At 69.8% G+C, this 115,343-nt stretch carries 102 protein-coding genes and 4 pseudogenes (1 of these 106 running past the window's edge); 52 read left to right on the plus strand and 54 right to left on the minus strand.

From position 1 onward, the window contains the following. The 8 genes from ACIA8R_RS08425 to ACIA8R_RS08460 all read left to right on the plus strand — a co-directional run. On the plus strand, positions 1–1,385 hold a 1,385-nt coding region (locus ACIA8R_RS08425), incomplete at its 5' end, for a PQQ-dependent sugar dehydrogenase (protein WP_397037357.1). Between the two features lie 54 nt (positions 1,386–1,439). Continuing rightward, entirely contained in the window at positions 1,440–3,227 is a 1,788-nt protein-coding gene (locus ACIA8R_RS08430; protein ID WP_364101124.1) for a glycosyl hydrolase family 28 protein, read from the plus strand. Beyond that, positions 3,224–4,249, plus strand: coding sequence for a carbohydrate-binding protein (locus ACIA8R_RS08435; protein ID WP_397037359.1), 1,026 nt, complete (start codon positions 3,224–3,226; stop codon positions 4,247–4,249). The genes ACIA8R_RS08430 and ACIA8R_RS08435 overlap by 4 nt, the downstream gene beginning before the upstream one ends. Continuing rightward, a complete protein-coding gene (locus ACIA8R_RS08440) occupies positions 4,246–6,048 on the plus strand; it encodes a glycosyl hydrolase family 28 protein (protein WP_397037361.1) in 1,803 nt (600 codons plus the stop codon). Before ACIA8R_RS08435 ends, ACIA8R_RS08440 begins: the two co-directional genes overlap by 4 nt. After that, positions 6,045–8,384, plus strand: coding sequence for a glycosyl hydrolase family 28 protein (locus tag ACIA8R_RS08445; RefSeq protein ID WP_397037363.1), 2,340 nt, complete (start codon positions 6,045–6,047; stop codon positions 8,382–8,384). Before ACIA8R_RS08440 ends, ACIA8R_RS08445 begins: the two co-directional genes overlap by 4 nt. A 19-nt stretch (positions 8,385–8,403) precedes the next feature. Further along, positions 8,404–10,902 (plus strand): carbohydrate-binding protein, encoded by a 2,499-nt coding sequence (locus ACIA8R_RS08450; protein WP_397037365.1) that lies wholly within the window; start codon positions 8,404–8,406, stop codon positions 10,900–10,902. Between the two features lie 12 nt (positions 10,903–10,914). Further along, positions 10,915–12,999 carry a carbohydrate-binding protein gene (locus ACIA8R_RS08455; protein WP_397037367.1) on the plus strand — a complete coding sequence of 695 codons (2,085 nt, stop codon included), beginning with the start codon at positions 10,915–10,917 and terminating at the stop codon, positions 12,997–12,999. 245 nt (positions 13,000–13,244) lie between these two features. Then, positions 13,245–13,421, plus strand: coding sequence for a hypothetical protein (locus tag ACIA8R_RS08460; protein ID WP_397037368.1), 177 nt, complete (start codon positions 13,245–13,247; stop codon positions 13,419–13,421). An 828-nt stretch (positions 13,422–14,249) separates the two neighbouring features. Here the strand turns inward: ACIA8R_RS08460 and ACIA8R_RS08465 are convergent. The 4 genes from ACIA8R_RS08465 to ACIA8R_RS08480 are packed head-to-tail and all read right to left on the minus strand — an operon-like array spanning position 14,250 to position 19,437. Further along, positions 14,250–14,996: an ABC transporter ATP-binding protein gene (locus ACIA8R_RS08465; protein ID WP_397037370.1), complete on the minus strand. Its 747-nt coding sequence runs from the start codon at positions 14,994–14,996 to the stop codon at positions 14,250–14,252. Between the two features lies 1 nt (position 14,997). Further along, positions 14,998–16,881 (minus strand): dipeptide/oligopeptide/nickel ABC transporter permease/ATP-binding protein, encoded by a 1,884-nt coding sequence (locus ACIA8R_RS08470; RefSeq protein ID WP_364101098.1) that lies wholly within the window; start codon positions 16,879–16,881, stop codon positions 14,998–15,000. Position 16,882: 1 nt separating this feature from the next. After that, positions 16,883–17,863 carry an ABC transporter permease gene (locus tag ACIA8R_RS08475; protein ID WP_397037372.1) on the minus strand — a complete coding sequence of 327 codons (981 nt, stop codon included), beginning with the start codon at positions 17,861–17,863 and terminating at the stop codon, positions 16,883–16,885. Positions 17,864–17,877: 14 nt separating this feature from the next. Next, positions 17,878–19,437 (minus strand): ABC transporter substrate-binding protein, encoded by a 1,560-nt coding sequence (locus tag ACIA8R_RS08480; RefSeq protein ID WP_397037374.1) that lies wholly within the window; start codon positions 19,435–19,437, stop codon positions 17,878–17,880. Between the two features lie 239 nt (positions 19,438–19,676). On the opposite strand from ACIA8R_RS08480, the gene ACIA8R_RS08485 reads away from it, so the two are divergent. Beyond that, positions 19,677–21,344, plus strand: a complete 1,668-nt coding sequence (locus ACIA8R_RS08485; protein WP_397037376.1) for a DUF885 domain-containing protein — start codon at positions 19,677–19,679, stop codon at positions 21,342–21,344. On the opposite strand, the gene ACIA8R_RS08490 is transcribed toward ACIA8R_RS08485, so the two are convergent. The 11 genes from ACIA8R_RS08490 to ACIA8R_RS08540 form a co-directional block, all read right to left on the minus strand. Further along, positions 21,324–22,574: an amidase gene (locus tag ACIA8R_RS08490; RefSeq protein WP_397037378.1), complete on the minus strand. Its 1,251-nt coding sequence runs from the start codon at positions 22,572–22,574 to the stop codon at positions 21,324–21,326. The two genes, ACIA8R_RS08485 and ACIA8R_RS08490, sit on opposite strands and share 21 nt — an antisense overlap. Then, positions 22,571–23,773 (minus strand): CaiB/BaiF CoA-transferase family protein, encoded by a 1,203-nt coding sequence (locus tag ACIA8R_RS08495; protein ID WP_031169941.1) that lies wholly within the window; start codon positions 23,771–23,773, stop codon positions 22,571–22,573. Before ACIA8R_RS08495 ends, ACIA8R_RS08490 begins: the two co-directional genes overlap by 4 nt. Further along, a complete protein-coding gene (locus tag ACIA8R_RS08500) occupies positions 23,757–24,986 on the minus strand; it encodes a methylaspartate ammonia-lyase (RefSeq protein ID WP_364101082.1) in 1,230 nt (409 codons plus the stop codon). Before ACIA8R_RS08500 ends, ACIA8R_RS08495 begins: the two co-directional genes overlap by 17 nt. Beyond that, positions 24,986–26,926: a prolyl oligopeptidase family serine peptidase gene (locus ACIA8R_RS08505; protein ID WP_397037381.1), complete on the minus strand. Its 1,941-nt coding sequence runs from the start codon at positions 26,924–26,926 to the stop codon at positions 24,986–24,988. The genes ACIA8R_RS08500 and ACIA8R_RS08505 overlap by 1 nt, the downstream gene beginning before the upstream one ends. Before the next feature lie 126 nt (positions 26,927–27,052). After that, a complete protein-coding gene (locus tag ACIA8R_RS08510) occupies positions 27,053–28,666 on the minus strand; it encodes a helix-turn-helix domain-containing protein (RefSeq protein ID WP_364101076.1) in 1,614 nt (537 codons plus the stop codon). A gap of 451 nt (positions 28,667–29,117) precedes the next feature. Continuing rightward, a complete protein-coding gene (gene menC, locus ACIA8R_RS08515; protein ID WP_397037383.1) occupies positions 29,118–30,233 on the minus strand; it encodes an o-succinylbenzoate synthase in 1,116 nt (371 codons plus the stop codon). A 10-nt stretch (positions 30,234–30,243) separates the two neighbouring features. Further along, the gene (locus ACIA8R_RS08520; protein ID WP_397037385.1) at positions 30,244–31,758 is read right to left on the minus strand and encodes a serine hydrolase domain-containing protein; all 1,515 of its coding nucleotides are present in this window, start codon (positions 31,756–31,758) and stop codon (positions 30,244–30,246) included. Next, a complete protein-coding gene (locus tag ACIA8R_RS08525) occupies positions 31,742–32,947 on the minus strand; it encodes a pyridoxal-phosphate dependent enzyme (RefSeq protein ID WP_397037387.1) in 1,206 nt (401 codons plus the stop codon). The genes ACIA8R_RS08520 and ACIA8R_RS08525 overlap by 17 nt, the downstream gene beginning before the upstream one ends. Position 32,948: 1 nt before the next feature. Further along, positions 32,949–33,767: an HpcH/HpaI aldolase/citrate lyase family protein gene (locus tag ACIA8R_RS08530; RefSeq protein WP_397037389.1), complete on the minus strand. Its 819-nt coding sequence runs from the start codon at positions 33,765–33,767 to the stop codon at positions 32,949–32,951. Then, a complete protein-coding gene (locus ACIA8R_RS08535; RefSeq protein WP_364101066.1) occupies positions 33,764–34,744 on the minus strand; it encodes a MaoC family dehydratase in 981 nt (326 codons plus the stop codon). Before ACIA8R_RS08535 ends, ACIA8R_RS08530 begins: the two co-directional genes overlap by 4 nt. Further along, positions 34,741–36,183 (minus strand): leucyl aminopeptidase family protein, encoded by a 1,443-nt coding sequence (locus ACIA8R_RS08540; protein WP_397037391.1) that lies wholly within the window; start codon positions 36,181–36,183, stop codon positions 34,741–34,743. Before ACIA8R_RS08540 ends, ACIA8R_RS08535 begins: the two co-directional genes overlap by 4 nt. 187 nt (positions 36,184–36,370) lie before the next feature. Here ACIA8R_RS08540 and ACIA8R_RS08545 point away from each other — a divergent pair, with 187 nt between their 5' ends. The 10 genes from ACIA8R_RS08545 (at position 36,371) to ACIA8R_RS08590 (ending at position 44,197) form a co-directional block, all read left to right on the plus strand. Next, complete coding sequence (locus tag ACIA8R_RS08545; RefSeq protein ID WP_364101060.1) at positions 36,371–37,498, plus strand: M20/M25/M40 family metallo-hydrolase; 1,128 nt, start codon at positions 36,371–36,373, stop codon at positions 37,496–37,498. 14 nt (positions 37,499–37,512) lie between these two features. Then, positions 37,513–38,277, plus strand: coding sequence for a GNAT family N-acetyltransferase (locus ACIA8R_RS08550; protein WP_397037393.1), 765 nt, complete (start codon positions 37,513–37,515; stop codon positions 38,275–38,277). Further along, on the plus strand, positions 38,274–39,593 hold the full coding sequence (locus ACIA8R_RS08555) for a M20/M25/M40 family metallo-hydrolase (protein ID WP_364101054.1): 1,320 nt from the start codon (positions 38,274–38,276) through the stop codon (positions 39,591–39,593). The genes ACIA8R_RS08550 and ACIA8R_RS08555 overlap by 4 nt, the downstream gene beginning before the upstream one ends. A 27-nt stretch (positions 39,594–39,620) precedes the next feature. Beyond that, a complete protein-coding gene (locus ACIA8R_RS08560) occupies positions 39,621–39,842 on the plus strand; it encodes a hypothetical protein (RefSeq protein ID WP_364101051.1) in 222 nt (73 codons plus the stop codon). Continuing rightward, the gene (locus ACIA8R_RS08565; protein ID WP_397037396.1) at positions 39,839–40,054 is read left to right on the plus strand and encodes a hypothetical protein; all 216 of its coding nucleotides are present in this window, start codon (positions 39,839–39,841) and stop codon (positions 40,052–40,054) included. Before ACIA8R_RS08560 ends, ACIA8R_RS08565 begins: the two co-directional genes overlap by 4 nt. Before the next feature lie 281 nt (positions 40,055–40,335). Further along, on the plus strand, positions 40,336–41,196 hold the full coding sequence (locus tag ACIA8R_RS08570; RefSeq protein WP_397037398.1) for an ABC transporter permease: 861 nt from the start codon (positions 40,336–40,338) through the stop codon (positions 41,194–41,196). A gap of 31 nt (positions 41,197–41,227) precedes the next feature. Beyond that, a complete protein-coding gene (locus ACIA8R_RS08575) occupies positions 41,228–42,262 on the plus strand; it encodes an ABC transporter substrate-binding protein (protein ID WP_397037400.1) in 1,035 nt (344 codons plus the stop codon). Next, positions 42,246–43,037 carry an ABC transporter ATP-binding protein gene (locus tag ACIA8R_RS08580; protein WP_357700112.1) on the plus strand — a complete coding sequence of 264 codons (792 nt, stop codon included), beginning with the start codon at positions 42,246–42,248 and terminating at the stop codon, positions 43,035–43,037. Before ACIA8R_RS08575 ends, ACIA8R_RS08580 begins: the two co-directional genes overlap by 17 nt. Before the next feature lie 22 nt (positions 43,038–43,059). Beyond that, positions 43,060–43,929, plus strand: a complete 870-nt coding sequence (locus ACIA8R_RS08585) for a TauD/TfdA dioxygenase family protein (RefSeq protein ID WP_397037402.1) — start codon at positions 43,060–43,062, stop codon at positions 43,927–43,929. A gap of 46 nt (positions 43,930–43,975) precedes the next feature. Then, the gene (locus tag ACIA8R_RS08590) at positions 43,976–44,197 is read left to right on the plus strand and encodes a hypothetical protein (RefSeq protein ID WP_397037404.1); all 222 of its coding nucleotides are present in this window, start codon (positions 43,976–43,978) and stop codon (positions 44,195–44,197) included. A gap of 163 nt (positions 44,198–44,360) precedes the next feature. Here the strand turns inward: ACIA8R_RS08590 and ACIA8R_RS08595 are convergent, their stop codons facing one another. From ACIA8R_RS08595 to ACIA8R_RS08605, 3 genes are all read right to left on the minus strand, one after another. Further along, positions 44,361–44,879 (minus strand): hypothetical protein, encoded by a 519-nt coding sequence (locus ACIA8R_RS08595; RefSeq protein ID WP_397037406.1) that lies wholly within the window; start codon positions 44,877–44,879, stop codon positions 44,361–44,363. A 113-nt stretch (positions 44,880–44,992) separates the two neighbouring features. Then, positions 44,993–45,421, minus strand: a complete 429-nt coding sequence (locus tag ACIA8R_RS08600; protein WP_364101027.1) for an RICIN domain-containing protein — start codon at positions 45,419–45,421, stop codon at positions 44,993–44,995. A 185-nt stretch (positions 45,422–45,606) separates the two neighbouring features. Next, a complete protein-coding gene (locus ACIA8R_RS08605; RefSeq protein ID WP_397037408.1) occupies positions 45,607–46,419 on the minus strand; it encodes an SDR family NAD(P)-dependent oxidoreductase in 813 nt (270 codons plus the stop codon). A 184-nt stretch (positions 46,420–46,603) separates the two neighbouring features. Between ACIA8R_RS08605 and ACIA8R_RS08610 the strand changes: the two genes are divergently transcribed. The 4 genes from ACIA8R_RS08610 to ACIA8R_RS08625 all read left to right on the plus strand — a co-directional run bounded on the left by ACIA8R_RS08610 (position 46,604) and on the right by ACIA8R_RS08625 (position 56,397). After that, positions 46,604–47,305 carry a winged helix-turn-helix transcriptional regulator gene (locus ACIA8R_RS08610; protein WP_397037410.1) on the plus strand — a complete coding sequence of 234 codons (702 nt, stop codon included), beginning with the start codon at positions 46,604–46,606 and terminating at the stop codon, positions 47,303–47,305. After that, positions 47,269–54,516 (plus strand): LamG-like jellyroll fold domain-containing protein, encoded by a 7,248-nt coding sequence (locus ACIA8R_RS08615; RefSeq protein ID WP_397037412.1) that lies wholly within the window; start codon positions 47,269–47,271, stop codon positions 54,514–54,516. The genes ACIA8R_RS08610 and ACIA8R_RS08615 overlap by 37 nt, the downstream gene beginning before the upstream one ends. Positions 54,517–54,778: 262 nt before the next feature. Further along, positions 54,779–55,783: a fascin domain-containing protein gene (locus ACIA8R_RS08620; protein ID WP_397037414.1), complete on the plus strand. Its 1,005-nt coding sequence runs from the start codon at positions 54,779–54,781 to the stop codon at positions 55,781–55,783. An 11-nt stretch (positions 55,784–55,794) separates the two neighbouring features. Further along, positions 55,795–56,397: a hypothetical protein gene (locus ACIA8R_RS08625; protein ID WP_397037416.1), complete on the plus strand. Its 603-nt coding sequence runs from the start codon at positions 55,795–55,797 to the stop codon at positions 56,395–56,397. A gap of 434 nt (positions 56,398–56,831) precedes the next feature. Here the strand turns inward: ACIA8R_RS08625 and ACIA8R_RS08630 are convergent, their stop codons facing one another. Then, positions 56,832–57,791 carry a hypothetical protein gene (locus ACIA8R_RS08630; RefSeq protein WP_397037418.1) on the minus strand — a complete coding sequence of 320 codons (960 nt, stop codon included), beginning with the start codon at positions 57,789–57,791 and terminating at the stop codon, positions 56,832–56,834. A gap of 307 nt (positions 57,792–58,098) precedes the next feature. Then, positions 58,099–58,317 carry a hypothetical protein gene (locus tag ACIA8R_RS08635; protein WP_364101018.1) on the minus strand — a complete coding sequence of 73 codons (219 nt, stop codon included), beginning with the start codon at positions 58,315–58,317 and terminating at the stop codon, positions 58,099–58,101. Between the two features lie 42 nt (positions 58,318–58,359). Here ACIA8R_RS08635 and ACIA8R_RS08640 point away from each other — a divergent pair, with 42 nt between their 5' ends. The 5 genes from ACIA8R_RS08640 (at position 58,360) to ACIA8R_RS08660 (ending at position 63,609) form a co-directional block, all read left to right on the plus strand. Beyond that, the gene (locus tag ACIA8R_RS08640; RefSeq protein WP_397037420.1) at positions 58,360–59,187 is read left to right on the plus strand and encodes an alpha/beta fold hydrolase; all 828 of its coding nucleotides are present in this window, start codon (positions 58,360–58,362) and stop codon (positions 59,185–59,187) included. Positions 59,188–59,290: 103 nt separating this feature from the next. After that, positions 59,291–59,935 (plus strand): helix-turn-helix domain-containing protein, encoded by a 645-nt coding sequence (locus ACIA8R_RS08645; protein ID WP_397038020.1) that lies wholly within the window; start codon positions 59,291–59,293, stop codon positions 59,933–59,935. 244 nt (positions 59,936–60,179) lie between these two features. After that, a complete protein-coding gene (locus ACIA8R_RS08650; RefSeq protein ID WP_397037422.1) occupies positions 60,180–61,316 on the plus strand; it encodes a serine hydrolase domain-containing protein in 1,137 nt (378 codons plus the stop codon). 275 nt (positions 61,317–61,591) lie between these two features. Next, positions 61,592–62,806: a serine hydrolase domain-containing protein gene (locus tag ACIA8R_RS08655; RefSeq protein WP_397037424.1), complete on the plus strand. Its 1,215-nt coding sequence runs from the start codon at positions 61,592–61,594 to the stop codon at positions 62,804–62,806. A 344-nt stretch (positions 62,807–63,150) separates the two neighbouring features. After that, positions 63,151–63,609, plus strand: a complete 459-nt coding sequence (locus ACIA8R_RS08660) for a hypothetical protein (protein WP_397037426.1) — start codon at positions 63,151–63,153, stop codon at positions 63,607–63,609. A 219-nt stretch (positions 63,610–63,828) separates the two neighbouring features. Here ACIA8R_RS08660 and ACIA8R_RS08665 read toward each other — a convergent pair whose 3' ends face one another. Continuing rightward, positions 63,829–64,941 (minus strand): acyltransferase, encoded by a 1,113-nt coding sequence (locus ACIA8R_RS08665; protein ID WP_397038022.1) that lies wholly within the window; start codon positions 64,939–64,941, stop codon positions 63,829–63,831. Between the two features lie 17 nt (positions 64,942–64,958). Next, positions 64,959–66,722 carry an AMP-dependent synthetase/ligase gene (locus ACIA8R_RS08670; protein WP_397037428.1) on the minus strand — a complete coding sequence of 588 codons (1,764 nt, stop codon included), beginning with the start codon at positions 66,720–66,722 and terminating at the stop codon, positions 64,959–64,961. A 104-nt stretch (positions 66,723–66,826) separates the two neighbouring features. Between ACIA8R_RS08670 and ACIA8R_RS08675 the strand changes: the two are divergent. Together ACIA8R_RS08675 and ACIA8R_RS08680 are read left to right on the plus strand one after the other, a co-directional pair. Next, a pseudogene (locus ACIA8R_RS08675) lies at positions 66,827–68,575 on the plus strand (phosphoketolase); the annotation flags it as partial. A gap of 115 nt (positions 68,576–68,690) precedes the next feature. Then, entirely contained in the window at positions 68,691–69,209 is a 519-nt protein-coding gene (locus ACIA8R_RS08680) for a hypothetical protein (RefSeq protein WP_397037430.1), read from the plus strand. A gap of 425 nt (positions 69,210–69,634) precedes the next feature. Here ACIA8R_RS08680 and ACIA8R_RS08685 read toward each other — a convergent pair whose 3' ends face one another. The 10 genes from ACIA8R_RS08685 to ACIA8R_RS08730 form a co-directional block, all read right to left on the minus strand. After that, positions 69,635–70,942: an acyltransferase gene (locus ACIA8R_RS08685; protein WP_397037432.1), complete on the minus strand. Its 1,308-nt coding sequence runs from the start codon at positions 70,940–70,942 to the stop codon at positions 69,635–69,637. A gap of 4 nt (positions 70,943–70,946) precedes the next feature. Then, entirely contained in the window at positions 70,947–71,306 is a 360-nt protein-coding gene (locus ACIA8R_RS08690) for a hypothetical protein (RefSeq protein WP_397037434.1), read from the minus strand. A 602-nt stretch (positions 71,307–71,908) separates the two neighbouring features. Further along, the gene (locus tag ACIA8R_RS08695) at positions 71,909–72,403 is read right to left on the minus strand and encodes a DUF4158 domain-containing protein (protein WP_397037436.1); all 495 of its coding nucleotides are present in this window, start codon (positions 72,401–72,403) and stop codon (positions 71,909–71,911) included. Positions 72,404–72,550: 147 nt separating this feature from the next. Then, entirely contained in the window at positions 72,551–72,901 is a 351-nt protein-coding gene (locus ACIA8R_RS08700) for a hypothetical protein (protein WP_397037438.1), read from the minus strand. Positions 72,902–73,005: 104 nt separating this feature from the next. After that, positions 73,006–74,160, minus strand: a complete 1,155-nt coding sequence (locus ACIA8R_RS08705) for an alpha/beta hydrolase family protein (RefSeq protein ID WP_397037440.1) — start codon at positions 74,158–74,160, stop codon at positions 73,006–73,008. 10 nt (positions 74,161–74,170) lie between these two features. Next, a complete protein-coding gene (locus tag ACIA8R_RS08710) occupies positions 74,171–75,595 on the minus strand; it encodes a S41 family peptidase (protein ID WP_397037442.1) in 1,425 nt (474 codons plus the stop codon). Next, positions 75,592–76,638: an ABC transporter permease gene (locus tag ACIA8R_RS08715; RefSeq protein WP_397037444.1), complete on the minus strand. Its 1,047-nt coding sequence runs from the start codon at positions 76,636–76,638 to the stop codon at positions 75,592–75,594. The genes ACIA8R_RS08710 and ACIA8R_RS08715 overlap by 4 nt, the downstream gene beginning before the upstream one ends. Next, the gene (locus ACIA8R_RS08720; RefSeq protein WP_397037446.1) at positions 76,635–77,525 is read right to left on the minus strand and encodes an ABC transporter ATP-binding protein; all 891 of its coding nucleotides are present in this window, start codon (positions 77,523–77,525) and stop codon (positions 76,635–76,637) included. The genes ACIA8R_RS08715 and ACIA8R_RS08720 overlap by 4 nt, the downstream gene beginning before the upstream one ends. Then, positions 77,522–77,926: a GntR family transcriptional regulator gene (locus ACIA8R_RS08725; protein WP_397037448.1), complete on the minus strand. Its 405-nt coding sequence runs from the start codon at positions 77,924–77,926 to the stop codon at positions 77,522–77,524. The genes ACIA8R_RS08720 and ACIA8R_RS08725 overlap by 4 nt, the downstream gene beginning before the upstream one ends. Before the next feature lie 680 nt (positions 77,927–78,606). Further along, a complete protein-coding gene (locus ACIA8R_RS08730; RefSeq protein WP_397037450.1) occupies positions 78,607–79,110 on the minus strand; it encodes a hypothetical protein in 504 nt (167 codons plus the stop codon). A 571-nt stretch (positions 79,111–79,681) separates the two neighbouring features. Between ACIA8R_RS08730 and ACIA8R_RS08735 the strand changes: the two genes are divergently transcribed. After that, a complete protein-coding gene (locus ACIA8R_RS08735) occupies positions 79,682–80,725 on the plus strand; it encodes an alpha/beta hydrolase family esterase (RefSeq protein ID WP_397037452.1) in 1,044 nt (347 codons plus the stop codon). A gap of 218 nt (positions 80,726–80,943) precedes the next feature. On the opposite strand, the gene ACIA8R_RS08740 is transcribed toward ACIA8R_RS08735, so the two are convergent. From ACIA8R_RS08740 to ACIA8R_RS08750, 3 genes are all read right to left on the minus strand, one after another. Further along, positions 80,944–81,786: an MBL fold metallo-hydrolase gene (locus ACIA8R_RS08740; RefSeq protein ID WP_397037454.1), complete on the minus strand. Its 843-nt coding sequence runs from the start codon at positions 81,784–81,786 to the stop codon at positions 80,944–80,946. Positions 81,787–82,013: 227 nt separating this feature from the next. Then, positions 82,014–82,493, minus strand: coding sequence for an integrase core domain-containing protein (locus ACIA8R_RS08745; RefSeq protein WP_397037456.1), 480 nt, complete (start codon positions 82,491–82,493; stop codon positions 82,014–82,016). A 219-nt stretch (positions 82,494–82,712) separates the two neighbouring features. Continuing rightward, positions 82,713–83,048, minus strand: coding sequence for a hypothetical protein (locus tag ACIA8R_RS08750; protein WP_397037457.1), 336 nt, complete (start codon positions 83,046–83,048; stop codon positions 82,713–82,715). A 153-nt stretch (positions 83,049–83,201) separates the two neighbouring features. Here ACIA8R_RS08750 and ACIA8R_RS08755 point away from each other — a divergent pair, with 153 nt between their 5' ends. The 3 genes from ACIA8R_RS08755 (at position 83,202) to ACIA8R_RS08765 (ending at position 84,758) form a co-directional block, all read left to right on the plus strand. Next, positions 83,202–83,387 carry a hypothetical protein gene (locus ACIA8R_RS08755; RefSeq protein WP_364100951.1) on the plus strand — a complete coding sequence of 62 codons (186 nt, stop codon included), beginning with the start codon at positions 83,202–83,204 and terminating at the stop codon, positions 83,385–83,387. A 92-nt stretch (positions 83,388–83,479) separates the two neighbouring features. Further along, positions 83,480–83,956 (plus strand): TipAS antibiotic-recognition domain-containing protein, encoded by a 477-nt coding sequence (locus ACIA8R_RS08760; RefSeq protein ID WP_364100948.1) that lies wholly within the window; start codon positions 83,480–83,482, stop codon positions 83,954–83,956. A gap of 334 nt (positions 83,957–84,290) precedes the next feature. After that, positions 84,291–84,758: a DUF1772 domain-containing protein gene (locus ACIA8R_RS08765; RefSeq protein ID WP_364100945.1), complete on the plus strand. Its 468-nt coding sequence runs from the start codon at positions 84,291–84,293 to the stop codon at positions 84,756–84,758. Between the two features lie 480 nt (positions 84,759–85,238). On the opposite strand, the gene ACIA8R_RS08770 is transcribed toward ACIA8R_RS08765, so the two are convergent. Next, positions 85,239–85,445 carry a cold-shock protein gene (locus ACIA8R_RS08770; protein WP_364100942.1) on the minus strand — a complete coding sequence of 69 codons (207 nt, stop codon included), beginning with the start codon at positions 85,443–85,445 and terminating at the stop codon, positions 85,239–85,241. A gap of 691 nt (positions 85,446–86,136) precedes the next feature. On the opposite strand from ACIA8R_RS08770, the gene ACIA8R_RS08775 reads away from it, so the two are divergent. Together ACIA8R_RS08775 and ACIA8R_RS08780 are read left to right on the plus strand one after the other, a co-directional pair. Beyond that, positions 86,137–86,619, plus strand: a complete 483-nt coding sequence (locus tag ACIA8R_RS08775) for a DUF5994 family protein (RefSeq protein WP_397037460.1) — start codon at positions 86,137–86,139, stop codon at positions 86,617–86,619. 67 nt (positions 86,620–86,686) lie between these two features. Continuing rightward, positions 86,687–87,007: an STAS domain-containing protein gene (locus ACIA8R_RS08780; protein ID WP_364100936.1), complete on the plus strand. Its 321-nt coding sequence runs from the start codon at positions 86,687–86,689 to the stop codon at positions 87,005–87,007. Between the two features lie 191 nt (positions 87,008–87,198). Here ACIA8R_RS08780 and ACIA8R_RS08785 read toward each other — a convergent pair whose 3' ends face one another. Further along, complete coding sequence (locus tag ACIA8R_RS08785) at positions 87,199–87,378, minus strand: hypothetical protein (protein WP_364100933.1); 180 nt, start codon at positions 87,376–87,378, stop codon at positions 87,199–87,201. A gap of 443 nt (positions 87,379–87,821) precedes the next feature. On the opposite strand from ACIA8R_RS08785, the pseudogene ACIA8R_RS08790 reads away from it, so the two are divergent. Then, positions 87,822–88,043, plus strand: a pseudogene (locus ACIA8R_RS08790) (hypothetical protein); the annotation flags it as partial. On the opposite strand, the pseudogene ACIA8R_RS08795 reads toward ACIA8R_RS08790, so the two are convergent. The 8 genes and pseudogenes from ACIA8R_RS08795 to ACIA8R_RS08830 all read right to left on the minus strand — a co-directional run. Then, positions 88,040–88,180, minus strand: a pseudogene (locus tag ACIA8R_RS08795) (hypothetical protein); the annotation flags it as partial. The pseudogenes ACIA8R_RS08790 and ACIA8R_RS08795 overlap by 4 nt on opposite strands. After that, positions 88,137–88,415, minus strand: coding sequence for a DUF1883 domain-containing protein (locus ACIA8R_RS08800; protein WP_397037462.1), 279 nt, complete (start codon positions 88,413–88,415; stop codon positions 88,137–88,139). The gene ACIA8R_RS08800 and the pseudogene ACIA8R_RS08795, both read right to left, overlap by 44 nt. 166 nt (positions 88,416–88,581) lie before the next feature. Beyond that, complete coding sequence (locus ACIA8R_RS08805) at positions 88,582–89,007, minus strand: STAS domain-containing protein (protein WP_397037464.1); 426 nt, start codon at positions 89,005–89,007, stop codon at positions 88,582–88,584. A 143-nt stretch (positions 89,008–89,150) separates the two neighbouring features. Beyond that, complete coding sequence (locus tag ACIA8R_RS08810; RefSeq protein ID WP_260477504.1) at positions 89,151–89,423, minus strand: MerR family transcriptional regulator; 273 nt, start codon at positions 89,421–89,423, stop codon at positions 89,151–89,153. Between the two features lie 212 nt (positions 89,424–89,635). Continuing rightward, positions 89,636–91,036, minus strand: coding sequence for a hypothetical protein (locus ACIA8R_RS08815; RefSeq protein WP_397037466.1), 1,401 nt, complete (start codon positions 91,034–91,036; stop codon positions 89,636–89,638). A 723-nt stretch (positions 91,037–91,759) separates the two neighbouring features. Next, positions 91,760–92,083 carry a hypothetical protein gene (locus tag ACIA8R_RS08820; RefSeq protein WP_364104408.1) on the minus strand — a complete coding sequence of 108 codons (324 nt, stop codon included), beginning with the start codon at positions 92,081–92,083 and terminating at the stop codon, positions 91,760–91,762. Positions 92,084–92,247: 164 nt separating this feature from the next. Next, entirely contained in the window at positions 92,248–92,466 is a 219-nt protein-coding gene (locus tag ACIA8R_RS08825) for a hypothetical protein (RefSeq protein WP_397037468.1), read from the minus strand. A gap of 139 nt (positions 92,467–92,605) precedes the next feature. Further along, positions 92,606–92,785, minus strand: coding sequence for a hypothetical protein (locus ACIA8R_RS08830; protein WP_397037470.1), 180 nt, complete (start codon positions 92,783–92,785; stop codon positions 92,606–92,608). Between the two features lie 709 nt (positions 92,786–93,494). Here ACIA8R_RS08830 and ACIA8R_RS08835 point away from each other — a divergent pair. After that, complete coding sequence (locus tag ACIA8R_RS08835) at positions 93,495–93,656, plus strand: hypothetical protein (RefSeq protein ID WP_364104402.1); 162 nt, start codon at positions 93,495–93,497, stop codon at positions 93,654–93,656. A gap of 24 nt (positions 93,657–93,680) precedes the next feature. Further along, positions 93,681–94,217: a hypothetical protein gene (locus ACIA8R_RS08840; protein WP_397037472.1), complete on the plus strand. Its 537-nt coding sequence runs from the start codon at positions 93,681–93,683 to the stop codon at positions 94,215–94,217. Here ACIA8R_RS08840 and ACIA8R_RS08845 read toward each other — a convergent pair. Next, positions 94,212–94,871 (minus strand): response regulator transcription factor, encoded by a 660-nt coding sequence (locus ACIA8R_RS08845; protein WP_358293671.1) that lies wholly within the window; start codon positions 94,869–94,871, stop codon positions 94,212–94,214. The two genes, ACIA8R_RS08840 and ACIA8R_RS08845, sit on opposite strands and share 6 nt — an antisense overlap. Then, positions 94,868–96,079: a sensor histidine kinase gene (locus ACIA8R_RS08850; protein ID WP_397037474.1), complete on the minus strand. Its 1,212-nt coding sequence runs from the start codon at positions 96,077–96,079 to the stop codon at positions 94,868–94,870. Before ACIA8R_RS08850 ends, ACIA8R_RS08845 begins: the two co-directional genes overlap by 4 nt. Positions 96,080–96,233: 154 nt before the next feature. Here ACIA8R_RS08850 and ACIA8R_RS08855 point away from each other — a divergent pair, with 154 nt between their 5' ends. After that, positions 96,234–97,253, plus strand: coding sequence for a hypothetical protein (locus ACIA8R_RS08855; RefSeq protein ID WP_364104392.1), 1,020 nt, complete (start codon positions 96,234–96,236; stop codon positions 97,251–97,253). Then, complete coding sequence (locus ACIA8R_RS08860) at positions 97,250–99,058, plus strand: alpha/beta fold hydrolase (protein ID WP_364104389.1); 1,809 nt, start codon at positions 97,250–97,252, stop codon at positions 99,056–99,058. Before ACIA8R_RS08855 ends, ACIA8R_RS08860 begins: the two co-directional genes overlap by 4 nt. Before the next feature lie 48 nt (positions 99,059–99,106). Here ACIA8R_RS08860 and ACIA8R_RS08865 read toward each other — a convergent pair. After that, positions 99,107–99,454, minus strand: a pseudogene (locus ACIA8R_RS08865) (ATP-binding protein); the annotation flags it as partial. Between the two features lie 6 nt (positions 99,455–99,460). Between ACIA8R_RS08865 and ACIA8R_RS08870 the strand changes: the two are divergent. Together ACIA8R_RS08870 and ACIA8R_RS08875 are read left to right on the plus strand one after the other, a co-directional pair. Next, a complete protein-coding gene (locus ACIA8R_RS08870; protein WP_397037476.1) occupies positions 99,461–99,799 on the plus strand; it encodes a hypothetical protein in 339 nt (112 codons plus the stop codon). 465 nt (positions 99,800–100,264) lie between these two features. After that, on the plus strand, positions 100,265–100,390 hold the full coding sequence (locus ACIA8R_RS08875) for a hypothetical protein (protein WP_364104383.1): 126 nt from the start codon (positions 100,265–100,267) through the stop codon (positions 100,388–100,390). Between the two features lie 13 nt (positions 100,391–100,403). Here the strand turns inward: ACIA8R_RS08875 and ACIA8R_RS08880 are convergent, their stop codons facing one another. Beyond that, positions 100,404–101,096: a hypothetical protein gene (locus tag ACIA8R_RS08880; RefSeq protein WP_364104380.1), complete on the minus strand. Its 693-nt coding sequence runs from the start codon at positions 101,094–101,096 to the stop codon at positions 100,404–100,406. A 300-nt stretch (positions 101,097–101,396) separates the two neighbouring features. On the opposite strand from ACIA8R_RS08880, the gene ACIA8R_RS08885 reads away from it, so the two are divergent. From ACIA8R_RS08885 to ACIA8R_RS08895, 3 genes are all read left to right on the plus strand, one after another. After that, a complete protein-coding gene (locus ACIA8R_RS08885; RefSeq protein ID WP_397037477.1) occupies positions 101,397–101,570 on the plus strand; it encodes a hypothetical protein in 174 nt (57 codons plus the stop codon). A gap of 63 nt (positions 101,571–101,633) precedes the next feature. Beyond that, positions 101,634–101,756 (plus strand): hypothetical protein, encoded by a 123-nt coding sequence (locus ACIA8R_RS08890; RefSeq protein ID WP_397037478.1) that lies wholly within the window; start codon positions 101,634–101,636, stop codon positions 101,754–101,756. Then, positions 101,753–102,244: an ester cyclase gene (locus ACIA8R_RS08895; RefSeq protein ID WP_397037480.1), complete on the plus strand. Its 492-nt coding sequence runs from the start codon at positions 101,753–101,755 to the stop codon at positions 102,242–102,244. The genes ACIA8R_RS08890 and ACIA8R_RS08895 overlap by 4 nt, the downstream gene beginning before the upstream one ends. A gap of 650 nt (positions 102,245–102,894) precedes the next feature. Here ACIA8R_RS08895 and ACIA8R_RS08900 read toward each other — a convergent pair. Next, entirely contained in the window at positions 102,895–103,944 is a 1,050-nt protein-coding gene (locus ACIA8R_RS08900; protein WP_397037482.1) for an STAS domain-containing protein, read from the minus strand. A gap of 712 nt (positions 103,945–104,656) precedes the next feature. On the opposite strand from ACIA8R_RS08900, the gene ACIA8R_RS08905 reads away from it, so the two are divergent. From ACIA8R_RS08905 to ACIA8R_RS08915, 3 genes are all read left to right on the plus strand, one after another. Beyond that, positions 104,657–105,877: a PP2C family protein-serine/threonine phosphatase gene (locus tag ACIA8R_RS08905; protein ID WP_397037484.1), complete on the plus strand. Its 1,221-nt coding sequence runs from the start codon at positions 104,657–104,659 to the stop codon at positions 105,875–105,877. A gap of 788 nt (positions 105,878–106,665) precedes the next feature. Then, positions 106,666–107,400 (plus strand): integrase core domain-containing protein, encoded by a 735-nt coding sequence (locus ACIA8R_RS08910; protein ID WP_397037485.1) that lies wholly within the window; start codon positions 106,666–106,668, stop codon positions 107,398–107,400. 754 nt (positions 107,401–108,154) lie between these two features. Then, positions 108,155–108,583, plus strand: coding sequence for a calmodulin-binding protein (locus ACIA8R_RS08915; RefSeq protein WP_397037487.1), 429 nt, complete (start codon positions 108,155–108,157; stop codon positions 108,581–108,583). 320 nt (positions 108,584–108,903) lie between these two features. Here ACIA8R_RS08915 and ACIA8R_RS08920 read toward each other — a convergent pair whose 3' ends face one another. After that, positions 108,904–109,170, minus strand: a complete 267-nt coding sequence (locus tag ACIA8R_RS08920; RefSeq protein ID WP_397037488.1) for a hypothetical protein — start codon at positions 109,168–109,170, stop codon at positions 108,904–108,906. 625 nt (positions 109,171–109,795) lie between these two features. On the opposite strand from ACIA8R_RS08920, the gene ACIA8R_RS08925 reads away from it, so the two are divergent. Both ACIA8R_RS08925 and ACIA8R_RS08930 read left to right on the plus strand, forming a co-directional pair. Next, the gene (locus ACIA8R_RS08925; protein WP_397037490.1) at positions 109,796–111,265 is read left to right on the plus strand and encodes a DUF1254 domain-containing protein; all 1,470 of its coding nucleotides are present in this window, start codon (positions 109,796–109,798) and stop codon (positions 111,263–111,265) included. Continuing rightward, positions 111,262–111,936: a GAP family protein gene (locus ACIA8R_RS08930; protein WP_397037492.1), complete on the plus strand. Its 675-nt coding sequence runs from the start codon at positions 111,262–111,264 to the stop codon at positions 111,934–111,936. Before ACIA8R_RS08925 ends, ACIA8R_RS08930 begins: the two co-directional genes overlap by 4 nt. Here ACIA8R_RS08930 and ACIA8R_RS08935 read toward each other — a convergent pair. Continuing rightward, positions 111,905–112,153 (minus strand): DUF4158 domain-containing protein, encoded by a 249-nt coding sequence (locus tag ACIA8R_RS08935; protein ID WP_397037494.1) that lies wholly within the window; start codon positions 112,151–112,153, stop codon positions 111,905–111,907. The genes ACIA8R_RS08930 and ACIA8R_RS08935 overlap by 32 nt on opposite strands. Before the next feature lie 696 nt (positions 112,154–112,849). Between ACIA8R_RS08935 and ACIA8R_RS08940 the strand changes: the two genes are divergently transcribed. After that, the gene (locus tag ACIA8R_RS08940) at positions 112,850–113,911 is read left to right on the plus strand and encodes an integrase core domain-containing protein (RefSeq protein WP_397037496.1); all 1,062 of its coding nucleotides are present in this window, start codon (positions 112,850–112,852) and stop codon (positions 113,909–113,911) included. 325 nt (positions 113,912–114,236) lie between these two features. Here ACIA8R_RS08940 and ACIA8R_RS08945 read toward each other — a convergent pair whose 3' ends face one another. Both ACIA8R_RS08945 and ACIA8R_RS08950 read right to left on the minus strand, forming a co-directional pair. Further along, entirely contained in the window at positions 114,237–114,608 is a 372-nt protein-coding gene (locus ACIA8R_RS08945) for a hypothetical protein (RefSeq protein WP_397037497.1), read from the minus strand. A 188-nt stretch (positions 114,609–114,796) separates the two neighbouring features. Beyond that, positions 114,797–115,343 carry the 3' portion of a hypothetical protein gene (locus ACIA8R_RS08950; RefSeq protein ID WP_397037499.1) on the minus strand. Its footprint extends 275 nt past the window's final position, so 547 of the gene's 822 nt are visible here — the last part of the coding sequence; its start codon lies beyond the right edge, outside the window — the gene reads right to left on this strand; its stop codon occupies positions 114,797–114,799.

Below are 115,343 nucleotides of genomic sequence, written 5' to 3' on the forward strand. Positions count from 1 at the left end.
TGACCGGGCTGAACCCGGACTTCGGCTACCAGCTGTCGGTGTTCGCCCGCGACGCCTCCGGCAACGTCTCGCTGAGCAGCCCCGAGGCCGCCTGCCACACGCTGCCCGCGCCGCCGGACGACCCGCCGTCGCAGCCGGGTCAGCCCGCCGTCAGCGGCGTCCAGCCCACGACGGCGACCGTCACCTGGGCCGCCTCCACCGACGACGGCGGCGTGCGCGCCTACCTCGTCCGCGACCACGCCTCCGGCACGGTGCTGGCCACCGTCACCGGCGCCCCGCCCGCCACCACCGCGAGCGTGCCGCTGGAGTGCGCGCACACCTACCAGCTCGACGTCGTCGCCCGCGACACCGCCGGCCAGCTCTCCACGCCGAGCACACCGTCGGCCTCGTTCACCACGGGGACCTGCGGGACCGTACCCCAGACGCCCACCGGCGTCGCGGGCGGCTGGGACGTGCCCTGGGACATCTCCTGGACGCCGGACGGCTCGTACGCACTGGTCACCGAACGGGACACCTTCAAGGTGTTCAAGGTGACCCCGTCGGGCACGAAGACGCAGGTCGGGACCGTGCCGAACGTGCAGACCACCGACGGCGAGGGCGGCCTGATGGGCCTGGACCTCTCCCCCACCTGGAACGGCACGACCGACCAGGAGGTGTTCTTCATGCACACCGCCGCCGAGGGCAACCGCATCGCGAAGATGAACTTCAACGGCAGCACGCTCAGCGGCTACACCACGATCCTCCAGGGCATCGACAAGAACCGCTACCACAACGGCGGCCGCGTCCGGTTCGGCCCCGACGGCTACCTGTACGCCACCACCGGCGACGCCCAGCAGTCGGGCAACGCGCCGAACCTGAGCTCGCTCAACGGCAAGATCCTGCGCATCACCAGGACCGGCGCGGCCGCGCCCGGCAACCCGTTCGGCACCCGCATCTACAGCTACGGCCACCGCAACCCGCAGGGCCTGGCCTGGGACTCCGCCGGCCGCCTGTGGTCCTCGGAGCTGGGCAACTCCTCGCGCGACGAGCTCAACCTGATCCAGCCCGGCAAGAACTACGGCTGGCCCACCTGCGAGGGCACCTGCACCACCTCCGGCATGACCAACCCCAAGTACACCTGGGGCGTCGCCGAGGCCTCGCCCAGCGGCATCGCGATCGTCAACAACACGATCTTCATGGCGGCGCTGCGCGGGCAGCGGCTGTGGCGCATCGTGCTGAACGGCGAGAACGTCTCGACGGTCAACTCCTACTTCAACGCCACCTACGGCAGGCTGCGCGCGGTCGAGAAGGTGCCGAACGCCGCCGCCATCTGGTTCGGCTCGACCAACTCCGACAACAACGGCGACGGCACCGCCGACACGATCCGCCGCTCCGCCATCCAGTGAAACCACCGGCGGCCGCGCCGGTGCGCGGCCGCCGGACCGATCCCAGGAGCCTTGATGCCTCCGTCCAGAAGGGCCGTACTCAAGGCCGCGCTCCTCGCCCCCACCGCGTCCGCCTCCTTCCCGGCCTCCTCCACCAGCGCGGCGAGCCCGTGGGACCGGGTGCCCGAGATCCTGGCCAGGATCGTGCCCCCGGCCTTCCCCGACCGCACGTTCTCCATCACCGACCACGGGGCCGTCGGCGACAACACCACCGACTGCACCTCCGCCTTCCGCCAGGCCATCGCCGCCTGCAACGCCGCGGGCGGCGGGACCGTACTCGTGCCCGGGACCGGTAGGTTCCGGACGGGCAGGATCCACCTGCTGTCGAACGTGCGCCTGCACGTAGAGTCCGGCGCGACGATCAGGTTCAGGTCCGACGCGGGCTCCTATCTGCCGAACGTCTTCACCCGCTGGCAGGGCATCGAGTGCCACAACTACTCGCCCTTCATCTACGCCCGCGGCCAGACGAACCTCGCGCTGACGGGAACCGGCACGATCGACGGCAACGCGGCGGCCGGCCCCTGGTTCGGCTTCGACTCCCAGCGCGGCCCCGACTGGGACCTGCTGCAGCAACAGGCAGTGGACGGCGTGCCGGTGGAAGAGCGGCAGTTCGGCGATGGGCACTACCTCAAGCCGAACATGATCCAGCTTTACGACTGCACGAACATCCTCATCGAGGATCTCAACCTGCGGAACCCGGCCATGTGGACGGTCCATCCAGTGCTGTCCCGAAATATCACCCTACGGCGGATCAAAATCTACAGCCGCGGCGCCATGGTGGACGGCGTCGACCCCGAATGCTGCTCCGACGTGCTGATCGAGGGCTGCTCGTTCGACACCGGCGACGACGGGACCGTCATCAAGTCGGGCCGTGACACCGATGGCCGCCGCGTCGGCGTACCATCGACCGGCATCGTCATCCGCGACAACGACTACTACGGCCGGTGGGGCGCGATCACGGTGGGCAGCGAGATGTCCGGCGGCGTCCACGACGTCTTCGCCGAGAACAACCGCATCCACGCCGGTTCCGATTACCACAGCTTCTACGCCGTCTACTTGAAGACCAACAACCGGCGCGGGGGTGTGGTGGACGGCGTCCACGTCCGGAATCTGACCGGCGGCCCGTGCGACCGCGGCGGCTTCTTCGTCGACATGAACTACAGCCTCACCGGCCCGGGCAACGGCCCCATCGTCAACCCGGTGATCCAGAACCTCACCGTGGACGGGCTGACCATCGCCGGCTCCCCGTTCGCCGTCAAGCTGTCGGGCTCGGCCGCGAGCCACATCAGGAACGTGACGATCACCAACAGCGTGTTCACCCAGATCGACGCACCTGCCCCGCAGATCACCAACGCCGACAACGTGCTGCTCCAGAACGTCCGCATCAACGGCACCCTGTACGGACAGCCACCGCCCACAGGGGTCCGCTACGAGGCCGAGGACGCCACGATCTCCCAGGGCGCGGCCGAATCCGACCACGCGGGCTACTCCGGCACCGGCTTCGTCAACTACGACAATCTCATCGGCTCCTACGTCGAGTTCACCGTGAATGCGGCCGCGGCGGGACACGCCACCCTGACCCTGCGTTATGCGAACGGCACGACGTCCGACCGGCCGATGGACATCGCCGTCAACGGCATCGTGGTCGCGCCCGGCAAGTCCTTCCCCGGCACCGGGGCCTGGTCGACGTGGCGGACCACCGCCATCGCAGCCCCGCTGCGGGCGGGGGGCAACAGTGTCAGGGCGACGGCCGTCACGGCCGCCGGCGGCCCCAACCTCGACTATCTGGAGGTCGGCTCATGAGGGGCGGCAACCTGTCACGCCGGCAGCTCGGCACGCTCGTCGGCGCGGCACTGCTCGCCCCGGCCGCAGCCCGCCCCGCCACGACGACGTCAGGCGTGGCGTGGAAGCTGATGTGGGCGCCCGAGGCGTCCACCGGCGGCCTCGACGCGTTCGAGACGATCGAGGACGATCGTGCCGGCTCGCATCCGGCCGGTCAGCCGCACATCTTCCCCGAGGGGAACAACTTCCGCTTCACCATGCACACGGTGGACCGGGACACGATGACGGACCGCCAGCGCCAGGAGGTCACCGGCACCCGGACACCGACCGGATACCTCCGGCGGCTGCTCGGCGAGACCTGGCGCGTGACGTGCTCGATGTACATCCCGAGCTCGCTCAAGGCCTCCACCACCTTCACCCACATCAGCCAGACCAAGCGACCGGGAACGGGCACCCTTCCGATCACCGTCACGTCGATACGCCGTGTGGACGGCGCGCAGACCATCGAACACGAGATCATCGAGGGTGACGTGCTGGTCGGCCGGGCCCCCCTGAATCCGCTGCACGACACCTGGATCGACGCCGAGTACGAGATCAGGATCGGCGAAGGGAGCGCAGGCTCGGTCCGCTGGGCCCTGCGTCGCGCGGGGACCACGCTGATCGACGCGACCAGGACCGGCGACACCTATCTCGGTGACCGGGTCCGCCCGAAATGGGGCATCTACCGATCGCTCGGCGACACCTCGGGCTCGCTGCAGGAGTGCTACCTGCTGCTGACGAACATGCGTGCCTACAAACAGGTCGCCGCCACGGCGACGCGGCTGGAGGCCGCCAACGGCACGACAGCCGACCGCCCGATGGACGTCTCCGTCAACGGCACGCTGGTCGCCTCCGCCGTCTCCTTCCCCGGCACCGGCTCTTGGACCGCGTGGGCGTCCAAGAGCATCGCCGCCGACCTCGTCGCCGGTGCGAACACGATCCGCCTCACCGCGACCGCGGCCGGCGGCTGCCCGAACCTGGACTACCTGGAGGTGCTCCAATGAGACCGTCGCGGCGTGACGTCCTGCGTACGGGGATCCTCGCAGGCGGCGCGATCATCACCATGTCGAGCAAAGCGCGAGGAGGGGCGGCGAGCGCAGCCGCGGGGAGCACCGCGGCGAGCCCATGGGACCGGGTGCCCGAGATCCTGGCCAGGATCGTGCCCCCGGCCTTCCCCGACCGCACGTTCTCCATCACCGACCACGGGGCCGTCGGCGACAACACCACCGACTGCACCTCCGCCTTCCGCCAGGCCATCGCCGCCTGCAACGCCGCGGGCGGCGGACGGGTCGTCGTCCCGGCGGGCGTCTACCGCACCGGCGCGATCCACCTGCTGTCGAACGTCAACCTCCAGGTGAACGGCACGATCAGGTTCCGCACCGACACCGGCTCCTACCTGCCGAACGTGTTCACCCGGTGGGAGGGCATCGAGTGCTACAACTACTCGCCCTTCATCCACGCCGACGGCCAGACCAACATCGCGATCACGGGCACGGGCACCATCGACGGCAACGCGCCCGCGGGAGAGTGGGCCTCGTGGGGGAACGGCGGCGCGGACCGGGACCAGCTCCGCGCCTGGGGCGCCGGCGACCACCCGGTGGCACAACGGCAGTTCGGCGCGGGCCACAAACTGCGCCCGAACATGATCGGGCTCTACCGCTGCACGGGGGTGCTCGTGCAGGACGTCAGCCTGCGCAACCCGGCGATGTGGACCCTGCATCCGGTGTACTGCTCGAACGTCACCGTGCGCGACGTCACCTTCTACTCGACGAACTCCCAGGGCGACGGCTGTGACCCCGACTCGTGCACCGATGTCCTGATCACCGGCTGCCGGTTCAACACCAACGACGACTGCGTCCCGGTCAAGTCAGGCCGTGACCGGGACGGACGCCGCGTCGGCAGGCCGTCGCAGAACATCGTGATCCAGAACTGCCGGTTCAGCGGTCGCTGGGGCGGCGTCACGATCGGCAGCGAGATGTCCGGCGGCGTCCGCGACGTCTTCGCCGAGGACTGCGTGTGCAACCCCGCCGACTTCCCCGGCCGTTACCCCCTCAAGTACGCCCTCTACGTCAAGACCAGCTTCAACCGCGGCGGCTTCGTGGACGGAGTCCATCTGCGCCGGATCTCCGGCAGGAACCTGGAGCGCAGCGCCCTCTTCATCACGCTGAACTACGAGACGTCCGGATCGCTGCCGCCGGTCGTGCAGAACGTCACCGCCGACGGCGTGACGATCGACGGCGCCGCGCAGGCATACGACCTGCAGGGACGCTCAAGCGACCACATCAAGAACGTGACGATCAGCAACAGCGTGTTCACCCGCGTCACCACGGCCGCTCCCACCGCCACCTACGTCGATGACCTCGTGCTGACCGGCGTCTTCGTCAACGGCAGGGACATCTCGAACACCCAGCCGCCGCCCGCGGACCGCTACGAGGCCGAGAACGCCACGATCTCGCAGGGCGTCGTCGAGTCCAACCACGCGGGCTATTCCGGGACCGGGTTCGTCAACAGCGACAACGTCACGGGAGCCTACGTGCAGTTCTCCGTCACGCTGCCCGAGCCCGGCCAGCGCCCGCTCACCATCCGCTACGCCAACGGGACCACGACCGACCGGCCCTTCTCGCTCACAGTGAACGGCATGCTGGTCAATCCGTCGGTGAACGCTCCTGGCACCGGCGCTTGGACGACCTGGGTTTCGACCTCGGCCGTCATTCCCACGGTGGCGGGCGTCAACACCGTACGGCTCACCGCCACGACCTCGGGCGGCCTGCCCAATCTCGACTACGTGGAGCTCCGGCCATGACCGTCCTGCGAAGGATTCTCCTGGTATGTGCTCTCGTCTGGCCTGGAATCCCCGCCCTGTCCGCCACGGCGTTCGCCGCCGCGGAGTTCGACGTGCGTGACTACGGCGCGACCGGGGACGGCTCGACGAACGACGACGACGCCGTCGACCGGGCGATCAACGCCGCGAGCGCCGCCCCTGGAGGCATCGTCGTGTTTCCTCCAGGCCGGTACCGGGCTCGAACGATCCACCTCAAGTCCCACATCACGCTCAGGCTCGACGGCGGCGCCACCATCCTGGCTGCGGGAAGCGGCATGGACGTTCCCGAGGCCAACGCCAACGACGCCTACCAGGACTACGGCCACAGCCACTTCCACAACTCACTCATGTGGGGCAGCGGCGTCACCGACGTGCACCTCACCGGCGCCGGCACGATCGACGGGGACGGCAAGCTCGTCACCGGCACCCCCTCCTCGGGCCAGGCCGACAAAGCGCTGACGCTCACCGAGTGCTCGGACGTCAGCCTGTCCGGGGTCACCTTCCGGCGTGGCGGGCATTTCGCCGCGCTGATCAACGGCTGTCACGACATCGCGATCGACAACCTCACGACGGTCTACTCCAGCAGCGGCGTGCGCGACGGCGTCAATCTGATCAACAGCTGGAACGTCACCGTCGCGGGCAGCCGCATCGAGGCGAGCGACGACGCCTTGGTGTTCAAGAGCGACTACGCCCTCGGGCACACCTACACCAGCCAGAACGTCCGCGTTCGCGACACCACGGTCTACTCCCACGAGAACAACGCGCTGCAGTTCGGCTCGGAGACCTGCGGGAACTTCCGCGACTTCAGGTTCGAGCGGATCAGCGTGCTCGGCGCGGGCAAGGCCGGCATCGGCATCGTCTCCATGGACGGCGCGATCATCGAGGACGTCGCCTACGAGGACGTGACGCTCACCAAGACGACCTCGCCCCTCTTCTTCAAGATCGGCGAACGGAGACGTTGTCCTGGCTCCCCGCCCGCCGGGCGCATCAGGAACATCACCCTGACCCGCGTCACCGGCACCGACCTGAGCGCCCCCGTCGTGACCGGCACGGTCGGCGCCTCCGACTACACCAGCACCATGACGGGCACACCCTCGGTGGACATCGGTCCGGGCATCACACTCACCGACGTGGATCTCCAGGTTCCCGGCGGGCACCCCGCCTCGGAGGCCACCCGGGTCCCCGGGGAGTTCCTGACCACCTATCCCCCGCGTGATTACGGCGCACGGCCCTCGTACGGGTACTGGATCAGGCACGCCACCGGCATCACCCTCAACGGCGAGACCCGGTTCGACGAGAACGACGACCGGCCCGCCGTCATCGTCGACGACGCCTCGAACGTGGTGCTGACCGGCGTGGTGGCACAACGCGGCACCGGCAGCGCCTATGACGTGGGCTTCAGCGGCGTCATCGGGTATGCCGTGCGCGACAGCGCGAACACCGGCGGCGGGGCGTTGCGCGTGCGTCCCACGAACTCCACCCCCATACCGGGCAACCCCGTCACCCGGTACTCCGAGGCCGAGTCCGGCACGGTCACCGAGCCGATGCGGATCTCGGCCGACCCCGCGGCCTCGGGCGGCTCGTACGTGAGCGTCGCCGCAGGCAACAACAGCCAGACCAGCCCGCCGTCCACCGGCTGGACGACGCTGCCGTTCGACGTGCCCGATGCCGGCACGTTCGGTGTGTGGGCTCGCGTGATCGCGGCGACCACCTCCGACGACTCGTTCTGGGTGCGTTCCGGCACCGGGGCCTGGACCAGCTGGAACAACATCCCGCCTGGCACGGCATGGCACTGGGTGCGACTCCCGGTCACCTACGACCTGGCGCCGGGCCGGCAGAGCATCACCTTCGCCTACCGCGAGGACGGCGCCCGCCTCGACCGGGTCGTCCTGTCCAGCGACCCCGCCTTCGAGCCCGCGGACGGCCCGCCCCCGACCAGGTACGAGGCCGAGGACGCGACGGTCTCCCAGGGCGGCGTCGAGTCCAACCACCCGGGCTTCACCGGCACGGGCTTCGTCAACTACGACAACCTCACCGGCTCCTTCGTGGAGTTCACCGTCACCTCGGCCACCGCCGGACAGGCCACCCTCACCCTGCGCCACGCGAACGGGACAACCCTCGACCGTCCGATGGCCATCGTGGTCAACGGCACGGTGGCCGCCGTCCTCGGCTTCCCCGGCACCGGTTCCTGGGACGCCTGGGCAACCGCCTCGATCAGCGTCCCGCTCGTCGCCGGCGCCAACACGGTCAGGGCCACCGCGACCACCGCGACCGGCGGCCCCAACCTCGACCATCTCGACGTCGCCACCCCCGCCTAGAAGCCCGAGGAGCCCCGTCATGTTCCGTGCGTCGTCGCGGACGGCGATGATCGCCGTGCTCGCCCTCCTGCTCATCGCGCCTGCCGCGCGGGCCGACCTGCAGCATCCACGCCAGGCGTTCCTGCGGGGCTCGACCGCCGGGCTGTTCCTGCACTGGGGCGAACGCACCTCGCCCCAGCACACCAGTTGCAGCGCCTGGGAATCCGACGTCACGAGCGGCGGCTGGACGCCGGACTACTGGGTGAACGAGGCGCTGAAGCTGCACGCCCAGTACCTGGTGCTGGCCACGTTCCACAGCAGGCTCGGCTACGCCAGGCCGTACCCGTCGCAGATCCCCGGCTCCTGCCGCACCACGCGCGACTTCCTCGGCGAGCTGATCGACGCCGCGGACGCGCGGGGCCTCAAGGTCATCAACTACATGACCGACGACCCGCAGTGGCACAGCGAGGGGTTGTCGTCGGGCTCGTGGCTCAACTCCGCCGCCTTCTCCGCCTACGTGGGACACCCCGTGGACCTGACCACCCGCGACGGCTTCGGCGAGTTCAGCTACCTGCAGTTCTTCGAGCAGATGCAGCGTTATCCGAAACTCGCCGGGTTCTGGATCGACAACGACAACGCCTACTGGGAGCGCAACAACCTCTACGCCAAGATCTACCAGCAGCGCCCCGACATGACGCTGTCGAACAACAACGAAGACACGCCGATCATGGACATGATCAGCAACGAGCAGAAGACCGGCATGACGCCGTCCTACGACTACCCGCAGGCGCTTTACACGGCGCTGCCGCGCCTGATCGAGGCCGACTTCAAGCTCCCCACCGGCGGCCCCTGGTGGTACGGCGGCACCGACCAGGCCGTGGACCGCAAGCTCACGCTCGGCCGGCTCGTCACCAACGCCGGATCGTCGGTCAAGGCGCTCATGGCCGAGACCGCCATGGTCAACGGCAGGTTCCCGGCGCAGCAGGCCGCCTTCAACACCTTCGCCGCCGGCTACCTCGACCAGATCTGGGAGTCGCTGGACGGCACCGAGGGCGGCGGCTACATGTACGGCGGCCTCAAACCCGGGTTCTGGAACGACGGCGCGCACGGCGTGACGACGATCGCGAAGAACGACCCGAACCGGCACTACGTCCACGTGCTCACCCCGCCGTCCAGCAGCACGCTGTCGCTGCGGGACAACGGTTACGCCATCGCCTCGGTGACCAATCTGCGCACCGGCGCCCCGGTCACGTTCACGCAGGCCGGCGGCACGCTCACGCTGAGCGGGATCTCGGGCTGGGACCCCTACGACACGGTCTTCAAGGTCGTCTCCAGGGGACGGCAGGGCATCCACACCGGCGTGACGATGTCGGCGGGCTCGGCCGCCGGCGGGCATCCGGCCGCGGCGGCGGGCGACGGCGACTTCCTCACCTACTGGGACAGCGACGCCGCCGAGCCCGCGACGCTGACCTTCGACCTCGGCTCGGCCAAGCGCGTCCAGTACGTGGCGCTCAACCAGCGCGAGGACTCCACGGTCTACCCGTCCTCGGGGTCGGCGCGCCTCTCTGGTTACCAGGTGCACGTCAGCGACGACGGCTCCACCTGGGGCAGCGCGATCAAGACGGGCACCGTGCCGAACGCCAGAGGCGTGCAGATCATCGACCTGCCCGCGAGGACCGCCCGCTACGTCAGGCTCACCAAGACCGGCCACCACGGCATAGCCCGCTGGCGGGTGGACGAGGCCTGGATCGGCGAACAGTACCCCGGCGGCGCCACTCCCCCCCCGGGCCGTCACGAGGCCGAGGACGCCACCATCTCCCAGGGCGCCTTCGAGAACACCCACACCGGCTACAGCGGCACCGGCTACGTCAACGGCGACAACGCGACCGGCTCGTATGTGGAGTGGCCGGTCCAGGCGAGCGCGGCGGGACCGGCGACCGTGGCGGTGCGCTACGCCAACGGCACCACCGCCGACCGGCCCTCGGCGATCACCGTGAACGGCGTCCCGGCCGGATCCGCCTCGTTCCCGCCGACGGCGAACTGGGACACCTGGGCCACCCACGCCTTCGCCGTGCAGCTCGGCGCGGGCGCGAACACGATCCGGGTCACCGCCACGAGCGCGGGCGGCAACCCCAACCTGGACTATCTCGACCTCACCGCGGGCGGCAGCGCGACATACCAGGCGGAGGACGCGACGATCTCCCAGGGAGCCGCCGAGTCCAACCACACCGGCTACACCGGCACGGGCTTCGTCAACTACGACAACCTGATCGGCTCCTACGTCGAGTTCTCCGTCCAGGGAACGGGCCCGGCCACCCTCACGCTGCGCTACGCCAACGGCACCACCGCCGACCGGCCCATGGACATCACGGTCAACGGCGTCCCGGCCGGATCCGCCTCGTTCCCGCCGACGGCGAACTGGGACACCTGGGCGACCGCATCCCTCACCGTCCCGCTGACGGCGGGCGCCAACGTCATCAGGGCCACGGCCACCACGGCGGGCGGCGGCCCCAACCTCGACCGCATCACGATCAGCTAGGGGAGGAGCCCCATGAACAGGTGGCGCGCGGCCGTCGCGGTCCTGGTGCTCGGCGCGGCGGGACTCGCCGGTCCCGCCGCGCCCGCCGCGGCCTCGGACAACGGATTGTCGATCAGGCCCCCGATGGGCTGGAGCAGCTGGAGCTTCGTCCGCCGCTGGCCGGACGAGACCAAGATGAAGGCCCAGGCCGACGCGCTGGTCAGCAGCGGCCTGGCCGCCAAGGGCTACGTGTACGTCAACCTCGACGACTTCTACCAGAAGTGCGACGCCAACGGCTTCGTCGTCGACTCCTTCGGCCGGTGGGCGGTGGACGCCGCCAAATTCCCCAGCGGCATCAAGGCCCTGGCGGACTACGTGCACGCGAAGGGGCTGAAGTTCGGCTTCTACGTCACGCCCGGCATCGCAAAGAACGCCGTCACCGCCAACAAGCCGATCGAGGGCACCTCCTACCACGCACAGGACATCGCCGACACCACCCAGACGCACAAGAACTACAACTGCAAGAACATGTACCGGCTGAAGTACTCCCATCCGGGCGCGCAGGCGTTCATCGACTCCTGGGCGAACCAGATGGCCTCCTGGGGCGTCGACTACCTCAAGATCGACGGCGTGGACGCGACCACCGTCGCCGACGTCGAAGCATGGGACAAGGCCCTGCGCCAGACCGGCCGTCCCATCACCTTCGCGCTGTCCAACAACCTCCCCATCGCACAGGCCACCACATGGAAACGGCTGGCCAACAGCTGGCGCACCCAAGGCGACGTCGAGTGCTACTGCGGCCCCGGCCCGAACGGCAGCGGCTTCCCCCTGACCGACTGGGCCCACGTCGTGAGCCGGTTCAACTCCGCCGCCTCCTGGCAGCCCTACGCCGGCCCCGGCGGGTGGAACGACTACGACTCGCTGCAGGTCGGCAACGGTGACCAGGTTGGGCTGACCGCCGACCAGCGCCGTTCGCACATGACGCACTGGGCAATGATCGCCAGCCCGCTGCTGCTGGGCACCGACCTGACGGCGCTCACCGCCACCGACCTGGCCATGCTGACCAACGACCGGCTCATCGCCGTGGACCAGGACGGCGTGGCCGCGCAGCGTGTCGTCAACAGCGGCGTCAACCAGGTCTGGCGCAAGCGGGAGGCGAACGGCGACTACATCGTGGCTCTGTACAACACGGGCACGTCGGGCAGTTCCACGGTGAGCGTCACCTGGTCGCAGGTCGGTTTCACGGGCTCCGCCGACGTCACGAACCTGTGGTCGGGGGCATCGGAGGGCACGGTCGCCACCTCGTACGCGGCCACGCTGCGCCCGGGCGAGACCCGCCTCATCCGCGCACGTCCCACCTCCGCCGCGCCCCGGTACGAGGCCGAGGACGCCTCGATCTCGCAGGGCGCGGTCGAATCCAACCATGCCGGGTACTCGGGCACGGGTTTCGTCAACTACGACAACGTGACCGGCTCCTACGTGGAGTTCACCGTCCAGGGAACCGGCGGCCCGGCCACCCTGACCATCCGCTACGCCAACGGCACGACGGCCGATCGCCCGATGACCGTCACCCTGAACGGCGTGACCCTCACCCGCGACTTCCCCGGCACGGGCTCCTGGGACACCTGGGCGAACGCCACGTTCACGCTGCCGCTCGCCACAGGAGCGAACATCGTCCGGGCCACGGCGACCACCTCGAACGGCGGCCCCAACGTGGACTACCTCGACATCGCGCCGAGCTCAGCGGACTACCAGGCCGAGGACGCCACGATCTTCCAGGGCGCGGTCGAATCCAACCACATCGGCTACACCGGCACGGGCTTCGTCAACAACGACAACGTGACCGGCTCCTACGTCGAGTTCACCGTCCAGGGAACCGGCGGCCCGGCCACCCTGACCATCCGCTACGCCAACGGCACCACCGCCGACCGCCCGATGGACATCGCCGTCAACGGCACAGTCGTGTCAGCCGGGCGCTCGTTCGGCCCGACGGCGAACTGGGACGCCTGGGCCGACAGCGCCCTCACCGTCACGCTGAACGCCGGTCCGAACACGATCCGCCTGACCGGTGTCACCGCGAACGGCGGCCCCAACCTCGATCGCATCACCCTCACCTGACCCCCGGAGGAAAGAACGTACTCTCATCCCGATTACGCACCCTTGTCCCGATCGCCGCCACCTGTGTCATCCTGTCCGCCCTGGTGGCGCTGCCCGCCCGCGCGGCGACCGTACGATATGAGGCCGAGAACGCCACCAACGTGGCCTGCCAGTAGGAGTGGAACGGTGAACCGGGTTTGGTGTCACATCTGTTGACACTGTAGGTCTGACCAGGTCAGCCTTGCCCGGTGGCGGATTCTGAGGGTGTGGCGTTCCTGCGTGCTGATGTTGATCGTTTTTGCCGGGAGGTCGCCGATCTGGCGCCTGCGATACGGCTGCGCCGGTTGGCGGAGCTGCGCGCGATGCTGGACGAGGTGACCAACGTGCTCCCGCGAAGGCGGCCACGCTGCCTCGCCGCCTTCGAGATGGCGTCGGCAAGCTGACGGCCGGCGAACGGTACGCCGCTCCTACCCTGGCCATCACCAAGACCCCTCGGAAATTGACAGAGACCCTGAGACGAGGCGAACCGTTCCTCATCGAGGAAGCGCCTCAGTGATCCGGTTGACAACGCAGCCAGCCCGTGGCCGTTCGAATGACCACCTGCGCTCCATCCGCCTCCCCCATCGTCAGCGGCGCGATCAACGAATACCACCGCGATGGGTAACCACAGCTCAGACCACATAACTCAATATTCGAGCGGCACACCATCTACGCCATGCCCTGCGCGAGTACCAGCGTTCTACAACGAGCACCGAGCTCACCAAGCCCTTGGCCAGGCAGCTCCACTGCGCACCGGCCCCGATCCAGCATGAATCGTCGACCTGAACGTACACCGACGCGACCGGCTCAGAGGCATCCTCCACAAGTACTCAAATGCCACTTGAGATGCACGGATTCGGCAGGCGCAGGGCTGCGGTGTGGGCCACCGCCGTGGAGCTTGGCGGACCAAGGCGGGCCAGCCGAAGGTCTCCACCGGCTGGGGGTTGATCGAGCGGAACGCGTTGTCCGGCATCGGTCCGCCGGCTGCGGATTTCGTCCGGCGGGACCATACGCCGCACCTCACCGAGGCCGTGCAGATGCGCAAGCTCGGTGTCGCGGTGGGGGCGGCTACGCCGGCGAGCTGCTTACCGACGGCCCCGCCGAGGATGACCCGGTGGTTGTGGTACGACGCCCGGTGGCGCAGGATCATCGCCCGCCGCCACCAGGTCGAGCGTCGCGTGGGTGTCGGTGAGGAACGACTTGGACACCTCGAGTCCGGCATCGACTCTCGGCTATGAGCGGCCACCCATCGTCATGGTCGGGACGGCTTCGAGGAGCTGCTTCGTGTACGGATGCGCGGAACGCTCGATGACGTCCTCCGTCGTACCGTGCTCGACGAGCCGGCCGGACTTCATGACCGCGATCGAGTCGGCCACGTAGCGGACCACGGCGAGGTTGTGCGAGATGAACAGAATCCCGACCCCGGTCCGGGTCTGGATCTCCTTGAGCAGGTTGAGTACGGCACCCTGGACCGAGACGTCGAGCGCCGACGTGATCTCGTCGGCGATCAGGACCTCGGGCTCGGCGGCGAGGGCGCGGGCGATGGCGACGCGCTGCCGCTGTCCGCCGGAGAGCTGCCGGGGGCGCTTGTGGACGTCGCCAGGATCGAGCCGGACCATCTCGAGCAGCTCGGTGACCCGGGCCGACCGCTCCCGCCGCCCGCTCCCCCGGGGCAGGCCCTCGGCGATCGACGCGCCGACGCTCATCCGCGGGTTGAGGGACGCGTACGGGTCCTGGAACACGTACTGCAACGGCGGGCGGTCGCGCGGGTCGAGCACCGCCCCCTTCCAGAGGATCGTGCCCGAGGTGAGCGGGGCGAGGCTGACCGCCGCCCGGGCGAGGGTCGACTTGCCGGACCCCGACTCGCCGACGAGCCCGACGACCGAGCCGGCCGCCACGGTCAGGCTGACCTCGTCGACGGCCGTCACGGCGCCCTGATGGTGGCCGTACCGGACAACTATGTCGCGGAGCTCGAGCACGTCACGCCTCGCTTTCTAGGACCGGCAGCAGCGGATGCCAGCAGGCGACGGCGCCGCCGCCGCCCGAGTCGGCCAGTTCGGGACGCGCCTGCCGGCATCGGTCGTCCGCCCGGCCGCACCGGGGCGCGAACGCGCAGCCCGGCGGCAGGTCAGAGGCGTGCGGCGGGCGACCGGGAATGTTCGCGAGCGGCCGCGACCGGTCCGTCGACATGTCCGGGATGCTCGCGATCAACGCGCGGGTGTACGGATGCGTGGCCTCGGCGAGCCCGCTGACCGGCAGTTCCTCGACCACCCGGCCGGCGTACATGACCAGGACCCGGGACGCGTTCTCAGCCACCACCGCGATGTCGTGGCTGATCAGCAGGACGGCGGCGTCGCTCTCCCGGGAGATGCGCCGCAGCAGGCCGAGCACCTCCTTCTGGACGGTCACGTCGAGGGCGGTGGTCGGCTCGTCGGCGACGATCAGCGCCGGCTGGGCCATGAGGCCCATCGCGATCGACGCACGCTGGCGCATGCCGCCGGAGAACGCCATCGGGTACTGCTTCGCCCGCGCCTGCGGGTCGGTGATCAGCACTGCGCTGAGGCGGTCGACGGCTCGTCGCCACGCGTCCCGGCGGCTGAGGCGTTCGTGGGTCTCCGCGACCTCGGCGAGCTGGCGTCCGACCTTGAGCGCCGGGTTCAGCGACGACATCGGATCCTGGAACACCATCGCGAGCGAGGTGCCGAGCAGCCGCTCGCGGTCGCGGGGGCGCATCCGCCGCAGCTCGTTGCCCTTGATCTGGTGCACGTCGGCCTCAGCGACGTTCGGGTACGAGGTGAGCTGCGCGGCCGCCATGGCGGTGAGGCTCTTGCCCGATCCCGACTCGCCGACCAGCCCGACGATCTCGCCGCGGCGAAGGCGCATGCTGACGTCGACGACCGGGGAGAAGGGCGCGGTCTCGCCGGGTACGGTGACGGTCAGGCGCTCGATCCGGAGCACCTCGTCGCCCGGTGGCGGCGTCTCGGCCGGGGCCGTATCCCGGCGCTGGGACCTGAGGGACGGGAGCCGGAGGTGACCGTGCTGGCTGCCGCCGAGGACCTGGGTCAGCAGCTCGCCGGCGAGGACGAATGCGAGACCCGCGACGACGATCATGATGGACGGCGCGAGCGCGGCCGCGGGGTTGGTGTAGATGGCCGGCAGCCCGTCGGCGAGCATGCGTCCCCAGTCGTACTGCGGCGGCTGCACGCCGAAGCCGATGTAGGACAGCGCCGATATGCTGAGCAGCGCCGCCCCGACCTGGCTGGTCGCGTTGATGACGAGGGGTTCCGAGATGTTCGGGATGACGTGGCGAATCAGGATCCGCCACCGCGGGACCCGGAGCAGTCGCGCGGCGGAGACGTAGTCGGCGTTCGCGACGCCGCTGGCGGTGGTGTGGGTCAGCCGCGCGAACGAGGGCGCGAAGGCGATCGCCATCGACAGCACGGCGCCGCGCGCCCCCACTCCGAAGATCATGGCGAGGAACAGGGCGAGCAGCAGCCCGGGAAAGGCGACCATCAGGTTCAGGACGGCGACCACCACTCGGCCGGCGCGCCGGCCGAGCACGACGGGGACGGTGCCGATGATCAGCCCGCAGGCCACGCCGATGCCGACGACGAGCAGAGCGAGGACGAGGGACAGCCGGGTGGCCACCAGCGTCCGCGTGAGGACGTCGCGTCCGAGGGCGTCCGTGCCGAACGGGTGCGCCGCCGACGGTCCCGCCTGGAGCGCGCCGCCCGCGATCTCCGTGGCCCGGTCGCCGAGCAGCAGCGGCGCCACGACGGCGGTCGCGACCAGGAGCAGCAGCAGGGCGACCGTGACCACGCCGAGCGGCGACGACAGGTGATGGCGGGTACGTGACCAGGACACGTCAGCTCTCCTTGATCGTCGAGCGCGGGTCGATGACGGCGATCGCGATGTCGACCGCGAGGTTGATCAGCAGGATGCCGGCGCCGAAGAAGAGCGCGACCGCCTGGACGACCGGGTAGTCCTTGGCGAGCACCGAATGCACGAGCTCGGCGCCGACGCCGGGCCAGGCGAACACGTTCTCCACGAGCACGGTGCCGGCCACCATCGACGCGAGGATCATGCCGGAGACGGTCAGCGTCGGGGTCAGCGTGTTCGGCAGCGCGTGCCGCAGGTAGATCAGCCGCGCCGGGAGGCGCTTCGCGCGCGCCGCCCGGATGTAGTCCTCGCCGAGCACCCGCTGGGTCTCGGCCCGGACGATCCGCGCCAGGTAGGCGGCCGGCCCCACGACGAGGGCGGTCACCGGCAGCACGAACGATGCGGGACCGGACAGGCCCGCGACCGGCAGCGCGTTGAGGGAGACGGCGAAGACGAACACGAGTCCGACCGACACCAGGTAGTCCGGCACGGAGAGCGCGAGCCCGGTCACGCCGCCGAAGCCGAAGTGCAGGCCGCGGCCCCGGCCGTCCCGGGTGGCGATACCGAGGAGCAGGCCCACCGGTATCGCCACCGCGAGGCAGACCACGAACGCGGTCAGGCCGAGCTGGAGGGTCGCGGGCACCAACTGTGCCATCTTCTCCCGCACCGGCGTCTGGGTGTCCAGGGACGTACCGAGGTCGAGGTGGAGCAGGTTCCAGAGATAGTCCAGGTACTGCCGCCACAGCGGGTCGTTGAGCCCGAGACGCTCCCGGGTGGCCGCGATGGTCTCCGGCGGCGCCATCAGGCCCAGGGCTCCGCGTACCGGGTCGCCCGGCAGCGCGTGGACCATGGCGAACGATGCGGTGACGACGACCGCCAGCGAGACGACGAACCTCCCCAGCCGCCGGATCAGGAATGCCGGCCACGGGTGCCTGGCGCGCAGCGACGACTTCACGGAACCTCCCATCCTCCCCGCCGTACCTAGCGCAGAACCCGGAGCGAGGTGGGCTCCAGCACGCGGGCGACGACGTCGAACTTGGCCCCGTTGCCCCAGTAGAGGTAGGGCGAGACGGCGATCGGGGTGATGTCCGCGTCCTTGATCAGGGCGCCCTCGCCCGCGTTCCAGTCGGCGCAGCCGCCGGTGCCGGACTTCGCCTGCGCCGCCTTGATCGAGCTGTCGAAGACGTCGTTGTGCATCGAGCCGTAGTTGATGCCGCCATGCGACGGGGTGGCGCCGGAGAAGAACGGCACGAGCGTGGCCGGGTTGGACACGCCGAGGCCGATGAGGGTCGCGGTCCACGGGCCCTTGCCGCCGAAGACGACATCGGACCGGGCGTTGAACGACTGTCCCTTGAGGTCCACCTTGACGCCCAGCGCCGTCCACTTCTGGCCGATGTACTCGGCCGCCGCCGCGGTCGTGGTGTCCTCGTTGTCGTAGACGAACGCGACCTCGAGCGGCTTGCCGTCCTTGGCCCGGACTCCGCCGCCGGCGGCCGTCCAGCCGGCCCGGTCGAGCAGCGCCGCTGCGGCGGCCGCGTCGTACGCCGGCTTGTTCGGGGTGACGGTGTCACCGCTGCAGATCTTCGGGTCGGTCAGCAGCCCGTTGGCCTCCTGTCCGAGGCCGCCGGTGGCGACCTGGGCCAGTTCCTTCATGTTGAGAGCGCCGACGAGCGCGCGCCGGACGTTGACGTCGGCGGTCGGCAGGCCGGCGGCCTGGTTGAAGGTGAGCTCGTCGTCGATGATGCTGCCGCCGTCCGAGAACACCTTGGCGGCCTTGAGCCGCCGGGTGTCGGCACCGGAGAGGAGCGAGATGTTGACGCCCTTGCTCAGCAGGAGGTTGGCCGTCGTGGTCACGCTCGTCACGAGCTTGAAGGTCACCTTCGCCGGCATGCCCTTCTCGGCGGTCGAGGCGCCGTTCGGCCCCCAGGCGTACCCGTCGCGGCGGGTGTACGTGTACTGGTTGCCGGCCTGCACGCTGGAGAGGACGAACGGACCGGAGCCGGCGGAGGCGGCCTTCAGGGAGTCGCGGTTCTTGATGGCGCTCGAGCAGACCAGCGGCAGCTCGGCCAGGTTCTGCAAGAAGAAGGGCGCGCCCTCCTTGAGCTTGACCGCGACGGTGCCGGCGGCCTTGTCGGCCGTTGCCGTGGCGCCGGCAGGAACGGCGGCGCCGCGCATGGGCGAGCCGTTGCCCTCGGCGGCCACGTAGTTGATGTTGTCGGCCACCGTCTGCGCGTCCATCGGCGAGCCGTCCGAGCAGGTGACGCCCTCGCGGACGGTCAGTGTGTAGGAGGTTCCCTCGCCGGTCCACGACTTGACGACGCTGGGCGCCACCTCGCCGGAGTCCAGCAGCTTGACGGGCGTGTCGTAGGCGAAGACGGCCATCATCTTGTTGACGCCGTTGACCGAGCGCTGCGGGTCGAGCGCACCGGGGTCGCTGTCGATCGCGATGGTGAGCGAGCCACCGTCGGCATAGTCGTCGCCGGACGAGCTACCGGTGCTCCCACCGTTGGAGCAGGCAGCCAGCGCGACCGTCGAGCACAATACGGAAATCGAGACACGAAAAGTGCGATTTCGGACCATTGGCGTGTGACTTCCTCTGCGGCCGGCGGGACGAGCCAGCTCGGCGCTGGGTGATGTAACCCACGATTGAAGCCACAGCGCGGCAGCGATTCTTGTCCAAGCCCACAAAGGTGCCCGTGCTCGATCGTGGCCAGACCCAAGCCCCACGGTCGCCCCTCACTTTAACGTCGTCCGTCAGACCGTACCCGACTAGGTGAAACATGGATCAAATGACGGAGGGGTCCGGGTTGGTGGACGTCGAAAGCCTCGGCAAGCGATACCAGGAGCTCCGGTACCGCACGGCGCCCACCTGGGCGCACCTGATCGGTGAGTACTCGGTGGCAGGGCACTTCGAGGACGTCAGCGCGACCGCCGAGGCGGCCGAGCTCCGCGAGCTGCGCGAGGTGGCACATGCCGCCGCCGCGCTCGCCCGTACGCCGGACGGCACACCCGTCTCGCTCGACGGCGCGGTCCTCGCCTGGCAGGCCGCGACCAGAGCCGACGTGCTCGAACACCGGTTCGCCGAGCTCGACGTCGACCCGCTCTTCGGGCCGGTGACCCAGTTCCCGGGCCAGGTCGCCAAGCTGGCGCTCCCGTCCGCCGAGGTGGCCGGCGCCCTGCCGAAGAAGTACCGCGGCTTCGCGCGCAATCTGCGCGACAGGCTGGAGCGTCTCGCTGCGGGCCGCGCGGCCGGCCGTACCCCGGTCGCCTTCGCCGTGGCGGACACCGTGGACAGGGTGCGGAAGTGGCTGCACACCCCGCTCGAGGACGACCCGCTGCTGGCCGTCGACCGCGCCGCGCGCACGGATCACCTGCGCGCGGTGGTCGGCGAGGTGGTGCGCCCCGCGCTGGCCGACTATGCCAACGCGTTGACATGGGAGGTCGCGCCGTCCGCGCGGCCCGACGGGCGGTGCGGGCTGTGCTGGCTCGACGACGGCGATCGCGTCTACGCCGCCCTGGTCCGCTCGCACACCACCACCGACCTCCACCCTGACCGCATCCACGAGATCGGGCTCGCCCAGGTCGCGGCCCTGGACGAGGAGTACGCCGCCCTCGGCCGGGAGGTCTTCGGCACCTCGGACGTGGCCGCCGTCATGGCCAGGATGCGCGACGACCCGGCCCTGCACTTCGACGACGCCGCCGGCCTCGTACGCGCCGCGGAGGTCGCCCTGGCCCGGGCGACCGACCGCGCCGCGGGCTGGTTCGGGCGGCTGCCGCGCGCCGCGTGCGCGGTCGAGGCGGCGACGAGCGGATCGCTCGGCCAGTACATGCTTGCGCCGAAGGACGGCTCGCGGGGCGGGACGTTCGTCATCAACGTCTCCGATCCGCATGCCTGGGCCCGGTACGAGGTTGAGGCCCTCGCCTTCCACGAGGGCGTTCCCGGGCACCACCTGCAGATGGGCCTCGCCGCCGAGCTCACCGAGCTGTCGGAGTTCCGCCGCACCACCACGGTCACCGGCTTCCTGGAGGGCTGGGGGCTGTACGCCGAACGGCTCGCCGACGAGATGGGCCTCTACAGCAGCCCGCTGGACCGGCTGGGCATGCTGTCGTTCGACTCGCTGCGGGCCTGCCGCCTGGTCATCGACACCGGCCTGCACGCCAAGGGCTGGAGCCGGCAGCGGGCCAAGCGCTACCTGGCCGAGCACTCACCGCTGAGCCCGGGGCACATCGACGCGGAGGTCGACCGGTACATCGTGACGCCGGGCCAGGCTCTGGCCTACTTGGTCGGCCGGCTCGAGATCGTGCGGATCCGGCGGGAGGCGGAGCGCCGGCAGGGTGCCGGCTTCGACCTGGCCCGGTTCCACGACGTGGTGCTCGGCGCGGGGCAGCTGCCTCTGCCCTTGCTGGAGGCGCACGTCGCCGCGGCACTACCAGGCGTCGTCGGGTAGTGCGCCGGGCGGGCGGCGGCGATGCCAGTCGCTGACCGCCTGCACGGCTTCGCCCACCATGAGCAGGGCCCGGTCGGCGCCGCGCCGGCCGACCAGCTGTGCGCCGACCGGCAGCCCGGCCGGCGAGGGCGACACCGGCAGGCCGACGACGGGCAGGCCGGTGACCGACCAGCAGCCGGTGAGCTGGTTGATCCGCCGGCTGACGAGGGTGAGATCGCCGTCCCCGGCAACGGGCGCGACGAAGGGCGTGGCCGGCACGGCGATGACGTCGGCCTCGGCGAGCACCTCGTCGACCCGGGCCCGCCAGACGGAGGCCACCGCGAGCGCGCTCTCGATCTCCTCGGTGGTGACCCGGCGGCCCGCCTCGATCCGCCCCTTGATCCCGGCGCAGACGCGGGCGTCGTGCCAGTACGGCCGGAGGTGGCGGATCGCCTCGGAGTTCTGCAGCGCGGCCATCGCCTGGTGCACCCGATCGACGTCGCGCAGGGCCACCCGCCGGATCTTCGCGCCGTGCGCGCCCAGCAGGTCGAGCAGATCGCGGAAGCCGGCGGCGACCGCGGGCTCCAGGTCGTCGAGGAAGTACTGCTCGGGTACGGCCACGGTCAGGCTGGACAGGTCCCGCGGCGGAAGGGGCCGCGAGCCCGTGCCGGCCATGACCTCCAGGGCGATACGGGCCTCGGCCGCACTACGCGCGAGCGGCCCGACGACGTCCATGCTGGGGCTCAGCGGCGTCACTCCCAGCGTCGGCACCAGCCCGTGGCTCGGGCGCAGCGTGGTCACCCCGCAGAACGCGGCCGGGTTGCGCAGTGAGCCGCCGGTGTCCGTGCCGATCGCGAGCCGGACCAGGCCCGCGGCGACCGCGACGGCCGACCCGCCGCTTGAGCCGCCGGGGATCCGGTCCAGGTCCCACGGGTTGCGGCAGGCGCCCCACGTGTCGTTCTGCGTGGTCGCCCCGAAGCTGATCTCCTCGAGGTTCGCCTTGGCGACGATCCGCGCGCCGGCGGCCCGCAGCCGGCGCACCACCTCCGCGTCGATCACCGCCGCGGGCGGATGCGGGTCGCGGAGCCCGTCGGTGCGCACCGTCCCGGCGACGTCGATGTTGTCCTTGACCGCGATGGTCCAGCCCGCCATCGGGCCGTTCTTCCCGGCCGCGATGTCGTCCTCGATCAGCTGGGTCAAAGCGTTCAGCCGGGCGGCGAGCGCCACCACGGCGGCGGGAGCGCCGCTCACCGTTCACCGCCGAAGGCGCCGCCCCGTGCAAGATCGGCCAGTTCCGCGGCGCTCATGCCGAGTTCCTCCCGCAGGATCTGCTCGCGGTGCTCGCCGAGGCCCGGCGCGCGGTCCGGCGCCGGGTTCTCCCACCAGGCGCGTCCCGCCGTGCGCACGTGCCGTACCGTACCGAAGCTGGGGTGGTCGGTGTCGACGACCAGGCCGCGCTGCGCGGCCTGCGGCTCCTCGAAGGCCTCGCGCAGCCCGTTGACCGGGCCGCACGGCACGCCCGCCGCCGACAGCAGGCCGACCCAGTGGTCGGTGCCGTGCCGGGACAGGGCGGAGTCCAGCACCGCGTCCAGCTCGGCCTGGTGCGCCTGGCGGCCGGCGAGCGTCGCGAACCGGGGATCGGCGGCGACCTCGGCGACGCCCAGCACCTTGGTCAGGCGCTCGAAGAACACCGGCTTGACGCAGGCGAGCATCAACCAGCCGTCCGCGGTGGGGTACGCGCCGAACGGCACTACCGAGGGGTGCGCCGACCGGGTCTTGCGGCGGGTCTCGTGCCCCCGGGTGAGGAACCAGGTCGCCGGGTAGGAGAGCATCGCCATCGCCGTGTCGAAGAGGCTGACGTCGCACTCGCCGCCGACGCCGTCGCGCCGGGCGACGTGGATCCCAGCCAGCAACGACATCGCCGCGACGACTCCGCCGCAGTAGTCGACCAGCGAAAGGCCGCTCTTGGTCGGCGGTCCGGCCGGGTCGCCGGTCAGGTCCATCCACGCGGCGAGACCCTGGACGACGTAGTCGTACGCCGGCTCCGCCCGCCGCGGCCCGGTCATCCCGTAACCGGACAGCGAGCAGACCACCAGCCGCGGATTGAGGTGGCTCAGGTCGGCGTACCGGAGGCCGAGCTTGTCCGGCACGTCCCCGCGCAGGTTGTACATGAGCGCGTCGGCGCCCTCGACGAGGCGGTGCAGCACCGCCACGCCGGCCGGAACCGAGAGGTCGAGGCAGATGCTGCGCTTGTTCCGGTTGAAGCTCTGGAAGAAGAGGCTGTCGTCGTCCTCGGCGAACGGCGGGACATGCCGCCCGATGTCGCCGCCCGTACGCGCGTCCTCGATCTTGATCACGTCGGCGCCGAGCTCGGCGAGGTGCAACGATCCGAATGGGCCGGCGCCGTACTGCTCGACGGCGATGATCCTGATGTCACTGAGTCCCGTCACGTCTGCTCCTGTGCTCGATGACCGCGTGGGTGCGTGCCATCTCGTTCCTGGTCACCATCACTGCCTCGTCGACGCCCATGCCGGGCCGGGCCAGCAGCACGTCCGCGCCCGCGCCCATCGCGACGTGGGTGGCGATGCGGGCCGACAGGTCGGTCTCGGTGCACGACCCTCCGAGATACGCCGCGACGCCCGCGGCCCGGCAGGCGAGAACGGACCGCACGGCGTCGTCGAGGCTGCCGACGTCGGGCATCTTGATCTGGATCATGTCGGCCGCCCGCGCGTCGAGGAAGGCCAGCACGTCCTCGTGGGTGTTGCACCACTCGTCGGCGACGATCTGGACGCCGGTTTCGTGTTCGCGCAGGCGCAGGAGGACGTCGATCTGGGCCTCCCGCGACGCCGCGCGCATCGGCTGCTCGACGCGCAGCGGGAACGGCGCGCACTTCTCGGCCAGCCGGGCGAGGAAGCCGGCCACCTCGGCCGTGGAGGGGAAGACGTCGCCGAGGGTGCCGTAGCAGTCGATGTGGATCACCGGCTGGTAGTCGTCGTCCGGGCGCCGCGCCAGCACCCGGTCGCGTACCCAGCCGACATAGTCCAGCAGCAGGTGGCCGCCGGGCCCGACGAGCAGATCGGCGTTGTTGATCAGCCCGTGCGGCAGGCTCTCGACCCGGCGCAGCACCATCCGGTCGACCGCGCCCCGCCGGTCCTCGCCGGACTGGGCGAGCAGCGGGACTGGACCGATCGGATCGGCGCCGCCGTACTCGGCGGCGACCACCTCGGCCATCGTGCGCCGGGTGGCGTTCGCGGCCGCATCGAGCAGGGCCTGGCTGACCCCGTACGCGACCGCTCGTGGCAACCCGAGCGGCGCGATCAGGGCGGAGGTCTCCCGGAACGAGTCCACGGTCGCGTCCAGCAGGGCGTCGCGCAGCACCGGCAGCCAGCGGTCGCGGGCCGCCTCCGCCAGCAGGACGGGCTCGCGTCCGGAGCCGCCGGCGTACTGCACCGACACCCCGGCCCCGGTGGCCACGCGGTCGTCGTCGAGGAAGAGCAGAATCTGCAGCGACTCGCTGGGCTGGCGGATCGCGCGGTAGCCCAAAGTGAGCGCGGGGCCGTCGTAGAAGTAACCGTCGCGTACCGCCCCGGCCTTGATCGCCGCCTGGTCGTCGTTGCTGTAGGTGCCGATGCCGGGCACCACCAGAATCCCCGAGACGCGCATCAGCCGGCGTACCTTGTCACCCAGTCCACGACCCGGGCGTTGTAGTCGCGCCGGAACCGGGGCGGGCTGTTGAACAGCATGTTGTGCGACGCCTCCGGATAGATCACGATCTCGGTCTGCACGCCTAGCTCGCGCAGCGCCGTGTGCCACTGCCTGGCCTGGTCGAGCGGGCAGCGGACGTCCGCACCGCCGTGCAGGAGCAGCGTGGGAGTGCGTACCTCGGCCACGTGGGTGATGGGCGACATCGCCGCGTAGTTCTCGGCGTCCGCCCAGAACGCGCCGCCCCACTCGCTGGTCGACAGGGCGCGCCGGTTGTCGGTCGTGCCGGCGGCGCTGCGCAGATCGCTGATGACGCCCCCGCCGACGGCCGCGGCGAACCGGTCGCTGCGGCTGGTGAGGTAGCAGGTCATGTAGCCGCCATAGCTGTAACCGGTCACCGCGATGCGGTTGTTGTCGACGAGCCCCTCGGCGACGAGCTCTTCGAGGGGCTCGAGGAAGTCCGCGGTGTCCGAGGTTCCCCACCGGCCACTCACGGCGCGGGCGAACTCCTCGCCGTAGCCGTCGCTTCCCCGCGGGTTGAGCAGCAGTACGGTCCAGCCGCGCGCGACGAGCTCGTGGTGGTAGAGGTGCACGGCGTCCGCGGCGCCGTTCCAGGCGTTGTGCGGGCCGCCGTGGATGTCCAGCAGCAGCGGCTGCGGGCCGGTGGCGTCGGGGTCGCGCATGACCCATCCGGTGACGGCCGTCCCATCGGAGATGGTGAAGGTACGCTCGCCGCGCGGGGCCGGACGCCGGTCGCCGAGCCGCTCGCGATGGTTGGTCAACTGGGTCGACGTGCCGGTCGTGAGGTCCAGGACGTAGATCTCGCCGAACGTGTCCGGCCCGTTGCCGATGAACGCGACCAGTGTGCCGGCCACGCTCAGGCTCGAGACGTTCCGGTCGGGCGCCGCGAGCAGCGCGGTGGGGGTACCGCCGGTCTCGGGCATGGTGTACGGCACGACGTAGCCGCCCTCGCGCACGCAGAACAGGACCGTCCCGAGCTGCGGCACCACGCGCGGCGTCGAGCCGGGATAACCGGGCGCGCCGTACATGACCTGCCGGTCCATCTGCTCGGTGAGGTGCCGGGCCGTGCCGTCCGCCGGATCGACGAGGAGCAGGCCGGTGAAGCGCGCGGGCCCCTCCGGGTGGCCGCAGACCAGCAGCCGGGTGCCGTCACCCGTCCAGGCGAGCGGCCCGGCGCTGCCGGATAACGGGCCCGCCGGCCGCGGGACCCGTCCGGGGTCGCCGAGGTCGAGGGTGTACGCGGCGGATTGCCGGGTGAGGTCGGCGTCCGCGGACATGGCGGCGGAGAAGGCGATCCGGGTGCCGTCCGCCGACCAGGCCGCCCCGGATGCGCTCCACTCGCCGGCGGTGATCTGCTCGCATCCGCCCGTGCCGACGTCGGCGATGTGGATGTGCTGCCGCGGGGCGCTCAGCACGCCGGCGCCGTCAGCGTAGTAGTCGAGGCGACGGCTCACGACCGGCGCGCCCCACGCCCACGTGCCCTCGGACTCCGGGGGATCGGCCGGCGCGGTGAACAGCAGCCGCGAGCCGTCCGGGCTGAACGCCGGGGCGCCCGCTCCGCCGGGCCGGCGGGTGAGCTGCCGCACCTCGGACGTCCCGACGTCGAGCAGCCAGATCTGGGGCCGGCCGTCGGTGGTGCGCAGGAAGGCGAGCAGCCGGCCGTCCGGCGACCAGGCCGGGGCGCAGTCGCCGACGCCGTCGGTCAGGCGGCGCGGGTTCCCGCCGCCGGTGGGCACCAGCCACAGGGTCTGCTCGACGCGGTCCGCGTCGAGGTCGTCGGTCTGGACGACGTAGGCGACCGCGCTGCCGTCCGGGCTGATCGCCGGTTGCTTGGGTACGTCGATCCGCCGGATGTCGTCGACAGTCAGATAGCGGTTCACACCGGTCCTCTCGTCGGTTGCCTGGATGCCGGACACCGCTGATCGTCACAAGTCCGGGGGCGGCGGCGCTGGTGTCGCGGCACGAAATTGCGGGCGCCGGCTAGCGCCGCGCGACGAGGCTGCCGGTCAGGAGCGCATGAAGAGCCGGAACTGGAGCATCAGCGACAGCCGCTCGTCGTGGTTGTCCAGGCTCATCCCGGAGACCTCCGCGACCCGCTTCAGGCGGTAGCGGAACGTGTTGGGGTGGACGTGCAGCGACGCCGACGCGGCGATGTTGTCGCCGAAGTGGTCCAGCCACGCGCGCAGTGTCGGCACCAGGTACCCGTGGCGCTCGTCCTGCTCGACGAGGCGGGCGAGCGGCCCGCTGAGGCCCATCCCCCGCGCCGACACCAGGTCGGCCATCTCCATCATGAGCAACTCGTACGCGTGCTCGACCGTCGAGCAGACGCGGTCGCCTTGCTGCGCGCTGCGGGCCAGCCGCAGCGCGCGGTCGGCCTCCTCCCGGGCCCGCGGGAGGGCGTAGGCGTCGGGCGCGACGGCGCTGACCCCGATCACCGCGGCGGACCGCCGCCCTACCCGGGCGAGGAAGTCCTTCGCCATCCGCTGACCGCGGTCCGAGTGCGGGTCGGCGGCAGGGGGCAGCGGAACGATTCCGTACACGATGTCGCCGACCAGCGCGGCGGAGGCGCCCGGCTGGACGGTGCCGAGGTGCATGTCGAACGCGTCACCGATGCGCAGCAGCTCGGCCGCGCGGTCGCCGCGCAGGCGTGCGGGCTCGTCCTCGCCGTCCGGGAGCGCGACCGCGAGCACCAGCATCGGGCGGTGGGGCAGGCCCAGCCGGGCCGCGACCTCCTCCGCCTCCGGGCCGCCGGCCAGGACCTGGGCGGTAAGGTCCGAACGCATTCGGCGCTCCACGTTGGCGTTCGCGCGGTGGCTCAGCAGGTGCACGGCGACCGTGCCCTGCAGCTCGCGGAAGGCCTGCATCCGCTCGTCCGAGAGCGGACCGGGGACCGCGGCCCACACTGAGCCCAGGATCTCATCGTCGGCCCGGATGCCCAGCACGACGCGGGGCATCGTGAAACCGCCGTACCCGCTCTCGGGCGGATCGACGAAGAGCGGCTCCTGGGTGCGGTACAACTGGCGGAAGATGCCGCGCTCGGTGAGATCCTGCGTGGCCCAGGGCGTGACCTGGCGGTTGAGGATCGCGCCGATGCGCGACGGGTCCGCCTCCTCCTGCCGGATCGAGAAGGCGAGCACCCGGGAGTCCCGGTCCTCGACCGTGACCGGCGCGTCGAGGATCTCGGCGATGGCGTTCGCCAGGGCGAACAGGTCGCCGGTCGGGACGCCACCGAGCGGCGCCGCGAGCGCGGGGCCGGACGAGCCGTTCACCAGCGGCGCGAGGGTCGCGGCGAGCTGGATCCAGGAGTTCTCGTTGCCAAGCGCGAGCACCGGCACGACGGTCCGCGGGCCGGTCAGCGAGGCGACGACGCTCTCGTGGACGATGAGCGCGCCGCCCTGGCGTGCCACCCGCTCGCTGAGGGCGGTGAGCTGCTCACCAGCCTGGACCCCGACGGCAAGAACCAGGGGGCGCCGCGACCAGGCGACCTGGTCGGCCGGGTCGAAGATCACCAGGCCGTCGACGATCCGGTCGAGGTCCTGGCCGTCGAACGCCGGGCGGAGCAGGGTGTGGCCGGCGTCCTCCAGGATCCGGGCCAGCGTGATCGACGGTCCGTCTGCCACGACGGATGCTTCCGGCTGTTCCGGGCGCTCCACAACCGTGATTCTAGCCACGGCCGATTTGCCCGATCTTGTTCCACGGCACTATCGGCCTGCTCGATCTGGTGCGGCAGCACCATCTTCACGGGGCTTCGGGGTTACTGCGGGATGGGCGGTAGCGGTCGCCGCTGTCTGTGAGGCCGCCGAATATCGGCGTTTCATCGGTCTGCTCAGCCCGAGGTTGGTGGGTGGTCCGGGTGCGCGGTGGTCGGTCGGATGCGCGGGCAGGCCGGTGGGGTGTGTCCGGGCCGGCCGGGACCCGGGGTCGGCCAGAATCGCGAACATCCTGCTCTCGGGCACCAGATGACCCACCAGCGCGGCGGCGTCGAGAAGCTCCCGGTCTGCACGCTCCACACCCCGCACCCAGACTCGGCATGAATCACTACAGACGAGACGCCGATTCTTCAGCGGCCTCCTATAGAGGCAGCCACTCGGTGTGAACTGTTGCTGCGGCGAGGGCTTCGGGGTCGGGGGTGACGCCCAGGCCCGGGCCTTCCGGGACTGTCATGTAGCCGTCGCTGAGTTCGAGGGGTGGGGTGATGTCCTGGTGGTAGAAGCGCGACGAGGCGGAGATGTCACCTGGTAGCCGCATGCCGGGCAGGGCGGCCAGGGCGGCGTTCGCGGCGCGGCCCAGGCCGGTCTCGACCATGCCGCCGCACCAGACCGGGACGTCGTGGGCTTGGCAGAGGTCGTGCACGCGCCGGGCCTCGAGGTAGCCGCCCACCCGGCCGGCCTTGATGTTGACGACACGGCACGCGCCCAGTCTGATCGCGTCGGCCGCGGCCCGGGCGGAGGTGATCGACTCGTCCAGGCAGATGGGGGTTCGCAGGTGGCGGGCCAGCTCGGCGTGGCCCAGCACGTTCTCCTCGGCCATCGGCTGCTCGATGAGCAGCAGGCCGAAATCGTCCAGTTTCCGGAGTTGGTCGACGTCGGCGAGCGTGTACGCCGCGTTCGCGTCGACCTGCAACGGGATGTCGCCGAACGCGTCCCGGATCGCGCGCACCGCCGCGACGTCCCAGCCTGGCTCGATCTTGAGTTTGATCCGCCGGTATCCGTCGGCCAGGTAGGCACCGACCGCGGTCACCAGCTCGTCGAGGGTGTCCATGATGCCGACCGAGACGCCCGCCGGCACCGACGTGTGGACGGCGCCGAGCGCGCGGCTCAGCGGCATCCCCAGACCCCGTAGCTCGGCGTCCCAGACCGCCATCTCGAGCGCCGCCTTGCTCATCCGGTGCCCGCGGAAGCGATCCAGCGCGGCGCTGACGAGGTTGACGTCGATGGCGGGCAGGTCGCGCAGCGCGGGCACGAGGAAGTCGCGCAGCGTGATCATCGCCGCGCCGACGTACTCCGAGGCGTACAGCGGGTGCTGGGCGGCGACACACTCGCCCCAGCCCTCGGCGTCGGCGGTGACGGCGCGGAGGATCAGCACGTCTTTGGTCGTCTGGGTGCCGAAGGAGGTGCGGAACGGCGACACCAGGGGCAGCCGGAGCCGCCGCATCTCGATGCCTTCCAGCGCGGATACCTTACCCATCAGGGTCACCTCAGTCCTCGGTCCGGGTCAGGGGGATGTTGGCGTACGCCGGGCCGGCGTCGCCGACCGTCAGCACCTCGCCGGTCGCGGACAGGTAGCGTCCCGGGCCGGCGGCGGTGAGCTGCAGGGTGATCGGGTCGTCGAGGGAGCCTCCACTGGGCAGGTCGATCACGGCGTGGTCCCCGTCCTGCCGCAGGCGGTACGGCGCCATCGGCACCTCCCCGACCCGGGATTCGTAGTCGCCGGCCAGGCCGGGTTCGAGCGTCGACGGGCCGAGCTCGGGCACGGCGGTCCGGTACCGCACATCGCCGGTGACGGCGTCGAGCTGGTAACGGACGTGCCCGGCCGCGTCGCGCAGGAACACGGACCGGCCGTCGACGCCGTGAAGTTCGCCGTCGCGGGCGACGATGTCCCGGATGTCGCCAAGGCGCCCGACGTACCGGCCGGCCGCGTCCTGCGGGTAAGGCGAAACCGCCGCCGGGGGTGGGGTGGCCTGCGAGCCGTGGCCGTCCGCGAGCCGCCGGACGATGTCGGCCGCCAGCTCGTTCTGCAGGTCGTGGTCCACGGAGTTGGTGAGCACCGCACCGCCGACGCCGAGGTCCGGCAGCCAGAACACCTGGCAGAGGAAGCCGAAGCCGGCCCCGCCGTGGTGCAGCACCCGGACCCCGGGCGCCCAGCGGTCGACGTAGAGCCCCAGCCCGTACCCCTGGGTCTGCTCCTCGGTCAGCCTCGGGAAGTCCAGGTGTTGCCGGGCCAACTCGGGCCGTAGGACGCCGTCGCCCTCGCGCAACTGGAATCGCAGGTAGCGCAGTACATCCGCCACGCTGGTGTAGAGACCGCCCGACGGCACCATCGGCACTCGCCGGGGCACGTCGCGACCCGCGCGGGCGAACGTACGGGAGTGCCCGAGCGTCCGGTCCTCCTCGCCGTCGAAGGCGCCGAAGTCGAACGTCGACCGGGTGAGACCGAGCGGCTCGAACAGCCGCCCGCGCATGAACTCGGCGAACGTCTCCCCCGCCGCAGTGGCCACCACCTGGCCGGCGAGGTCGATCCCGAGGTTGGAGTACTCGTGGTGGTGGCCGACGGGGAACCGCAGCCAGGTCTCGGAGATGCTGGCGAGGTGCTCCTCGAACGTGGCGTCGCCGACCTCGTAGTTGGACCCGACCGGCGCCTCGTGGGTGAAGCCGGCGGTGTGGGTCAGCAGGTGGCGCAGGGTGATCCGGCGTTCGGGCCGCTCCTCGAAGTCGCTGTGTACGGTGAAGTCCGGCAGGTGGCGCAGGATCGGCTGGTCGAGGTCGACCAGGCCCTCCTGCACGGCCAGCAGCACGCCGGTCGCGGTCACCAGCTTCGACGTCGACTGGACGCTGAACATGGTGCGGACGCCGATGCCGCTGCCGAATCCCTCGGCCCACAGGACGCCGTCGGCATCACACAACCCTACGGCGACCCCCGGAATCCCCCGCGACCTCGCTTCGCGGGGAACGGCTTCGGAGAGGTACGCGATGAGCTCATCGACCCGTGACATGACCCGCCCCTTCTTCGGTACGACCCCGCGCCGTCGACGATCCGGCCAGGACCGCCTCGTATCCGGCCGGATCGGTGACCCCCTCGGTGTCGAAGAGGACGAGCGTGGATCTGGGCCGCAGCAGCGAACCCGCCCGCGAGTCGAGCCGCAGCCGCCGGAGACCGGCCAGACCGGCCGCGCCGCTCTCGCTGGTCGCGACGCCGAGCGCGGCGAGGTCGCGGACGGCCGCGGCCACCTCGAGGTCGGAGACCCGGGTGGCGGCACGGACGCCCCGCTGCAGCGCCGGCCATGCCACCAGCGAGACCTCGCCGCAGTTGAGCCCCGCCATCGTGGACTCGTGCGGTCCCGGCACCGTCACCCGTTCCCGGGCCGCCAGGGACTGCCATAGGCAGTCGGCCGCAGCCGGCTCGGCGGTGACGACGCTGCACGACCCGCTCGCGAGGCTGCGGACCGCGGCCGAGGCGAACGCGCCCACACCCACCGGGACGAGCGCCAAGTCGATCGACGCGTCCGAGCCGAGCGCCGCGGCGAGCTGGCGCCGGGTCTCGGCGAAGATCGTCGAGTAACCGGCGGCCACGGCCTCGGGGATCCGGGTGTACCCGGGCCACGACGTGTCCGAGACGAGCAGCTCGTGCCGACCGTCGGACCGGTCCCGCTCCGCGCTCTCGGCCGACCGGCGAACGGCGTCGTCGTACGATCCGGCGACCACCTCGACCTCGGCGCCCTCACCGCGGATCGCATCGACGCGTGCCTCGGCCATGTCCGCGGGCACGAAGATCCGGCTGTTCAGGCCCAGCCGGCGCGCCAGGTACGCGACGGCGCGGCCGTGGTTGCCGTCCGTGGCGGTCGACAGGACGATCGAGGCGCGCAGGGCGCCGGCCGCCTCGGCGAGCGCGTCGAACGTCGGGAAGGGCACGCGGCCGATGTGACCGGCGATCGCCACGCTGACGGCCCAGCTCGCACCGACGACCTTGAACGACGGCAGGCCGAGGCGCTCGACCTCGTGCTTGACGAGCACATGCGCGACGCTGACCTGGTCGGCGATCGCCGGCGCCGACACCAGCGCGGACTCGGCGAATCCCGGGATCGATCGGTGAAAGTGCTCGATCGCGTCCGGAGGGCGTTCCGCCCAGCCGTCGAGGGCCGACCACGCCGGATTCCACAGGACGTTACTCTCGAAGTGCGCCATCTCAGTCCCCAGTTCCCCTTTTCTCATCGATGGCCGAGCCAGCCACAATCCGGCGCGCGCGCTCGACGACCGGGGCGTCGACCATGACGCCCCCGACGGCGACCGCACCCTGCCCGGCCGCCGCGATCACCTCGCGCGCCCAGGACACCTCCTCCGGCGACGGCGCGAAGGCGGCCCGGATCGCGCCGGCCTGGACCGGATGGACTGCGAGCTTGCCCGCGTAGCCCTCGCGGCACGCTCGCCCGGCGTCGGCGAACGTGGCGTCGTAGTCCCGCAGCGCCATGGTCACCCCGTCCACCGGCGCGGGCTTCCCAGCCGCGCGGGACTCCAGAGCCAGCCGGCTCCGGACCTGCCTGACGACGTCGGACTCCTGCTCGCAGCCGAGATCGAGGGCGAGGTCGACAGTGCCCAGCATGAGCCGCTCCACCCGCTCGACGGCGAGCATCTCGGCGACTCGCCCGACGCCGACGGCGGACTCGACGAGGGCCGCCGACGGCACCGGGAGCAGGTCGCACACGCGTTGCAGGTCCGCCGCCGACTCGGCCTTGGGCACGACCACGCCCCGCAGGCCCGCGCAGCCGACCAGCGCGCGCAGATCGTCCGCATGCCACGATGATCCTGCCGGGTTCACCCGTACCCAGGCGGATCCGCCGGCGGCGAGCCAGCCCGCGACGTGGTCCCGGGCCGCCGGCTTGGCAGTCAGCGCCACGGCGTCCTCCAGATCGCAGATGATCTGGTCGGCGGCGCTCGCGGCCTTCGCGAAGCGCTCAGGGCGGTCGCCCGGGACGAAGAGCCAGGCCGGGCCTCGTACGGTGCTCATGCGACCAGCGCCGCGAAGGTCCAGTCGAGGACGGCTCCGCGACCGGCCACCGACGTCTGGGTGTTGAGCACGGCGATCGCGGTGCCGTCCCGGTAGGGCGTGACGCCCCGCACCGTGACGCGGCTGCGCACCGTGTCGCCTTCGAAGACGGGCGCGACGTGGTCGCATGCGAACCACTCGGTCACGATCACCAGCCCCGGGACCATCCGGCAGGTCTGGCTGAGCGCGAGCCCGATCGTGTGCCCGCCGTAGACGAGCCGACGGCCGCCGGCGGCCTCCGCGTCGTGGTGCACCGCCGCGATGTTGACGGTGAGCCGCGCCAGTTCCGGCGCGCTCGAGACCACGTCGCCGGCCGCCAGCTCGAAGGTGTCGCCAGCCGACGGCGGACCGCCGGGCGAGGGCGCCAGCGGCTTGAGCGACCACTGCGCGAGCCAGTCGGGGGCCGTCGCCACGTCCGGCACGGACGGTGCGGTGAAAAGGCCGTCGGCGTGGGGGCCCGCCTCCGGGGCCGGTCCGGACCCGTCGCGGCAGGGCAGCAGCGCGCACCGGTCGAAAGCGAGGATGACACGTCCGGTCTGGTCCCGGGTCACGATGCTCAGCACCGCCTTGCCGCGCTCGGGCCGGTCGGGCCGGGACCGGACCCGGCGGAGAGCGACGACCTCGGTCGAGGTGACGAGGGTGTCGCCGAGGTACGGCGTCGCCCGCGGCCGCAGCCCCCGGTAGAAGAGGTTCGCCACCACCTGGCGGGTCACGACGCTCGACTGGCCGACGGCCACGTCCCAGACCACGCCGGGATACGCGAGGCCGGGACGTCCGGTGACCCGCTCGGCGAGCGTCTCGTCGAGGCAGAGCCGGAGCCGGTCGCCGAGGATCGCCCGGTGCTGGGCATGGAGCCCGGCATCCAGCGTGACGGCCGGCGCGGTGAAGGTGTCGCCGACGGCGAGATCGTCGAACCAGGGACCGTCCACGACGCTCATGCGTCCTCCTCCAGTGCCGGCACGCCGGCGGTCAGGTAGCGGGTGAGCAGGCGCACCCCGCGGCCGTTGGCGCCTGCGGCCCACCGGGCGTCGGCGGCCGGGTGCATCACCGTGAGCCCGAGGTCGAGGTGCGCCCACGGCACGCCGGACGCGAACGGCTCCAGGTACAGCGCCGCGGTGATGGCGCCGTACGGCTGGGGCGCGTCCGGGTCGAAGTTCCGGGTGTCCGCCACGTCGGAGGCGAGGGTGGCCCGGTAGGGCTCCCACATCGGCATCGCCCACCCGGGCTCACCGGCCGCGCCGCCGGCGGCCAGCACCCGCGCCAGCAGGGCGTCGTCGGTGCCGAAACCGGCCCACATGTCGGGGCCGAGGCCGGTGACCGAGGTCAGCGTCGCCAGGTCGACGATCGCGGCAGGGCCGGCCTCCACGGCGTACGCCATGGCGTCCGCGACCACGAGCCGTCCCTCGCAGTCGGCGTTGGTCACCTCGACGGTCCGGCCACCGCGATGGCGCAGGACGTCCCCGATCCGGACCGCGTACGGGCCCGGCATGTTCTCGGCACACGGCAGATAGGCCCGTACCGGCGCGTCGGAGCCCAGGCGGGCCAGCGCGACGAGGGCGCCGAGAACGGCGGCGGCGCCGGCCATGTCCGCCTTCATGGTGAGCATGCCCCGGGTGGGCTTGAGCGACAGGCCGCCCGCGTCGAAGGTGATGCCCTTGCCGACGAGCGCCGTGTGCGGGCCGTCGCCTCCGCGTCGCAGCTCGATCAGGCACGGCGGATGCACGCTTCCCCGGCCCACGCCGGCGATGCCGCCGAATTGCTCGCGCTCCAGCGTCGCGGCGTCGTGTACGCGTACCTCGAACCCGAGCGCCTCGCCGAGTTCCTGGCACACGGTCGCCAGCCGCGCCGGGACGAGTTGGCCGGGCGGCGTGTTGATCAGGTCCCGAGCGAGGTTGGCGGCCGCGCCGAGCGCGACCCCTTCCCGGACGGCATGCTCCGGTCCCCCGTGCCGACGCGGACCGGGGTCGAGCCGGGCGAGCAGGTCGGCGACGGTCCAGTCGGGGCGGTATCGGTACGTGCCGAGGGTCCAGCCCTCCGCCGCGGCGACCGCGCAATCCGGGTCGGCCTCCCAGCACCCGATCGCGTCGAGCACCGCCGGCGCGGATCCGCAGTGCCGGGCCGCCGCCATCGCGGCCGCCCGCACGTGGTCGAACGCCAGACCCGGCCGGGGATCACCGACGGTCACGTAGACGAGGTCGGGGCCGTCGAGGATGGGGACCCGGGCCACGTCGCCGGGCTCGGCAGGGCCGAGGCGAGCCCCGATCGCGTGCACGTCAACATCAACGCCGGCCTCCGCGAGGAAGCCGGCCACCGGGGCCGGCACCGCCCCATCGGTCCCGACCGGCACGACGACCACGTCCGCCACCCGTTCCGTCACCTGGTCCTCCTGAACACGCGGGCCGCCCGCTGCGACCCGTCTCGTTTGAGCAAGCTAACCGGCGGCGCCGGCCGCCGTCGGTGTCGAACACCCAACCTCGGGACCGCCTTTCATGTCGGGCCACAAGAGTCGCCACCGCACCCGATGAAACGTTGACGGCGCCGTCCAAAGCGCCGGAGGAAAACCCATGAACGCACCGTCCGTCAGCTCCCGCTCCCGGGTCGCCGGCGTCGTCGCGGCGTCGGTCCGGATGATCCGCTGCGAGTCACCCTCCACCGACCTCGCCGCGGTCGCCCGCAGCGCCGACTGCGTCGCGCGGGTCGGCGAAGAGATCCTGGGCCGCCCCGCCGAGCCGATCGTCACCGCCGGCCGCACCCACCTGCGCTGGCGGTGGGGAAAGGAACCACCTCGCGTGCTCGTGCTGGGCCACCACGACACCGTCTGGCCGCTGGGCACGATCGACACGATCCCCTGCACGGCCGGCGACCGGATCCGCGGGCCCGGGTGCCTGGACATGAAGGTGGGCCTCGCCCTCGCCTTCCACGCCATCGCCGCGCTCGACGACCCATCCGGGGTCACCCTGCTGGTCACCGGTGACGAGGAGCTCGGCTCTCCGACCTCCCGCGAGCTGATCGAGGATGAGGCCAGGGGCTGCGCTGCGGCCCTGGTACTGGAGGCCGGCGACGACTCCGGCGCCCTGAAGACCGAGCGCAAGGGCCGTGCCCACTACGAGCTGACCTTCGCCGGACGCGCGGCCCATGCCGGCCTGGAACCGCACCTGGGCGCGAACGCGCTGATCACACTGGGCGCCGCCGTCGGCGCCGTCGCCGCGCTGGCCGACGACGCGGCGGGGACCAGCGTGACGCCGACGATGGCTTCCGCCGGTACGGCCGTCAACACGGTGCCGGACCGGGCCACGCTGACGATCGACGTTCGCGCCCGGACCACCGAGGAGCTGCGGCGGGTCGACACCGCGATCCGCGGCCTGGCGCCGGCGAACGGTGACGTCGCCATCGAGATGGAGGGTGGCATCGACCGTCCGCCGCTCGATGCCACGATGACGGCCGGGCTGTTCGAGCGGGCCCGCGCCGTGGCGGATCGGCTGGGCATCGGCCCGCTCGCCGGCGTCGCGGTCGGCGGCGGATCGGACGGCAACCTCACGGCCGCTGCCGGGGTGCCGACCCTGGACGGCCTGGGCGCGGTGGGCGGCGGGGCGCACGCCCGCCACGAGTGGGTCGACGTGGCTCGGCTCGGCGACCGTCTCGCCCTGCTGACCGGGCTGCTCGCCGACCTGCTCGGCGAGGCCGGGCGATGACGCCGGAGCACGGAGTGTCAGTCCGCGAGGCGGCCGGGCTCGCCGACCTCGAGGCGATCGCCGCCCTCTTCAACCGGGTCTGGGACGGCGCGCCCGACTCCAGCCAGATCACCGTCGCGTTGCTGCGCGCCTTCAGCATGACCGGCAACTACGTCGCTGTCGCATTCGTCGGGGAGCATCTGGCCGGCGCCGCGGTCGGATTCCTCGCGCCGCACAACGGATCCCTGCACAGCCACATCACCGGGGTCGAGGCGAAGTACCGCGCCCAGCAGATCGGCTACCTGCTCAAGTGCCACCAGCGCGACTGGGCGCTGGGCCACGGCATCGGCTCGATCACCTGGACGTTCGACCCCCTGGTCCGTCGCAACGCGTACTTCAACCTGGTCAAGCTCGGCGCCCGGGCGACGGACTATCTGCCCGACTGCTACGGCCCGATGCACGACGGGCTCAACCGCGGCGAGGCCAGCGACCGGCTGTTCGTCGAGTGGGACCTGCTCTCCCCCGCCGCCGTCGGGCCGCCCGAGGGCGAACATCGGCCGCTGATCACGGTCCGCGACGACGCGCTCCGGGTGGTGCCGTGGACCGGCGGGCCCGCCTTCGTCCCGGTCCCCGAGGACATCGAACGGGTCCGGGTCGAGAACCCCCTCCTCGCGCGGGCCTGGCGTGCCCACGTACGGGACGTGCTGGCCGGGGCCCTGGCCGACGGCGCCGAGATCGCCGCCTTCGACCGGCGGCACGGCTACCTGATCACCTACCCAGCCAAGACAGGAGAACGATGAAAGACCACCCGGACGTCGTGACGATCTGCTCCGACCTCATCGCGATCGACACCAGCAACTACGGCAAGGCGGGCAGCAAGGGCGAACTGGCCGCGGCCGAGTACGTCGCCAGTCTCCTGCGCGGGGCGGGGTACGACCCCGAAATCATCGAGTCCGCGCCGACCCGGGCCAACGTCGTTCTCCGGGTCCCCGGCGCCGACCGATTGCTGCCCGGCCTGCTCGTCCACGGGCATCTCGACGTCGTCCCCGCCGAGCCGGAGCGGTGGACGGTGGCGCCGTTCGAGGGCCGGGTGGCGGACGGGTACGTGTGGGGCCGCGGCGCCACCGACATGAAGGATACGGTCGCGATGATGCTCGCCACCCTGCTGCGGTGGGCGGCCGACGCGACCGGACCACGACGCGACGTGGTCTTCGCCTTCGTCGCGGACGAGGAGGAGGACGGTGCCCTCGGCGCCGAGTGGCTGGTACGCAACCGACCCGAGCTCTTCGCCGGGGTCACCACCGCCGTCGGCGAGTCGGGCGGGCGGCCCGTGCCGGTACGGGCGCCCGACGGGACGGTACGGCGGTTCTACCCGATCGCTGTCGCCGAGCGCGGCTCCCTCCACATGCGCGTCCGCGCCACCGGTACGGAGGGCCACGGGTCACGCCCGAACCCGGACAACCCCGTCGCCCGCCTGGTGACCGGCCTGGCCCGGATCTCGGCGCACCGGTGGCCGCTGGCGCTGACGCCACCGGTGCGCCGGCTGCTCGACACCGCCGTGCGGACCCTCGGCCTCGACGCCGACCTCTCCTCCGACGAGGGCGTCGAGGCCGTCCTCGACCGGATCGGGCCGCTGCGCGAGTACGTCGAGCCGTCGCTGCGCTGCTCGACGAACGTCACCGTGCTCGACGCGGGCTACAAGTTCAACGTGGTACCAGGCGAGGCGCACGCCGAGATCGACGTACGCTCGCTGCCCGGCACCGAGGACGAACAGCTCGCCATCATCGACGAGTTGCTGGGACCGTCCATCACCCGGTCGTTCCTGTCCTACCGCCCCGCGATCGGGGCCGGCTGGGACAACGCCTGGTACGACGCGATGGCCGCGTCGGTCCTGCGCCACGACCCGGACGGCGTGATCGTCCCGTTCTGCATGGGCGGTGGCACCGACGCCAAGCCGTTCGCCGAACTGGGGCTGGCGGGCTTCGGCTTCGCCCCGCTCGGTGAGGACCCCGACGGCCGCACACCAGCCGGGATGCACGGCGTCGACGAACGCGTGCCGATCGCGTCCCTGCGCAGCGGCCTCGACGTGCTGGACGACTTCCTGCGCACGGTATGACCCGCTAACGCCCTGCCGTGGGACCGGTTGCATCCCCGCCTGACCCGCCGGGCCGCCTGGCTGGACCACGGCGACCTGCCCGTGCTGGAAGGCACGCTGATCCGGCTCACGGTGCGGCACCTGCCCGGCGACCGTGACCCGAAATCGTTGTGGCTGTGGTCGTCCCGCACCGGCGTCTGTCCGTCTCATGGGGACAACCTCTGGCAGGCGTTCCTGCGCAGGTTCGACCTTTCGTGTCGGGGTCGGTGAGGCCGAGCAGAATCCGGAGCGGCGGGGAACCCGCGGCTGGTGATTTCGCCGGGGCGCTGCGGCGGGTCCGCTCCTCCAGCCTGCCGCGCGAGCACCGGCGTCTCCAGGAGTTCGGGCAGTCATCGTTCATCGGCAAGATCCTCATCGTGGAGCGCGAGGCCCTGCCGGAGCGGGCCGCGGTCGTGCTCGCGCGTGAGCCGATCGGGTTCTGAGCGCGCACGGCTGCCCGGCCAGGATCCGACGATCAGCGGATCCTGGCCACCGCTCCGGTGACGGGCTGGGGTTGGGGATCAGGTTGAGCATCGGGGAGACCCGCTCGACCCCGTCATGCAGCGTCGCCGCCTCCTCGTAGCGCAAGCCGTCCGGGTGCACCCGGACGGGCCCCGACGCCCGGCTAGGCATATATCCGATATAGCTAGTAGGAAATGTTGACTTTAGGTGAGCGTCGCCGTAGTTTCGTGGTCATGAGCCCCCCGACCAGGCGTCCGAGGCGGTGACCTCGCCCACCTCGACGGCCGCCCCCTCGACCGCCGTTCCCGACGGCGGACCGGCGTCCGTCACCCGGCGATGGCGGCCGGCGACCCGCAGGACCATGGTGCGCGGGCTCGCCGGGGCCGCGCTCCTCGGCCTGTGGCAGCTCGCCGCGGCCGCGGCGGCCAATCCCTCCTTCATCCCCTCTCCCGGTGCCGTGTGGGAGCAGTTCCTGCGGTTGTCCACGACGCACGACGGCATCCGCGGTTACAGCGGCAGCCTGCTCGTCGAGCACTTGGGCATCAGCCTGCGGCGCATCCTCATCGGATCCGCGATCGGTGTGGCCGGCGGGCTCGTCGTGGGCGTCGTGCTCGGCACCGTGCCGTGGATCCGCGTCGTGGCCGAGCCAGTGGTCACCTTCGTGCGGGCGCTGCCGCCGCTGGCGTACTTCAGCCTGCTCATCATCTGGTTCGGCATCGACGAGACGCCCAAGCTGTGGCTGCTGGCGATCGCGGCGCTGCCACCGGTCGCGGTGGCCACCGCCGCCGCCGTGCACGGCGCGCCGTCCCACCTGGTCGAGACGGCCAGGGCACTGGGCGCCTCGCGGCGGGACGTCATCCGGGACGTGGTGCTGCCCAACGCGCTGCCGGAGATCTTCACCGGCGTCCGCCTGGCCGTCGGCATCGCGTACTCGTCCGTGGTCGCCGCTGAGACGGTCAACGGCGTGCCCGGCATCGGCGGCATGGTCCGGGACGCCCAGCGTTACCTGCAGACCGACGTCGTGGTGCTGGGGCTGCTGGCCATCGGACTGTCAGGCCTGCTCATCGACGGTCTGCTGCGGGTCGCGGAGAAACGGCTCATCCCCTGGCGGGGCCGCTCGTGACCCGCCGCACGTCCCTCGTGAGGAAGCCGCCATGCGTCTGAGATTCCTGCTGTCTTTCGTGTTGATCGCGGTCCTGGCCGCCTGCGGTGATGGCACCGCGACCCGGGGAGGCGGTGGCGGCGCGGCGGCCAACCGCATCCGCCTCGCCTACCAGGCCTTCCCCAGCGGCGACCTCATCGTCAAGAACAAGAGGTGGCTGGAGGAGGCGCTGCCCGGCTACCAGATCCAGTGGACGAAGTTCGACTCGGGCGCCAGCATCAACACCGCCTTCGTGGCCGGCAGCGTGGACATCGCCGCCATCGGCTCCAGCCCGGTGGCCCGCGGGCTGTCGGCCCCGCTGAACATCCCGTACCAGGTGGCGTTCGTGCTCGACGTGGCAGGTGACAACGAGGCCCTGGTCGTCAGGAACGACAGCGGCGTGTCGGCGATCGAGGGCCTGCGCGGCAAGAAGGTCGCCACGTCGTTCGCCTCGACCTCCCATTACAGCCTGCTGGCCGCGCTCGGCCAGGCGGGCGTGCGCGAGTCGGAGCTGACCATCGTCGACCTCGAACCGCAGGACATCCTTGCCTCCTGGACGCGCGGCGACATCGACGCCGCCTACACCTGGCTGCCCACCCTGAAGGAGCTGAAGAAGAACGGCAAGGTCCTGATCGCCAGCCGGGAACTGGCCACGGCCGGCAAGCCCACGCTTGACCTCGGGGTGGTGTCCACCGCGTTCCTCAAGGCGCATCCAGACGCGGTGGACGCCTGGCGCAAGGCCGAGGCGAGGGCCCTGCAGCTCATCGCCGACAACCGCGCCGAGGCCGCCGCCGCCGTCGCCGCCGAGCTCAACCTCACCAAGGAGGACGCCGAGGACCAGCTCACCCAGGGCGTCTTCCTCAAGCCCGCCGACCTGGCCTCCCCCGAGTGGCTCGGCACCCCCGAGCGGCCCGGCGCCCTGGCCGAGAACCTCGTCAGCGCCGCGCAGTTCCTCAAGGACCAGCAGAAGATCGAAGCCGTACCCGACGTGGCGACCGTGCGGAACGCCGTCTACAACAAGGGGCTGCCCGATGTCCTCACCCCTTGAGGCCGGCACGCAGACCGCCGTCCACGTGAAGGATGTCGTGCACGTGTACGGGACGGGCACGGACATCGTGACCGCGCTCGGCCCGATCTCGCTCGACGTCCCCCGCGGCTCGTTCCTCGTGATCGTCGGAGCGTCCGGCTGCGGCAAGAGCACGCTGCTGCGCCTGATCGCCGGCTTCGAGCGGCCCAGCGGCGGCGTCGTCCGTACCGCCGGAGCCGCGCCGGTGCCCGGCACCGGCGCCGGGATCGTGTTCCAGCAGCCCCGGCTGTTCCCCTGGAAGAGCGTGGGCGGCAACGTGGAGCTGGCCCTGCGCTACGCGGGCGTCCCCCGCGAGGAGCGCGCCCGCCGGGTGCCAGAGCTCCTGGAACGGGTCGGCCTGCACGACGTGGCCCGCCGCCGGACCTGGCAGCTGTCCGGCGGTCAGCAGCAGCGCGTGGCCATCGCCAGGGCGCTGGCGGGCGACGATCCGCTGCTGCTGCTCGACGAGCCGTTCGCGGCCCTGGACGCGCTCACCCGCGAGCGGCTGCAGGAGGACCTGCGCCGGGTCAGCGAGCAGACGGGCCGCACCTCCGTGTTCGTCACCCACAGCGTCGAAGAGGCCGTCTTCCTCGGCAGCCGCGTCGTCGTGCTCACCAGCAGGCCCGGCCAGATCGCCCTCGACCTCGACATCCCCCTGCCCCGCACCGGCCTGGAGCCTGACGAACTCCGCGCCCTCCCCGAGTACACGGCCCTGCGTGCCACCGTCAGCCACGCCGTCCGCGAGGCCGCCGGATGACCACCACAGAACAGGAGCGCACATGTCCACACCCCTGGCCGCCACGCTCACCCTGCGCCCGCTCGGACCGCACTTCGGCGCCCGGATAGAAGGGCTCGACCTGGCGACCGCCGACGACGAGGAGCTGGCCGCGGTACGAGCCGCCCTCGTCGAGTGGAAGGCACTGTTCTTCTCCGGCCAGAGCCTCGACGAGGACGGCCAGGTCGCCCTGGGCCGCCGCCTCGGCGAGTTGACCGCCTCCCACCCCGTCGTCGGCGGCGTGGACGAGACGCACCCGGAGATCTACGAGCTCGACAGCGCCGACAACGGCTTCGCCGACGTCTGGCACACCGACGTAACCTTCATGCCGCGCCCGCCGCTCGGCTCGATCCTGCGCGCCGTGGTGCTGCCGCCCACCGGCGGGGACACGAGCTGGGCCGACAGCCAGCTCGCCTACGACTCACTGGCCGCACCCGTACGGGAACTGGCCGACCAGCTCACCGCGGTGCACGACGGCAACCGCGAGTTCGGCTACTACCTGGCCCAGCGGCGCGGCGGCAAGGGCAGCGTCTGGGAGGGCGAGGTCGTCACCCGGCTGGACCCGGTGGAGCACCCCGTCGTCCGCGTCCACCCCGAGACCGGGCGCAAGGGCCTCTTCGTCAACCCCGGCTTCACCTCGCACGTCGTCGGCGTCTCCGAGACTGAGAGCCGTCACATCCTCGACCTGCTCTACGCCCACCTGACGAAGCCGGAGCACATCATCCGCCACCGCTGGCGCCTCGGCGACGTGGCCATGTGGGACAACCGCAGCACCGCCCACTACGCCAACCGCGACTACGGCACCGCCCGCCGGGTCATGCACCGCATCACGCTGCGTGGCGACCGGCCGTTCGGACCGTCGTCCCCCCGCTGAAGGGAACGGCCCGTCCCCACGAGCGAACGCGTTCGCCGAACGATTCGTGGGAACACTACGCCGAGACTGCCTCGATCACCTGCTCATCCATGGCGAGCGGCACCTGCGCAAGGTCCTGACCGAGCACGAACACCATTTCAACGATCTGCGTGGGGCTGTTGCTTCTCCCGCTGAACTGCGTTGTGGCGTTTCCCGCGATGTGGTTGTGCAGGCCGCGCGGTGTCTGGGTGGCGAAGACCAGGCCGAGGCCGTACTTACGCGCCTGTGAGGCCAGGGTCGGCGTGCTGGCCAGCGCTTCGGTCTTCGGCGTCGCCGGCACAAGGGCCTGCGCCTCGTCCATCACGTACAGGCCCACCGACGGGCCCATGGTGGATCTGCGAAAAGAAGATCCAAGGCGCGCCGGACTCCGGCGATCGAACGGAGCGGCGACCTCAGGTGAGCGCCTCGCGGAGGACGCGAACAGCCTTCGGGCCGACTCCGTGCAGCGCCAGCAGCTCGGCGTCGGTCAGTGCGGCGACCTGGGTGAGCATGGTGATGCCTGCGCCGGCGAGGGCCCGGGTGGCGGGCCCTCCGATGGCCTTGGGCAGGTCGCCGACCTCGCCGGGCGTCGCGTCGTCCCCCGCGGCCACTCGCGCCGCCAGTTGCCTCGGTGCCTGCGCGAGCCAGGCGCGACGCACCCAGTGGTTGAGCTGCTGACCGTTGATGTCTCCGATCGGGACACGAACGCCGGCCGGCGTCGCGTCGCGATCCAGCCGCTGCGCTGCCGGATGCGCGGCAAGCGCCTCTTCCGCATCCGGCGCGGGGAGACGGAGTTCCACCAGGTTGTCCTTGCCCATCGACGCGAACCGTTTCCCATGCACCGTGAACGCGACGATTCCTGGGGCGATGACGTGCTCGGCCGTCTCGGGACAGGAAAGGGCGGCCTTGCGAAGCTGGGCGAAGGTCGTCATCCACCCAGCCTGGCATATCGGCCCCGTTCCCGAGGCCGCGCTGCCGAACCTCGTCACCCGGCGGGAACTGCCGCCGTCGCGGCCCAGGTACCTCACCGGACCGCCGTCAGGCTCTAGGGAACGGCCTTGAGCAGCCAGAGCTCGTTCTCGTCACGACCCTGGTCGAACTGCACCACGCGCGCGCCCGGGTCGGTGGAGGCGTTCGCGACCGCCAGCACCTTGCCTGAGTGCTTGGCGATGAGCCGGTAGACGCCCGGCTCCTGCTCCTTGAGGTACCAGATCTGGCTGGGACTGCCGTTGATGCTCCACTGCATCGCGAAGTCGGAGTTCTGGTTCGCCAGGGTGACGTCCAGGGCCTTGCCGGAGTGTTCGGCGATGAACTTGTAGCCGCCCTCGGCGGGTTCCAGGCGGAAGATCTGGTTGGTCCGGCCGTGCGGGGTCCACTGGATCGCCCAGCCACCGTCGGCCATGTCGCATTGTGCGATGTCGAGGGCGAGCCCGGACTTCTTGTTGATCAGGGTGGCTCGGACCGGGATGTCCATAAAGGTCCTCTCGAACGGGAGCGGGAGGTGGCGGTGCGCCACCTCGTCTCCATAAGAGACGATTACGCACCCGAAATCACCCTCCGGCCGTGACCGCTTCCGGACAGAGGTCCCGCTGCAGAAAGGCGGCGGTAGCCCCCTCGACCACCGCTCCCCCGCGCGCCCACCGCCCGGCGGGCCTGAAGTCAGTCGACGATCGCGCCGCTGGTCAGGTTGGCGATCGTGCCAGTCATGGCCCCCGCTCGATCCGACGCCAGGAACGCGGCCGTCTCCGCGATCTCGGAGAGCGTCGGCAGCCTCTTGAGCAGCGTCCCCTGCGCCATCGCCCCGCCTTCCAGCATCTCCTGGACCGACTGCCCGGCCGCTGCCGCGGCCTGCTCGAAGAGCTCCTTGGTGTAGGAGCCGGCGGCCGGCGCGTCGACGACGGCGTGCGGACGGATGCCGATGACCCGGACGTTGCTCGGTGCCAGCTCCGCGGCCAGAACCCGGGAGAACGCCTCCTTGCCGGCCGCGCTCACGGCGTGCCCCAAGATGCCGCCCACGGCCAGCTTGGCGCCCGGCTCCGACAGCGTGAGGATCACACCGCCGCGCTCGCCTCCCATGTGCCGGGCCACAGCCTTGCTGGTGATGAACAACGTCCGCAAGAAGCCGTCGATCGGCCGCATGAACTCCTCCAGGGACAAATCCGCCAGCGTGGTCCCCTGGTCGTGCTGGACACTCACGGCGTTCACGGCGATGTCGATGCCGCCGGCCGTCGCCGCGACCGTGTCGGCGTGCTTGTCGACCGCCTGCTGGCTGAGCACGTCGACCAGAGCGGTCTCGGCCGTTGCGCCCGTGGCGGCTGTGTCACGGGCCACGGCGTCGGGCTTCGCCTGCGTCCGACCGGCGATGAAGATCCTCGCGCCTTCCCGGGCGAAGACCCGTGCGACGGCTCCGCCGATCGCGCCGCCGCCTCCATAGATGACGGCGTTCTTGTCCTTGAGCAGCGATCCGCTCATCGGTGACCTCCACATGATCGTTCTTCCGGATGGACAGGCAGGCTCCGCGGTCGCGGCCATGGCGGCCGCCCGGCACGCGAGAGCGCACTTGCGTGATGCAAACGAGGCTAGAGAGCCTGCTGATCGTGCGTGACGCGCTGTTCGCCGGGGCCACCCGGTTCGCCGACTTCCAGCGCCTGGCATCGTGACCAACATCCTGGCCAAACGCCTGGACAGCCTGGTCGAGGCGGGCGTCCTCGAACGGCGGTCGAGCAACGAGCCGTCCGATCGGAGCGGCTATTCGGTGACCCGGAAGGGGCTCGACCTGGCACCCGTGATCATCGCGCTGACGGAGTGGGGTGATCGATGGGCGGCCCCGACGGTCCGCCCATCCTGTATCGGTACACCCGTTGCGGCGGGGCGATCACCGAGCAGACCACCTGCGACACCTGCGGGGAGGTCACCGAACTCACGCAGATCCACGTCATCCGAGGGCCCCGGCTGCCCCGAAGCCCTCTTGGCCTCGCGGAAGAATCGCCCGGATGTCGCCGACCACGGCAGCCCGGCAGCGTCCGACGGGCGCCCGGGGACATGGCGGCGACCTGCTCGTCACGGAGAGAAGCTCGCCGCGCTTCAGGACGCCCGCGTCCAGAAGTGTCCGGGCGGGGCGTATGCGACTGCCGCGATGGCCGGAAGCGGCCACCGTCGCACGTTGACCAATCGCTTGGTTTCGATCATCGTCATGGGTGCTTCGGTAGGCGAGAAGGGGTGGGCATGGCGGCTGGGGATGCGATGGTCAAGATCTACGGTGACCGCGCTTACAGGTACGTGGCGATGGTTCGCCATCAGGGCACCACAGTGGCGTTCGCGATGGACGCGAATCGGCGGATCGTCTACAACGTCCTGAATCTGGCCAAACAGGATCCGGCCAAGGGAGAGCTCGACGCGGCCTACTGGGCCGACAACCCGGCCGAACTGCCGTTCCCGCGCGAGATCACCGAGGTCGGCTACGCCATCGCGGGCGCCACGGCGATGCCCACGGTCAAGCGCGGCGGCCGGATCGAGGCGGGGAAGGACGAGCAGCTCGAACAAGAGGAGATCGACTCCTTCCTCTCCACGACCGCGCGGCTGTCGGCCGCTGTACCGTTCCAGGTCCTCACCGACGGCACGTACGTGATCGTCTTACGCCAGTCGATCGACGGCGGTCACGGCGACGCGGTCTTCAAGCTGACCGGCGGCGGCTGCTCTGCCGACGCGGCCAGGAAGGACTTCGTGCTCAGTGACGGCAAGCAGGTGCCGCTGGTGCGCGACACGCTGCTGGTCGACCGGTTCCTGCTGGTCGACGGCAAGCTCAAGCCGGTGCTCGAAGTGCGTTACCGGCGCAGCCGCCACGCCACGAAGCCGGAGTCGGCCAAGGACACCCTGGGCACCGAGGACATGGAGGGACGGCCGTTCTACGAGCCGACCAGGGAGCTGTCCTTCATCAGGAACCTGAAGGAGGGCCGGTTCACCGCGGTGCAGGTGCCGACCGCGACGAACGAGATGTGGCGCTGGCAGGTGTTCGCGCACAACGAGGCCACGGGACGGCTCGACTCCTTCAACGTCGAGCGCGGGGCCGACGGCTGGTTCAACACCCAGGGGACCCGCTTCTACACCAGCCCGGACCCGAAGTACCGCGACGCGGTCTTCGAGCGCAGCCCTGGAACGTGCCCGTTCACCAACCGGGAGCTGGTGCCGGTCGCGGGGGCGTCCGGCCACGCAGAGACCGCGCTGGTCTTCGACGGCCAGGCCACCCGCGTCGAGCTGGGCAGCGCTGACGCGCTGAAGTTCGGCGCCGGGCCGTACACGATCGAGGCGTGGATCAAGCCGGCCGCCCATGACGGGGTGATCCTGGCCAAGGGCGCCGCCTGCCAGTTCGGGACGCGCTCGGACGGCACGCTGTTCCTCTCCCACGACACCGCGCCCTTCTTCGTGGCCACCACCGACGTCGTCCCGCTGAACGAGTACAGCCACGTGGCCGCCGTCTTCGAGGGCATCGAGGCGACCGTGTACCTCAACGGGCGGGCGAGCGCCACGATCCGCCTGCCGTACCGGGCGGGGAAGGCCGCGGAGGTCATGCTCGGCGCCGCGAACACGAGCACGCCGGTGACCAAGGTCTTCAACGGCGAGATCGACGAGGTCCGCATCTGGGACCGCGCGCGGCCGCTCGCCGAGCTGAAGCGCGACTCCGGCCACCGCCTCATCGGCAACGAGCCGGGCCTGGTCGCCTACTACCGCCTCGACGAGGGCACCGGCACCACCGTTCACGACCAGAGCGACAACGCCCTGCACGGCATAGCGACCTTCCCCAAGTGGACGGCGTCGCGGGCGCCCGTGGGCGACCACCCGGGCGTGCGCCGCGAGAGCTTCACCGTCAAGGACAGGAAGGTCACCTCCGGGCTGGCCGCCGTCCTCTACCACCAGCAGCAGTCCACCACCTCCGGGTACGGCACCGCCGCCAAGCCGGTCAAGATGCATGCCCGCGTCCTGCTGGCCTTCGCCACGAAGGCCACCGGCGACAAGGACGCGCAGGTGGCGAGCCTCGACTTCGGCGTCGGCCGCGACGGGCGGCTCGCCCAGGTGAACGACGTCCTCGACCTGCCGGTGCTGCAGCGGCCCGCGACCAGCCAGAACCTCGACGCGATCAGCGTGCTGGAGGAGCGGGTCACGTCGCTGGAGGCCGAGATCCTCAGCCTGCCCAGGGACATCGACGCGCTCAGGGCCGAAGCCTCGAAGGTGCAGGAGTACACGACCAACCGTGACAGCAAGGCCGCCAATGTCAGCTGGGCCGAGCAGATGATCAACCAGCTGAAGGACAGACTGACCTCCTGGCAGTACCGGCTGCGGTTCAACCGCAACATGGAGAGCTGGCAGGAGTACTACATCGCGGTCGCGAACGACAGGACCGACAACGACGCCAACCTGAGCAAGGTGCTCGACGGCAGCGCACGCTCCGGTCTCTGGGTGTTCGAGGAGGTGGGCGAGAACCACAACGGCCGGCCGGTCTACTACGTCAAGAACGTTCACTCCGGCAAGGACATGAACGTGTTCGGCGGTACCAACGAGGACGGCCGGCCCATCATCCAGTACCAGCGGCACAACCAGTGGAACTGCCAGTTCTACCTGGTGCAGGACGGCGACTGGGTCAGGATCTTCGCCCGCCACAGCAACCTCGCGGTCAGTTCCGCCGGCACCACCCCCGTGATCCGGCAGATGCACGCCGCCACGTTCATGGAGTTCGGTCAGATCAAGATGATCCGCGCCGGTATGGTCGGCGGCTGGGAAGAGCGGCTGAAGAACTACAAGTACGAGCTCCAGCAGGCCCAGGCCGCGCTGGACGCGGCGCTCAGGGCGCAGACCAGGATCGACGAGCTGAACCGGCGGCTGGCGGCCAAGAAGGCTGAGCTGGTCAAGGTCAGCGCCCAGCTCGCCGCGATGACCGGCGCCGCCAAGGGCGACCCCGACCTGACCGTGAGCCTGCCGCTGCTCGACCTGGACCGCTCCGGCCTGAGCGCCTCCGGCGCCCTGCTGGGTTTCGCCCGCTGCGCCGACGCCCCCAGCCTGCTCGACGGCGCCAACGGCAACGTGGTGCTGTACTACCGGGGCGCCAACGACCAGTTCTTCGCCACCTACCTGGACACCCAGGTCACGCTGTCGGTGCAGGATCTGGTCAGCGGCGTCAACACCGTCCGGTTCACGGCCAGGGACGCGGCCGTCGATCTCGGCTCGTTCACGATCACCGTGACCGACAGCGACGCGCCGAGCCGCTGCGACCTGATCATCTCCGCCGGCAAGGAGAGCGAGGTCTGGAAGTCGCTGCCGCGCGACACCACGCGCATGACGGCCGTCCTGGCCGGAGCCGCCGGCGAGCCCGTCAAGATCGGTACGGTCTCCGCGGTCACCGGCGACCAGATCACGCTGGCCGAACCGCTGGCGGTCGACGTGGGAGAGCGGGCCCACATCATGATCGGCACCGGGACCGGGTTCCGCGCCGCCTCCCCGCACTCGGTGGGAGAGAAGACGCTCACGCTGGCCCCCGGCGGTGGGACGGTCAAGGCGACCACGGAGATCTTCCTGATCCCCTACGACTACGACCAGGCCACCTGCTCCCGCCCCGGGGCGACGCTGTCGGCGGGCTCGCGCCTGCTCACCCTCAACCCCGGCAGCGTCACCAGCATGCCGAACGGCAAGGCCAAGAAGCTGGTGACCGGGCACGGCACCCGCTGGCGGGGCGAGATGCCCGGCCGCGCGTACGCCTTCGACGGCCGTCAGCAGCACCTCCGCCTGCCCGCGAGCCAGCTCGACCGGGTCACGACCAGCGGCGACCTGACCATGGAGGCGTGGGTCCACGCCTCGCCCGTGGCCGCGAGCGCGAGGGTCCTGACCGCCAACGCCGGCGGCTCGCAGTACACGCTGGCGCTCTCGGAGGCGCCCCGCAACACCGCGCGGGTCTTCAAGGGCACCGCCGACGAGGTCTTCGACGCGCCCGAGACCATCGACCTGGCCGGGCGGGACTTCACGATCGAGATGTGGGTCCGGCGCTCCACCGCGCGGGCGGTCGTCGAACCGCTGCTGGTCCACGGTGAGATGAGCGGGGCGCAGAACCGGACGCTGCACCTGCAGATCACCTCCGACAACGTCTTCGGCTTCTGCCTGTACGGCGACGACCTGCACAGCCCCGCCGGCGCCCCCGACCTCAACTGGCACCACTGGGCCGCCGTCTACGAGCACGCCACCCGCACCCAGATCATCTACCGCGACGGCGTCGAGGTCGCCCGCCGCGTCTCCAAGGCCACCTACTCCGGCAAGGGGCCGCTGCGCCTGGGCGTCCGGCAGTTCAGCACCGAGTACCTGACCGGCGAGATCGACGAGGTGCGCGTCTTCGGCCGGGTCAGGACCGAGGCCGAGATCACCATCGAGCGCAACCAGCGGCTGTCCGGCCGCGAGCCCGGCCTGCTCGGCTACTGGACCTTCCCCGGCCCGGCGGCCGTGCAGTCGCCGATCAAGGGACACCAGGTGATCGCCGGGGTCGGCAACCGGGTGCTGCGCAGCCGCGACGTCTTCCCGTGCGGTGAGTGGGCGCACCTCGCAGCCGGCTTCGAGCAGTCGTGGGGCATCCGGTTCACCGGCGGCGGACGCCTGGAGGTGGACAAGGACGAGGCGCTCGACCTGCCCGAGGACCTGACCGTCGAGGCGTTCCTCAAGGTCGACCGGCTCGGGCAGCGCATGGGCGTGATCTCCAAGGGCGAGACGGAGATGGGCATCGGCGTGCCGTACCAGCTGTGTGTGCGGGCCGACGGCAAGCTGGAGTTCTCCTTCGTGGAGCCCGACGGCAAGGTCGTGCGGTACTCCTCCACCCGGGGGATCGGCGCGAACACCTTCCACCGGATCGCCGTGGTCCGCCAGGGGCGTCAGGTCGCGGTCTCCTCCGTGGCCCAGCCGGCCGAGGCCCAGTCCTGGACCGACATCCGCTTCTTCATCGACGGCCAGGCCGCCGGTTCCGAGCGGTACACCGGGCCCGGCGCGCAGGGCAACTCCCAGCCCCTGACCATCGGGCTGGCCCGTGACGCGGGCCGGGTCTCCGCACTCTCCGGCTCGCTCGGCGAGGTCAGGCTGTGGCGGGTGGCCCGCAAGGACGCCCAGATCGGCCAGCCCGTCACCGGTCACGACAAGGGGCTGGTGGCCCGCTGGGGATTCGAGGAGAACACCGGCAACGTCACCTTCGACGACGGCAACTCCTACCCGGCCCGCCTGCGCGGCGCCACCTGGACCGTCGACCCCGACCCGAACGCCAGCCGGCTCCGCGTGTACCGCAACGGCGAGATGCTCACCTGCGACCCGGCCACGGGCGTCGCCGACTACGGCGATCAGCAGCTCACCCTCGGCGCCCGGCTGACCGGCGGCGCGGTGAGCGAGCCGTTCGGCGGCAGGCTGGAGGAGGTGCGCGTCTGGCGTACCGTGCGCACCCCCGAACAGATCCTGGACAGCCTCTTCACCCGGCTCCAGGGCGACAAACAGGACCTCATCGCGTACTGGCCCTTCGACCGCGACTCCACCACCGACGCCTCCAAGCAGATCCGCGACGAGGGCCTGCGCGGCAACTTCCTGGAGTTCCCCGCCTCGCGTCCCACCCTGATGTTGTCCAACGCGCCCATCTCCACCGACACCGCGCAGGTGCGCTCGGCGCTGGCCGCCATCCGCACACCCTTCCACGACACGATCAGCGCGACGCCGTCCGCGGCCGAGTACGCCGACGCGCAGCGCACCGCCAAGGGCGTCTCGTTCGGCGTGCTCAAGCGCTGCTACGGCTACCTGAAGGACGGGCGCTGGTATCTCGTCACCGGGTACAAGGTCGGCAGCCTGGTGTCGGAGTGGGTGGGCCAGGTGCAGTTCGACCCGCAGCTCATCGGCTACATCGAGAGCGCGCCTCCGGTGCCGTCGGAGAACCTGACCGGCGCCGACTCCTGGGCCGGCGCCTCCAGCGTCGAGTTCAACGAGGCCAACCAGGTCACCTACAGCCTGTCGTCCAACCGCACGAGCAGCGTCGACTTCTCCTTCAACGTGGCCTTCACCGTCAACAACCAGGAAGAATCCATGGCGATCGCGGCGCCGGGCGGGATCGGCACCGCCACCCCGGTCTTCAAGGCCTTCCACAAGGGTGACTTCAAGTTCGGCATGGAGTACTCCAACGCCTGGTCCAGCGAGGCGAAGGTCTCGCAGGGCCTCAACACCACGCGCGCGGCCAAGCTGCGGCTCACCGGCCACCTGGAGGATGCCACCAAGGTGCTCAACTCCGCCGTCGGCCGCCGCTACGTGCCCGCCAACATGGGGTACGCGCTGGTGCAGTCGGAGACGGCCGACGTCTTCGCGCTGCGCCTGGCGCACACCGGCACGCTGGTCGCCTACCGGATGCTGGCCAACCCCGACATCCCCAAGGACTGGAACATCATCTCGTTCCCGGTCAACCCCCGCTACACCAAGCAGGGCACACTGGACGGCGCGGTCGGCTTCAACGACCGGGGCAAGGTCTGCGACCCCGACTATCCGACCGCCATCGACTACGGGCAGTACAGCTTCTTCAAACCCCGGGAGGCCTACGCGCTCAAGCGCAGGATCACCCGCGAGCAGGAGCGGCTGCGCGCCTACTACGAGGGCGTCTCCACCGAGACCCACCACTCCGACCCCACGGGCAGGCAGGCCCGCAAGATCCTGCGCGCCATGGGCATCAGCGAGCCGCCCGCCCCGCCCTCGCGCGACGCCAGTCCCAGTCCCGTGCCCGAGGGGTACTCCCACCGCGACCTGGTCAACACCTACGTCTGGACCGCCCAGGGCGGCTTCTTCGCCGAGACCACCCAGGGCACGGACGCGGTCACGGAGACCCACACCGGCTCCTACACGTTCAAGACCTCGTTGAGCGCGGCCTGGGAGTACGCCTTCGAGATCAAGGGGAGGGGGGCGACCTTCGGCCTGGACGCGACCCTCGGCGGCAGCACATCGGTGACGCGCTCCAAGAGCAAGGACGCCAGCCGCAGCTTCGGCCTGACCGTCGAGTGCGCGCCCTCGGGCGACCTGCAACGCTACGACAACGGCAAGCCCGTCTTCAACGCCCAGGGCAAGCCCGTGCTCGTGCCCGGAAAGGTGGACGCGTACCGGTTCCTCACCTTCTACCTCGGTGAGAGCAGCGCCAACTTCGACGACTTCTACAACAAGGTCGTCGACCCGATGTGGCTGACCAACAGCAGCGAGGCCAACGCCGCCGCGCTGCGGCAGGCTCGCCAGTCGGTCGCCAAGCCGCCCTGCTGGCGGGTCATGCACCGGGTCACCTACATCAGCCGGGTGCTCCCGCCCGTGCCGCCGCCCGGCGCGCCGCCGCTGGAGAAGGCGATCAGGGCGGAGAACATCGACAGCAACTACGAACTGATCCAGCGCCTGGACCCCTACGTCCGCACCTCCGCGACCCGCGCATCGGACCTGGCCGTCGCCACCCGTGCCGCGCTCGCCGCGCGCCTGCCCGAACTGCTGCCCCACGCCGACGACGTCATCGCCTACCTGGCCCAGTACTACGGGCTGGACCTCTGAATCCCGTCACCTGCCGCCCCGCCCGTCCGGAGGGCGGCAGGTGACGTCTCCACAGCGGCCAGGCACCGGGCGCATCGGCGCTCGGGCAAGCCGTCGTGGCATTGGTTCCCCCGACTCCGGCCAGGCGCCCGTCGCCGCCTTGGCAGAGGGATCGCCATGTCGGCGTTCCGAGGTCTCCGTCGTGCCCTGCTCCCCTTCGCCGGAGGAGACCTGTCCCACCCGATCCAGCGGCGCATTCCCCTTTATCGACAGGAAGGTGATCATGGCATTGAAAGCAGCAGACCTGGCGGCACTCGGCAACTCCCCCATCACGATCCGGTCCGGGGCCTTCCACAGCGTGTATCTCCGCATGGACGGCCGAGCGGTCACCGCCTTCAGCAATTCCGGCGGTGGAACGGTCAACTGCCAGTACGGACCCACGAGTTCGTCGGAGAGATTCCGGGTCCGCCGCCAGGCCGACGGTTCGGTCGCCCTGGAATCGGTCGCCTTCCCGAACGTGTACCTGCGCATGGACGGCTCTGCCGTGACCGCGTACAACAGCTCCGGAGGCGGAACGGTCAACTGCCAGTACGGCGGCCCCGGGCCGTACGAGAAGTTCCGCGTCGTCGACCGGAACTACGATCTGGTCTCTCTGCAGTCGGTCGCCTTCCCGAGCGTGTACCTGCGCATGGACGGCTACCTCGTGAACGCGTACTCGACCGCGGGAAGCGGGACGGTCAACTGCCAGTACACCGGTGACGGGCCGAGCGAGATGTTCGTCCTGGACACGGTGGACGAACAGCGGCTCGACTTCGCGATGCAGTACCAGGAGCAGACCTACTGGTGCTGGTCGGCCACCGCGGTCAGCGTCGCGGCCTACTTCAACCCGGCCACCGCGTGGACCCAGTGTTCCATGGTCAACGCCGAGTTCGGCCTCAACACCTGCTGCGGTCCGGCCGCGTCCGACACCGGCAGTTGCAACAAGCCCTGGTACACGGACAAGGCGCTGACCCGGGTCGGGTACTACCGCGACTCGCGGCTGGGCGCCCTGAGCCTGGACCAGATCCGCGCCGAACTGCAGACCCCGAGCCCGATCGGGGTACGAGTGCAATGGCGCGGCGGCGGCGGGCATGCCGTGGTCGTCCGCGGATGCTACAACTCCGGCGGGATCGATTACGTCAGCGTGGCCGACCCCTGGTACGGCACCTCTGAGGTGCCCTATGACACCTTCCGCAACTCCTACCAAGGCTCGGGAGCCTGGGACGCCACGTACCGGACCAAGCGGTAAGGAGACCGCGAATGCCCTTGAACCTGCCCACGCCCCCGTCCAACGTGCCCGAGACCGTCCGGGCCAGGCTGCACGCCCTGGCCGCCGACGGGCGCTTCTCCACCCCGGCGTTGCGCCTGGCCCAGCGGGACCAGCTTGAGGTGTCCACGCCGCACCAGGTCTTCACGATCGGTCTCGACGACATCGCGTCCGGCGCCGGCCTGGCAGCGGCCCAGCCAGTGGGCTGGCGCTACCTGATCACAGCAGGCGGGGAGGTGGTCGCCAGCGCCGAGACCGCACAGGCCCCGGACGGCACCCCGCAACCGCCGCAGTTCAACGAGGGCCGGTTCGCGGCCGCCACCGCCGCCGCCGTCAACGCCGCGCGGGCTCTGCCGGTTCTGCGGCTGGCCGCCTTCGAGCTCCGGCTGCTCCACACCCCCTCGCTGTACCTGATGGCGCTGTGGCTGCACTCGCCGGCCACGGATCTGCTGGTGCCGCTGGCGCCCTCACCGATCGGCAGGGAGGGCCAGGCCGTGCCGCCGGCGCAACTGTTCGGCGATCTCGCCCGGCAGGCCCGCGCCCGCCCGGCGGCCGCGTCTGAACAGTCCGGGGACGCTGGACCGCCCGTTCCTTGATCGATGAAGCGGATTCGGGGGCCCGGGCGGCAAGGACACGATGGGGGCACCTACGCCCGAGCCGGATCGACGCCACCCATGCCGTCGACCGCGATCCCCTTCTCTTGTGAGCGGAGTCGGGCGACCTCCCCGGGTTCGCCGACGAGCAGTGGTTACGCGAGCGGGGCCCGTGATGGCGGGAACGGGTAGTCCTCGACGGTCATGGAGTTGTGAAGGCGCGCGCTCTTCGTGGTGAGGCGAAGGAGGGCGCGGCCGGTCCCGGACTGCAGGCCGGAGATCAGCCGAGCTCCCTGCGCCAGTCCCGCCACCCCGAGTCGTGTGGTGGGGATCAGAGTCTTCGCCGCGCTGAGCGCGTGTGCGGTGCCACGCTTCGCAGGAATGTGATCCAGGAGACTGTCATGCCCGGTAGGCGTACGTACTATCAGCGCAGCGGACTAGCTGGCCAGCAGGTCAACGGCGAACCCAGTAATGAACATGCCGAAAGCGAGCCAGCGCAGAATATTTCCGGGGTTGGCGCGGTCGAGGAGATCGGCGGTGAATTCGGCGACCCCGGTAGCGATAAATTGGGACCACAACCCGATCTGAACACTTTTGTTGACCAGGATGAAAATACTTCCATATATCAGGAGAGCGCTGGCGAACACGGTGACTCCAGCGCCTCGCGAGGGGATCAGGCCGTACTCAAAGGCAATCTCCCCCAAGAATATGCCGCATGGCAGCGTAAGCACCGCGCAAAAGACGAGTAGAATCGATCCCCGGGTTTCGACAACCTGAGCCTGATTGCGCCTGATGAAGAGTTGGCGCTGGCGAGCCGGCAGTGCAGCGCAGATGAACTCGCTTATGCGGTCCTTAACATAATCGAATTGCGCAGCGCAGAGGATCTCGTGTTCGATGTCGCAGGAGTGTGCGGTGGGCACCGAGTCGGCGATTTCAATCCGGAGGGTTTGGATCATTTCTTTAGTGATCCACGGCTGATTGCCCAGATGGATTAACTTCAGCTGCTCAGAGGGCAACTCCCGCAAGTACCACCTACCCAGCGAATACCCATAAGCCACATGATCCTGAGAACACATTACATGCCTTGTTACATCGGCCTCAAGTTTGAGCAACGGGGCCTGCTCGCGGATGCGACGGGCCATCTCTCGGTTACATCGCCATTCTTCCCTCGCTCGTACTCCGATGGCACGGAGTCGATCCGGCCCGATCAAGTCCAGGACCACCACGCAGCCCGCGAGGAACTGCGACAGCTTTCCCCCTCGCCCCCACCACACCATGGACAGGCCCCACAGCGTGCTGCCCGAGGTTTGGCGCCCGGACAGCCATACCGATAGGACTTCCTGCAGATCTTGGTGGCCGAGTACGACCAGTGTCACGGTGGTGCCCGCCAGGCCCAAGCACGCCATCCTGACGAAGGTCCTCGACCGCATGGAACCAGCGTGTCACGGTGTGTGTCCACGGCAGGGCATATCCCGGAGAATCGATGCGCCCCCGATGGAAGACACCCGTTGGCGAGATGCCCGCCGTCTTCGCCCCAGACGACTACCGCGCCCGCTCAGCCGGGGCGGCGTATGAGGGGGCGACGGCCACGGTCGAGCTGGCCTGGCCGACACCCGGGAGCGGCGTGACGTGACTACCCCCTGCCGGCGCGGGCAAGGGCCTGCCCATCGCACTGGCCGGTGAAGTGCCGCAGGCAGACCCCGGTCAGCCACGTCCGGCATCCGCGCCGTCCGGCGCGCCGACCGCATCGTCTTCCTCGACGGCGGCCGGATCGTGGAGGAAGGCAGCCACGACGAACTGCTCGCCCAGGGCGGCCGTTACGCCGGCTTCTGGAACATCTCCATGGCTTCCGCCGCGCGGGAATGAGCCCGCCGGGCCGTGTTCCGGCCTTGGGACCTCGGCACGGCCGTTGCGCGGGAACATTCGTCCAATACTGGCGGACGGCCGCGCGTGCAGAGTCGCCGCATGAGTGAATACGACATTGCACGTTCGCATGGGATGCACGTGGTCCATGACGGCCCGCGGCAGGCGCCGCCGTTGTTGCTCATCCACGGGTCGGGGGCCTCGGGCGGTTTCTGGGGTCCGGTGGTCCCGGCGCTGGCCGGTCACCATCATGTCATCCGGGTCGATCTCCCGGGTTGCGGCCAGTCCCCGCCCGCGCCGTCGTACGACGTGCCCGCGCAGGCGGGTCAGGTGGCGGCGCTGCTGGACGACCTCGGGCTTCGTCACGTCGCCGTGGCCGGGCACTCCAGCGGCGGCTACGTCGCCACCGCGCTCGCTGAGCAACGTCCCGACCTCGTGGGTTCGCTTGCGTTGATCAGTAGCGGCCCGAGTCCGGACGCGCTCCTGCGGCAGCCGTTCATCCTCCGGGTGCTGCTGGCCCCGCCGCTGGGCCCGCTCATCTGGCCGAGGCGTTCGGATGCGATGATCCGCAAAGGGATCAGCGCGACGGCCGTCCGCCCCGTTGACCTCCCGGACGACGTGGTCGCCGACGTACGCAGCATCACCTACCGCGTGATGCGGACGGTGCTACACCAGAACACCGCCTACATCGCCGAACGCAGCATGCCCGAACGGCTCGCCGCCCTCAGGGTCCCCGTGCAGGTGATCTTCGGTGCTGCCGACCCCCGTTGGGAGCCGTCGTCGGCGCACCGATACGACGCGGTGCCGGGCGCGCCGGTCGAGCTGCTACCCGGCGTCGGTCACCTACCCATGCTGGAAGCGCCCGAGACGATCGGCGAACTGCTGCTGGACTTCACGGCGGCGGGGCCGACGACGACCCGTAACCCCTGATGTCTGGACTGGCCATGTGTCGCCTGCCGGAATGCCGTCTGACCGGGCGTGGGCGGACAAGGCTAGGCTGCACACCGCCACGTCGCGGGACGAACGCTTGACGATGGCGGTGGACATCCTGGGCCGGCGGCTGGGCGACCACCCGCGGGTCGACCTCCAGGTCGCCCGCGCCTGGCGGCGGACGCTGTCCACCCGGGGCCGGGTGCGGGTCGACGGCCTGCCGGACGAGGTCGGCTGGAGCCGCAAGCGCCTGTGGTCCCGCTTCCGGTCCCAGCTCGGTATCACCCCCGGACGCGCCGCCCGGCTGGTGCGCTTCCACCACGCCGCCCACCTTCTCGCGGCGGGTCACGCCGCCTCCCGCGTAGCCGCCGAGAACGGCTACGTCGACCAGTCCCACCTTCACCGCGAGGTCGCGACGTTCGCCGGGCTCACGCCCACGGCCCTGGCGGTCGCGCCGTGGCTCGCGGTCGACGACGTCGCATGGCCGGCTTCATCGCTCGCCGGGGTCCAGGCCGCGGACGTCACGCAGGGCGATCTGCGCCTCCCACGAGCGATCCGAGCCCTGGCGCAAGACACCGCCTGCGGACCAACTCCATATGGGGCGCTGACTCCCACCTCCGTCGAGTGGATCCGACCCGGCCCTCCGTCCGGCCGTCTCGACCGCCAGGCGCACCGGGACGCTCACAAAAGCCGCGGAATAGCTGAATCCTGGCCACGCCCACGACCAGGGCCGAGCAGGACACGGTAAGCGGCCGCGTCCTGTAGGCGACGACGCCGAGGGCCGCCAGGGGGTTGCTGGAGGTCCTGCCCGCCCATCGTCGCTGCCCGCCCTGGCGCGCGGCGCGGGCTGGTGGGGTAGGCCCTACCAGGATGTAGCCGTCCATGCCAGTGAGCATTGGGCAGCTGGCGGGATCGTTTACTGTGATCGCCGCCCATAACGTGATGACCAGCGCCGATACGGCGCTGCATCACCATTCGGGAGAAGTCACTTCATGCGCATCACGTCCAAGACCCTCGCCCTCGCCCTCGCTCTCGCCGCCGCCACCGCCGGCACAGTCCTTGCCACCGTCCCGGCGCACGCCGCCCAGGCCACGACGCCGAGCACAACCGCCTCGCTGCAGAAGGCGATGGACGCACTGGTGGATACCGGCAACGTGGCAGGAGTGCAGGCCAGGCTCACCGAGGCCGGCAACCAGCGCGTGCTGCGCGCCGGGGCCGCCCGGATCGGCGGCAGCCGCCCCGTCCCGGCTGACGGGCTGTTCCGCATGGGCAGCGCCACCAAGGTCTTCACCGCGGCCACCGTGCTGCACCTGGCCGGCGAGGGACGCATCAAGTTGGACGAGCCCATCGCCACCTACCTGCCCGGGCTGCTGCCACGCGAGAACGACATCACGGTGCGGATGATCCTGCAGCACACCGCCGGGATCCCCAGCTACACCGACATGCCGGAGTTTCCCACCGTCGGCGAGCCGTACCTGAAGCTGCGCTTCACCCGGTTCACCGACGAGCAGCTGGTGGCGGCCGCGCTGGCCAAGCCGCTGAACTTCGAGCCCGGCACGCGCTTTTCCTACTCCAACACCGGCTATCTGGTGGCCGGGATGCTGATCAAGGCGGTGACCGGCAACAGCTGGCAGAGCGAGGTCACCAAGCGCATCATCAAGCCGCTGGGCCTGCGCGACACCTCCGCTCCCACCTACTCCACCTCCATCCCCGGGCCGCACGCCCACGGCTACATCAAGAAGAGCACCGGCCAATACGTCGACATCAGCCGACTCAACCCGAGCATCGCCAGCGCCGGCGGCGCGATGATCACCACCACCAAGGACCTGACGACCTTCCTCCACAGCCTGGCCACCGGCAAGGTCCTCAAGCCCGCCCAACTCACCGAGATGAAGAAGGGCCTGTTCGTCAACTCCCAGATCGGCGCGTACGGCCTGGGCCTGAGGGTGCAGTCCACCAGCTGCGGCAAGCAGATCATCGGCCACACCGGAGGCATCCCCGGCTACCTCACCGCCGCCTACACCACCCCCGACGGCCGCACCACGCTGGCCCTGTCGGTCAACGAGAAGCAGCCGCAAACCGACCAGGCTCCCTTCGAGAAGGCGATCGACGCCGCCTTCTGCGCCTGAGATCGCCCCTGCCCCGAGGGTTCGACCTCGGGGTAGGGCAGGTGCGCGTGCGACGGCATCCAGGGCGGAGGAACCTGCGGGCAGCCGTCAGCACGAGCAGGATCTTGCGGCGACACGGGCTCAGGGCCACGTCCCGCGCCCGCCGTCAGCCCGTGCCCGGGAGACGTTCCCCAAGAGCAGGCGCAGCCGCCATCTCTTCCCCACCAGCCCTGCACATCCCGATCGCAGGTTCCTCACCCCCTCCCGTCACACCACACCGTCACCACGGAGAACCGATGTCGCCGTCCCACCCCACCAGAGCCGCCCTCACGCCCCCGCCGGCCACCCCCCGGTGGCGCCGCGCCCTGGCCCCGGCCACCGCGGCCGCCGTCGCCCTCAGCGCCCTGGGCCTGGCCGCCGCCCCGGCCGCCGCCGAGGCCGGCGCGCGGGCCCGCCCGCCCGACGCCGTACAGACGGCTCTGGAAGACCTGGTCGGCACCGGCGGCTTCCCGGGCACTCTGGCCTCAACGCGGGACCGCGGCGGGCGCGTGCGCGACTACACCGCAGGCGTGGCGGACCTGGCCACCCGGGCGAAGGTCCCCCGCAACGGGAAGGTACGCATCGGCAGCACCACCAAGACCTTCCTCGCCACGGTCGTCCTGCAACTGGCCGGAGAGGGCAAGATCGACCTCGACGCCCCGGTCGAGACCTATCTGCCCGGCCTGATCCGCGCCAACGGCAACGACGGCCGCCGCTTCACCGTCCGCCAGGCGCTCCAGCACACCGCCGGCCTGCCCGACTACGAACACGATCTGCTCGGCTCCTGGCCATCGTGGACCCAGGCCCGCCACCGCTACTTCGAACCCCGCGACGTGCTCGACGTGGGCCTGACCAGTCAGCCCGCCTTCGCCCCCGGCACCGGCTGGGCCTACAGCAACACCGGATACATCGTGCTCGGCCTGCTGGTGCAGAAGATCACCGGCCGGCCCCTCGGCGAGGAGATCGCCAACCGGATCATCACTCCACTCCGGCTGCGCGACACCTACTGGCCAGGCGTCGGCGAGCAGGACATCCGCGGCCCCCACCCCAAGGGCTACCGGGCCAAGACCAACGAGCCGGGCGCCGAACTAGCCGAGGTCACACAGCTGGACCCGTCCTGGGCATGGGCGGCCGGACAGATGATCAGCACTCCCCGCGACGTCAACCGCTTCCTGGGCGCACTGCTCGACGGCCGGCTCCTCAAGCCCGACCTGCTGCGGCAGATGAAGCAGACCATCGCCGCGCCCGGATTCCCGAAAGGCTGGAGCTACGGGCTCGGCCTGATGAAGATCGAACTGAGCTGCGGCGGCCACGCCTGGGCCCATGGCGGCGACATCTCCGGCTACGAGGTTCGCAACGGCGCCACCGAGGACGGACGCGCGGCCACCGTCGCCGTCACCGCGATGCCCTACACCAAACCCGCCGCCGACCAGGTCAACGCCGCCCTGGACACCGCCCTGTGCGCCGAGTGATAACAGGCGCGGCAACGCTCGAAGCCCTCTGGCGGCAAGGGCGGGAAGAGGGCGGGCCACAAGTTCGACCGGCAGGTGATCTGAGCCGCCGAATCCGGGATACCAGCGGAGCGAGGCCGTCGGCGAGGTCGTCGTCGAGGTCGTCGTCGAGGTCGTCGTCGAGGGCGAGCTTGCCAAGCTCATCGGCGAGGGCGTCGTCTTCGTCCTGACCCCGGTCCGGTTCACGATCGACCAGCACGCGCGCCGTGACCGTGCCGTCCAGGCGACCTCGGTGCCGCTCGCAGCTGAACGCGGCCCGCCTCCGGGCGGGCCTGCCCACCTGGGGCGGCGATCCTGCGCCACGGATGACCGATGCCGGGAGCGAGCCGGACCGGGGCACCTCCGGCTCTGTCCGGCACCGCGACGCGATCTTTCCGTTGCTGGTCATCCAGCCGGGCGCGTTCCACTCCTACGGCACGCCGGGGCACGTGGCCGACATGTTGTCGATGGGCCTGCGGCCGGTCGACCTGACGCGCGGCGCCATCGATGAGATCACGGGGTGGCAGGTGCGGATGGAGCGCGGCCGCGTCGCCGAGCTCACCCGCCGCGGGACGGCAGCGTGGTGGCGCGCCGACGCCACTACCGGCGGTGTGGATGTCGAGTGGAGGAAGGCGGCCAAGGCCCGCCGCCAGATGGTCTTGCTGGTGCTGCCGCCGGGCCGGCCGGCCGGCGAACAGGACGACATCACTGGGCAGATGCTGCGCGCCTGCTCGGAGGGCGTGGCGTCCGGCGGGGTGATTCCCGTGCGGGGCACGTTCTTCTGAACTAGAGGCACAGCCTTGGCGGGTGCCGGTGACAGGGCGTGCCCGGCCAAGGCGGCCACGTCGTGATGTCTGAAGGGAATCGCCGACCAGCCGATCCCTACAGGAGCGGTGCCTGATGCACCTGCCGGCGATGACGGCGGAGCAGCGTGCGAAGGGGTTGGCGAGGGTGGCCGAGGCGCGAACGGCGCGTCGGGCGCTGTCGGCGGGAGGTGTCCTGCATCACCTGCGGGGCCGACGGGCCGCCAGCTCCACGCGGGCGAACAGCATGACCAGCACGCCGAGCACGGCCGATGGGGCCAGGAGCCAGAGCCAGCGCTGCCTCCACCACCCGGCGGTCGGCAGCGCCGGCAGAGTGCCGCCCAGTCCTTCATAGGCCCACACCACCACCAGGTATGCGGTCATGTGCCAGAGAAAGATGGTCAGCGCGACCACATTGAGTGCCACCACCGGCTTCCAGGCGCCCGGCCGGCGCAGCAGGCGCTCGGCGGGCGGCGTGATCAGGGTCAGCAGCCCGAGCTGGAAGACGGCCAGGACGGCGATGGTGGCGTTGGTCGGGAAGAGGTTGGATTCACCGCCGATGGTGCCCACCATGGAGAGGGGATAGCCGGCTCCCCACGTCAGTCCGACCAGCCCCGCCAGCCCCGCCCCGGCGATCGCCAGCCGTTGCGCGAGCGGCCGATGCCCCAGGTCCCAGCCGCGCCAGGCGTAGCCGAGCTGGTGGCAGAACAGCCACACCACCGCGGCGGTCGCCCAGCCCGCCCAGCCCAGGCCGGCTCCCCGGTACGCCACACTGCCCAGGACGATCAGCAGCACGAGCGACGCCAGGACCCAGGCTCCGTAGCGGAGGTGCAGACCGGCGGTGATCGGCACCGTGGCGATCAGCGCGCCGTACACGCCAAGGAACCACAACGGCGTCAGGTAGCCGGGAAACCACTCCCACATCCACCGGTGCGGGCCGGGCAGGACGGCGGCGATCAGCTCACCGGCCAGCCAGATCATGGCCCAGACGGCGGTCGGCCACAGCAGCCGACGCAGCCGGAGGCGGACGAACTCGCCGGCGGACGTCCCGCGTGACCGGGCCCGCTCCCAGCCGACCAGGTTGGCGTACCCGCCGACCAGGAAGAACACCGGCATGATCTGTAGCACCCAGGTGGCCAGCCAGCCGCCCGGCACGGTGTGGATCGGGTTGGGCATGCCCATGCTGCCATCGGGGGTGCGGTGGGTGACCGACAAGGTCCAGTGCCAGAGGGTGACGACCACGATGCACAGGGCGCGGGCGGCGTCGACGACCCGGTCGCGGGACGCCGGCGTGGCCTCGACCAGCCGGTCCAGCTGCGATCGTGGACCGTTCAGCGGTACAGCTCCTCGATGTCGTCCGCGAAGTCCTTCTGGACCAGGGAACGCTTGACCTTGAGTGTGGGGGTCAGGTAGCCGTTCTGTTCGGTCAGGTCGATGCGCAGGATCCGGAATCTACGCACCGACTCGGCCCGGCTCACCGCCTTGTTGGCCTCGTCCACGGCCTTCTGCAGCTCGGCCAGCAGCTCCGGGTCCTCATGAGGCTCGACCTCCGAGGTCCGGCCGGTGGCCTGCTGCCAAGACGCCAGCGCCTCGGCGTCCAGGGTGATCAGCGCGGCGGTGTACGGCCGCCGGTCGCCGACGACCACCGCCTGGTTGATGAGCGGGTGGGTGCGCAGGCGATCCTCGAGCGGCTCCGGAGCGAGGTTCTTACCGCCGGCGGTGACGATGATCTCCTTCATGCGACCCGAGATCGTGAGGAACCCATCCTCGTCCACTACCCCGAGGTCGCCGGTACGCAGCCAGCCGTCGGGGGTCATGGTCTCCCTGGTCTTCTGCTCGTTGCGCCAGTAGCCCTGGAACACGACCGGGCCCTTGATCAGGATCTCGCCGTCGTCGTCGATCCGGATCTCGACTCCCGGCAGGGGCGGCCCCACCGTGCCGATCTTCTGCTCGTCGGGCAGGTTCACGGTCGCGGCCGCGCTGGTCTCGGTCAGTCCGTACCCTTCCAGCACGGTGACGCCGATGCCGCGGAAGAAGTGGCCAAGCCGGACGCCCAGCGGCGCTCCGCCGGAGATGGCGTAGCCGACCCGCCCGCCGAGCGCGCCCCGTAGCCGCCGGTAGACCAGCCGGTCGGCCAGGCGGTGCGCCAGGCGCAGGCGCAGGCCTGGCCCCCCGTCCTCCAGCGCCTGGCTGTAGGCGACGGCGGTCCGGTCGGCCCAGTCGAAGATCTTCTTCTTGCCCTCCTTCTGGGCCTTCTGCTGGGCACCGAGGTAGACCCGCTCGAACACCCTGGGCGCCGCCAGGAGGAACGTCGGTTTCAACACGTCCAGATCCTCGGTCAGCCGAGAACGGTCGGCGCTGTGCGCCAAGCCCACGCCGCGCTGCACGCAGGCCACCTGGATCACCCGCGCGAACACGTGCGCCAGCGGCAGGAACAGCAGGGTCGAGGCGTCTTTGCCGAAGATCTGCTCCAGGCTGTCGATCGCGGCGCGGGCCTCGTGCAGCAGGTTGCGGTGCGTCAGCATGCAGCCCTTCGGGCGGCCGGTGGTGCCCGAGGTGTAAATGATCGTCGCCAGGTCGTCGGCCGACACCGCCCGGCGGCGTTCGAGCAGCTGAGCGTCGTTCACGTCCGCGCCGCCCGCGCGGAGGCGGTCCAGCCCGCCGCCGTCGATCTGCCAGATCCGCGGAGACCCGGGCGCGCTCTCGACCAGCCGGCGATGCGCCTCGGTCTCGACCACCACCGCGACCGGGTCGGCGTCCTCCAGCACCCAGGCGACCTGCTCGGCCGAGGAGGTCTCATAGATCGGGACGGGCAGCGCCCCCACCGTCCACAGGGCGTAGTCCACCAGCGTCCACTCGTAGCGGGTGGCGGCCAGCAGCGCGACCCGATCGCCGGGCTGGATCCCGGCGGCCATGAAGCCGGCCGCCAGGGCGCGGACGTCGGCCGCGAACCGCCTGCTCGTCACCGGACGCCAGCCGTCACCCGAACGGCGCCGGAACAGAACCCGATCGCCGTTCACCCGGTCCTCGGCGAACACCACATCGGCGAGCTGGGCGTCGGAATCGACGGTGACCGGGGCCGCGAGAACACGCATCGTCCATCTCCCCCGCGCAAGAACAGGACGGTCATCAGCCTGTTTCCCCAGGTCAGAAAGGACAAACGTGGCATTGACCAGGATGGCCGGGGCATAACCACCTGGTGAACCGGCTCGCCCATCCCACTGACGACGACGTCGCCGCGGTCGACGCGTGGTGGCGCGCCAACAACTACCTGACCGTCGGCCAGATCTACCTGATGGCCAACCCGTTGCTACGCGAGCCCCTGGCCGACGAGCACATCAAGCCGCGGCTGCTCGGGCACTGGGGCACCAGCCCCGGCCTGGCCCTGGTGTACGCGCACGCGTCCCGGCTGATCCAGCACACCGGGCAGCAGATGATCTATCTGGCCGGCCCCGGGCACGGCGGCCCGACGCTGGTCGCGGCGAGCTACCTGGAGGGCACGTACACCGAGACCTACCCGCACATCACCATGGACGAGCAGGGGCTACTGCGGCTGTTCCGCCAGTTCTCCGCGCCCGGGGGGATCCCCAGCCACGCGTCGGTGCCGACCCCGGGCTCGATCCACGAGGGCGGGGAACTCGGCTACGTGCTGCTGCACGCGTTCGGCGCGGTGATGGACAACCCTGACCTCATCGCCCTGGCGGTGGTCGGCGACGGGGAGGCGGAGACCGCTCCGCTGGAAGGGTCGTGGAACGGGATCTCGTTCCTGAACCCGGCCCGCGACGGGTCGGTGCTACCGGTCCTCCACCTGAACGGCGCGAAGATCGCCGGGCCGACCCTGCTGGCCCGCAAGGACAGGGACGAGGTCCGGTCCCTGCTGACCGGGCACGGGTATGACGTGATCGAGGTCGAGGGTGACGACCTGCCCGGCATGCACCACCGGTTCGCCGCCGCGCTGGCGCGGGCGTGGGCGTCGATCAAGGCGATCCAGGCGGCGGCCCGCGGCGGCGACTGGGACGGCACCCGGCCTCGGTGGCCGATGATCGTGCTGAGGACGCCCAAGGGGTGGACCGGGCCGGACGTGGTGGACGGCGTACAGATGGAAGGCACCTGGCGCTCCCACCAGGTGCCGCTGGCCGGAGTCAAGGGCAACGAGGAGCACCTGCGAATCCTTGAGGGCTGGCTGCGCTCGTACCGGCCGGAAGAGCTTTTCGACGAGCGCGGCGCGCCCCGGCCGCTGATGCAGGCGATCAACCCCCAGGACGAGCTGCGGATGAGCGGCAACCCGCACGCCAACGGGGGCCTGCTCACCGTCGACCTGGACCTGCCCGACTTCCGCGACTACGCGGTGCCGGTGAAGGCGCCTGGCCGGGACCAGGCCGAGTCGACCCGCAAGCTCGGCGAGCTCATGCGCGACGTCTACCGGCGCAACCCGGACCGGTTCCGGCTCTTCTGCCCCGACGAGACCAACAGCAACCGGCTCGGGGCGGTGTTCGAGGCGTCCGACCGGGCGTTCGCGGAGCGCGTGACCGAGGAGGACGTCGCGATATCGCGGGACGGCCGGGTGATGGAGGTGCTCTCGGAGCACGCCTGCCACGGCTGGCTCGAGGGGTACACGCTGACGGGCCGGCACGGCTGGTTCGCCACGTATGAGGTGTTCGCCATGGTGTCGGCCTCGCAGACCGTGCAGCACGAGAAGTGGCTGCAGGAGGCGCGCCATCTGGCGTGGCGGGCTCCGGTGCCGAGCCTGAACATGCTGCTGACCTCGACCGCCTGGCGCCAGGACCACAACGGTTTCAGCCACCAGGGGCCCGGCCTGATCCAGAACGTGATCACCCACCGCGGCACGATCAGCCGGGTCTACCTGCCGCCGGACGCGAACACGCTGCTGTCGGTGGCCGACCATTGCATGCGGTCGCGGTCGCAGGTGAACCTCGTCGTCATCGACAAACAGCCGCAGCTGCAGTGGCTGACCATGGACGAAGCGGTGGCTCACTGCACCCGGGGGGGCCGGGGCATGGCCCTGGGCGGGCACCGAGGACGGGCGGTCGGAACCCGACATCGTGCTTGCGTGCGCCGGGGACGTGGTCACCATGGAGACCGTCGCGGCGGCGAACATCCTGCGCGAGCGGCTGCCGCACTTCGCCACCCGAGTGGTCAACGTCGTCAATCTGATGGCGTTGCCGCCCAGCACGGTCCACCCGAACGGCATGGACGACATCCTGTTCCGGGAGCTGTTCACCGATCACGTGGACGTGCTGTTCGCCTTCCACGGCTACCCGGGCGCGATCCACCAGCTGGTGCACGGCAGGCCGGACGCGGACCGGTTCCATGTGCGGGGGTTCGTGGACGAGGGCACGACGACGACCCCGTTCGACATGGTGGTGCGGAACAGGGCGTCCCGGTACCACCTGGTGATCGACGCGCTGAACGCCGCGCGGCGGACCCCGGCCGGGGCGAGCGAGCTGAAGGCCTGGTGCGAGGATCAGCTCCACCGCCATCAGCAGTACGTGGTCGAGCACCTGCAGGACATGCCGGAGGTGCGGGACTGGTCGCTGGGCGACTGGGCCGAGCAGGGCTGAGCGCGGTGGTCCGGCCCTCGATCCCGCTCCAGGACTTCGACGCCGTCCTGTTCGACCTCGACGGCGTGCTGACGACCACCCGCGCGGTGCACGCGGCGGCCTGGAAGGAGATGTTCGACGCGTTCCTCCGCGCCTGGTACGAGCGGCAGGGCTCCGAGGGCGCGCCTTTCGACGATCAAGGCGACCATGCCGCCCATGTGGACGGCAAGCCGCGTCAGGCGGGCGTCCGCGACTTCCTCGCCTCTCGCGGTATCGAGCTGCCCGAGGGCCGGCCGGAGTCCTCGCCGGAGGAGGAATCGGTCTGGGGGCCGGGCAATCGCAAGCAGCTGCTGATCGACGCGCAGTTGAACATGATGGGCAGGAGTTCACCGTCACCGTGGGGTCACCAGCCTCGTTCCCCGGCCGTTACCGCACGAACGACGGCCTCACGCGCTCCCCCCTCTACCCAGGCCCCACCCGCCATTAGTTCGTGTCACGCGCAGCACGGCGGCACCGCACAGGTACGCGAGCACTCCGGCCCAGGGAAGGCCGGTTGGGCTCTGGTGGCCGGGACCGGCCAGAGCGATGAGGAGCAGCCCGGCCAGCACCGCGGCCATCCCGAGCACAGTGGCGCCGTCGCGCCACAGACTGCGCTCGACGGCAGGCAGCCGCGACCGGCGCAGCTCGATGCGCGCGAAGACGGCGACCAGGACGGCCAGGACGAGGGCGCAGGCCACGATCCAGGGCACCCGCCACAGCAGCCACGCCGCGGAGGGCAGCGGAGGCTGCGGCATCATCCCGGTGGGGTACAGCACCGCCGCCGCGATCGCCGCCGCCGTCATGTGCCACAGGAACAGGGTCAGAATCACCGCGTTGACCGCGATGACCGCACTCCACGGGCCGATCCGGCGCAGCCATCGGCCTGCCGCGGACTGAAGGGCCAGCACCACGCCGACCTGCGTGGCGGCGAGCGCCATCAGCGCCAGGGTCGGTGGCGCGGTGTTCTGACCGACCATGCCGATCGGGTACGGGCCCACCACGGTCAGCCCGATCAGGGCGACCAGCCCGCCCACCGCGACCGCGATCGCCCGCCCGCGGCTCATCCGCAGGAGCCCGTCTCGCCAGCAGAAGCCGAGCTGGTAGACCGCCAGCCAGGCGAACAGATAGGTGATCTGCCCGACGATCGGCACGTGCAGGAGCCGCAGCAGGTCGGCGACGGCCACGATGACCAGCATCACCAGCGGGACGACGAGCCCGGCGCGGCGATGCAGCGCGTACAGCACCGGGGTGAGCACGACCAGGGTGAGGAAGGCCAGCAGGAACCACAGCGGAATGGAGGCGAGCCACGCCGCGTGACCGAGCAGCTGCCTGTTCACTCCGGCCGCCACCGCGACCAGGGAGGCCAGCGCCAGCACCAGGCACAGCGCGGTCGTCGGCCGGAGCAGCCGGTCGGTCCGCCGCAGCACCCAGCTGACGCCGTCGCCGCCGGAGGCGCGGTGCGAGGCCATCGAGGCGCCGCCGGCGTAGCCGCCGACCAGGAAGAAGATCGGCATCACCTGGAACAGCCAGGTGATCAGGTCCAGCCAGCCGAGCACGTCCAGCGCGTTGTACCCGCCCAACCGCCCGTCCCGGTAGGTCACGGCGACGACGAACCAGTGTCCGAGGACCACCAGGCAGATGGCCAGCGCGCGCCACATGTCGACGCTGCGCTCGCGGCTGTCCGGCGTCCGCTCGGCCAGGTCACGCACGCGCATGACGTCAGCCCCCGACCGTTAGGCTGCGTGCCGCGGCCGACATCGAGCCGTGCGCGAGGTTGAACACTGTGGCGGCGAAGACGGCGACGGCCCAGGAGGTGTCGTCGCCGTCGTTGGAGGGGAACACCGGGTCCCACAGCTTCTGAGCGGTCGAGTCCTTGGCGGTCAGCGTGACGGCCTTCACGGTCATGAGATTCCTAAGGACCTGGTTGGTGATGTCCCACCCCTTCGGGTCCTTCGCCTCGTGGAGCTGACCGGCGACGTCGGGGGTCACGTGGACCAGGTACGCGGGCCCGTTGAGCATGGGGAAGACCTCGATGTCCGGGTTCTCCTCGGCCGGCGGTCGGAAGATGCTCTCTGCCACCGCTTGTGGGGCGGGTGTGGAGCCATCGCGGAGCTGCTGGATGGTCGCGAAGTCCGGCGCGTAGATCAGCGCGGTCGTGGCGGCGTCGTCCGGGGACGGCGCCGCCTTGGTGATGAGCTCGTAGCCGACAGGGTGCCGTTGACGCTGTCCTGCGTCACCGCGACGACATGGTCGAATCCGGTGGACGAGAGATGGGAATCCTGAGCGGCCATGGAGTCACCGTTTCCGAGGGCGTGCAAAGGCCAACCCGGAAGATGCACATCACTTGTCAGAGCGGCGTGCGGTGGCCCATCGCCGGGTTTCAACCATGGGATGCGGACTTTCCTTGCCGCGCTCCTGACCCCCTGCCGCGTGAGGTCCTCCGCCGGCTGCGGTCGCTCGTCCGCCCGGACACCGTCTTGCGCCGGCATCGCGATCTGATGAGACGTCGTCACGCTCGTACCTGTCGGCCGAAGCGGCCTGGCCGCCCACCCACGGTCCGCTGATCCGTGCGCTCATCCTGCGTCCGGTTCGGGAGAACCCCGGCTGGGGCTACCGGCGGGTGCATGGTGAGCTCGCCACACTCGGTATCAAGGTCGTGCCGTCCACAGTGTGGGAGATCCTCAAGCAGGCAGAGCTTGATCCGGCGCCCGAGCGGGCGTCCACCACGCGGACCGACTCCTGCGCTCGCAAGCCGACGCCCTGCCGGCCTGTGATTTCATCGAAACCATCACCTTGGACGGGCAGCGCCAGTACATCCTGGCCGTCATCGAGTTTCCGGTGCTCATGAACGAGGTCCTCGCCGAAGGCGGCATCACGACGGCGCTCACATGTATTCGGATGCCGCGGACGAACTCGATCACGGAGCGGTGGGTGCAGTCGTGCCAGCACGAGCTTCTCGACCGCTGCCTGCCCAAGCTGCTGGCCGACGTCTTGGTCTGCTTCGCGACGTAGTCGACCACCTCGTCAGGGAACTCCGCCCGCCCACGCGGGAACCGACCGTGCTCCGTGAAGTACTTCAGCAACAGCGCGAAGGCCGGACGAGTGCCCTCCTGCTTCGCACTGACCAGCCCGATCTCATCGCCCAGCACAGTCCAGTGCTCGATGAGTTCATCCATGCCAAGCGGCGGACGTTCCATACCCATAGATCCGCGCCAGGCGCTTCGGCAGGTCAGGCAAGGGATCTTCGAGGTTTGGCGGCCCATGACACATCGGATAACGGCACCCCACCTTCGGCCACAGCGTGACCGTCCGGCGGATCACGCTCAACTGCCGCCGGTCTTGCTGGGGGTCATACTCGAGATGCTCTGCGACAGGTAGTGCTTGCAGGCTTCCTCGGCCTTCGTGAACTCCGGGGTGTTGGATTTGTCTTTGTCGTTCTTTGCGAAGGAGCCGTCTGCGCCGGGGTCGGGGAACGACGGCACGCCGTTCTCGCGCATGCACTTGGCGAAGGCCACTGCATCGCCCTGCGGCGCCCTGGACGCCTCGGTCCGGCCGGGTTCCTCGTCACCTCCGCAGGCCGCGGCGGCCAATGCGACTGCGGCTAGGGCGACGGCCGCCATGATGTTCCTGCGCGAGCGCCTCTGACCGGGGATGCCATCCATGTCGATCTCCATCGTTTGTCGCATGTATGTTCGATATCGTCCGGGGCGTCGGTCGTCGGCGCTGCGGGGCGGGGTTGCGGTCGGCATCCCCCGGTTGCTCCACGGCGCGCGGGGATTCATGACTGACCGCAGGCCTCGGGGCAGAATTTGACCTCGGGGTAGCGTGATGACGGCTTGTCCATGAGGGGTTGCCGTTGGGATTTCAGGTGCTGGTCGAGGAAGGCTGCCACGTAGGTGCGGGTGAGCTCGGCGGCGCGCGCCGCGGGCAGAATCCCGTACGCGGGCTTGATGCCGAGGGCGCCCACCAGCAGCGGGCCGTCGGTGAAGGACTGGTGTTCGGCGCCCGACAGCACGATCCAGCGCTTCCACCCGGTCAGCAGCTTCCAGTCGCGGTCCCAGGAGGTGTCTCGGCCTCCGGGGATGTGCTGCGGCGAGCCCAGGAACATGAACGGCCGGGAGAATCCGCTCTTGGGGATGCGGGCGTAGGTGGTGCCGTCCATGTCGATCCCGGCGCGCACCCGGGAGTCCTTCACCATGGCCGCCATGGCGCCGGCCCCGCCGATCGACTGGCCGGCCATCGCGATCCTGGAGCGGTCGATCCGGTCGGAACCGTCCCACTGCGATGGCAACTGGTCGAGCACGAAGGAGACGTCGGCCGCCCGGCCCTGAACCACTCCCGTGCCGAAGCCCGGGTCGGCGTCACTGTCGCAGGCGAGGCATTCGGCGACCCGGCCGTCGGACAGGGTAGTGGCGTAGCTTTCGTAGGTGTGGTCGATGCCGGCCACGACGTACCCGCGGCTGGCCAGGTCCTCGGCCAGGGACGTGAGCGTGCTCATCGGCTTGGTGAAGCCGGGGGACAGCACCACCAGCGGAAGCTTCCGTCCCGCGGGTTCGGCGTCTTTGATGGCGTTCGTGCGCGTCTTGCTCAGCGTGTCGTCCGGCACGCCCGTGATCCCCAAGCTCTTCAGGGTGAGCTCCGATTCCTTCGGCGTCATGTACGGCGCCCGCTGCCCGTCCCGCTGCTTGGTCGGATACCACAGGGTGACCTTGAGCTCCCTGGCGTCGACGTCGAGGTTCCACGGATCGGGGCGGGAGGCGTCCTTCAGATACAGGGCGGTGGTTCCCACCGGCTGGTCGCCGGTGGGCGCCGGCAGGGTGGCCGGCCCGGTCGGCGTGGGCGACGGGGCGGCGGAGCGGGGCGGCGCGGGTGCGGAGCAGGCCGATGCGGCCAGGACGGCCAGTCCCGCGGCGACGGCCAGGAGGTGTCTCATCGAGCGGTCCTCACTTGTGCAGCAGCAGGGTCAGGGCCTTGGCCAGGGCGGGGTCGCGCCCGGCGGCCGCGTCCCGCGGGGTCAGGGGCACGTGGTGGTCGGGCGGCACGCCGATCCGGTCGATCACCTCGCGGTTGGGCCCCAGGTGGTGCCTGGCGGGGAAGCCCAGCGTGGTGTTGTTGCCGAGCAGGTACGACTGCGCCGGGCCGGAGATGACGCCGGCGGTCCTGGTGCCGACCAGCCGGCCGATCCCCAGGTCCTTGACCGCGGAGCTGAAGTGCTCGCACGCCGAGGCGCAGCTGCGGTCGGTGAGCACCATCAGCGGCAGGTTGAGCAGCTCGACGGTGTCGTCGGTCCACGAAGTCTCGCACCTGCCCTCCACCGTGCACTGGTAGGCGGTGACCTTGCCGTGGGCGAACGCGCTCACCAGCCGGATCGCCTCCCTGGGGCTGCCGCCGCCGTTGCCGCGCAGGTCCAGCACGACGCCGGTGAGGGTCCGGCCGGTGCGCAGCCTGGAGATCGCCTTGAACACCCTGGTCGCGGAGTCGGGAGCGAACCCGCGCAGCCGCACATAGGCGATGTTGTCGTCCAGCAGCTTCGACTGCACCACTTGCAGGGTGGTCAGATCCCGCTGGTAGAGGCCGGGCTTGAGCGTCACGCTCCAGCGGCGGCCGGTGCTCTGCCGCAGGAGCCGCAGCCGGACCGGACGCGCCTGCGGATATTGCGGGTTGAGGGCCTCGATCGCGGGCGTGGCCTTCCCCTCGATGAAGGGCGCGGAGCCGTTGATCGATTCGATGATGTCGCCCGGGCGCAGTCCGGCGGCCTGCGCCGCGCCGCCCTGCACTTCGGTGACGAACAGCGGGGCCAGCGCGACGCCGGGGTTGCCCTCCACCTGCGGGCCGTTGACGTTCGCCTGGAGACCCAGGCCGTAGCCGTCGCCGTCGTAGGAGTCGGGGTGCCGCCCCCCTAGGTCGTGCGCCCAGTGGGCGTGATTGTCGCCGAGGCCGGCCACGATGGCCTCAAGGGTGGCGACGGCCAGCTTGTCGCGCAGGTCGGGGACCTGATCGGTGATCCTGCGATAGACGGCCTCGAAGGCGGCCCAGTCGGCTTTGCGGTCACCGGTCAGCGCCGGCATGGTGGCCTCGGGCAGATCGCGTCCATTGCGGTTGAGCTCTTGGGTCAGGGCGATGAATCCGGCGCTCAGCAGCGAGCGGGCGTCCAGCGTAGCGCCGCTGTAGTAGGTGCCGAGGATGCAGAAGTAGGCCTGCTCGATGACGTCGATCGTGGTGGCCGTCTCCGCCCCGGGAGGTGCCTGGGGCGCTGCGCAGACCGTACCGGCTGCCGTGTTCGTCTGGCTGCGCGGCGGCGCCGGGGCTGTGCAGGCCGCCGCCAGGAGGAGGGCGAGCCCGGCGGTCGCGGTCCTGATGACGGTCATGACAGGCGCCTGCGGATCCACCAGAAGGACAACCATGTCAGGCCGAGGGTGAGCAGGGCGTAGATCCCGGTCTCGATCCACTGGAAGGGCCAGAAGCGCTCAAGGGGCTGGTAGGTCGCCTGCTGCCGGTAGCCGAGCCGGTTGATCTCGACTAGGCAGCCGTCCCCGGGGCCTGCTGACGGTGCGCAGGGGCCCGATGTCGTGGAGATCTTGATGGCGGCTCCCTCGCCGCTGGTGGGGATCAGGCGTCCGGATGGGTCGAGCAGGTCGTTGGACAGGATCCAGGAGCCCAGGTGGCCGGGGACGGCCGGATTCAGGGAGAGCCGCGGGGGCGCGCCTCCGTCCCGGGGGATGTTGAGGCCGTCCACGTTCGTTCTGCCGAGCTCGAAGGTAGAGGTGATCGGGGGCATCAGGTGGGGCCGGACCAGCAGCGGCATGGCGAGCTGGATCGCGGCGAAGGCGGCCAGGGTGAGGGCCATGGCGGGCAGCGTGCGGCGTACCAGCATGCCCACGGTGATGCCAAGGACGAAGGTGAAGGCCGCGTACCCCAGCGGGGCGAGGCCGCGCGCGCCGAACACCAGGGGAGCCATCAGGGCCAAGTCTTCAGCGGCTACTTTGTCCAGAGGGTCGGACCACCAGGTCACCATGAGGCCGCACAGGCCGGCGGCGGCCACGGCGACCAGGCCGGTGAGGGCGAGCTTGACCGCCAGCCAGCGGCCGCGGGTGATGCTCTGGTTCCACACCATCAGGTGCGTGCCCGCCTCCAGCTCGCGGGTGATCAACGGGGCTCCCCAGAAGAGCCCGACGAGGGCGGGCAGGAGCAGCACGACAAGGCTGACGGCCATGAAGGAGAACTCGTGGCCGCCGAAGAATTGGTCGTAGAAGCGGTCGCAGGTGTTGGCCGGGGTACAGGCGGCGATCCCAGCGGAGTATCTGGCGGCCAGGTCCGGGCCGGTCAGAGCCAGGGCGACGGCGAGAATGACGAGTACGGCGGCCATCATCGCGGCCGAGCCGCGCAGCTGGCGCCAGGTCAGCCAGATCATCGCTGCACCTCCAGGGCGACTCGCCGGTTCTCGGCGGTGCGCTTGTCCATGTAGGCCAGGACGATGTCTTCCAGGCTGAGCTGGGTGACCGTCCAGGCGGGGTCGTGGATGGGGGCGTCGGTGCGGATCACGTACGTGCTCTGGCGGTCGGTGTGGCTGGCGGAGATCACGTGCTGGTCGGCAGGGAGCCGGTCGGGATCGCGGCGCGGGCCGGTGAGCCGGTGATGGGTGGCCAGCAGCTTGTCGGTCTCCCCGGACACCTGGACGCGGGAGTCGACGAGCACGATCAGGTAGTCGCACACGCGTTCCAGGTCGGAGACCAGGTGAGAGGAGAGCAGCACGCTGAACTCGTGCTCGACGGTCGCCTCCATCAGGCCCTGCAGGAACTCGCGGCGGGCCAGCGGGTCGAGCGAGGCGACCGGCTCGTCCAGGATCAGCAGCTCGGGCCGCTTGGCCAGGCCCAGGGTGAGGGCGAGCTGGGCGCGCTGGCCGCCCGACAGCTTGCCCGCCCGGTGGGCGGGATCGAGACCGAGTCGCGCGATTCGTTCGCGCGCCATGGTGGCGTCCCAGCGGGGGTTGAGCCGCGCGCCCAGCCGCAGGTGCTCGGCGATGCTGAGCCCGGCGTAGGTGGGGGTGTCCTGGGCCACGAAGCCGACCTTGGCCAGCTGCGCCGGACCGCCGGCGGGACGGCCGCCGAGCACGGTGATGCCGCCCGCCGTCGGCTCCAGCTGGCCGCTGGCCAGCTTCAGCAGCGTGGTCTTGCCGGCTCCGTTGGGCCCCACCAGCCCGACGACGTGCCCTGCCGGGATGTCGATGGTGCACTCGCGCAGCGCCCAGCGCTTGCCGTATTTCCTGCCCAGTCCCTGGGCCTGCAGGACCGCGTTCACGCTATGTCCTCCTGAGAGGTGGTCCGAAAGGTGGTCATGAAGAGGGCCTCGATGCTTTCGTCGTCGAGTCCGGCCCGGCGGGCCTTGGCCAGCCAGCGCCGCAGTTCCAGCCGGAGCGGGCCGTGCGCGGCCAGCGAGGCGTTGGTGAGCGTCGCCGTCACGAACGTCCCCACTCCCGGCCGGGCGGCGACCAGGCCCTCGTGCTCCAGTTCGCGGTAGGCCTTCAGGACGGTGTTGGCGTTGATCGCCAGATGGGCCACGACCTCCTTGACGGTCGGCAGCTGGTCGCCCTCGCGCAGCACGCCGAGCCGCAGCGCCTGCCGTACTTGCTGGACCAGCTGCAGGTACGGCGAAACACCCGACCTGCTGTCCAGGTGGAACTCGATCACCGGCTTCTCCATTTATCTAGCCTGCTAGCACTTTAGGGTTCCAGATATTAAAGGAGCCTAAGGATCGCCGTAAAGGCCTTGCCCAGTGACACCCGAAGTGGTCCATCGCCCCAGCCCGACCGCACCCCTACTACGCCGAGGCAGATCTTTGCCTTGCCGAATGACTGCCGCAGTAAATGCCGGATTTACCGGGATCGGTGAGTCATCCCAGCGGATCTACCGCACCTCGTTGACCACCTGGGCCTGGCTCGCCTGCGGACAGCAACCACCCCTCGGCAAGGACCGCCGCGGCGCCCAGGCGCCCATGGTCTGGTTCGCGGCTCTCGCCGATCCGGCGACCGCTGATCTCCTCGCCGCGGCTTTCGTCGAGCGAGCCCGCCTGGTGGACGCCGACACCGTCAACCGCGAGTTGTCGATCATGAAGGCCGCCATCGGCTGGTGGCGCGCTCGCGGCCGGCTCGCAGCCAACCCCATCGCAGGCATCGAACGACGGCCCGCTCCGCCCGACCGGACCCAGGCCCTGTCCCGCGATCAGCTCGCCACGGGGTGCACTGGCAATCGGGCACCGCCCAGCTGCTGCCCCGCCTGCTCGGGGGCCGCACTCGAGGCCCGGTCCTCCTCACCGACCGCAAAGCGCCCGCCCGCACCCCGACCACAGACGTATGCAAGATCACCGCACGCGGGCGGCTGTCCTACCGGCGCGCCGCCGAGCTGTTCGAGACGCTCACCCGGCCCCTGGCCCACCCCGGCATCATCGACGCAGCCGAACTCGAACTGCGCGGCGGCTGGACGCTGCACCAGCTCCGGCACTCCGCGCTCACCCACCAAGCAGAGGACGGCACCAACACGCCCACACTCTGCTTGCCCGATCCCTGCACGCCTCCGTCCGGTCCCTGGAACGTTACGCCCGCCCCCGCGTCGACGCCGTCGCCGCGCCGGCTGGCCACCCCGTTCTTCACCCAACCCATGCTCCAGCGTGGAAGCAGGGTTGACGGCCGCTGGCGCCCACCGAAGTACGGACCCACGAGTACGGCGACCCCGGCCACTTCGCCGTGTTCGAGGTCGCTGCCGAGCGCCTTTACCAGGCCCTGCAACGTACCCGCGACGACCAGGACCTCACCAGCGGCAACGGCTCCGTCTCGTCGGTGGCCTTCCGCCCGGACGGCAAGACCCTGGCCATCGACATCCAGGTGCAAGGAGCTCGCCTCCCGCCATGGAGGGCGGGCTCGTTCGCGCCTGTGCGACCAGCAGGTGGCCAGCATGTCCGCCAGCGCCTCACGCTCGGAGACCTGCATCGACAGCCCTCAGTCGTGCTTGACGTCGATCCCGGAGCGGGCGTACTCGCAGGAGAAGGACTCCAGCGGCGGCTTCCAGATAGAACGGCCTGGAGGCGGCCCGCCGCCGCGGCCGGCCAGGCGGCCGCGGGCCCGTGGTCGACGACGACAAACGCGCCGCCATCCTCGCCCGCCCCGCGCGCGGGGAATCCATCCGCACCATCGCCGACGCCGAAGAGTCGTAGGCACCGGCAGTGCCTTCAGCAGCGCTCTATGTTGCCCGCACCGGGCGGCTGCCTGGCAGATCAGCCGGCCAGGCGTGCGACTCTTCGGCGGTGAGCAACTCGCCGATGCGGTGGCCGCCCTCGCACTCCGATCGTTGATCTGGTGTTTGTGCCGTCTTCTGGAAGACCGTTTGCGGAACGTGCGATTTGGGGTGACCGCAAGGCGGGGATCGCCATGGGCAACATGTCCGGGCAGGGGAGGCGAGGAAATGAGAGCGTCCAAGCTGGCAGTCGCCGTCGTGGGGCTGTCGATCGGTGCGGCGGCTTGCTCCAGTGGTGCCCCAGCGGCGATGTTCGCGGCTCAGCCCAGCCCGACGGGCACCTCCGCCGACGACGCCAAACTCGACAGGGAACTGCTGGGCCCGAACCCGCCCCAGGCTCCTCGGTTGAGCGCGCCGGTCCAGAATCTCACGGTGAAGGTCGGCGGCATGACCCGCTCCTACGTCGCCTTCGTCCCCAAGGATGTGCCGAAGAACGCCCCGCTGCTGCTGGCCTTCCACGGCACAGGCATGAACGGCGAGCTCATGCGGGCCTACACCGGATACGAGTTCGACAAGCTCGCCGACTCCAACAAGTTCGTCGTCGTCTACCCCAACGGATACGGACGGCACTGGAACGACTGCCGCAAGGACGCCAAGTACCCCGCCCGCACCGAGGACATCGACGACGTGGGATTCGTCCGCGCGATCATCGACAAGTACCGCGCCTCCAACGACATCGACCCGAACCGGATCTTCGCCATGGGCTACTCCAACGGCGGCCACATGACCTACCGGCTGGCCTCGGCGATGCCCGGCCAGATCAAGGCGATCTCACCGGTCGCGGCGAACTTCCCGGCGCCGGGCAACAACATCTGCCCGGCGATCAAGAGCCCGATGCCCATGCTCATGATCACCGGCACCAAGGACCCGCTCGACCCGTACAACGGTGGCGACGTCGTCGTGACCGGCACCTCCTACGGCAAGGTGCTGTCCTCCCCCGACACCGCGGCCCACTTCGCCGAGCTCAACGACAACACCGCGACACCACAGGAAACCAAGCTCCCCCACCATGCCGATTCCGGATCCACCTCGGTCTCCGTCAGAAGCTACGCACGGCCCGGCAAGCCCCCCGTTACGCAGTACACCGTCGACAACGGCGGCCACGTCGTCCCCAACCACGTCTTCGAAGCCCCAAGCCAACTCGGCCCGACAACGCATGACCTCGACGCACCACCGGTCATCTGGGACTTCTTCATGAAGAACAGCAGCTGACCGATCATCGACCTGGCCACTCCCACCTGGCACCCACGCCCACGGGAGCACCCCACCCCGCATGGCATCGGCGACGACCGGCCGGAGCGGAGCCCCGCACACAGCCGTGCCCCCCGCAGACCCGGACGGCCGGCCGAGGCACAGCGGAGTGGGAGCCGGGCTGGTTCCAGGCGGAGAATCCTCCGGTAGGGCCACCCGCTTCCCGCGCGTCCGAGGGGCTACCGCGTCGCCGGGAACTTGTAGCGGTCGCCGTGTGCCAGATAGTGGAACTTGACGGGCGTCGAGGAGGCGGCGGCGGCCTCCTTGAAGTCGTCGAGCCCGGAGTGGAACACCGAGAAGTCGTTGTAGTGGATCGGGATCGCGGTGTGCGGCCTGACGATCTCCGCACAGCGGACCGCCTGGGCCCCGGTCATGGTCACCGTGGTCAGGAACAGCGTGGTCCCACCGCTGTGGAACATCCCCAGGTCGATGTCGGGGTAGTGGCGGGGGATGTCGTGCAGCCGGTTGTGCAGCATGGTGTCGCCGCTGATGTAGAGCCGGAACAGCCGCTGGTCGCCGTTGTGGAAGTCCAGCAGGTTGCCGTTGACCGGCATGAGCATGTCCGCCATCTCGAAGTCGCTGGTGTGCTCGGCCGGCATGGCTGTCACCACGAGCCGGGCGTCACCCCTCTGAACCGTCTGACTCTCCCAGGTGTCGAGCGCGTGGCCGTTGGTGAAGCCCAGCGGGTGCAGCTCCTCGATCGCGTGCTTCGTGCTGACGACCGGGATCTCCTTGTCAAGATCCCGAGCCGCGACATGGTCGAAGTGGTCGGCGTGATAGTGCGACAGGACGATCAGGTCCAGCGGGGGCAGGTCGGCGACCTGGCAGTCCGGCTCCATCTCGCGCCGGGCATAGATGCCGTGCCCGAGGTGGAGATGGTCACCCTTGTGCAGAAACGCGGGGTCGGTCAGAATCGTGAACCCCGCGAACCGGATCAACGTCGTGGCGTTGCCGATGAAGTACACCTCGCCGGAGTCGAAGTCGGGCTGCTCCCCTGCCGGGAGCGTGAGTGTCGCGTTCATAAGAACCTTCTGTATCAGCGGAGCGGATGCGGCCGCCGTGGCGTAAGTTATCCAGGACGACCGACGCTCCCGGAGCCCGGTGTGAGCCGTGTACGAGTCACATCTGCGCAGCTCATACCCACAGAACCACCACAGATACGGCGCTCCCCCGGACTTTCCGGCCCGCACCCACGCTGTGCGGCGCCAAAACGCGGATACTGCTGCTGAGCTGGGCGTTTGCCGGACGATTAGGCTGCTCTGCGGTACTCGCTGATCAATCCTGTGATGGTCCTTCGACGGTGAATCCGGGAGGCCATATCGATCACCTCGCTGGGATCGTGCAACGGCGGGCGGAGGGAACGGCTCTGATGCGGGCGATGTTGGTTGTAGTGGTGTTCGTACTCGGTCAGGACTTTACGCAGGTGCCGCTCACCATTGAGGAGCAGGTGGTCGAGGCACTCACGGCGTAGCGTTCCCACAAACCGTTCGGCGAATGCGTTCGCTCGTGGTGACCGGACGGGTGTCTTGATGACTCGCACGCCGGCGGCGGTGAACAGCTCATCGAAGGAGCGGGAGAACTTGCCGTCACGGTCCCGGATGAGGAACTTGAACGCGCCGGCGCGTTCTCCCAGGTCCATCAGCAGATTCCGGGCTTGCTGGGTGGTCCATGCGCCCGTGGGGTTGGAGGTGAGGCCCAGCACGTGCACGCGGCGTGTCTCGATCTCCATGACGAACAGGACGTACAAGCGTTTGAGGAAGACAGTGTCGACGTGCAGGAAGTCGCAGGCCAGGATGCCGGAGGTTTGCGAGGTGAGGAACTGTCGCCAGGTCGGTGAGGTCTGTCGTGGCGCTGGGCCGAGGCCGGCCGCGGCGAGGATCCGGCGAATGGTGCCTTCCCCGATTCGATGGCCGAGGCCGAGCAGTTCCCCCTGGATCCGCCGGTGCCCCTATCGGGGATTTTCCCTGGCCAGTCGGATCACCAGATGACGTAGCTCGTTCGGGATCGGTGGACGCCCGGTCGCGTTCGGGTACGTCCAGCGTTGGCTGACCAGCCGGCGGTGCCAGGCCAACAAGGTGCCAGGCGTCACGATCCGATGGAGGCGAAGCCGTGCAGGAAGCAGCCGCGCCAGTGCGGCCAGCAGCGCCCGGTCGGCCCAGTCCGGTTGCGGCCGGGAAACCTGACGACGCAGGACGGCGACCTCATGACGCAGCACCAAAATCTCCACGTCCTTGGAAGTGTCGCCCCGCGCGAGAAGCGTCAACCAGCCGAACAACCGGACCATCAGCAGCTACAGCAGGCGTAGAAACACGAGTGCTGAGGATAGAAGGCCAGGTTAGATGCCATGCACGAGTTTTGGCACCGCACAGGGCGCGTACCTTTTGTCCGGATCGGGCGTCACCGTGAATGCGATCTGCCCGGCTTCGTCGAGACGCCGATGCTCCAGGAGATCCGCGACCACGTCCTCGTGCACGGCTTCGCCATCGCCAGCTCGGATGAGGTCGCGGCGGCCGTCCAGGCGATCGTCCAGAGCGGCACGACCGGCGAAGCGTGGACCGTCCAGGCAGGCGAACCCGCCACACCGGTGACGTTCCCGGCGATCGAGCTCAGCCGGAGCCCGTGAGTGAGGACCGCTCCGGCGATGCCGTTCAGCTTTGAACGACGCAGCTGGAGCGGCTTGACCCTCACGTAGCGTCATGCCCTACGGTCGCGGCCATGAGTGACAAGAAGATCCGGTCCCCGCTCAGCGAGGAGGACAAATGCGAGGTCTGGGGCGAGTGGGCCGACCACGAAGACGAGTACCTCGACGAGGTGGAGCAGCGGTGGGGGAGCGGCACCGCATACGCGCAGTCCGCGAAGCGCGTCGCGGCTTACGACAAGAAGCAGTGGGAGCAGATCAACCGCGACAACGCGGCCATCGAGGCACGGATCCGTGAGCTGATGGATGCCGGCGCCGACCCGACGAGCGAGGCGGCGATGGATGTGGCCGAGTCGCAGCTGCGGCACATCGCCCGCTGGTTCTACGACATGACGCACGAGTTCCACGTGCAGAAGAGCTACCTGTACGTGGAGGACCCGCGTTACCGGGCGGGCATCGAGGCGAACACCCGTCGGGGTGCGGCGGAGTGGCTCCAGAAGGCGATAAAGGCCAACGCGGCCCGCGCCGCCGAGGGGCCGACCAAGGCCTGCTGACTGGTCCGCCATGCCGGCTCGGTCCGCAGATCGGGCCTGCGGCAGGCTCACTCCGGACGACGAGCGCCGGCTCGATGGTCATCGTGGATTCGCAGCCCTTTTCGCAGCTCAGAGCGATGTGATTGTCAGGCACGCAAGGCAAGCCGGCGATCAGGGCGAAGGTCAGTGCGCCGGTCGGGGGCGCGAAGGTGGCCAGCGCCCGCCCTGCGTCCCTCGGGAGCAGGTGCTGCACTGGGGCCCGTGGTGTGCCCACCGGCCGGGGCCGCGCTCTCGGCTGTGGGTGTATTTGGGGTGGCTCCTGGTCGATCCTTTCTTGGCGAGGAAGGGAGGATCGGTGGCTTTCGTACTGGTCGCGTCCAGGATGGTCGCACTGCTGCTGGTCGGCTTGTACGCGGGTGGCGTCGTCTTCGTGGTGGTCGCCCCGTCCATGGCTCGCCTGCCGGGGGCCGCGTACGTGCGGTACTGGCAGGCGCTCAACGTCGACTACGGGCGGGCGATGCCGCCGCTGCTGCTGACCGGCATCGCGGCGCTGATCGTCATGACCGCCCTGTCATGGCGTCGCGGATGGTTCGTCCTCGGTGTCAGCGCGACCGCCCTGATCATGGTGGTCCTCACCGTGCTCCTCACCCTGAGGACCCTGGAACCCCTCAACCGGGTGGTGGACGCCTGGGATCCCGACAACCTGCCCGCCGACTGGGCCGAGAGCCGCCGGCGGTGGCTCAACCTGCACCTCGTCCGGACCGTGCTCGCGCTTGCGGCGTTCGCCTGCCTCATCGTCGTCCAGACCTTCGACCGCGGCTGACCCGCCTGTCCGGGCGTCAGCGGCGACTCGCAATGGCTACGCGATCGCCGGCGGCCTGACCTCAAAACGGGGATAAGGTCTCGTCCAGCATGACTGGACGCGGTGGGTGCGAGTAGGCGAAGAGGGAGGGGGCTGCGGCGGACCGCGGCACCAGCACGGTCAGTACGCCTTCGCCAGTGGAGGCGGGATCGGCAACGGCTCGCCGGTCACCGTTCTGGGAGCGCTGAGCAGATGGGGCTGTCCCGCCGTTTATCAGGTCCTCTTCATCGATCTCCCGCTGGTGTGCCACAGCCCGGCTTCCAGGAGCGCGGTCAGTTCGCCGGCCGGACGTTCTGCCTCGGTCCCGGACATGGCATGCTCGATTCGCCGTGCCAGATGTAGATCCCGTACTGCCGATCGCCGTACGCACGAACACGAGGCCGGAAACGAATCAGGGTTCGCACCTGTGAAGGTGCGAACCCTGATTCGTGGCGCTATTCGTCAGGCGGCAACGATGTTCTCGGCCTGCGGACCCTTCTGGCCCTGGGTGACATCGAAGGCCACCTTCTGGCCATCCCGCAGCTCGCGGTAGCCGCCCTGGGCGACGATGTTGGAGTAGTGCGCGAAAACGTCGGCGCCGCCGCCGTCCTGCTCGATGAAGCCGAAGCCCTTTTCAGCGTTGAACCACTTCACGGTGCCAGAAGCCATGTCGATCTCCTTTTCGCAGGTGCAATCCGAAATCCGCGATGCACGAATTCCGTGTCGCCGAGATAGGCCCACACCCGGAGAAGACCGGAAAACAAAAATGCACCCGAGGCTACATACCGTCAGGTGCACACAAGTTCATTATGGGTACCACAACTGCAACTACTTTCACCCTAGCACACACGGTAGCCCGTGATACGCAGGCCCCGCCGCTCATCCGCCTGGTCACGAATCACCTCCTCCAGGTTTCTGTCACCTCATGCGGCTAATTGTCCCGAACCGCCTGGCGCCCGAGCCCGACCAACCAACGCCCTGACCGTCCACACATCGTCGCTCCACGGGCAAGCGTCCCGGGGCGAGGATCCAGCACCCACACCGTGGCCCCCGAGACGTTCGCCGCGGCAGGACCGATCGGTCAAGCCGATCTTCATACACCGGCGGGAGTCACCGTGGACGGCGGGGAGCGGCACATTCACCTCCACTTACGATTCTGGTGACGCTTCGATAGCTATATGGTCTTTGTGGTCGTTTTCTTGCGATATCAGCCGCTCGCGCTGCGAGAATTACGGAATCCTGGAAGTCGTGAGGTAGGGTGAAACTACCGAAGACTTTTCGAGCGTCGGCACTCAGGTCTGCGTCGCCTTCGGCGAACCACCACCGGCCCCTTGAACGGGCCCGGACAGGCCCGGCGATCATGATGTCGACACTTCTCTTTCATCCCGCACGGCTCAGCATCGATCCGGCGCCGAATCAGCGGAAGGTGGCGGACAGGGCTCGGTGGTTCTCCTCCCCTGACGCGTCCGCCGAGTTGCCCGGCCTCATCGCCGCGGTCGGCGAGCTGCTCGATCGAGTCACGCTCCGCATCGGCATCCATGGCGATATGTGGCAGAACATCCCGCGCCGGATCCCGGCGCTCGGGCGGCAGGTGCGCATCGGCTGGTTCCGCCACATCCACCCCCGCGCGATCACTGTCAGTTTCGCCACCGGCGAGCCGGTCATGCTGCGGATCATTCCGTCGCGCACCGCCGCGGGCGCCGCCGAGGCCACGCTCAAGCTCACCGCACCGGACGGCGCAGGCTTGAGCATCGACGCCCGTCCTCGCCCTCGCGCACTCGCCGACCGACTCCGGTACGACCTGCATGACCTGATCGAGCAGACCAGGTGTCCCCCGTACTGACGCCGGGCCGGTCCTCGACAGGCAGGCATCTCATGACCCTTCAGCTTCTTCCGTGAGGAAAACTTTCATGACCGTCATCGACATCGCCCCGCAGGCTGTGAGCGCCTCGGCGCCGACTCTCGTACAGCTGTCGGGAGACATTGACATCTTCACCACAGCTCGGCTGCGCCAGCGGCTGATCAGCGCCCTGGATCACAGCACCGACGTGCTCGTCCTGGACGTATCCCGGGTCACCTTCTGCGGTGCCGGCGGGATCGGCGTGCTGATCGGCGTGAAAGGCCGTGCGCGGGCACGCGGTGTCACGCTCGCCCTGCGCGGCGTCTCACCGCGAATGGCCCGGCTGCTGCGTGTCACCGGACTGGACCGCCACTTCCCGACCACGGCGTAGCGGCGTACCGGCCATGCCAGGCGGATGCCATGTCTGCGGAAGGATGTTCTACAGAGAACGCGGGGAGTCCAGCTGCAGGCCGACGTGCCGCCCGTACCCCTCACACACGTAGTAGCCGGCCCGCGGCCTCCACACCAGCCGGGGCAGCGCGTCACCGTGTGGCCGCGCTCTTCATCCGCCAGCCTGCGCCGCTAGGGCGCCAAATCGAGTGCCCACTCCACCGGTCCGGGCTCCACCGACCCCTGTTCCCCCTGCTCGTCCTCGACGCTGGTCATGATGGTCGGGCCGTCGAGCACGAGCACCTGATCCAGCTTGTCCACCAGCCACATCACCGACCGGGACCGCACCACCCCCGACTCGCTGGCAGGCACCAGGTCCGCGCGCCGGCAACTCCCCCGTCGCTGCGGGCACGACGTCCCACTCCCCCACAAGCTGCCGGGCGACCGCCAGGACTGCGCCTTCACCACGCACGACCGCGCCGCCGATGCCGCGAGCTCGTCCACCACAAGCAGCGGACGACGCGCCGTCGCCCCGGGTACCGTCCGTAGTGCAACGGCTCTCCTCGCTGCCCTTCACCGGCGCGGCCGCGGCGGGGCGCAGTTCGGGCCGCTCTCCTGGACGTGCCCTCCGTCACCACGCGGATTCCCGGTTTCCAACTGATCGCCGACGTGCCAATCCGGTGACGGGATCGCCTTCCTGTCCACGGCGACCGGGGTCTTCGGCGCCGTCAGGCGTCACTCAGGCGAGGGCCGCCACCGCCTTGATGGCCTGGTCTCCACCCGCGCCTGGCTGACCGCACCCACGATTCAAGGTCACCTACACACCCAAGCACGCCAGCCGGCTGAACATGATCGAGATGTGGTTCTCCGCGCTCACCCGTCGCCTGCAGCGACGTGGCGAGTTCACCTCCCGCGAGGATCTGATGGCCCAGATCGACGACTTCACCATCCGTTACAACGAGACAGCTCGGCCTTACCGCTGGCGCTACGACGCCCGTGTGGGACACGACCGCCATCTCGTTCGCCGCAGCGACTAGACCTGCAGGCCGTGCCGCAGGATCCGCAGGAGGCGCTGCGTGTGGCCGGCGTCGGTGCCGGTCATGGCAGCCGCGCTCGTCAAGGCCAGCAGGTCAGCCACGTCGAGATCGGAACGGACAGTGCCCTCTTGACCTGGTCGTAGCCAGGTACCAGTAGTCGTCGTAGGGCACCTGCAGTGTGAGAGGGCTGTAGTCGAAGAAGCCGCCGTGGTACTCGTAGGCCTCCTGGTCGAGGTACGCCTGGTACTCGTCGCTGTCCATCAGGCAGACCCGGGCCGTTGACCCGCGCCAGTCCACCTCGAAGCAGGCGCCGGCCCCGGTTTCTGCAAGGTCCCAGTACAGATGCCTCACACACCATGAGTAGCTGGTCACGCACCGCGCGGGAAGCTATGGCCGGCCACCCCGAGCCCTGCTCCAGGCAGCGGCGGTCAGAAAGATTTGGAACAGAATCCGGTGTCGGGCGGGGTTCTCCGAGATGGATGAACACCTGCCGTTGCGGCCGGAGCAATCCTGATCGTGACGGCCCAGGGGCAGGCGGTCAGCCCGCTTCCGGCGGCTTGGGCGAGGATCCCAGGGGCGGTGTCACGGCCCGTGTCGCGGTCACGCTCTGGATGGCTTGTTCAACCGATGATGCGACCTGGAACGCGGCGCGCAGGCCGGTGATCGACAGGATGCGTTCCAGCCGGGCCGGCACCTGTGCCAGCACCAGGCCGGCCTGCTGCTGGCGGCTTTGCTGCAACAGCAGCACCAGAACGCCGACGCCCGTGGAGTCGCAGAAGGTCACGCCGCTCAGGTCCACCACCAGCGCACTGGACAGGGCCGCCTGCCAGGGATCTTTGACCTGGTGGTGCAGCAGGCCGGCGAACTGGTAGTCGAGTTCGCCGGCCACGCGCGCCACGATGTAGTCCTGGTGCACAGCGATGGAGACGGCGAAGCTTTCGGGGAAGCCGTGGTCCTCGGTCACGGGACGTCTTTCTCAGAGAAGGGCGGTCAGCTTCAACGGCCGGCGCCGCGCCGGCCTGGCTGTCGCGGGAATGCCGTGGCTCCCCGGCGTTTCGGACGCGGCTTGTCCTGATGCCCCCGGGCGTGACCGGGGGCTCGGAACGGTCAGTGACGCCGGCGGAGTTCTTCGCGCTGGCGGAGTTCTTCATTGATACGCAGCGCCTCGGCGAGCTGGTCTTCCAGGATGATGATGCGGCAGGCCGCTTCCAGCTGGGTGCCGGCGTCGACGAGTTCGCGGGCGCGGGCGGCCAGGCGCAGCTGGTAGCGGGAGAAGCGGCGGTGGCCGCCCTCGCTGCGTAGCGGCTCGATCAGCTTGGCGGCGCCGAGGCTGCGCAGGAACGCCGGGGTGACGCCGAGGATCTCGGCGGCCCGGCCCATGCTGTAGGCGGGGTAGTCCTCGTCATCGAGCCGCTGCCCGGGACTGGCGGCCGCGTCGACCGCCTGGGCCGGATGAGGGGCTGGGCGAGCGCCGGTGAGGCGGGGCTGCTCCCGCCTTGAGGCGGTGACCGTTGCCTGAGGTGTTTGATCCATTCAACCTTCCCGAATGCGAACAGGGGCCCCGGCGCCATGATGCGCCGGGGCCCAGAGGTTTAACACCATCGACCGGCCCTGCCTGCGTGCTGCAGGGGCGGTTCACTTATGCCGCGCCAGCCGCCCGATGCGGGGGTGCGGGGATCGCGTAAGCGTGACCGTAGACCACCGTCCTGTTCGTGGAGCTGCGGTACCCGTGCGGCGACATGCGGCCGGCGACGGGCGATCCTGATGGCGTTCAACACTCCCTTCCAGTTATCCGTGCCTCGGCACCCTGACCGCTGGTGCCGACTTTCCGTAAGCGGCAGCGCGTCCACCGCCCCGGCCCTCTTTCTCAACCACCTGGCCGCGGCAGTCCGACCTTCTGCCCTCTTCCTCGTTCTGTACTGCTGTACTGCTGTCCACGCCCGTCCGGGCAGCCCCGTTGTGGTGCTCGTACTGCGCTGCCCTCGTGGATCCGTCCCTTGCGATGTCAGGAACTCTATCCTCCCACAGCGCGCATGTCTACTGTGGCGACTACAGATTTTCTTGTGCTCTTGAGGTAAGAGCCCCGCCTCTGCGCCAGGGGATCGACGGGAAGCGGGCAGAGCCAGCAGGATATTGGCGGCGGCTGCGCTCCAGGCGGCGCGTTGGCTGGGGGTGAGCTGGTCGAGGGTGACGGCTTGGACCAGGCGGTGTATCGAGACCAGCCCGTCGCGCGGGCGGCTGATCAGGCAATAGCGGCGCAGCGCGGCTGCCGCCGTGTTGACCTGCAGGCGTCCGACGGGGAGCAGGCTCAGCTGCTTCTTGGCGCTCTTGCCGATCCCGAGTTCGACGAGCGGATCAATGGCGAGGTCGTCGAGCAACAGCTGGTACGGGATGTCGTCGGGTGCATAGCAGGCCAGCAACCGGAGCAGGGCGATCGCCTGCGGGACGGCGCCGGCGAGCTGCTCGAAGGCGGCCTGCCAGGTCGAGGTGACCCTCTCGGCGTATCCCCAGGGTTTGCCCTCGGCGAGCAGGGCGGTCCGCTGGCGGGCCAGCAGGTCGAGGTAGTCGCTGGGGCCGGTGCCGGTTTCGGCCATGTAGGTGCCGGCCTGTTCGAGCGCCAGCGGCGGGCCGGCGAGCTCGGCGGCCACAGCTCCCAAGGCTTGCGTTTCCTGGCGGGCGCTGCGCTCCAGCAGGAAGGCGGTGGCCGGTTCGAGGTCCAGGACGGGCAGTTCCAGACTGTGCGGCTCCGGCCAGCTCCCAGACCGGCTGGTGATCAGGACGTGTCCGGATCCGGTAGGCGGCAGGAAGCCGTGGAGGGCGTCGGCGTTGGGTACATTGTCGAAGATCAGCAACCCCCGGCCAGGATGGGTGCCGAGCACGGCGTGCACCAGGTGGACTGGATCGGCGCCGTCGGCCTGTAGCCCGCCGAGGTGGACGGCCAGCTCGGCAACCGGGGCCGACAGCAGCGTGGGATCCTCGGCGGACAGATGCACAGATCAGCTGATACTCGTGCTGGTAGCGGTGGCTGTATTCGGCCACCAGGCTGGTCTTGCCGATGCCGCCCAGGCCATGCACCGCCATCCAGCACGGCAACGCCTCAGCGGCGGCCAGGCGGTCATGCAGGCTGGCCAGCGCCTCATCACGCCCAGCCAGGTGGAGCGGGCGCGGCATCAGGCGGACCAGCCGGGAGGGCGTCTGCGGCGCCTGCGTATGGAAGGTGGCATGCCCGATCAGCGTGCCGCCGCTCATACTTCCGACCGCCACAGAGCCCGATCCCAGCGAGGACACCTGGCCTGCCGGCGAGGCCGCCGCCTGCTGGCGTAGCTGCATCCAGAGCCCAGCTACAGACACCGGCAACCCCAGGCCACCAATGACCATGCTCACCACACTGGCGACCTTGTCCCGCTCATCCAGGTTGGCGCCGGTGAAGAATACCCACGCGCCCCAGCCCACCAGCGCCAGCGACACCACGACGGCCAGCGCGATCAGCACGCGTCCAGCGTGACGCCCTCACCGCGCACAGCGCGCAGGACGTCGCAAACCGTTATCCCTTGCCGGGCATGTCTCATGAGCGAAGAGCCGGGCCTCAGCACATGCTACTGACCAGTAACAGAACAGTGCGTATGCACTCTTTCCTTACCAGCGAGTATGCCTCAGCGCGGAGGGCCCACCGACCTCAGAGTCGGAGGGCCCCTTTCGCCGGCTCGCCGGCCGGATCAGCGCTTGATGTCGTAGCTGTGGCCCACAGCCTTGGGGTAGGAGCTGGGGCAGTGAGCGTACGCAGTGCGCGCGAGCTTGTCGCCCGCGTTCACCTTCCAGGAGCTGTAGACCTTCTTCTTCGCGGTGCCGCTAGCGCAGGTGGCGACTGCGCGGACGTAGCCTCCACCGCCCGAGCAGTTCGCCCAGGTGTAGGCGTGCTGATACCCAACTCCGCTGTTGCAGCCGCTGGGGAGCGGCTCGGCCTGGGCGGCGGACGACATCATCGTGATGGTGGCCGCAGTCAGCATCGTGGCTGCAAGGCCAAAGATCGTCTTCTTCATCTGCGCGATCCTAGGCATTTACGCGCCTTGACGTGCCGATCGCACGAAAATATCCCCCTGTAGGGGGAGAGACTGCCAGAGGTCTCTCCCCTACAGGGACCAGCAGCCTGCTCCCCCTCCTATCCCCGCTCGCAGCTCACAGGGCGACCGCGAGAGCGTGCCCCTCACGCCTGCGGCTGCGGCACCCACCCGAGTACCAAAATGCCAATTACCTTGACGACCGCCGCCGCCTGCGCCTGCACGACCGTCGAGGCCGCCGTGTTCGACACGATGCGCGCCGACCGGTGCCCTGCCCCGGCCTCGCCAGCGATCGCGACGACTGGAGGCGCGGTGAAGGTGCCAGCGGGCCAGGTGAAGGTCAGGTTGCCGTCGCCGTCGGTCACTCTGTGCCCGCCTTCCACACGGAGACCTGCTGGGGCGGCCTCGCCGGGCGGCCCCAGCGGTCCCGGCAGCCCTGCCGGTGCGAGGGTGGCGGCGCTGCCGCTGGTGCCGCTCATTCCGCCGCCGTGGTGTAGGCGACGGTCACGGTCCCAGCCAGCCGAAGCGGTGACCGACAGCGGCCCGGTCAGGACCCGCGTCACTGTCGCAGGCGACCGACCAGGACACCGATTCCCCCTCGTGCAAGGTCGAGACGCCGTCCGCGGTGCTGACCTGTTCGTCGCCTCCCCACGCGACGAACGTGACCGCCTGCAGGAGTGCCACGCCGTCAGCGCTCCACGATCCGCCCGCGGGAACCTCGATGCGGTGGGCCTGAACCGTGACCGGGGGGTGCGCCCTCGACCGGGCAGGCGGCCGGTGCGATCGGCGTGTACTGCGGTGAGGTCGTCGGGGTAGGCGCCGAGCGTCGTGAGTGTGCCGTCGTCGGCGACCACGATCAGCTCGATGTGCTCGGTGTCGCCGATGCCGTCGCCGTCGGTGTCGTCGCCGTTGGTGTCGTCGCAGCGGCACTCCTGGAACACCACGAGGGGCTGATCATGATCGGGTCGGAATGTGCCCATGGTGCCGGTCGTGCTGTAGTGATGGCGCCGTCAAGGAGGGGGGCGACGACGGCGGTGACGCCGCCCAGGGCCTCGCCTGCGGCCGTCGCCGCGCCGGACCAGTCGAGCCCTGCCCCTGCTCTCGGCCGGCGGGGAGGCTGTGTCCTTGCGGCTCGGGGATACGATGCGACACTACGACCTGCACCACGCCGGACGGACAAGAGCTGCGCCGCTTCCGATGAGGTGCCGAGCCCGCCGCGACAAGCGGAAGCGCACGCCCTCATCCCTGGTGGAGCGGATCACTGCAGTGCGCCTGACCACGAAGTGGCTGATCAGTGAGCACACGCGATTCGTCCAGGGCTCTCACCTACGTGATGCCGCCTGACGATGGCGAGCTTTGGCCTTGTAATGGCTTGAGAGGATCGTTGCGCTGGATGTCGATCGTACGGAGCGCGGGTGTCGTCGGGCAGGTCGACCTCGGGCAAGAGTGGCGGGAGAGCGTGGCGCCGAGCCGTGCCAGCGCCTGGTCCATACCGGCGATCACCTCCTGGTGTTCCCTGCTGAGGTTGCTCGCTCCGGCGAGCATGGCCGCCTGATGGGCCTGCACGAGGAGTTTGGAGGTGGTGGTCTTGCCGTTGTCCAGGGCCGGCCACGATGAGATGGCGTGGACCCCGGCGCGTGGTGAGAGTGGGCCGCAGCATGTGCTCGCTGCGGTCGAGCACATGGCGGATCACGCTGCCGCGCTCGGCCCTACCACCAGCGGTGGCAGGCAGGTCAATGGCGACCTTGTGGACAGGCAGGCCCTTACCGTCGCTGCTGCCGGCTTTGTCAAAGTAGATGGTGCCGTCGCCGATCACGGTGGTGCGGGCGCGGGAGCGCAGGCCCGGTTCGAGTGGATCCAGCGGCAGGGAACCGGCGATCTCGGCCAGTTTCGCGAATACGTCGGTGGCGGTGAGGAAACCCGGGAAGGCCTGCCGCACGCCCGGGTGAGCACTCAAGGCGCTTCGCGCCGACGACCCCGGGACACATCGGCAGGCCGTGTCGAAGGACAAGCTGAAGCACCTGACGGAGATCTACGACGCCTGCTTCTTCAACAGTCTCGGTCCGTCGCAGTCGCCGGGTTGATCGCGCGGCAGGGGCGTGGCCGCGGCCTATGAGGCGCGCACCAGGCGGTTCTCGTAGGCGAAGATCACGGCCTGGACTCTGTCACGAAGCCGGAGTTTGGCCAGGATGCGGCCGACATGGGTCTTCACCGTGCCCTCGGACAGGAACAGCAGGCCGGCGATCTCGGCGTTGGACCGGCCGAGCGCGATCTGGTGGAGGATCTCGCGTTCTCTCGGGGTGAGCGCGGCCAGCGGGTCGGGCTCCGCGTGGAGGACGGGCAAGTCGGCGGCGACGTGGTCAATGAGCCGGCGGGTTGTGGACGGGGCGATGACCGCGTCGCCCCGGTGCACGGTGCGGATGGCGGCCAGCAGGTCTTCCGGCGGCGCGTCCTTGACCAGGAAGCCGCTGGCCCCGGCCCGTAGCGCCGCGAAGGCGTACTCGTCGAGATCGAACGTGGTGAGCACGACCACTCGGGGCGCGGGCCCGGTGCCGGCGAGCAGGCGGCGGGTCGCCTCGACCCCGCCCATGCGCGGCATCCGGACATCCATGAGGACGACGTCGGCGGTGGTGACGGCCAGCTTCTCCAGCGCTTCCGCGCCGTCGCCAGCCTCGCCGGCCACCGTCATGTCGGGCTGGGCCTCGACCACCATCACGAAGCCGGCCCGGACCATCGCCTGATCGTCGACGAAAAACACCCTGATCGTCACGTCTGCTCCGTTCGCTGGAGGTACGGCAAGCGGGCGGACACGTGGAACCCGCCGGTCGTCGCCGGTCCGGCGGCAACCGTACCGCCGAAGGCCTGGAACCGCTCGCGCATGCCGACCAGGCCGAGCCCGGTGCCGCCGCCGGGCGGGTGGGAATCTCTGGGGCCGTCGTCCTGGACCTGGACGGCGAGCCCGGCGCTTCCCCAGCTGAGCACCACCTGGGCCCGGCGGCCGGCGCCCCCGTGCTTGAGCGTGTTCGTCAGCGACTCCTGGACCAGCCGGTAGACGGCCAGTTCGGCGGCGGGACTGAGCCGCCGCTCGGCGCCGTCCTGCCGGAACGTCACCGCGAGCCCGGCGGCTCTGGTGCCCTCCAGCAGCCGGGGCAGCTCGGCCAGCGTCGGCGCAGAGCCGGCCGACTCGGACTCCAGCGGCGTCTCGGCGCGCAGCAAGCCCAGCAGGCCGCGCATGTCGGCGAGCGCGTGGCGGCCGGCGTCGGCGATCGTGGTGAGGATGCCGGCGGCCCGGTCCGGGTCGGTGCGCACCGCGTACGTGCCGCCCTGCGCCTGGCTGATCACCACCGACAGCGAATGGGACACCACGTCGTGGATCTCCCTGGCGATCCGGGCGCGCTCGTCGTGCACGGCCCGCCGGGCGCGTTCCTCCCGGTCGGCCTCGGCCCTGCGGGCGCGGTCCTCCAGCGATTCCAGGTACGCGCGTTGCGTCCGCCGCCACAGGCCGAAGCTCCACATCATCATCGTCACGGCCAGCAGGAAGAGGAACACGAACGCCGGGGGCAGGCCGGACGCCTCCCGCGGATTGAGCCAGAACCGCAGGCCGACCACGGCGGACCCGAGCAGGGCCGCGACCGGCCCCCAGCCCAGCGCGCGCCGTGATCCGTAGGCGCACATCGAGTAGAGCGACCACGGGAACACCAGCATCGACGGGGGCAGCAGCAGACCTCCCGCGCCGGCGAGCATCGCCGCGCATCCGGCGGCGACCGCGCCGAAGGACGCCAGCGGCGCCGTACGGCGCAGCGCCATCGCGGAGTGGGCCAACAGCGCGCCGGCGAACGCCACCGGCGACGGGCCGGGCGTGATGGTCAGCACGACCCAGGTCCAGCCGAGCAGCGGCAGGCCCACCAGCGTCGCGAGCGCGGCGTCGGCGGTCGGCGTCCTGACCTGCGCGAGCAGCCTTCCGATCACCTGTGACATGGCCCCGAGTCTACGAACGCGCCGGGGACGCCGCGTCTGCCTGCGGGCCCGCCCGTGTACGCCTGAGGTCGCATCTTTCCCGGCCGGCAGGCAGACGCGGAAACGGCGTCCGCGGCAGGAGTGTGGAGCACCGGACGACATCGAATGGAGAGTCATGAGGCATCGATCACCCGTCGCGGGCCATCTCGCCGCGGGCTGGGCGGCGGCGTACGCGGGACTGCGCGCCTACTGGAGCATGGGCGGCGAGTGGCTCGCGGCCCGCTGCACCCCCATCGAAGCCGCCACCGCGGCGGATCAGTGCGCCGGCCGGCCGCTGCCGCAGCTCGACGGCCTGGCCGGCTGGGGGAGCGTGCTCGCGCTGGCGGGGCTGGCCGTGCTCGCACTGGCCACGGTGCGGCCCTTCGGGCGTCGCCTGCCACGCACCGCCCTGCTCGCGGCGATCTGGGCCGGCACGCTGGCGCTGCTGTGCTTCGGCGGCCAGATCCTGCTGCTCAACCTGCTGCGGGTGCTCCTGTGGGTCACCGGGCTGCCCGGCTGGGCGGCCGAGCCGTACTGGACGCTGGTCGTCGACCAGCTCATCGTGCTCGCGGGTGTCGGCGCACTCGCCGTCGCCGCCTGGTCCTTCCAGCGCCGTACGCGGCCGGAGTTGACGGACGCGCGAGCCACCGGCCGGTGGCTGCGCGCGTACGGCTGGACGGCGGCGCTCGCGCCATTGCCCTACGCGACCCTCAAGGCGGTGTGGGCCCTGGGCCACCCGGTGGGCGGCTACCAGGAGTCCGGGCTGGCGGGCGCGCACCACTGGTACAGCCCGCTGACCGACTTCAGCGTGACCATCCCGGTGTGCGGGGCGCTGTGCGCGGTCGCGCTGATCCAGGGCTGGGCACGTTGGGTGCCCCGGCCGCTGGTGCTGGCCGCCGGCTGGACCGGTGGGGTGGGGCTGCTGTCCATGGGTCTGCCCGCGGCGGTGACCACGCTCGGCGCGCTCGCCGGTCTCACCGAGCTCCCGAGCGCGCCCGGCAGCGCGAACCCGTGGGTGTTCGGTGTGACGTACGGCGGATTCCTGGTCTGGGGTGCGGCCCTGGTCGGGCTGATCACTTGCTATCAGGCACTCAGCCGGCGCCCGGCGCAGCTCCGGGCCGTCCGGCCCGCCGCGCGGAAGGAGAGCATGCGATGAGGAAGAGACTGACGTGCGTCCTGGCGGTCCTGGCACTGCTCACGACCGTGCAACCGCAGGCACAGGCCGCGGCCGCGGCCGCGTCATGCGCGGGCGCGACCGAGCGCTGCGACGCCACGCTGGAGACGCCGCTGGACCCGGCGGACCCGGCGGGCGAGAAGCTTTCGATCGCCTACACCTGGGTTCCGGCCACGGACCGGACGCGCCCGCCCACCGGCACGATCCTCGTCCTGCCCGGCGGGCCCGCGCCCTCCCTGTGGGCGGTCGACAGCACCAGGGCCTGGCTCGGGCCCGCCCTGGAGCGCCAGAACCTGCTCATGCTCGATCAGCGTGGCTGGGGCGGGTCGAGCCCGCTGGCCTGCCCGGGACTCGACCTGACCGAGCCGGCTAGCGTACATGACTGCGCGGGCCGCGGCCGCTTCTTCAACACCGCCCATGCGGCACGTGACATCGAAGCGCTGCGCGCCACGCTCGGAGTGCCGAAGCTGACCGTCTACGGCTATTCCTGGGGCACGCTGCTCGCTCAGGCGTACGCGGCCCGATACCCGGACAGGATCCGCGCGGTGCTGCTCGACAGCGTGCTGTCGGTCGACTCCCGCGGCTACGCGGACATGTCGTTCGCCCCCGCCGCGCGACGCGGCGTGGCCAACCTCGATGCCATCTGCCGGCCGTCGGCGCGGTGCCGGCGTATGCCCGGCCGGCCTGCCGAGCGCTGGACGGCGCTGATCAAGCGACTGCGGTCGCACCCCGACCCGAAGGTTTCGGTTCGCGACCTGGCCCGCCTCACCGGCAACCTGGCCGATCCGAGCATCGGCCGGGAAGCCGGCGCAGCCGCCGACGCCTTCCTGCGCGGCGACTCCGCGCCCCTGCACCGCCTGGTGACCAGCTTCCCCGACCCGGGGGCGATGCCCAGCAGCCCGGCACAGCTGGCTTACGTCTGCGCGGACTCGGCGTTGCCGTACGACCGGGCGGCCGGTCCGGCGCGGCGGCGCGAGCAACTGGAACGATACCGGTCCCGGCAGCCATCGCGTCCCTACACGGCTGCGGAGGCGTTCGGGGCGGCAGGAGAGGCCGCCGACTGGTGTCTCACCTGGCCCGTACCGAACCCGGCGCCGCCGGTGCCCGCGAAGGCGGCCTACCCGTGGGTGCCCGCGCTGGCCATCGGCGGCCAGTTCGACACGACCACCCCGCCGGGCAACGCAGTCCGGGCGGCGCGGCGGTTCGGGGGTACGGCCGTGACGGTGCCGTTCGGCGCGCACATCGGCGCCTCGGCCGGGCAGAGCGGCTACCGTCTGTGCCTGCGATCCGCCGTACGTTCGTTCGTGACCCGCTTCGACGCCCCCGCGGGGGCGGGCGGCTGCAGCGCGGAGAACTACCGGGCGATGGGCCGCTTCCCGCGCACCTCCGGTGAGCTGCCGCGGCCCCGTGTCCAGGGGCTCGGCTACGAGCAGCGGAAACTGCTGGCCGCGGCGTTCGCCACGGTGGACGACGCGCTGGCAGCCCGCAACCCCAACGTGGCGATGCCGCCGGGAGACGCCGCCGCCCCCGGGCTGCGCGGCGGGCGGATCGACCACCACGCCAGCGTGACGCGCCTGGTCGCCGCCCGGTTCGTCGCCGACGTCGCGGTGACGGGGGAGATCCGCACCGGCGACGCCGGGCGGGCCACGGCGGCCGTGGAGATCACCCGAGCCGGGTCGACGGTGAAGGCGGTCATCACCTGGACGCCGTTCGAGGCGACCGACCGGCCGATGGTCAACGGCACCCTTGACGGGGTCGCCTTCCGAGCCGCGGTCCCGAGGCTCTAGGAATGTCCTGAAGATCTTGGTGGTCTGGCCACCGCGGCCGATCGCAGGAAGCAACCCGGCGCGCAGCAGCGAGGACTTACCCGCTCCTGAAGCGCCGGTCACCACCACAAGCCCCGGACAGGCCAGTCGCCGGGAGACAGCGGTGACCAGCTGTGCGGTGATCACCTCCCGGCCGTAGAACACCTCGGCGTCAGTTTCGGCGAAGGGCGCAAGCCCTCGATACGGGCACTCGTCGTTCCAGCGCTCCCGACCGCCGCCGGTCGTGCCGGCCGCCTGTGGCCAGGGAAGCTCCGACACCAGTTGCAAAAGCAGCCGGATATCGGTTGCCTGCCGATATTGCAGATCCACCACCAGGCCGAGCTGGGCTCCCTGCTCGTCCTGGCCATCCCGCAACACCCGTAGATGATCTTCGATGGCGGTCAGCGTGAAGGAGAACTCGGCGAACTCCCGCCCCAGAGCGGACAGGCCACGGGTGAGGTGTTCCTGCAGGTCGCGATCCCCGGCCTGGATCGCCGCCTCGATCGCGGCGCCGACAGCGCCGATCTGGTGCAGGACATGCGCGATCTCCGCGCGCAACCTTTCGGCCTCGGGCCCGCCGCCTTCCAGGATCTGCTGGATGCGCTGCTCCAGGTCGTCCTCGAGCATCCGGCGCGAGGACTCGTCGCCGTTGCCGTCGCCGCTGCTGTCGCCGCTGCTGTCCTCGCCGAGGCGGGCAATACCGGCTTTGACAAGGTCAGTTAGCAGATTTCCACCGACGGCGGTAGCGGCCCCGAGCAGTGCTGCCCCCGCCGTCGCTTCACCCGGTTCCAGGAACGCCCCGAACGCGCCCGCCGACAAGATGGCCAGCAGCGCCGGGGACGACAGACGGCGCACCCCGGAGACCGTGCTGCGGGCCAGACGCGTAACCTGGGCCCGCGCTCCGGCCCGCATCCGCTCGGACCGAGCCTCCTGCTCCTGGTGCTCCTCGCCGCCCACCCCGCCACTTTCACTCACCACGGCCGGAGAAGTCTGCGCAATCTCCGATCAGGTGTCGCCCAGTTCCGTCTCAGGTTCCGCCACCAGAACGGACGCCCACGCTGGATGAAGGCAGGTCCGACGACGAGCTGCGAACGAGCCGCCTCCACAGCGGGGGGCAGTCCAGCTCGCCTCGCGCACGGCATCGCGCACCATGGGGGGTGGCCCCTGCCCGCGCCGCGGGCAGGGTCGGTGATCGCGCCCGGCCGCGGCACCGATGACGTGCTCGCCGTGGTGCGGGCGTGGTGCGGGCGCGGCGTAGGCCGCTCGACGCTGTACCAGGCGCTGGAGGGCGACGAACCGCTCGCCGCACCCTGACCCCGGCCCAGGGCTACTGGAGGCGGAAGAGGTTTTCGAACTTGAAATCCTTGACCTTTTTGCCGAAGGCCCAGTGCCAGGACTGACCGGACACGCCAAAGGACAGGTCGGGGCCGTAGAAGCCGAGGGTCACATCGGCGCCGAAGACGTTGGTGGACGAGTGGACCGTGCCCTCGTTCCGCGCCCCGGACAGCTGCAGGTGTGAGGGGTCCAGGCCGTAGCCGAAGAGCCGGGGCGTCACGGTCACATCCGCCGTCCAGGTGCCGCCGGGATGGGTGTCCACCTCGATCAGCAGGGAGTGCACGCCGGGAATGAGGACAAGGCTGTACTCCTTGTGGGTCGCGGTCTCCCCTTCCAGGGGCTGGAGATCAGGCTGCTGGTCGGTCGAGATGGCCTGGATGTAGGTCCATGCCAGATCTTCGGCGTCCTGCCCGATTTCATCAGCGAACCCCTGGAGTTGTTCCTTGATGTAGACCACCGGGTCGTTCTCGGGTTTGGGCCCCCTCTTGGGGAGAGGCATGCCGTGCTCCGTTCCTGCGGCCCGCGCGGGTAGGCGGCCCAGCCGGTTCGGAGTGTCGTAGGCGTTGGCCTGGCTGGTGGCGAATGGGAGGAGTGCGGTTCCAGGCGCGGCGGAGGCGGGGCCGGCGCAGGTGAGCACAAGGATTCCGGTGGCGGCTGCGGCCAGGAGTGCGGAGATGTGTCGCATCGGCTATCCAATCACGGAACGGTTCTGACCCGTCGCATTCTGTAATCAATCGCGACTCGCTGTCACTGTCGCCGGGGGGAGACGATCCTTCCTGGGGCGCGCGGTACGACCGCCGCCCGACCGCCGCCGGGCTGGAGGAGGCCAAGACCGCCGCAGAGAACTCGGCCGCCCAAGCCCGCGCTGAGACCGACCGTCTGCGCGCTGAGCTGGACCAGGCACGGCAGCGTCACGCCGTCGAGACGGACGGGTTGCGCGAGGACCTGGCCTGTCGGGCAGCGCCTGGAGGAGACGCGCGACCGGTTGACCGCCGCGCAGTCCGCCGCGCAGGAAGCTCTGCATCGGGCGCGGGTCGCCGAAAGCGAGGTGGTCGCCATGGAGGAGGCCAAGAACGCCGCGCAGGCACCGGCCCGGGAGGCGGACGCCCGCGCCGGCGAGCTCCTGGCGCTGCTGCGCCAGCGCGACACCCCGGCCTGACCAGCCGGACGCCGCAAAGACGCCAGGCCGGGGAAGGCGCCGGCTGCGGACGGAGGAACCGACATGGACGAAGACATCGACTGCGTCGCCGTGGCGCTGCTGCGCAAGCTCAAGCCCGAAGTCCAGACCGAGGTCCTGAACAGCTCGGAGTTCACGGCACTCCCGGACGGGGAGCAGGCGCCATGACCATTGCCCGCGAGGTGCGTGACAGGTATACAGCCGGTGACAATTGGCGAGTTGACCGTCTACTGGCAGCCACGTCGGGCACTCAAGGAAATGAGCATTCAACGCCCACGACATGGAGGCGCTACTCCGCACCATCAAGTCCGACCGGAGTAGCCATCAGCCCCGAAGGCGTTTCCCGGGGACGCGAAGAGTTGGCCTCCTGCCTGGAGGAGTTCTGGGAGGCATTCCCCGATGTCCAGGCCGTGGTCGTAGAGTCCTTCGATATCGAAGATTCGACTGTTGGCGAGCTTCTCATCGTAGGCACTCACAGGGGACCGTACACCATGCCCGATGGCCAAGTGATTCCCGCGACGGGTCGCCCCATTCGGTTGCGGTGTTGCTATGTATGCACAATAGAGGACGATCTTGTGGCGAGTTTGCGCCTATATTTCGATCAACTGGAGCTGCTCACCCAGCTTTCCTGTTCGACGACCTTTCATCACGGGTAGCGAATCAATCTGATTCAGCTCGCTGCTGGAGGTGCACTCACGAACCGGCTTCCTGGAAGCCAATGCCACCTGGCAGGGATGTCCCTCTACGCGCACGACCTTCCGGCTCGTGGCAGCAGGCGCGACATGGAGCGCCTGGGGCCGCACTTGCTCGCACCCGGACGCCCCATGCCCACGACCTGGCTCCCCTCCAGTAGCCAGCCGCCCTCCTTGGATATCAGCAGATCGTCGGCATGAAAGGTGCTCAATCGGGCCTGGGGCTCCACCATTCCGGCGTTTCGTGAACGTCATTTGCCCCTCTCCCACTCCGCGGCAGCACGAGCATCAAACCGTCAGCATGCATACTCAGGCCCCCTACCAAGGACCCGTCAGCCCATGCTGCCGGGGCCTTCTCAAGCCTCGGCAGATCGTGGCTCTTGGGCCGCTCCGGTTCCCCGGACAAGAACACCAGCGCGGTCACGGTACGCTCTACGACGCGCTGCATCACGGCCACGTCGAGATCGCACGCCTACGTGAGAAGCTGGCCGGGTTCCCGCTGCCGCGTGCAGCCGACCGGCGGCCGACAACAGCCCGTGACCTCATCGGGACGCCGCCACCAGCCCGAATCGCTCGTCCCTGTCACAGCTGCGGACGTGGCAGGCGCACACCGCTCACGTCACCATCGGCATGCTGCGGTCCAGGCCGGTGATGTGCAGCAGCCGGGACATGAACGGGCGGGGTGCCTTCAGGGCCAGAACGATGCCCATCGACCGGGCTCGGCGCTGGATGCCGACCAGGACGCCCATGCCGCCGGCGTCGCAGAACGACACCTGCGAAAGGTCGACGATGAGCAGGCTCGTGCTGTAGCGCAGCGTGCTCAGCAGTTGGCGGCGGAGCGCCGCGCTGGTGAGAATGTCGATCTCGCCGGTCAGATGAATGGTGGTCGGCTTCGACGGGTCAGCCACGCCGAGTGGCTCGGTGTCGACGACGGTCATGGAGGATTCTTCTGGAGGAACTGGAATGGGATGAGGTGCCTGCCGACCGGAGATCGGTCCGCCGCCGGACGGGGCGGATCCTTCTACCGTCCGATCCGGTCGGCAGACGGCACGCGGGTCACGCCGACGCTGATGACCCACTGGCGAGGAGGGTGGATCCTGGTCGGTGACCGACCCGCCCTCGTTCTCCCAGTCGGCCGTGCCGTCGGTGGCCGTCCCGCGTAGAGCCGGATCGGGGTCGGACGGCAAGCGCGCGCCGGTGAGAGCGTCGCCGACGCTCAAGCCGGCCTCCTGGGCGGTGAGGTCCAGGGCAGTGAGCTTGAGCGTGGCCTCAGCAGGACAGCGGGCGGTGCCGGGCGGGATGACCAGCAGGACGACCGGCTCGCCGGACGCGAAGCTGAGAGTGATCACGCGCGGGTCGGTGTGGCGGAACCAGCCGACGCGGACCTGCCGCCCGCGGGCCGGGATGCGGGGCGGGATGTTCCGCCATGCATCGCCATATACGCCGATACGGAGCGTGACACGGCCAAGCCGCCGGTCGACGGCGGCGATGAGGCTGGGTAGTTCGGTGGACGCGTCACGGGAGTAGGGCCACCAGGCCCCGTCCACGACCGCTCGCCGATCCAGCTCCGGGTGGAGACTGAGTCGTAGCGCGGAATCGACCTGCGGCATCGCAGCGGAGGTGGAGCTGAGCGGCGCGAGTGGAGAAAGAATCGTCGGCGTCATGGTCGCCTCGCCTGTCCGGGCCCTTTCGAGGGGCCGGTGGTGATTCGCCGGGGGCGACGCAGACTTGAATGCCAACGCTCGAAAAGTCCTCGGTAGCTATATTCTACCTCGCAATTCCCGGATTTCCCAATTCCGGAATTAGGCCGGACAGGTGGCTCCGAGAACACAAGCCGCTCCGGCCCCCGCCGTCCCGGCCGACTGCACCGCCGCGCTGGAACGCGCCCCCTCACCGATTCCCCACGACCCCGACCAAACCCCACACATCCTGCGCCACGCCTTCACCACCCACCTCATCTACGACGGCATGGACCCCGTCCTGGAGGGCCGAACCGAACCCGGCCCCTGCCCCTCGACCTGGGAGTACGGAGATGAGCACGATTGTGGGATCCCGCCTCGGGGAACATCTGTAGAGCGGCCACCGGAGGAATCAATCTTGAATGGTGAAGCACGCCGGTGAGGGGTGGTCGCCGGGCTCCTTCACCGTCCTGGCGAATCAGTAAGAGGCGGTCGCCAGCACATGAACATGCCCTGGTCGCGCAGGGCAGGGTGACGCGGTCGTGGGGAGGCTCCGATCGGGGCGTAGACAGCGTGGGACGGCATGCTGCACATGGCGTCATAGGCAGTTCCGGCGGCTTACAGCTCGCGTTGCGCGGAGGCGGTGATCGGCTCAGGTGCAGGAAGCAGGTGCAGGAAAGAGGGGGTAGAGCCGGCCATGGACGAGGGGATCGTGAACCGGTCGGAGGGTTTCGGTGAGCGCCTGCTCGGCCTGCTGGACAGGGCACGGCTGATGCCCCCGCAGCTGATCGCCCCGCTGATCGCGGAGGAAGTGGCCAGAGTTGGCGGCCGTGACGTCTCCATCCTGCTCCAGGACTACGCGCAAGAGCTGCTGGTGCCGCTTTCGGGCAGGAAACTGCACGTTGGTCAGCCGGTGCCGATGACCGACTCCCCCGCCGGCCGGGCCTTCGTGAGTGCGGAGGTCGTCGAGGTATCGCAGCCCCGTGGCGTACGCATGTATCTGCCGCTGCTGGACGGTGGCGATCAGGTAGGTGTGATGACCCTGACCTTGGATGCCGTCACCGACGACGACCGGCGCCTGCTGCGCCGACTCGCCGGCCTGGTCGCCGACATGCTGGTCACCAAGAACGCCTACACCGACCAGTTCTTCCTGACCCGGCGCCGGGAACCGATGAGCGTGTCCGCGGAGATCCAATGGAGCCTGCTGCCGCCGCTGTCGATGTCCGTGCCGCAGGTCGAGGTGGCCGGCATCCTGGAGCCCGCCTACCGCGTCGCGGGCGACAGCTTCGACTATGCCCTGAACGACAACATCCTGCACGTGGCCGTGATCGACGCCATGGGCCACGGCCTGGACGCGGCCTCGATGGCGACCATCGCCATCGGCGCCTATCGGCATGCCCGGCGCGAGTTCATCAGCCTGGCCGAGAAGTACGCATTCATGGACGATGCCATATCCCAGCAGTTCGGGCCCGACCACTTCGTCACGGCGCAGTTGATGCAGGTGAACATCACCACCGGTGAGCTGGAGCTGGTCAACGCGGGTCACCCGGCGCCGCTGCTGATCCGCGGTGGCCAGGTCGCGCGCACGCTGGAGAGCGCGACGACGTTGCCCGTCGGCTTCGGCGGCGAGGAGCCCCGAATCGCGGAGCATATGCTGCAGCGGGGAGACCGGGTGCTGTGCTACACCGACGGCATCATCGAGGAGCACGTCGCCGGCGGGGAGTTGTTCGGCGAGGAACGCCTCATCCGCTGTGTCAAGCGTGTGGGGGGAGAGCCGTCGGAGGGAGTACGGGCGGACCTGCGCCGGCTCTCCCACACGCTGAAGCGGGAACGAGGCGGGCGTACCAGCGACGACGCCACCCTTTTCATGATCGAGTGGCACGGGGGCGCCGCCGACCACCTCACGGTCATTGACTGAGCGCACCGACGTCGACCGAGTCCTGTACCGCTTCAAAAGTCGTCACAGGGGGCTTGACCTGCAGATCGACCTGAGGTGCCGGCTCAGGCAAGATCGGTTCTTGTGTCTCTTCGTCTCCTCTACCTGATCGTGATCCGGGTGTTCGGCTGGTTGGTGCTGCTGGGCCGCAGCGAGGCAGTCAAGGACGTCGAGATCATGACGCTTCGGCATGAAGTGGCGGTACTACGGCGTCAGGTCGTCCGGCCAAAGCCGGGCTGGGCCGATCGAGCGGTCCTGGCCGCTCTGGCGCGGCTCTTATCGCCTGGACTGCGTGCTCACCGGCTGGTCACGCCGGGCACGCTGCTAGCCTGGCATCGCCGACTCGTCCGACGCCGATGGACGCATTCAAGACGGTCCGGCCGGCCTGTGCGGTGCCAAAACTCGTCCATGGCGTCTGACCGGGCCTTTTATCCTCAGCACTCGTGTTCCTACGCCTGCTGTATCTGCTGATGGTCCGGTTGTTCGGCCGGTTGACGCTTCTCTCGCGGGGCGACACCTCCAAGAACTAGAGATCTTGGTGCTGCGTCATGAGGTCGCAGTCCTGCGTCGTCAAGTCTCCCGCCCGCAACCGGACTGGGCCGACCGGGCGCTGCCGGCCGCACTGGCGCGACTGCTCCCCATACGGCTTCGCCTCCATCGGATCGTGACGCCGGGCACCTTGCCGGCCTGGCACCGCCGCCTGGTCAGCCAAACGCTGAACCTACCCAAACACAGCCGGACGTCCACCGATACCGGACGAGCTGCGTGATTTGGCGATAAGGCTGGCCAGAGAGAATCCCCGATGGGGGCACCGGCGGATCCAAGGCGAACTGCTCGGCCTCGGCCATCGAATCGGGGAGGGCACCATCCGCCGGATCCTCGCCGCGGCCGGCCTCGATCCAGCGCCACGCCAGGCGTCACCGACCTGGCGACAGTTCCTTACTTCGCAAGCCTCCGGCATCTTGGCCTGCGACTTCCTGCACGTCGACACCGTGTTCCTCAAACGACTGTACGTCTTCTTCGTCATGGAGATCGAGACACGGCGTGTACACCTGCTGGGCGTCACCTCCAACCCGACGGGCGCATGGACGACCCAGCAAGCCCGGAACCCGCTGATGAACCTGGGTGAACGCGCCGACGCCTTCAGATTTCTTGTCCGAGACCGTGACGGCAAGTTCCCCCGCATCTTCGATGAGACGTTCACCGCCGCCAGCATGCGGGTCATCAAGACACCCGTCCGGTCACCACGAGCGAACGCGTTCGCCGAACGATTCGTGGGAACACTACGCCGAGAGTGCCTCGATCACCTGCTCATCCATGGCGAGCGGCAGCTGCGCAAGGTCCTGACCGAGTACGAACACCATTTCAACCATCATCGCCCGCATCAGGGCCGCACCCTCCGCCCTCCGCTGCACGACCCCAGCGAAGTGATCGACGTAGCCACCCGGATCCACCGCCGGAGGACCGTCACCGGGCTGAATAGCGAGTACCGCAGAGCAGCCTGACCGTCCGGCAAACGGCCAGCTCAACAGCAGTGTCCGCGTTTTGGCACCGCACAGGTGGCAGCATGCACCAGCCGTTGGACAGCACGCGATCGGCCCGTTGATCGAGGTGGAGGACGTCGAAGAGGTCCCGCGGGGCGATCTCGAGTGCCCGCCCGTCCGCGGTGATCTTCTTGTAGCGGATGAACTCTCGTTCCGCCGTGGCGGCCTGGGTCTGGGCATAGTGCAGCTTCTACAACTGGTTCGGTTACGGCGGTGCCCGTCAAGAGCTGGCCCCGGGACAGGTCGCCGACGACTTCGGCTTCGTCGTCCGCGCCGCTCGACGCGGATCGTGTGACTGACCACCGTGACTGACCATGTGACTGACTGACACGGCGGCCGAAGGCCTCCGGCTCGCCTCGCGCGGCATCGCGCACCCTGGAGGTGGCCCCTGCCCGCGCCGCGGGCAGGGGCGGTGATCGCGCCCGGCCGCGGCACCGATGACGTGCTCGCCGTGGCGCGGGCATGGCGCGGGCATGGCGCGGGCGCGGCGCAGGCCGCTCGACGCTGTACCGGGCACTGGAGGGCGACGACGTCTCGTAGGGCCGTACGGGGCCATCAAGAGCGTGGCCGGGCCCCTCGCGGGACCCTTGGGGATCTGCCGCCTCGCCGGGTAGGGCGGTGTCACTGTGACGTCAGGTGTTGGTCCTCGTTACCGTGCGATTACTTAGTGTATAAGATTGTAACTCTCGGTAATCGCGAAGGTGGAGGGATCTCCATGCGCAGCATCTCGACCAAACTCCTCACCCCCCTCCTCGCCATCACGGCGCTGGGCGTCGTCGCCCCCGCGCCCGCCCAGGCAGCGGACGCGGCCTACTTCGTGATGACGGACATCACCAGCGAGGAGTTCGTCGTCAAGCTCACCGACCCCGCGAAGATTCAGCACGCCCGCGACCTGGTCAACGGCCAGACCACAGAGCGCCCGCATGTCATCGGCCGTTTCCTCAAGCGCCAGGTCGACTACAACCCGCGGTGGAGCTACCACCTGAACACCGACACCGTCGACTTCTTCGACGTGGCGATCGAGGTCTGCGACGCCACGATCCCCTACCTGGAGGACCATCTGGACGAGGCCGGCGGGGCGTTCCTGCCCGGCAGTTACTGGTGCGACTGGTCCTCCAGGCTCGTACGCGAAGTCGCCGCGTAGCCCTCTGACGTCGTCAGCCCTCGCGCCCCCTGGAAAAACCTACTCCTGGGGGCGCTCGCATGCGCCGGGCGCGGAGGCGCGGGGAAAGCGCTCGGCTCGCTGACGCGAAAGACCCGCCCCGAAGGGACGGGCCCATGTTCCGCATCGCAGTCCCTGTACCCCGGGTGCTACGCGGAATCGTTCTCGGGATCTTGGCCCTCAGCTTCAGGGTGGCCGACACGGCCGCTTCTGAGACCTCGCAGGCCCCCGCCGTCAGTTGGCGGCAGAGGCCCTGAGGGGTGACCTGGAGGATTCGGTGGCGGCGGTTTAGGGGTGGGGCGTTACACGAGCATCCAGAGGTGGTACCAGTAGACGGCGCCGCCGGGATCTGGGTACTCCCGGCATTGATAGTCCTGGATGTGGACTCCAGCGCGAGAGTAAACCGCGTTGAGCGCGTAGTAGTCGCTCTGGCAGCCCACCCAGGTGAGCGAAGTCCTGTGGGTGTCATACCAGGTCGCCGCCTGGGCGATGCCGGTGCCGGCCAGACAGAGGGCGGCTGCGGCGGTGAGGGTGCCGAGTGCGCGGACTGTGGTGCGTCTGAGGTTCATGGTCCTCCTTGCAACTACTGAGAGTAAATCAATGACTACGTTACGATAAAATGGCTGGTGGGAAAAGACGCCGAGGAGGACCTTTCCGGAGCCGCGATAACAGACCCCCATCAGGCATCCCCCGGCCTCCTGGGCGCGTGAGACGTTCTCAGGCGGCCTGCGGCGCGGAGGTTGGCTTCCGGATCCAGGCCGATGGCATCTTCCTGGTCAGCCGCCTGGTCATGAGCGTGATCGTCGCCATGGTCAGGTGAGCCTCGCTGTGCGAGGGTTTCCGTTCGTCATCGACCGGGCAGTCCCGCAGGCTGACCCCCGGCGGATCTGCGAGGGAAAGGCGCTGACGCCCTGTCGGTGCACCGGCGTAGGCTGCCCTCAGTGGCCGACGCGCTGGCCCGCTTCCGAGCATCCCGCCCCCACGCGGCGGACAGCGAAGAGGACAAGGTCCCCCGGCTCGCGCTTGATGAGACTCCCGTTCCGCTGCTGGTCGTGACGACTCGGCCCTCCGCTCCCGAGCATGTCCTCAGCCGCCAGGTAATGGACGAATAGCAGGCCTCGACCAAACCGGCGGATGGGGTGTGGCGGGTAGGTCATGGTCATCCGTTGGATGACAGAGGCGCCCGGAGACGTCATGACTGTTGATCGTTATCGAGAGCTGGCCGACCTGCGGTTCGTGGGCGGCTACCCGACCCAGGACACCAGCCGGGCGTTGAGCGAGGAACTGTTCTTCCAGCGCGCGACCCAGGTGTACCTGTGGGCACTGCCCGCGATGAACATGTACGCGATGCGGACCGCCCTGGGCGATCTTTCCGGATACGGCTACAACGTGATGTCGGTGTTCGAGAAGAGGCTCAAGCCCAACACCCTGATCACCACCCCGAACTCCGACGTGATTTACGGCTTGGCCTTCGCCGATCTCAGCCAGACGGGCCCGCTGGTGATCGAGGCGCCGCCCAAGCTGCAGGCGCTGATGGACGACTTCTGGCACCGGCCGCTCACCGGCCCGCTCATCGACGGCCGGCAGTACCTCGGCGACGTCGGCATCCCCGGCCCCGACCACGGCGAGGGCGGGAAGTACCTCATCGTGCCCGAGGGCTACGACGGCGAGGTGGACGCCGAGAACTACTACGTCTACACCAGCCGCACCAACGGGGTCTTCGTCTTCGTGCGTGGCTTCTTCACCTCGGTGCAGGACCTGTCGCCGGGCGTGGCCTCCGTGGAGGGCATCACGATCCGTCCGCTGCAGGGCGCGGCCGAGCCGATGACCTTCCGCCACGTCTCCGACCTGCCGGCGAACGCGCTGTTTCCGGTCGACGGGACCTACTTCGACCTGCTGGAGAAGTTCGTCCACAACGAACGAGTCGACGCTGTCGATCCGTACATGCACGGCATGCTCGCCGCTCTCGGCATCGCCCAGAGCAAGCCGTTCACTCCCACCGCCCGGCAGCGGGAGCTGCTGGATCTGGCCGCCCGCACCGGCTGGAAGATGGCCAAGAACATCGCGGCGAACCGCGACACCGCGAACAAAGCCCTCTGGTGGGAGGACCGCCGCTGGATCTCCCACGTCGAGACCGAACCCGACGACTTCATGCACACGCTGCTGGATGAGGAATGGCGTGAGCGCACCACCGGCCACACCGACGTGGACGCCAAGGCTCACATGTTCATCAACCACTACTCCATCAGCACCGGCATGATGTCCTCGATCGTCGGGATGGGCGCCAAGTACGGCAACGCCTACAAAGACGCTGACGGCGATTACCTCAGGGGCGAGAACGTCTATCGCATCGACCTGCCGCCCGACCCGCCCGCCAACCTGTTTTGGTCGGTGACCATCTACGACGCGGAAACGGCGGGTGGGGTGGACGCGGAGGGTCAGGAATACCCCTCTCTGAACGGCATGAACGATCTCGACTACAACGACGATGGCTCGATCACCCTGTACGTCGGTCCCGAACCGCCCGCGGGCGCCAGGAACTGGCTCAAATCCGTGCCCGGCCGCGGCTGGTTCAGCCTTTTCCGCTTCTACGGCCCCAAGCAGGAGTTCTTCGACCACAAGTACAAGCCCGGCGACTTCGTCAAGGTCGAGGAGGCGGGGTGAGCCTGGGGGAGGCGATCGGGGACCTGCTGCCGTCCGCGGTCGGCGTCGCGCTCAGCCCGGTGCCGATCATCGCGGCGGTGCTGATGCTCATGTCCCCCGCCGCGTCCCGCACGGCTCCGGCGTTCGCGCTCGGCTGGATCTGCGGGCTCCTGCTCGTCACCACCGCGGTCGTTCTCATCGCCGATCCCGCAGGGGCAGCTGACAACGGCGGGCACATGTGGACCGTAGTCGTGAAACTCCTGCTCGGCGTCCTTTTTTTGGTGATGGCCGCCCAGCAGTGGCGCTCACGCCCCCGCGAGGGCGAGCCGGCGCAGATGCCCGGCTGGATGGCGGCGGTCGATCGGATGCGGGCGGGCAAAGCCTTCGGCCTCGGAGCGTTGCTGTCCGGGCTCAACCCCAAGAACTTCGCCCTGGCGGTTGCGGCCGCCCTGGCCATCGCCGAGGCCGGGCTCACGAGCGTGAGTGCGGCTGTCGCCATCGTGGTGTTCGTCGTCCTTGGCAGCCTCACGGTCGCCGGGCCTGTGCTCGGCTTCCTGCTCTTGCGCGAGCGGATCCGGGCGTCGCTGGTATCGGCCAAGGACTGGCTCGTCGCCGAGAACGCCACCGTGATGTTCGTGGTCCTGCTGGTCCTCGGCGTCGTCATGATCGGCAAAGGCATGGCCGGGATGTAAGTGCCGGCTCGACCTTCACCTGCCCGGCCACGTAGTCCACCGCGGCCTTGGGCAGCTCACCCACGTGCCGTGGGAACCGGCCCTCCTGCTCGAAGAACTTCAACATCAGGCTGAACCCCAGACGGGTCGCCCCCGGCTTGTTCCCCACCAGCTCCCAGTCGTCGTCCAGCAGCGTCCACGCCGCGATCAGCTCTTCCGGCTCCCACTCCCGACGCACCTGGAACCGCCCTCCACCTGACCGTCTCCGACACGGACACGGACAAGCAGCAACCCCACCCAACCAGCCACATTCACCGCCCCGAAACGATCACGAACCGCAATCGCGATCTCTCATTCCGCTACCTGGCGGCCGGGGAGATGTTCAGGAGCGGAGGGCCGCCAAGGAGGCGTAGGCCGCCCCGGCGGGGACTGTCGAGGCAGGTGCCGCAGAAATGCCAGGTTTTCGCGGGGAAAGCGGCGAGACAGCCCCGCGCTCCCGCGGCTACCGTGGAAGCTGGCCGACGCGCTGGCCCGCTTCCGAGCCTCCTGCTCCCACGCGGCGGACGGCGAAGAGGACAAGGTCCCCCGGATCGCGCTTGATGAGACTCCCGCTCTGCTGCTGGTCGTGACGACTCCGGTGGGGTGGCGTGGGCACCCTCGCCGAGAGGACCGAGCATGACCAAGAACAGCGCCCGCTCTATTGACCGGACTAACTCCTAGATCTTGCCCTGATTCCCTTGCATGTCGCTGCGAACGTGGCGGAGTTGGCGTAGCGTCCGTTCCACGGCTGTCGCGCCTGCCCGTGCCGCTCCCGTTGATCGCGAGCAAGGTCAAGGTCCCCCGGATCGCGCTTCTTTCAGCGTGCATGGAGGAAGCTGTCCGGTGCCAGAACTGATTGCAGCGGGTCTGACCTGGTCTTCTAGGCTTGCCTCTCGTGCTGTTTCGCCTTCTGTATCTGCTGGTGGTCAGGGTGTTCGGCTGGCTGGTGCTGCTCGCACGGGGCAGTACCTCCAAAGAGGTGGAGATCTTGGTGTTGCGGCATGAGGTCGCCGTCCTTCGCCGTCAGGTCTCCCGGCCACGACCAGACTGGGCCGACCGAGCGCTGCTGGCCGCACTGGCGCGACTACTGCCCACGCAGCTACGTCTCCATCGGATCGTGACGCCGGGCACCTTGGTGGCCTGGCACCGCCAACTGGTCAGTCAACGCTGGATCTACCCGAACGCGACCGGGCGTCCGCCGATCCCGGACGAACTGCGTGGGCTGGTCATCCAGCTGGCCAGAGAGAATCCACGATGGGGGCACCGGCGGATCCAGGGCGAACTTCTCGGCCTCGGCCATCGGATCGGGGAGGGCACCATCCGCCGCATCCTCACCGCGGCCGGCCTCGGCCCAGCGCCACGCCAGACCTCACCGACCTGGCGACAGTTCCTCACCTCCCAAGCCTCCGGCATCCTGGCCTGCGACTTCCTGCACATCGACACCGTGTTCCTCAAACGCCTGTACGTCTTCTTCGTCATGGAGATCGAGACACGCCGCATACACCTACTGGGCCTCACCTCCAACCCGACCCGCGCTCGGACCACCCAGCAAGCCCGGAACCTGCTGATGGACCTGGACGAGCACGCCGACGCCTTCAGGTTTCTCATCCGAGACCGTGACGGCAAGTTCTCCCGCTCGTTCGATGAGGTGTTCACCGCCAATGGCGTGCGGGTCATCAAGACGCCCGTCCGGTCACCACGAGCGAACGCGTTCGCGGAGCGGTTCGTGGGAACGCTACGCCGTGAGTGCCTCGATCACCTACTCATCCATGGTGAGCGGCACCTGCGTAAGGTCCTGGCCGAGTACGAACACCACTTCAACCATCATCGCCCGCATCAGGGCCGTTCGCTTCGCCCGCCGTTGCACGATCCCAGCAAGGTGATCGACATGACTTCCCGGATCCACCGTCGAAGGACCGCCGCAGGCCTGATCAACGAGTACCACAGAGCAGCCTGATCACCCGGCAAACGCCCAGCTCAGCAGCAGTGTCCGCGTTTTGGCACCGCACAGGCCACGCCGCCTCGCCGCCTTCGAGATGGCGTCGGCAAGCTGACGGCCGGCGAACGGTACGCCGCTCCTACCCTGGCCATCACCAAGACCCCTCGGAAATTGACAGAACCCCTGAGACGAGGCGAACCGTTCCTCATCGAGGAAGCGCCTCAGTGATCCGGTTGACAACGCAGCCAGCCCGTGGCCGTTCGAATGACCACCTGCGCTTCATCCGCCTCCCCCACCGTCAGCGCCGCGATCAACGAATAACACCGCAATGGGTAACCACAGCTCAGACCACGTAACTCAATATTCGAGCGGCACAGGCCAGGTCCCAGCCGAAGATGACCCGGGCGCACTGGCCGATGGCGGCATAGCGCCTGCGGTGGACGATGTGTCCTTTGATGGCCAGTGCGGCAGCAGTCAGGACGACCAGCGCTGTGGCTCGTGGGGATGTCCATGCCTTCGCCTGGGCGGCGATCGCTCCCTGGAACACTCCGACGGCGACGAGCAGCTGGTCGCAGGCGGCGACGAGTTGATCGCGCTGCTCGGCCCGGCGTTGCCTTCGCAGGCGCAGGACACCGATGAGCGAGCCGATGCCGGTGAGGAAGAAGATGATCGCGGCCGTGGCGGGGTCGATGAGGTCAGCCCAGGCGAGGTTCACCCGTCAAGGGTGGCGGTGGGCGGCCAGCCTGGGCGGCGGATTCCGCAAGGTAAAGCCGGATCGTTCCCCTTCAGGCTGGTCAGTCGTGGGCGGCTGCTCGGCGGTAGCCGCGTCTCTGGCTCATGGCGGTGTCGACCGTGCTGCGTGTCGTCGGGTGGTGGGAAGCGGCGAGCGGCATGCGAGAGCTCTCAGTCCGGAAGACGCCAGTTGCAGATCTCGCCGTTGACACACAGCTCAGTGGTCGTGTCGCGAGAGTCCGGCGGCTTGATCGAAACTTCGCTACCCCACCCTTGGTAGCGAGTGTCGTTGGAGAAGGTCTTGCCCACCAATTCGTCAAGGCCGCCGGCAAGAGTGTATCTGCTCTGCACTCTGCTGATCAGTCCCGACGAGGTCAGCGTGAGGGTGTAGGAAAGTTTCGTGCCAGTGAGGCCCCAAGAGCCCTGAGTGGAATGGCCGAACCAGAGGGAGCGCGCCTGGCCGAGCTCCTTAAAGGTGATCACGCCGGTGACAGTGTTCCCGTTCCTTCGGCCGTTCTTCAGCATGGCCGCCACGGTGGCTGGCTCTGTCGGGTTGAGGATCTGCTCGTCGTAACCGAGTAGCTCGGTGTGCCAGAGGTGCAACTGATGAGAATTCTTCCACCAGGTCTTGCCGTCCTTCAGCCATTTCCCGACGAGGCCGCCGGACTGGTAGCTGGTGCCTCCGACCTCGTGGTTGAAGCCGATGACGCGTTCCGTC

The organism is Nonomuraea sp. NPDC051191 (assembly GCF_044455665.1).
Lineage (GTDB): Bacteria > Actinomycetota > Actinomycetes > Streptosporangiales > Streptosporangiaceae > Nonomuraea.

Coding starts and splice junctions, on each gene's coding strand:
- ACIA8R_RS08705 (WP_397037440.1), bottom strand. CDS start 74,160: ATGAGACACCTCCTGGCCGTCGCCGCGGGACTGGCCGTCCTGGCCGCA.
- ACIA8R_RS08920 (WP_397037488.1), bottom strand. CDS start 109,170: ATGAACCTCAGACGCACCACAGTCCGCGCACTCGGCACCCTCACCGCC.
- ACIA8R_RS08440 (WP_397037361.1), top strand. CDS start 4,246: ATGAGACCGTCGCGGCGTGACGTCCTGCGTACGGGGATCCTCGCAGGC.
- ACIA8R_RS08580 (WP_357700112.1), top strand. CDS start 42,246: ATGTCCTCACCCCTTGAGGCCGGCACGCAGACCGCCGTCCACGTGAAG.
- ACIA8R_RS08640 (WP_397037420.1), top strand. CDS start 58,360: ATGAGTGAATACGACATTGCACGTTCGCATGGGATGCACGTGGTCCAT.
- ACIA8R_RS08530 (WP_397037389.1), bottom strand. CDS start 33,767: ATGAGCACCGTACGAGGCCCGGCCTGGCTCTTCGTCCCGGGCGACCGC.
- ACIA8R_RS08745 (WP_397037456.1), bottom strand. CDS start 82,493: ATGGAGATCGAGACACGCCGCGTGCACGTGCTGGGCCTCACCTCCAAC.
- ACIA8R_RS08455 (WP_397037367.1), top strand. CDS start 10,915: ATGAACAGGTGGCGCGCGGCCGTCGCGGTCCTGGTGCTCGGCGCGGCG.
- ACIA8R_RS08650 (WP_397037422.1), top strand. CDS start 60,180: ATGCGCATCACGTCCAAGACCCTCGCCCTCGCCCTCGCTCTCGCCGCC.
- ACIA8R_RS08535 (WP_364101066.1), bottom strand. CDS start 34,744: ATGAGCGTCGTGGACGGTCCCTGGTTCGACGATCTCGCCGTCGGCGAC.
- ACIA8R_RS08760 (WP_364100948.1), top strand. CDS start 83,480: ATGAGTGACAAGAAGATCCGGTCCCCGCTCAGCGAGGAGGACAAATGC.
- ACIA8R_RS08735 (WP_397037452.1), top strand. CDS start 79,682: ATGAGAGCGTCCAAGCTGGCAGTCGCCGTCGTGGGGCTGTCGATCGGT.
- ACIA8R_RS08710 (WP_397037442.1), bottom strand. CDS start 75,595: ATGACCGTCATCAGGACCGCGACCGCCGGGCTCGCCCTCCTCCTGGCG.
- ACIA8R_RS08740 (WP_397037454.1), bottom strand. CDS start 81,786: ATGAACGCGACACTCACGCTCCCGGCAGGGGAGCAGCCCGACTTCGAC.
- ACIA8R_RS08475 (WP_397037372.1), bottom strand. CDS start 17,863: ATGGGAGGTTCCGTGAAGTCGTCGCTGCGCGCCAGGCACCCGTGGCCG.
- ACIA8R_RS08725 (WP_397037448.1), bottom strand. CDS start 77,926: ATGGAGAAGCCGGTGATCGAGTTCCACCTGGACAGCAGGTCGGGTGTT.
- ACIA8R_RS08770 (WP_364100942.1), bottom strand. CDS start 85,445: ATGGCTTCTGGCACCGTGAAGTGGTTCAACGCTGAAAAGGGCTTCGGC.
- ACIA8R_RS08450 (WP_397037365.1), top strand. CDS start 8,404: ATGTTCCGTGCGTCGTCGCGGACGGCGATGATCGCCGTGCTCGCCCTC.
- ACIA8R_RS08715 (WP_397037444.1), bottom strand. CDS start 76,638: ATGATCTGGCTGACCTGGCGCCAGCTGCGCGGCTCGGCCGCGATGATG.
- ACIA8R_RS08575 (WP_397037400.1), top strand. CDS start 41,228: ATGCGTCTGAGATTCCTGCTGTCTTTCGTGTTGATCGCGGTCCTGGCC.
- ACIA8R_RS08445 (WP_397037363.1), top strand. CDS start 6,045: ATGACCGTCCTGCGAAGGATTCTCCTGGTATGTGCTCTCGTCTGGCCT.
- ACIA8R_RS08775 (WP_397037460.1), top strand. CDS start 86,137: ATGATGTCGACACTTCTCTTTCATCCCGCACGGCTCAGCATCGATCCG.
- ACIA8R_RS08695 (WP_397037436.1), bottom strand. CDS start 72,403: ATGGATGAACTCATCGAGCACTGGACTGTGCTGGGCGATGAGATCGGG.
- ACIA8R_RS08545 (WP_364101060.1), top strand. CDS start 36,371: ATGAACGCACCGTCCGTCAGCTCCCGCTCCCGGGTCGCCGGCGTCGTC.
- ACIA8R_RS08615 (WP_397037412.1), top strand. CDS start 47,269: ATGGACGCGAATCGGCGGATCGTCTACAACGTCCTGAATCTGGCCAAA.
- ACIA8R_RS08485 (WP_397037376.1), top strand. CDS start 19,677: ATGGATCAAATGACGGAGGGGTCCGGGTTGGTGGACGTCGAAAGCCTC.
- ACIA8R_RS08685 (WP_397037432.1), bottom strand. CDS start 70,942: ATGCGCGTGCGTGACCTGGCCGAGCGGACGCCGGACAGCCGCGAGCGC.
- ACIA8R_RS08915 (WP_397037487.1), top strand. CDS start 108,155: ATGCGCAGCATCTCGACCAAACTCCTCACCCCCCTCCTCGCCATCACG.
- menC (WP_397037383.1), bottom strand. CDS start 30,233: ATGGGTAAGGTATCCGCGCTGGAAGGCATCGAGATGCGGCGGCTCCGG.
- ACIA8R_RS08880 (WP_364104380.1), bottom strand. CDS start 101,096: ATGCGACACATCTCCGCACTCCTGGCCGCAGCCGCCACCGGAATCCTT.
- ACIA8R_RS08600 (WP_364101027.1), bottom strand. CDS start 45,421: ATGGACATCCCGGTCCGAGCCACCCTGATCAACAAGAAGTCCGGGCTC.
- ACIA8R_RS08500 (WP_364101082.1), bottom strand. CDS start 24,986: ATGCGCGTCTCGGGGATTCTGGTGGTGCCCGGCATCGGCACCTACAGC.
- ACIA8R_RS08810 (WP_260477504.1), bottom strand. CDS start 89,423: ATGGGCCGGGCCGCCGAGATCCTCGGCGTCACCCCGGCGTTCCTGCGC.
- ACIA8R_RS08870 (WP_397037476.1), top strand. CDS start 99,461: ATGATCTTCGATGGCGGTCAGCGTGAAGGAGAACTCGGCGAACTCCCG.
- ACIA8R_RS08900 (WP_397037482.1), bottom strand. CDS start 103,944: ATGACGCCGACGATTCTTTCTCCACTCGCGCCGCTCAGCTCCACCTCC.
- ACIA8R_RS08430 (WP_364101124.1), top strand. CDS start 1,440: ATGCCTCCGTCCAGAAGGGCCGTACTCAAGGCCGCGCTCCTCGCCCCC.
- ACIA8R_RS08860 (WP_364104389.1), top strand. CDS start 97,250: ATGAGGAAGAGACTGACGTGCGTCCTGGCGGTCCTGGCACTGCTCACG.
- ACIA8R_RS08780 (WP_364100936.1), top strand. CDS start 86,687: ATGACCGTCATCGACATCGCCCCGCAGGCTGTGAGCGCCTCGGCGCCG.
- ACIA8R_RS08835 (WP_364104402.1), top strand. CDS start 93,495: ATGTCGATCGTACGGAGCGCGGGTGTCGTCGGGCAGGTCGACCTCGGG.
- ACIA8R_RS08660 (WP_397037426.1), top strand. CDS start 63,151: ATGACCGATGCCGGGAGCGAGCCGGACCGGGGCACCTCCGGCTCTGTC.
- ACIA8R_RS08645 (WP_397038020.1), top strand. CDS start 59,291: ATGGCGGTGGACATCCTGGGCCGGCGGCTGGGCGACCACCCGCGGGTC.
- ACIA8R_RS08755 (WP_364100951.1), top strand. CDS start 83,202: ATGCTCCAGGAGATCCGCGACCACGTCCTCGTGCACGGCTTCGCCATC.
- ACIA8R_RS08855 (WP_364104392.1), top strand. CDS start 96,234: ATGAGGCATCGATCACCCGTCGCGGGCCATCTCGCCGCGGGCTGGGCG.
- ACIA8R_RS08620 (WP_397037414.1), top strand. CDS start 54,779: ATGGCATTGAAAGCAGCAGACCTGGCGGCACTCGGCAACTCCCCCATC.
- ACIA8R_RS08655 (WP_397037424.1), top strand. CDS start 61,592: ATGTCGCCGTCCCACCCCACCAGAGCCGCCCTCACGCCCCCGCCGGCC.
- ACIA8R_RS08595 (WP_397037406.1), bottom strand. CDS start 44,879: ATGACGACCTTCGCCCAGCTTCGCAAGGCCGCCCTTTCCTGTCCCGAG.
- ACIA8R_RS08820 (WP_364104408.1), bottom strand. CDS start 92,083: ATGAAGAAGACGATCTTTGGCCTTGCAGCCACGATGCTGACTGCGGCC.
- ACIA8R_RS08625 (WP_397037416.1), top strand. CDS start 55,795: ATGCCCTTGAACCTGCCCACGCCCCCGTCCAACGTGCCCGAGACCGTC.
- ACIA8R_RS08525 (WP_397037387.1), bottom strand. CDS start 32,947: ATGGCGCACTTCGAGAGTAACGTCCTGTGGAATCCGGCGTGGTCGGCC.
- ACIA8R_RS08905 (WP_397037484.1), top strand. CDS start 104,657: ATGGACGAGGGGATCGTGAACCGGTCGGAGGGTTTCGGTGAGCGCCTG.
- ACIA8R_RS08520 (WP_397037385.1), bottom strand. CDS start 31,758: ATGTCACGGGTCGATGAGCTCATCGCGTACCTCTCCGAAGCCGTTCCC.
- ACIA8R_RS08555 (WP_364101054.1), top strand. CDS start 38,274: ATGAAAGACCACCCGGACGTCGTGACGATCTGCTCCGACCTCATCGCG.
- ACIA8R_RS08890 (WP_397037478.1), top strand. CDS start 101,634: ATGGACGAAGACATCGACTGCGTCGCCGTGGCGCTGCTGCGCAAGCTC.
- ACIA8R_RS08700 (WP_397037438.1), bottom strand. CDS start 72,901: ATGGAGATCGACATGGATGGCATCCCCGGTCAGAGGCGCTCGCGCAGG.
- ACIA8R_RS08750 (WP_397037457.1), bottom strand. CDS start 83,048: ATGGTCCGGTTGTTCGGCTGGTTGACGCTTCTCGCGCGGGGCGACACT.
- ACIA8R_RS08585 (WP_397037402.1), top strand. CDS start 43,060: ATGTCCACACCCCTGGCCGCCACGCTCACCCTGCGCCCGCTCGGACCG.
- ACIA8R_RS08895 (WP_397037480.1), top strand. CDS start 101,753: ATGACCATTGCCCGCGAGGTGCGTGACAGGTATACAGCCGGTGACAAT.
- ACIA8R_RS08635 (WP_364101018.1), bottom strand. CDS start 58,317: ATGTTCCCGCGCAACGGCCGTGCCGAGGTCCCAAGGCCGGAACACGGC.
- ACIA8R_RS08670 (WP_397037428.1), bottom strand. CDS start 66,722: ATGCGTGTTCTCGCGGCCCCGGTCACCGTCGATTCCGACGCCCAGCTC.
- ACIA8R_RS08925 (WP_397037490.1), top strand. CDS start 109,796: ATGACTGTTGATCGTTATCGAGAGCTGGCCGACCTGCGGTTCGTGGGC.
- ACIA8R_RS08850 (WP_397037474.1), bottom strand. CDS start 96,079: ATGTCACAGGTGATCGGAAGGCTGCTCGCGCAGGTCAGGACGCCGACC.
- ACIA8R_RS08605 (WP_397037408.1), bottom strand. CDS start 46,419: ATGAGCGGATCGCTGCTCAAGGACAAGAACGCCGTCATCTATGGAGGC.
- ACIA8R_RS08435 (WP_397037359.1), top strand. CDS start 3,224: ATGAGGGGCGGCAACCTGTCACGCCGGCAGCTCGGCACGCTCGTCGGC.